The sequence below is a fragment of the Vibrio sp. L5-1 genome, from assembly GCF_021728315.1.
In the GTDB taxonomy this organism is placed as follows: Bacteria; Pseudomonadota; Gammaproteobacteria; order Enterobacterales; family Vibrionaceae; genus Vibrio; species Vibrio splendidus_K.
In genome coordinates this window covers 461,372-576,714 of record NZ_JAKKCQ010000003.1, presented here as the reverse complement: position 1 = coordinate 576,714, position 115,343 = coordinate 461,372, and the positions used below count along the sequence as shown (strand labels likewise).

The window sequence follows — 115,343 nt, the reverse complement described above, 5'->3', positions numbered from 1 at the left end:
GTCGCAGCCGCAGCCGCACTCATATCATCAGTTGTCGGTCCTAAACCACCATTAACGATAACCACATCATAGTTAAAACTCAGCATCAACAGTTCTTCAACTAGAGCATTCATTTGGTCACCCACAGTCGAACGTTTCGCTAGGGCAAAACCGTGCTGATAAAACTCAGCAGACATCCAAGCTGCGTTTGTGTCTACAATGTCCCCATGAAGAACTTCTTCACCAGTGCTTAACATTGCGATTTTCGTCATATTTCTATCCTTTGTAGTCATAAAAAGACACTGCATTATTTACAAACTGGTCTATGGTTGAGTTTGAGACATTTCACCTTTTCACAAATATTAATAATGTTAAATCTAAGGTTTTCTTAGGAAAAGCAATAAATTATTAGTTCCCTAAATCAGGCATTTAATAGATAATTGTGACTCTGATCAATTCTTAACTTCTCATGGAGACCCTTGTGGCCAAATCACCGTTACTAACGAAGGTTACTGCTGCATTTTCAATGCTAATGTCAGTTAACTCGGTTGCAAGCCAATACGACTTCGACCAGCCAATCAACCTTTCTTACTCGGATGAATGTGCTCAAGATTACTGTGTTAATGAAAGCTTGTACACCTACAAGCCTAGCAAGAACTATGCACTAAGCGAATCAAGTGATCAGTACGATCTAACGATCGATAAGCAACCAATCTACCTTACTGTCAGCGATGGCAAAGATTGGGATTACTTAATGGGTCAAACCTACACCATTCTTGGCCTAAGTGTCGCAACCGTTGGTCTAATGACTCTTTTACCTGAAAGTATCACTAAGTGGGATGATGACCAACGTGATATCAGCGCACTGGGTAAAAAATGGAAAGATAACGTTTCCGAAGGCCCAGTATGGGATCGTGACGAACACTTCCTAAACTACGTGATGCACCCGTATTTCGGTGGTGTTTACTATACAGCAGCTCGACATGCTGGTTACGACGAGTTTGAGTCTTTCATGTACTCTTGGACAATGTCGACCTTCTTCTGGGAATACGGCGTAGAAGCGTTTGCTGAAGTACCTTCATGGCAAGATCTCTTCATCACACCTTTCTTTGGTGCCGTTGTCGGTGAAATGATGCTAGAAGCAGAACAAGACATCGTTGCTTCAGGTGGCGAAGTGATGGGCTCTCAAACCATGGGTAATGTGTCTCTATTCTTCCTAAACCCTGTTGGCCATATCCACTACTGGGTAAGTGATGCATGGGGTGGTGACGCAGAAGTTAATCTGAATACTAACCCTTGGTGGGATAACCAAGACGCAGCTCGATTCGCCTACGATGCTGGCGCACGATACGATTCTCAATTTGTTGGTATGAACTTTAAAGTAACGTTCTAAATCGTCTTTCAGTCTATGAATTTCAAGTTACTGCATTCCTAATAAAAGCGACAACTCTTCTAAAAAGCGGCTCTCTAGCCGCTTTTTTTGTGCCCTACTCTTCATTCTCTTTTTTTACTTCACAGCTTAGTTTCAAAAATTGACGTAGGTCAAACATTGTTCGATGTAAACTTCTACACTGAAATTAAAGAACTTTATCGCGTGATATCAAACATTTAATTAGAAACGAATCATTGAAACTTTGGGGGCTGATATGAACAGTACATTTATCGTAAACTTTATCGGAAAAGCATCACCAGCAACAATCAAACAACTTGCTGCTGTTACTCACGAAAACGACGGCAAATGGCTCATCAGTAAAGTTAATTTTATTGAAGACCAGGTCGCAGGCGTACTTAAGGTTCAACTTCCAGCCATCAACGAATCGATTGTGAAAGAGGCTTTCAGCGCCAATACTGACTTGATCGTGCAGTTTGTTGATTCAGACCACACTCACAACGCACAAGATACAATCCATCACTTAAGGCTCGACTCTAACGACAGAGCAGGTATCGTCAACGAAGTGACACATGTATTAGACAGACAAGGGATCAGCATTCTCGATATGGACTGCCACCGTGTCTTTATCGCCGGTGGCGGCGGTGTTAGCTCAAGCTTATTTACTTCCAAGATTGCCGTTAAGCTACCAATCGAAGTTTTGATTGATGACGTAGTGAATGAACTAGAAACACTCAGCGAAGATACTCGAGTGATGATTGAGAGTTAAGTTACCTACCCTCCCGACAATGGATTCGTTGTTGGGAGGTTAACTAATGAGAAACACACTTCACTTACATAACTTACAAAAATACGAATAAAAAGGATAGAAAAACATAACCTAGACATATGAAACCAAGCATTTATATGGATTTATTGTTATCATAGATATCTTATATAATTTAGTAGCTTAGGTTGATACATGGAAAGAAAAAGGTCGAGTTGGCAACTCAATGCCATCTCAGTAATCCTTCTCACAACACTATTTAGCGGCTGTAAAAGCGGCCATGAAAATAATGACAGTGGAACAACAACGACAGGAACCAGTACTGGTTCATCCTCTTCCCCGGTTACTGTTAGCCTCCCTAATAGTGTTTCATTTTCTGAACCACAATCAGGGTCAAAAACAGAGTCGATCACCGTTTCTCTTTCCGAAGCCTTAAGCCAAGACCTAACCTTGACGATCTCAACCAGTGACGTGACGACACGTTCCAGTGGTGCATTCAAGAACTACGATGTTATCTCTAGCCAAAACGTCAAAATTGCGGCAGGAGCAACAAATGCCGCTCTGCCATTAAACCTTGTGCACAATAATCTGTATGAAGGAAGCAAAACTCTTCATTATTCTATTAGTTCTGATAACGGTGCAAACTACATTCTTTCAAACGAACGAACTGTAGTCACCATCAATGACAGCGATACCCAACCTACAGTTAGCTTTAGTAATGACTTAAGTACCGTTGTAGAGGGCGATAGTATTATTCAACGAGCTGTTTTGAGTCATTACACCTCTCAAGATGTAACTCTCACTCTAACTCAAACTGGTATTGCCGCTCCTGAGGACTTTACTGTTGATATATCAGAGTTAACCCTCAAGTTACCAGCAGAGACCGTCTCAACAAATATCACTTTTTCTGCCCGTGATGATAGCTTCGATGAAGGTGGCGAATCGGTAATCTATACAATAGCTTCCGTTGGTAACGCTACAATTGATTCAAGTAAAAGCACTCTCGCGTTCTATATTCCCGGACAGAAGAGTTTCAATGATACTGGTTATGTCACCTATTTTGATGGCACAGCTTACGACAGCATCACTCCTCCAGCCTCGCGCCCTAATCAAGATGCTGATTTTGGTTTAGATAAAACAGATGGAAGTGAACACGCTGATGGGGAATATGGCTTCCGCTACACTAAGCTAGATGCTCACGGAAACCCTCTAACACCTAGCGCTACTGATTGGCGCTGTGTCAAAGATGAGCATACCGGGTTATATATTGAAGCAAAGCAAGACCCGATAGCACTGCCTAGTCAGTCAGAAGTTGATACATGGATTAAGAACCACAAAGACGACCCTGACGCCGACCCTTACCCATGGGGGAGCCAGTCAAGCTCATGGCGAAGCGCTTCGTACACATATACTTGGCACGACTCTGATAATACAACCAATGGTGGCTATGCCGGGGCACCCAATGATCTATTGTACAGCGCCGGCCCGATCTCTTCTCAATGTGCGTACATTAATGATGGTTCAGGAAGCAACTACTGTAATACAAGTAGTTATATTAGTAGCCTAAACAGTCGCTCTATTTGCGGCATTACAGATTGGCGCTTACCTTCACCTGTTGAAGCTCGTTCATTTATCAACTTCAATGTCGGCACTGCACCAGCAGGAGCCATTGATTTCTTTCCTAATCTTGGAGACCGACTCTTCACGCACTCTAGCTCTGTTAAACAGGATGGTAGTGCTAGATGTATCGACTCTCAAAATGGAGAGCTTGAACTTTGTAATAAAAACATCGCAGGCTCGACAGGAATTGTGGCTGTAAGTGGAGGTATTGAGTAATGAAACTAAAACTATACTTAGGTGTAATTGCCTCTCTGTTAAGTGCAAATACCATCGCGCAAACCTGCGTGCAAACTCAAACTCCCTCTCACCAAGACGGGCAATTTATTGACCGTAAAGATGGGACATTACTCGACGTAACGACAAATTTGCTTTGGTCAAAATGCAACCTAGGCGAAACCTACAATCAATCCAATAACACATGTGATGGTACCGCGATTAAATATCAAAATTGGCAGGATGCGCTCATCGCAACTGAAGATTCGAATCTGACCACTATCGCAGGTCAGGTTGGTTTTAGGTTGCCTAATATCAAAGAGTTAAGTTCAATCGTTGACTATAGCTGTACTAGACCAGCAATCAACCTGACACACTTCCCAACGACTACCAATGAGCCATATTGGACCAACACTCCTGATGCTCATGTAATAAATAACGACTATGATGGTTTAATCATTGATTTTGAAGAAGCTTTAGAAGTCATTACAGACCCAGATGATATTCCACATCCTCTTGTTCGCTTAGTGAAAACATTTAATTAGGTTTATCACGGTACAGAAACAAAAAGAGCAGCTCACCGGCTGCTCTTTTATTGTTCTGAAGCTTATGACTCAGTTACTTAACTGACCACTGTGACAGAGAACGCTTGAAGTCTTCATAGCCAAACTCATTCAGCTTTTGAATTTCGCCATTGCTGCGCTCGCAATAGATCGATGGCATCTTCAAACCATTGAACCAGTTCAGCTTCACCATGGTGTAACCCGCACTGTCCAACAAATGAAGCTTTTGACCAATCTTCAACGGCTCATCAAAGCTTGCTTCGCAGAACTGGTCGCCCGCAAGGCATGAACACGAACCAATCACATAGTCATGGCTACCGTTTTCAGAGGCTTCCAATACCGATGCTGGTTCATTGTAGATAAGCGTATCAAGGCGATGAGCTTCGGTTGCAGAATCGACAATTGCCGTTTTCTTCATGTTCTCTACGATATCAACCACTGTCACAACCAAGTCAGTTGTTTTAGTGATGATGGCTTCGCCCGGCTCAAGGTACATCTGCACCCCGTGCTTTTCAGAGAAGGCTTTTAGCGCAAGACCCAGTTTCTCGATGTCATATCCCGGCCATGTGAAAAACACACCACCGCCCATGCTCACCCAATCTAACTTATCTAGGTGCTCGCCAAACTGTTCTGAGATTGAATCAAGCAGACCGATAAAGGCATCAACGTCTTTGTTCTCACAGTTCATATGGAACATCACGCCATTAATCTCCTCAAAGATCTCAGGTTTGATGTGATCAGCTTGCACACCTAAGCGAGAGAATTGACGCGCAGGGTTTGCTAAGTCTTGTCCTGCGTAGCTCACACCCGGATTTAAACGTAAACCCAGCGATGCTTTACCTTCAACGATATGACGGTACGCTGCGAACTGGCTTTGTGAGTTGAAGATCATCTTGTCGCAAATATCAGCGACTTCTCTCACGTCATCTTCGCTGTAACCGACACTGTAAGCATGCGTTTCACCACCGAAGGTTTCGTGGCCAAGTTTCACTTCGTATGGACCAGAGCTTGTCGTGCCATCGAGGTAAGGTTTGATGATGTCAAACACACCCCATGTCGAGAAACACTTCAGTGCCAATACCAACTTCACACCCGAAATCTCTTTCAGTTGCTTAGCTATCTCTAAATTCGCAATCAACTTGTCTTCGTTGATCATGAAATAAGGCGTTTTTAGTTCGTTGTTTTGCATGTTAATACCTTGCGGCCCTCGAGTTCACGAAGGCACATGATAATCGAACAAAGCCGACGCAACAGCATCGGCTTGTAATTATACGTTCTCGTCAATCATATGACTTTGAACGGAATTCGCAGAGCTTTGACCTTGTCGCTAGGACATCGCGCGGAGTTTACGAACGTAAATGAGCACGATGGACAACGCGACAAGGGCAAAGAGCCAGAAATTACTTCAAAGTATGGATTAGAGGTAGACTGGCTGTAGGCTCTAGCTCTTGAACATGCCAATCTAGACCGATCTCTGGCATGGTTGCTAGGAACGGGTCTGGGTTTAGCTGTTCCATGTTGAATACGCCTTTATCAGCCCATTCGCCACGGAAGAACTGAAGTGCAGCAGTAATCGCTGGTACACCGGTTGTGTAAGAGATCGCTTGGTGCTCTACGTCTTCGTAAGCCACTTCGTGGTCTGCATTATTGTAGATGAATACGCTACGCTCTTTACCGTCTTTCTTACCTTGAACCCAAGTACCGATACACGTTAAACCTGTGTAACCCGGAGCTAGAGATGTTGGATCTGGTAGCAGCGCTTTAAGAACATGTAAGGGCTGAACCACAGTGCCGTCATGTAGCGTTAGCGGATCAGGGCTAAGAAGACCGATGTCACGCATGCAGTTGAAGTAGTTCAGGTATGCATCTCCGAAGCCCATCCAGAATTCGATACGCTTAGCTGGGATGAACTCTTTCATTGAACGCACTTCATCGTGTGCCATAGAGTACACCTTGTGAGAGCCACAGTTAGGGAATTCAAACTCAAGCATACGAGAGTGACAAGGTACTTGTTTCCACTCTTCATTTTCCCAGTAGAAAGAATCGCCTTGGATCTCAAGCATGTTGGTTTCTGGGTCAAAGTTTGTCGCAAACTTCTTGCCGTGATCGCCAGCATTCACGTCCATCACGTCAATTGAGTCAATCTCATCGAACAAGTGCTTAACCGCGTACGCTGCAAAGATTGATACCACACCTGGATCGAAACCCGCGCCAAGAATACCTGTGATGCCCGCTTCAGCGAACTTCTCACGGTAGCCCCACTGCCAATCGTAAGCTTGTGGTACTTGTTGACCTTCAGAACATAGGTCAACCGCTACCGATGTATCTAGGTAAGATACTTTAGATTGGTAACACGCTTCCATGATCGCCATGTTTACCCAAGGAGGACCAGCGTTGATAACTAGATCTGGCTTAACTTCTTTAATCAAAGCAACAAGTGCATCAACATCGTCAGCGTCTACTGAACGTGCTTCTAGTTTCTTAGTTGAATCTTTAAGGTTGTTTTTACCCTTGATAGATTCGATGATTTTTTCACACTTCGCGATTGTGCGAGAAGCGATCGTGATATCACCCAGTACTTCGTTATTTTGTGCTGCTTTATGTGCAACAACCCAACCGACGCCGCCTGCACCAATTTGTAGAATAGCCATAGTTTTAATTACCCTTGTTGTTCTGCTAGCTCAATAGCTAAAGTTTGAATTTTGTTAATTAGAGATTTGAAATCTGATGTCGTTAAGCACGGATTCAAGATAGTGAATTTCAGCGCACTTTTACCATCAACGACCGTTTCGCCAAGCACGGCAACGCCACGAGTCAGCGCCTCCAGTCTTAACGTCTGATTCAGTTTGTCTAAATCAAGAACACCGTTTGCTGATTGCCCATTACTAGGCACCGAACGGAACAGCACAGTCGAAAGAGACGGCTCAGCAAGCAGCTCAAAATCGTCATGCTTCTGAATCAGATCGGCAACCTTAAGCGTCTGCTCTAGAAGGTGATCGTACATATCACCCAGTTGCTTTGGCCCAACGCTTTGCATAGTCATGAAGACTTTCAGTGCATCGAAACGCTTGGTGGTAGCGATAGACTTATCGACTAGATTTGGCAGCTCATCGTGCTCACGATTCAAGTAATCTGCGTGATGCAGTAGGTACTTAAAGTTCGCTTTGTCTTTGAGAAGCACAGCACCACAGCTGATTGTTTGGAAGAACAACTTGTGGAAATCAACGCTCACTGAGTCCGCTTTTTCGATGCCTTTCAGGCGAGCTTTATGGCTACTTAAGATAAGCGCGCCACCGTAAGCACTGTCGACATGGAACCAAAGATCTTGTTGGTTGGCGATGTCAGCTATCGCTTCCAGGTCATCAATAGCACCGTGATCGGTTGTACCCGCGGTACCGACAACAGCAAAAGGAATCAACCCTTGAGCTTTAAGTGCTTTCACTTCTGCGTCTAGCAAGTCCGGCTTGATAGTGCCGTTTGCATTGGTGTCAACACAACACACTGCAGCTTCGCCTAAACCCATTAAAGAGGCCGACTTTTGAACCGTGAAGTGAGATTTCTTTGAACATAAGATACGCAGCTTGCTCGCGTATTCTGGCAAGCCAAGCTTTTGGATAGAATGGCCATTGTGCTTATCGGCAACCCAATCTCTTGCAAGCAATAAACCCATTAGGTTACTTTGCGTGCCGCCGCTGGTGAAAACACCGTCAGCTTGTGCGCCAAGTTGGTATTTGTCACACATCCAATCCACCACACGCTGCTCAACATAAGTCGCAGCAGATGCTTGGTCCCATGAATCCATCGATTGATTCAACGCCGCGATAATCGATTCCGCAGCAACAGAAGCCATAAGAGGAGGCGTGTGAAGGTGTGCAATACAGTCTGGGTGTTGCACAAAGATAGAGTTCGCTGCCACTAAGCCAGCCGTGCTATCAACAACATCAACCAAAGCGTGTTGGTTGTTATCGAGGTCAACAGCTTTGATGGCTTCTTCTAGCACTTTAGGGTCTAAACCTGAGTAAGGGGCTTCAACCTGTTCAAAAACCGCTTTCATCGCTTGAGTAGTTTGGTTCATCACGCTAGCAAATTCGTCGCTACCGCCTAAACCCGTCTGGATGAAATGCTTGTTCCATTCCTGATTTGATTCTTCGCTTTGTGTTTGGTCTTGTCGTAAACCACCACCCGCTGCGATGATCGCTTCTTCCATGACGCGCAATGCAAAGTCGATCTGCTCAAAAGAGATAATCATAGGTGGAAGGAAACGAATTACCGAACCATCACGACCGCCCTTCTCGACCATTAATCCGCGCTCTAATGCTGCTCGTTGAATCGCTAACGTCAGCTCGCCGTCTGATTGCGGCTCGCCAAATTTGTTGAGTTCGCCGTTTGGTTGCTTGATCTCAGCGCCAAGCATCAAGCCTTTGCCACGAACTTCAGCAACACAGTTCACACGCGATTGAATTCTCTCAAGCCCATGACGTAAGTATTGGCCTGCGATGTTCGCGTGCTCAACCAAACCATCTCGCTCGATGATTTCTAATGCTTTAGCGCCAGATACCATTGCTAATTGGTTACCACGGAATGTACCGGTGTGCTCACCCGCTTTCCAAGTATCAATGCTCTTATCGAACACAAGCAGCGACATAGGCAGTCCGCCGCCAATCGCTTTAGACAAGCACAAAATATCAGGGTTAACGCCTGATTCTTCAAACGCAAAGCGATGACCAGTTTTACCTACACCACACTGAATTTCATCAAAGATAAGTAGGATGCCGTGTTCATCACAGATGCGACGCAAGCCTTGTAGCCAAGATGCCGGGGCTGGAATCACGCCGCCCTCACCTTGTACAGGCTCAACGATCATTGCTGCAGGTTTCATGATGCCAGATTCGTCGTCATTCAACATACGCTCGATGTAACGAATGCTTGCGTTGGCACCTGCTTCACCACCAATGCCAAACGGGCAGCGAAGATTGTATGGGAAAGGCATGAAATGTACGTCAGACATTAAGCCGCTACGACGCTCTTTAGTGCCAAGGTTACCCATCATGCCCATGGTGCCGTTCGTCATGCCATGGTAAGCACCACGGAAAGCAAACATGGTGTTACGACCTGTTGTTTGCTTGGCTAGCTTGATAGCCGCTTCCACAGCATCAGCGCCAGACGGGCCACAAAATTGAAGAACCGAGTTAGTTGAAAAATCTTGAGGGAGAAAAGCTTTAACTCGCTTGATAAACGTCTCTTTTGCTTGAGTCGTAATATCAAGTGTTTGGTATGGCAAACCTGAATCGAGTTGGTCTTTAAGTGCTTGGTTGATTTCAGGGTGGTTGTAACCCAAAGAAAGTGTACCGGCACCAGCTAAGCAATCGAGAAAGAGTTGGCCACGAGTATCTTCAACTAAAACACCACATGCTCGTTTAATAGCAATAGGTAGGCGTCTTGGGTATGAACGAACATCCGATTCATGTTGCTCTTGTTCAAGCAAAATAGCGTCAGGTGTTAGGTCGTAAGTTCCCTCAACGATAGGAACCATAGTTGAAAATGAATTTGCGATAGTATTAATATCGACTTCAAAGGCGGTAGTCATAAAAATCCCCTTGAATGTGTTCATACTCACCTCCATCAGACGCAATTGCACACCGTCCCTCTATTGATTTAGAGAGAATTCATAGTGAAACACGCGTATTGTCTAGAAATGAGATATAGCTGTACGCTCGTATAAGTCAAATGACGAATACGAAATTAGGCCGTCTTAGGACAGCAAAAATTAGTTAGCGTGAGCTCAAGGTTCAGTAATGCTACTGTTTTGAAGAATTGGACATTTGTGCAGTATCGGACAGCTATGAAGAACTGGCCCTTTTGGAAATGCAGAGCTGATTAGCAATGTTGTTATTAGTGTATTCAATGTTGGGTTTCCCATTAGCATGGCGAATTGCGCCATAAGTATCCCGTCTATCAGCTAAAGGATTAGCCGATACCTACCCTACGTAATGTCCCAATCAGCAAGAATGGTCACTACGCGTATCCCCCAGAAGCTATCGCTGTTCTTTTTGAACATTGATCATTCCGAGATTGCGCGGGAAAGTAACATAAAGTGAAATGAACGATCAATAGTTTTTAATAATAGCTGGATAAATAGGAGCGGTGACTGACAAATTGCTGCAAATATCGTCAACTTAATCTTTAGGTAAGGCGACCCCGGTTCATTCGTCCCTCATGCCCGAGGAACGAGTTCATAGGGAATCTCGCTTTTAAAACGAAGTTAAAGGTATGAGAGTTTGAGTATTTTATCGACCGTCTAACCACGGGAGTCAAACAGGAAAAATGTGGGGTAATAAAATGTTGAACAGCAGAAACCAAAAAGCCCGAACATTTCTGTTCGGGCTTTTTAATTTGGAGCGATACATCGGGTTCGAACCGATGACCTCAACCTTGGCAAGGTTGCGCTCTACCAACTGAGCTAGTATCGCATTTGCTACATCCGTTAAGACGTAGACTTTAATAGATGGTGCCCCGGGCCGGACTTGAACCGGCACAGCGCGAACGCCGAGGGATTTTAAATCCCTTGTGTCTACCAATTCCACCACCAGGGCACGCAATTCTTTATTGCGATGCCGATTACTGAAAAGTAAAACACCATCTTAATGCTGACGCCAATCAACATTACAAATTTTGGAGCGATACATCGGGTTCGAACCGATGACCTCAACCTTGGCAAGGTTGCGCTCTACCAACTGAGCTAGTATCGCATTTTCATTACTCTTACCTCTTCTCATTAACTAAGAAAAAGAGATAATGGAGGCGCCTCCCGGAGTCGAACCGAGGTCCACGGATTTGCAATCCGCTGCATAGCCACTCTGCCAAGGCGCCTTAGTAACTCCAATCGAATCGCTTATTGCCATCCTCTTGGGTACGGGATGCATTTTACGGATTCAGAGGATTGAGTCAATATTATTTTTGTATTTTTAATTCGTTTGAATAGATTTCATACGAAACAGGCTAAATAGCTGACTTTGTGTGCAAAGGACTTTGTGGACAGGCCATTCAAAGGCGATCTATATCACATTAGATATCCACTATTGATAACTTAACCTTAGGTTAAAGATCAAAAAAGCGAGCCTCAGCTCGCTTCTTCATCAATGATGTTTTTCGTCTAACAAATCGTCTTTGGCAGCCATCAAGTATTGCGCCATTGACCAGTAAGTCAGAACAGTTGCGACATAGAGCGCAATGTAACCTACCCACACCATCCAGTCGTCGTATCGCCAGATCAGTACCCAAAGAGCGAACATCTGAGAAACGGTTTTGACTTTACCAACCCAAGATACCGCAACGCTTGCACGTTTACCTATTTCAGCCATCCATTCACGAAGCGCCGAAATGATAATCTCACGAGCAATCATGGTCACCGCTGGAATCGTTATCCAAATCGAATGGTAATGCTCAGTCATCAAGATAAGAGCCGTAGCAACCAGCACTTTATCCGCTACAGGGTCAATAAAGGCACCGAAGCGAGACGTTTGCCCGAGTTTACGAGCCAGCATGCCATCTAGCCAGTCAGTAAAACCCGCTACCCAAAACACCATTGCAGCAGCAAAAGGAGCCCATTGGTAAGGTAGGTAAAAAACAACAACGAATACTGGGATCAAAAATAGTCTCAGTAAGGACAAAATGTTAGGTATATTCAAACGCATATTATTGGGCTCTTATTAATTGCGCTTTAATGGTGCGGGATTTTTACTATTGTTTCAATGCTTGATAAATGTTTTCTGCCAAAGAATGACTAATGCCCGGTACTTTGGCTATTTCTTCGACAGTTGCACGCTTAAGTTCTTGTAAGCCACCCATATATTTCAGCAAAGATTGACGGCGCTTAGGCCCTACCCCTTCAATTCCCTCAAGTGCACTGGTTCTACGCGTTTTACCACGTTTTGCTCTATGCCCTGCAATCGCATGATTATGGCTTTCATCACGTATATGTTGGATAAGGTGCAGTGCTGGCGCATCACTTGGTAAATTAAACTCTTCACCTTCAAGGGTCACCAAGGTTTCCAAACCCGGTTTACGTGTTACCCCTTTCGCAATACCCATCATTCTTGGTCGAAACGGCCAATCATCCCAATATTTGGAAATGATCTCATGGGCACGATTCAACTGACCTTTACCGCCATCGATAAAAATGATGTCTGGGATCTTGTCGACATCGAGTTGTTTTGAATAGCGTCTTTCAAGCGCCTGAGCCATTGCAGCGTAGTCATCACCACCTATAATACCTGTGATGTTGTAACGACGGTATTCCGGTTTAACTGGCCCTTCTTGATTGAAGACCACGCAAGATGCAATCGTACTTTCACCCATGGTGTGACTGATATCGAAACATTCCATGCGTTTGATAACGTCCATCGACAGCACTTCTTGAAGTTCCTTAAATCGCTGATTGATCGTCATCTTGTGATTAATCTTAGTGGTAATGGCTGTTAATGCATTGGTGTTAGACAGTTTAAGGTAGCGACCACGAGTTCCAGAAGGATTAGTATTGAAGTGAATCTTACGGCCCGCAACTTCACACAAGGCTTCTTGAATCGGTGTGACATCTTCCATCAAATCAGCATTAAGGATGAGACGAGTTGGTATGGTTCTCGCTTCATTATGTGCAAGATAGTATTGGCTTAAAAAGCTCGAAAAGACTTCCTCTCGCACCGTATTGTTTGGAATTTTCGGGAAATGGCTTCTACTGCCTAAAACCTTTCCTTGGCGAATCATCAAGATGTGAATACAAGCCACGCCATTTTCTTGAGCAAAACCTAACACGTCCATATCTTCCATTGAGTCGTCAGATACATACTGTTGCTCTTGCACGCGTCGAATCGCTTGGATCTGGTCACGGAAAGCAGCAGCTTGCTCAAAGCGAAGCTCTTGGCTTGCCTTGTCCATTTTATCGATGAGTGTCTCAAGAACTAGCTTGTCTTTCCCCTGCAGGAATAAACGAACGTAGTCGATAAGTTCACTGTACTCTTCATCAGAGATGATTGAGCTGACACATGGCGCAGCACAACGACCAATCTGATACATCAAGCATGGGCGCGTTCGGTTGGCATAGACCGTGTCTTCACACTGACGAGCAGGAAAGATTTTCTGTATTAGGTGCAACGTCTCACGCACAGCGCCGGAATCAGGATAAGGACCAAAGTACTCTCCCTTTTTCTTCTTAGCACCACGATGCATCGACAAACGAGGATGTTTGTGACCGCTAATAAAAATATAGGGATACGACTTATCATCGCGCAGAAGTACGTTGTATTTCGGTAAGTACTGCTTGATGTAGTTGTGCTCAAGGATAAGAGCTTCTGTTTCTGTATGCGTTACAGTGACATCGATTTTGTCGATATTGCTGACTAAAGCGCGCGTTTTTTCACTGTCGACTTTTTTACGGAAATAACTGGAAAGGCGTTTTTTGAGGTTCTTTGCTTTACCGACGTAGATAACAACAGCCTCGGCGTTATACATACGATAAACGCCGGGCTGTTCTGTTACTGTCTTGAGAAATGACACTGAGTCAAACAAGTTGGTCACTATACGATCTCAGTGTTAAAGGGTCTCAGTGTCTAACATTCCATGTCTAATCGCTAAATGCGTCAGCTCTACATCGCCACTGATATCCAATTTGCTGAACAAACGGTAGCGGTAACTGTTGACTGTTTTAGGACTTAGATTGAGTTGTTCTGAAATATCCGTCACTTTCTGACCTTTGGTAATCATCATCATGATTTGAAGTTCACGCTCAGATAAGTCTGCGAATGGATTTTCAGACGCAGGCGAGAATTGGCTCAAAGCCATCTGCTGCGCAATTTCTGGTGAAATGTATCTTTGGCCACTATTAACCACTCGAATTGCATTTACCATTTCATCCGGACCTGCCCCTTTAGTAAGGTAACCAGCAGCTCCAGCTTGCATCACTTTAGTTGGAAACGGATTTTCCGTATGAACAGTTAAAACGATGATTTTAACATCAGGGTTGAAACGCAAGATTTTCTTGGTTGCTTCTAAGCCACCAATACCAGGCATATTCATATCCATCAAAATAACGTCAGTATTATTAGTACGACACCATTTTGCAGCATCTTCACCGCTTTCAGCTTCCCCTGCTACGTTCATTCCACGGACGTCTTCAATAATACGTCGTATCCCTGTGCGAACCAGCTCGTGATCATCTACAAGGAAAACATTTATCAAACTTGTATCTCCACACTATTAATTGGCTCTGCAACCACTGTGTCATTTCATCTGTTTGAAACAATTGAACAAAGGAACAGTGGATCGCAGCATTGAGTACATCTTAACTTAATTACTAAAAAAAAGCTCTGTTGAATATGTGCTGAAACACGAACTTTAGCAAGTACTTATTAACAAATAAGCTAACTAAAACACCAAGCTTTTTCTAAAAATCAACCAGTTAAAACAACACCCAATAAAATTACACAAGATAAAGATATTTTCAATACCATTGAATAGCCATTCGCGACAATTTCACTTATTTGCTTATTGAGTCCCGTTATTTGCCTCTGTTAACTAGAATTTAGTTAGTATTTTGGTTGCCTATTGTGCGCAGAGAGCCGCTAGATGGTAGTATTCGATTCCCAATTTCAATAGGTTACTACATTGGATATTCAGCAAGGCTTTGTACTCACAAGACAAGCGAGAGACTTTTCAGGGCGTACCCAAATTGACTTGTGGTTAAGCTCCCCTCAAGGCCCAACTCTGTTGACGATTCAAAATGAAAAACCTGTATTTTTCGTCGCTCAATCTGACATTGAAGAATGTCAGGCAATCGCAGCGAAAGAGTCGATCGATTGCCAATTCAAGTCCCTAGAACTAGCCACATTCGATCAAACCCCTCTCGCCGCATGTTACACCTCACTGTCGAGAAGTAGCTTTGGTTTAGCACAAGCCTTTCACAGCGAAGAAATTCAGACCTTTGAAAGCGATATTCGACTCGCCGATCGATATCTGATGGAACGCTTTATCAAAGGCAGCATTGAGTTCACTGGGACTGCCGTGCAAAAAAGTCAGCATCTTAGAGTCTCCAATGCAAAATGCAGAGCGGGCGAATACTTACCCAGTTTATCTGTGGTTTCGCTTGATATTGAATGCTCAGAAAAAGGTGTGCTTTATTCCATTGGCTTAGACAGCCCGATGGACAGCCGAGTCATCATGGTCGGCGAACCACAAGAGGCTGACACAAACATCCAATGGGTCCCTAATGAGAAAGCTCTACTAGAGGCGATGATTAGATGGTTTTCTGAATTTGACCCCGACATCATCATCGGATGGAATGTCATTGATTTCGATTTTAGGCTGCTGCACAAACGTTCAGAATGGAACGAAGTGAAGCTCAATATTGGTAGAGACAATCAACCAAGTTTCTTCCGTAGTTCTGCACAAAACCAGCAAGGCTTTATCACTATTCCAGGCCGCGTTGTGTTGGATGGCATCGACATGCTCAAGACAGCGACCTACCACTTCCGCTCTTGGTCTCTTGAATCGGTATCTCAAGAGCTACTCGGCGAAGGTAAAGACATCCATAACGTTCACGACCGCATGGATGAGATAAACCGGATGTTTAAGTTCGATAAGCCTTCGCTCGCCAAGTACAACCTTCAAGACTGCGTGCTAGTAAACCGCATCTTCGAGCACACTCACCTACTCGACTTCGCGATTGAGCGCTCTCGATTAACCGGTGTCGAACTGGATCGTGTTGGTGGCTCTGTTGCGGCCTTTACTAATTTATACATGCCTCAAATACACCGAGCAGGTTACGTCGCGCCTAATTTAGAGCCCGAGAACTGGATTGCCAGCCCCGGCGGCTACGTGATGGATTCCATTCCTAACCTGTACGACTCGGTTTTGGTACTCGATTTCAAGAGCCTTTACCCATCGATCATTCGCTCTTTCTTAATTGACCCGATGGGGTTAATTGAGGGGTTAAAGTTAGAGTTAGGCTCTGAAGAAGACCAAGCGGTGGCAGGGTTTCGTGGCGGTCAGTTCCACCGTTCTAAGCACTTTCTACCAGAGATGATCGAAAACTTGTGGGCAGCACGTGACGTTGCAAAGAAGAACAACGAAAAAGCGTTCTCTCAAGCGATTAAGATCATCATGAACTCCTTCTATGGTGTGCTTGGCTCTTCTGGCTGTCGCTTCTTCGATACCCGTTTGGCCTCATCGATCACTATGCGTGGGCACGAGATCATGAAGCAAACCAAGGTTCTAATCGAGGATAAAGGTTATCAAGTAATTTACGGAGATACCGATTCAACCTTCGTATCGCTAAACGGCAGTTACGATCAACAAAAAGCAGATGAGATCGGGAACGCACTGGTCGCTTACATCAACGATTGGTGGACAAATCACTTAAAAGAAACCTACAACCTAACCTCAATACTCGAACTGGAATACGAAACTCACTATCGCAAGTTTCTAATGCCGACCATTAGAGGTTCAGAAACCGGCTCGAAGAAACGCTATGCAGGCTTGATCAATCAAGGCGACCAAGAGAAGATCATCTTTAAAGGGCTTGAAAGTGCGCGAACCGATTGGACACCTCTCGCGCAGCAATTCCAACAAACCCTGTATGAGATGGTGTTTCACGACCAAGATCCAACGGACTATGTCAGACAGTTTGTCGATGAAACCGCTGCCGGTAAACACGATGATTTACTGGTGTACCAAAAGCGTTTGCGCCGCAAACTACACGAGTATCAAAAAAACATTCCGCCACAGGTTCGCGCAGCTCGTATGGCCGATGAGATAAATGCCAAACTTAGTCGCCCGCTTCAATACCAAAACAAAGGGCGTATTGAATATTTGATTACACTGAGTGGCCCTGAGCCAAAGGAGTACTTGAAGAGTGGTATCGATTATCAGCATTACATCGACAAACAAATCAAACCGGTTGCAGAGGCTATCTTGCCCTTCATTGGTTTAGATTTTGAACAAGTCAGCGGACAACAGTTAGGCCTGTTCTAGACCTATTCTATTTTCGAAACGGCCTTCAAACTCGAGATGTGTATTAAAACTCTAGATAAGCATAAAACTCGAAATAGGCATTAAAACTCGAGATAAGCTTAAAACGAAAAAGCAGAGACGTGCTCTTCAGCTTGCTCTGCTTTTCATATCAATGGATAGCTTGATAGCTTACGAACCCCTACCCGATTCGAAACTCAGTTTTCTGATACTGCTTAACCAGCCATTCACCAAAGCCATCAAGAATCCCTATCACCGAGCGTTTGGGAATCGCTCGTCCAGACAACAGAATACCCAATCTTTGAATCTCGACTTCTTTCTCTGGATGATATTTCAAGAACTGTTGACCACACTCTATTGGGTCATCGAACCAATATTTATCACGATACATCACCAAAGAATAACTCGCTCGCAGTAGCTTTTTAGCAATAATCACCTGTGCTGCAACTTGTTGTTCTGGCGTTGTTGCTCGGGCAATCTTATTACGATAAACCGCTAACCAGTTTTCCGCATCCATATTCCAATGCTTAGCAATTTCCCAACTCGTTTCGAAATCACCATAGCAGTCCGATAGATCTTCACCATGCACACACACGGCTAAATGCTTGAGCATGAAGCCCCACGTAAAGATGTTGTCGAAATCAACGATCTCGCTCACCAAGGTGGTTTTGATTGCCACTTGAGTGACCTGAGGGAAGCTCTTTTGGAAGCGCCACTTGATGGTATTCAGCAGCGTAGTTCGTTGATCTGGGAAGTGACGATGAGTAACCACGACCACATCTAGATTCGAGCGACCGACAACGGCTTGCTTACGTGCCACACTGCCATAAACATAGACACTGTGCAGATTAGAACCTAACCCACCTTTTAAAAAGGTAATCAGATCGTTAACCACAGGTTGGAATTCAGGTTGAAATGGCTGTGTTGGGTCAATAACAGGTAGCTGCATAGGTCGTTTCGGTAAATAAAATAATGATTTAACTGTCTCTCTATGATCGCTTAGGTGACTTTATGATTCAAGCTATTCCTATTTATAGCGTCTACGAGATATAATCACCGGATAGACCCAATAAGGACAAACACAAAATGCCTAGAGCAAGTGAGATTAAAAAAGGTTTTGCGATCAACGTTGATGGCAAAACAGTACTAGTAAAAGATATCGAAGTGACAACACCAGGTGGCCGTGGCGGTCAAAAGATTTACCGCTTCCGTGGTCACGATGTAGCAACTGGCGTTAAAACAGAAGTTCGCCACAAGGCTGACGAAATCGTTGAAACTATCGACGTAACTAAGCGTGCAGTGATGTTCTCTTACGTTGACGGCAACGAGTACATCTTCATGGATAACGAAGATTACTCACAGTTCATCTTCAACGGTGAAATGATCGAAGACGAACTGCTGTTCATCAACGAAGATACGCAAGGTATGTACGCGATTCTTATCGACGGTACTGCGGCGACTCTTGAACTACCAACTTCAGTTGAGCTAGTAATCGAAGAAACAGACCCTTCAATCAAAGGTGCATCTGCTTCAGCTCGTACTAAGCCAGCTCGTCTGTCTACAGGCCTTACTGTTCAAGTTCCTGAGTACATTGCAACTGGCGACAAAGTTGTTGTGAACACAGCTGAACGTAAATACATGAACCGCGCAAGCTAAGATATTTATTATGACCGAAGCTAACGACCTAATGTCTTACGACGACGCAATTGACACTGCATACGACATCTTTCTAGAGATGGCTCCTGATAACCTTGAACCAGCAGACGTGATCCTATTCACGGCTCAGTTTGAAGATCGTGGCGCTGCAGAGCTCGTTGAAACTGGTGACGATTGGGTTGAACATGTTGGCTTTGAAGTCGACAAAGAGATCTACGCTGAAGTACGCATTGGTCTTGTAAATGAAGCTGATGATGTCTTAGATGACGTATTCGCTCGTCTGCTGATCAGCCGTGACCCTGAACACAAGTTCTGTCACATCTTGTGGAAACGCGACTAGGCTCTTCTTAAATCAGCTCAGAGTACTGAGCTGATTTTCTTACGACTTCATAGCCTCATCACTTTACCAAACTGCAACTCTACAAAATTATGACCAAAGCAAAGACAGATACCCTATCCAAAGGCTATGCCTGTGTTGGATTAGTAAACCCCAAAACACCTGAAAATGTTGGCTCAGTAATGCGAGCAGCTGGTTGCTACGGAGCAAACTCTGTATTTTATACGGGCACCCGTTATGACCACGCTCGACAGTTTCATACCGACACCAAAGAAAAGCACCTTGAGCTACCATTAATTGGTGTTGAAGACCTGAAAGACATTATTCCAGTTGGCTGCGTACCAATCGCGGTTGATTTGATAGAAGGCGCTAAGCCTCTGCCTGATTATAAGCACCCACCTCGTGCTTTTTATATCTTTGGCCCTGAAGATGGGACTCTGAAAAAAGAGATCACGGATTTCTGTCGTGAAACCATCTACGTTCCGACCAATGGCTGCATGAACCTTGCTGCCGCGGTCAATGTTATTTTGTATGACCGCATGGCGAAGGGTGATAATTTTTCTAATCATTTGAAAGTGACCTAATACCAATCGTAGTCCATAGCTAGTCACCCTAGCTAGTGAAGCACTTCTACCTAGTTAATCGTTTCTGCTTGGTAAGCACTTCCACATGATTTGAACTGCGCCATATTCAAGACGAAAAAAAACCTGCTAAGTTAGCAGGTTTTTTAGTATTCGAAACGTTGGATTAAGCTTTAAGCTTAAGAACTGTAGCAACTACTGGTGTAATTACTTACGTGATCTTGGCTTAGCCGGTTTAGCCGGGCGTCCGTTGTTCAATTTAGGCTTTTTGGTAGCCTGAGGTTTGCCATTGGTCGCTGGAGCACTACGACCTGAATCAGGTGTTGTAGTACCGCGAGTAGCAGGCTTCTTACGCTTAGTCTGGTTACTACGGCCTTTAGGAGCATTTGCACGCTCTTCGTGACGCTTAACAGCACGACGAATTTTCTGGCTACGAGAACGCTCACGCTTACGAGAAGTGTTTGCAGGATCAAGATCCAACAGTGTCTCTTTTTCTGGCTGAAGTTCAACAAGCTCACGCAAGTAGTTTACTTCTTGAAGATCTAGCTCTTTCCAACCGCCACGAGGCAGTTTCTTATCAAGGTAGATATCACCGTAACGTACACGTTTTAGACGGCTTACTGTTGTTTCTTGTGATTCCCATAGACGACGAACCTCACGGTTACGACCTTCGTTAATCGCTACGTAGAAAGTATGGTTCATACCTTCACCGCCAGCGTAAACCACGTCTTCGAAACGAGCCATACCATCTTCAAGTTGAACGCCACGAGTCACGTTTTTAACTTTTTGCTCAGTCACTTCACCAAACACACGTACTAGGTACTCACGCTCAACCTGACGGCTTGGGTGCATTAGGCGGTTTGCAAGTTCACCATCAGTAGTGAAAAGCAAAAGACCCGATGTGTTTGCATCAAGACGGCCAACTGAAATCCAACGAGAACCACGGATCTTAGGTAGACGATCGAAAACAGTACGGCGACCTTCAGGATCGTGACGAGTACAAAGCTCACCTTCAGGTTTGTAGTAAGCAAGTACACGACAAACCACTTCTTCAGAGGCCTTGCCTGTAATTGTGTGGCCATCGATACGGATCACTGAGTTCTCGTCTTCAAGACGCTCACCCAATTTCGCAACTTGACCGTTAACACTTACACGACCAGATTTGATTAAACCTTCTAGTTCACGACGAGAACCGTGACCAGCTCGCGCTAAAACCTTCTGTAATTTTTCGCTCATTTACTCTTTTCTACCTAATTGTCGTCTTCACAGACGTCGAATGAATTTTTCGCGACCAAATCGCGGTCGCGTATTATCGCAAATAACCTGCCAAAAAGCACTTGTTATTTACTCTGGCAGGTTTGCTGTTTCGTTACAGACTGTTAATCAGTAACGCTATTATTCAAACGGCGCTGGATCGCCGGCACCACGACGTAAAACAACGGCATCATCGTCACTGAAGTCAATAACCGTAGTCGGTTGCTCACCTAGATAGCCGCCATTCAAAATGACATCAACCGCATGCTCTAGGCTGTCGCGAATTTCTTCTGGATCCGATTCAGTTGTCTCGTTACCCGGAAGGATTAGAGACGTCGACATCAATGGCTCGCCCATTGCTTCCAACAGGTCAAGTGCAATCTTGTTGTCTGGTACACGAATACCAATCGTTTTACGTTTCGCGTTCATCAAACGCTTCGGCACTTCTTTGGTTGCTTTGAAGATAAACGTGTAAGCACCGGGCGTGTGCGCCTTAAGTAAACGGAAAGCAACGTTATCAACTCGTGCATACAGTGACAACTCAGAAAGATCACGGCATAACAACGTGAAATTGTGCTTATCATCGATTCGACGAATTTTACAGATGCGTTCAAGTGCTTGTTTATTTTCAAGCTGACAGCCCAGCGCATAACCGGAATCTGTTGGATAAACCACCACACCACCACTACGAATAATCGCAACAGCTTGAGTAATTAAGCGCGCTTGTGGGTTATCTGGGTGTACATAAAAAAACTGGCTCATTGTTGATCCTCGTTATCGAATCTCTCGACTCTATCATCAGAAGGAGCTGGTTCACCTAAATACTGTCATCAGTATCAGTTGGTGAAACCGTTTGAAACTCCCAATCTTTCCATACTTCTTCGACCCCAGAAGGTAGCCAGAGATTACGTCCAAGTTCCATCCACGGAGATGGATAATGGAAGTCACTGCCTTGGGAGGCTAATAGTTTGTATTGTATAGCATAATCCGCAAGTGTGCGTCTTTCTTGTTGTGCTTGCTGAGGTTGAGCCACTTCCATAGCGTCACCATTTGCTTCAACAAATGCAGCGAGCAGACGTTTAACCCACTTGGCTGTAAGTCCATATCGCGCAGGGTGAGCCAATACCGCTTGACCGCCAGCCGCATGAATAGCCGTTACAGCATCACTCATTGAGCACCATGTTGGCGGCACATAACCTGGATTGTTGCGCGTAAGAAACTTTTTAAACACTTGCTGCATGGTTTTCGCGTAGCCGTTGTCGACTAACCACTTCGCAAAGTGCGCTCGAGTAATTGGTGCATCACCAGCAATCAACTTAACTTCTTCCAAAACGCCTTCACGGGTCGCTTTCTCGAGTCGTTGAGCAATCATCTCAGCACGCCCAATACGATGAAGCTTTTGTTGTTCTATTAACGCTTTCAATTCTGGTGATTCAGGATCGACGTTTAACCCAACAATATGGATATCTTTGTTTTGCCAAACGGTTGAGATCTCGATGCCGTTAATCAACTGAATAGGAAGATTGTTATCAGCAATATAGCTGCGAGCTTCAGCAAGCCCATCAGTCGTATCATGATCTGTAATCGCTAACGCTTCGATGTTAAAGCCTAACGCTCGGTCAATCAGTTCAGGTGGAGTAAGTCGGCCATCTGAGGCTGTTGTATGACTATGTAGATCAATTCTCATATATTCTTTTTCATTGTTTTCAATTTTTATCGTTATATTTGTGTCAACGCACTTGACCTGCAAGCGCAAAACTAGTTAACTAGTACACAAATACGAAGTGTCACATTTGATAGGTTCACTATGTTACAAGAATTTAACCAAAACCATAAAGATAAAGTTTTAGAACTTTCTTCAGTAGAAGCAAGTTCAGAGCTTAATTGGTGGCGCACTTGGACAAGTTCTTGGTGGGCCAACGTGTACTTCTAATTAAACAGTTTGTTTATAAAAAAGTTATCACTAAGCCCGCTTTCATAGCGGGCTTTTTAATTTGTCGAACATCTCACATTCAACTGACTAACAAATCAACGAATTGACCATATTCTAGATTGGGTGAACGGTATCTTTATGCGACTATGTACGGCAGGAAATTTAAAGAATCATAAAGGAGGTCTTGTGAACAAGGCCATTGAAATCAAAAAGCTGGGAACCATTGAGGTCATCAATTCTTCAGTTCCTTACTCGCAAGATCCAACCAGCGTTTTTCATACTTTGTGTGAAAACAAAACAGACAGTCTGTTGCTGGAATCTGCTGAGATTGAATCTAAACAGAACCTGACAAGCCTACTCCTTATCGACTCTGCTGTTCGCATCGTATGTCGCGGACATGAAGTAACCTTCCAAGCATTGACTGAAAATGGTCAAGCGCTTATCGAACATCTCACTCAAAACGTTAAAGCAGAAATTGAATCTGACCTTACCGATAACGTTTTGACGCTGACTTTTGTCGAGCCAAGCAACGAATTAGATGAAGACTCACGTTTAAGAGAAGCTTCTTCATTCGATGCACTGCGTTTGGTTCAACACAGCTTTGAGCAAGACGCTGATAACAAGCACGCGTTATTCATGGCTGGCCTATTCGCTTACGACATCGTGGCGAACTTTGAACCGCTAGGCGATGCGGAAGCGACTAACAACTGCCCTGACTTTGTTTTCTACGTTGCTGAAACACTATTACGTTTCGACCACCAAGAGAACGAAGGCCTGCTTCACGCAAGCTTGTTCACTCAAGACGAAAGCATTAAGGCACAATTAACGGATCGTCTAGCTGATATTCAAACACAATGTCAGTCCTTGAAAGCGATTACCGAAGTAACTCCTTTAGACAACGTTGAAGCCGTACCAAGCGTTTCAGATGAAGATTTCTGCCAAACGGTTCGTGACTTAAAAGAGTACGTAGTTAAAGGCGATGTATTCCAAGTGGTACCTTCACGCCGCTTCACGCTACCTTGCCCTGCTCCGCTGGCGGCTTATAAAGAACTCAAGCAAAGTAACCCAAGCCCTTACATGTTCTACATGCAAGACGAGCTATTTACTCTGTTCGGTGCTTCTCCAGAAAGCGCGCTGAAATACGAAACCGAAACCAACCAAATCGAAATTTACCCAATTGCGGGTACTCGTCGTCGTGGTAAGCGCCCAAATGGCCAAATCGATTTCGACCTAGACAGCCGTATCGAACTTGAACTGCGTACCGACAAGAAAGAAAACGCTGAGCACATGATGCTGGTCGACCTAGCGCGTAACGATGTGGCTCGTATTGCCGAAGCAGGTACTCGCCACGTGGCAGACTTGCTGAAAGTTGACCGCTACAGCCATGTAATGCACTTGGTTTCTCGTGTTGTTGGTCAGCTACGTGAAGACTTAGATGCCCTACACGCTTACCAAGCTTGTATGAACATGGGTACGCTAACGGGCGCGCCAAAAATCCGCGCAATGCAACTTATCCGTGACGTAGAAAAAACGCGTCGTGGTAGCTACGGTGGCGCAGTGGGTTACTTAACGGGTGAAGGCACATTAGATACTTGCATCGTGATTCGCTCTGCTTACGTTGAAGATGGCGTAGCACAAGTACAAGCGGGGGCTGGCGTGGTGTTCGACTCAGACCCACAAGCAGAAGCAGATGAAACTCGCGGTAAAGCACAAGCGGTTATCTCAGCGATTCAAGCCGCGCATACTGCATCTTGTAAGTCATCATCAAATAAGCAGGAGTCGTAATCATGGCTGATATTGTATTCATCGATAACTTCGACTCGTTCACTTATAACCTTGTAGACCAGTTTCGTTCATTGGGACACAGCGTAAAGATTTACCGTAACAACATCTCGGCAAAAGTAGTGGAAGCGGCTATCAACGAGCTAGACAACCCTGTTGCGCTACTTTCACCAGGCCCTGGCGCTCCTGCTGATGCGGGCTGTATGCCAGAGCTAATTCAGCTTTTAAAAGGCAAAGTGCCAATGATTGGTATTTGCTTGGGCCACCAAGCGATTGTTGAAGCCTACGGCGGCACCGTTGCAGGCGCTGGCGAAATCATTCATGGTAAAGTGTCTATGATGGAACACCAAAACCATGCGACTTACCAAGGCTTACCTTCGCCGCTGGCTATCGCTCGCTACCACTCTTTAGTGGCAACGCATGTATCCGATAGCCTAACGGTGACCGCTGAAGTCGATGATTTGGTGATGTCTGTAGTTCAAGAACAAGACAAGGTTTGTGGATTCCAATTCCACCCTGAATCGATTATGACGACCTACGGTGCAACGCTTCTAGCGAACGCTATCGAATGGGCTCTTGAGAAACCTCTTCATCTAGAGAAAAGCTCTACTCTTGATAAAAAGACTAACTAGGAAACGATCATGGAACAGATTAATAAACTTTACGAACAACAGTCTCTTACTCAAGAAGAAAGCCAACAACTGTTTGATGTGATCATCAAGGGCGAACTAGACCCAATTTTGATGGCTTCTGCGCTTACTGCACTGAAAATCAAAGGCGAAACGCCGGATGAAATCGCTGGCGCAGCGAAAGCACTGCTTGCCAATGCAAACCCGTTCCCACGTCCTGATTACGATTTTGCAGACATCGTAGGTACAGGTGGCGACGGTCATGACACCATCAACATTTCTACAACTTCTGCATTTGTAGCAGCCGCGTGTGGTTTAAAAATAGCTAAGCACGGCAACCGCAGCGTATCGAGCAAATCAGGCTCTTCTGACTTACTGGATTCGTTCGGTATTAACCTAGCGATGACAGCAGAAGATACACGTAAAGCCGTTGACGAACTTGGCGTTGCATTCCTATTTGCTCCGCAATATCACGTCGGTGTACGTCACGCGATGCCTGTTCGTCAAACAATGAAAACACGCACTATCTTCAACATCCTTGGCCCACTGATTAACCCTGCTCGCCCTAACATCGAGTTAATGGGTGTTTACAGCAAAGAGCTAGTACGCCCTATAGCGGAAACCATGCTGCAAATGGGCATGAAGCGTGCTGCTGTTGTGCACGGTAGCGGCCTTGATGAAGTGGCTATTCACGGCGAGACCATCGTTGCTGAAATCAAAGATGGCAAAATTCACGAATACACAGTGGCACCGGCTGACTTTGGTTTGAACACTCACCCTCTTGAAGCAATCAAGGGCGGCGAGCCAGAAGAGAACAAAGCCATCACAACCGATATCCTGACAGGTAAAGGCACTGATGCTCAAGTTGGCGCTGTGGCAGTCAACGTTGCTCTGCTGATGCGTCTATTTGGTCACGAAGATCTAAAAGCCAACACACAGCAAGCGATTGACGCGATGAAATCTGGCAAAGCGTACGAGCTTGTACAAAAGCTTGCTGCACACGCCTAACGAACGACGAGACAAAGAACATGACACAGACTACCGATAAACTGTCGACCCACGTTTCAGTCAAAGAAGCTGAAATGGCGGAAGTATTAGCAAAAATCGTTCGTGACAAATACCAATGGGTTGAAGCGCGTAAGCAGACTCAACCATTGGACGAGTTTAAAGCAGCGTTAACCGCAACAGACCGCAGCTTTTATGATGCACTGAGCGGCGAACAAACGGTTTTCATCACTGAATGTAAGAAAGCATCTCCGTCAAAAGGTTTAATTCGTGACGAGTTTGATTTGGACTACATCGCATCGGTGTACAACAACCACGCCAACGCAATTTCAGTACTGACAGACGAGAAATACTTTCAAGGTGACTTTGAGTTTTTACCAAAGGTTCGCAGCATTGCTAAGCAACCTATTCTTTGTAAAGACTTCATGGTTGATACCTACCAAGTTTACCTAGCCCGTCACTACTCAGCTGACGCAATCTTGCTGATGCTATCGGTATTGGATGACGAAGAGTACAAAGCGCTTGCTGAAGTCGCTCACTCACTCAACATGGGTGTACTTACCGAAGTCAGCAACGAAGAAGAGCTTCACCGCGCAGTCGCTCTAGAAGCAAAAGTAATCGGCATTAATAACCGTAACCTGCGTGACCTTTCGACTGATTTGAACCGTACCAAGGAGTTGGCTCCGCTGATTCGCGAACTGGCTCCAAACGCAGTCGTGATTTCAGAGTCAGGCATTTATAACCACCAACAAGTTCGTGACCTTTCAACATTTGCAGACGGCTTCCTAATCGGCAGCTCTCTGATGGCTGAAAAGAACCTAGAGCTTGCGGTACGTAAAGTGACGCTCGGTGAAAACAAGGTGTGTGGTTTAACTCACTCTGACGATGCAGCAAAGGCTTATCAAGCCGGTGCGGTATTCGGTGGTCTGATTTTCGTTGAAGCATCTAAGCGTCATGTTGATATCGAAGCAGCTCGTTTAACCATGAGCGGCGCACCTTTGAACTACGTGGGTGTGTTCCAAAATCATAGCGTTACTGACGTTGCGAAAACGGTTTCTGAGCTAGGTTTGTTTGCGGTGCAACTGCACGGTGATGAGTCTCAAGCATTTGTCGATGAACTAAAACAATCTCTACCTGAAAACGTTGAGATTTGGAAAGCTTACGGTGTTGCTTCTGGTGCTGAAAACGGTGCTAAAAGCGCGCTACCAGAATTACTGAAAAGCAACGTGACTCGTCACCTGCTAGATACTAAAGTGGGTTCTCAAACGGGTGGTACAGGTCAGGCGTTCGATTGGAGCCTAATCAACAACCAAAGCGCAATCATGTTGGCGGGTGGCCTAAACCCAGACAATGCTAACCAAGCCGCTAAGTTAGGTTGTTTAGGATTAGACCTAAACTCTGGTGTTGAATCCGCTCCAGGTAAAAAAGACGCAGACAAACTGCAACGCGCTTTTGCAGCGATTCGTAATTACTAGTTCGGTTTCTAGAACTTAAACCTCGAACCTCGAACCCAGAGCTTAGAACTTAGAAGCTAGAAAGCTGAACCTAGAGCGCAGAATCAAAAAACAGATTAGTGAGCTTTGCCTTTGCGAAGCTTAAACAAGATTAAATGACTTGGTGTGAATACACATCGATAGAATTGAAGGAATAACACAATGGCTAAACTCGATGCCTACTTTGGTGAATACGGTGGTCAATACGTACCGCAGATCCTAGTGCCAGCACTAGACCAACTAGAACAAGCATTTATCGATGCACAAGCAGATCCTGAGTTCCGCAGTGAATTCATGACACTTCTACAAGAGTATGCTGGTCGTCCAACGGCACTAACGCTAACGCGTAACCTGACTAAAGGTACAAAAACCAAACTGTACCTAAAGCGTGAAGATCTACTGCACGGCGGTGCTCACAAGACAAACCAAGTTCTTGGCCAAGCATTGCTAGCAAAACGTATGGGTAAACAGGAAATAATCGCTGAAACTGGCGCAGGCCAACATGGTGTTGCAACGGCTCTAGCTTGTGCTCTCTTGGGCCTTAAGTGTCGTGTTTACATGGGTGCAAAAGACGTTGAGCGTCAAAGCCCGAACGTATTCCGCATGAAGCTAATGGGCGCAGAGGTTATCCCTGTTCATTCTGGCTCTTCAACGCTAAAAGATGCATGTAACGAAGCACTACGTGACTGGTCTGCAACTTATGAAGACGCGCACTACCTATTGGGTACTGCGGCTGGCCCTCACCCATTCCCAACGATTGTTCGTGATTTCCAACGCATGATTGGTGAAGAAACGAAGCACCAAATCTTAGCTCGTGAAGGTCGCCTTCCAGATGCGGTTATCGCTTGTGTCGGCGGTGGTTCAAACGCTATCGGTATGTTCGCTGACTTCATTGAAGAAGAGTCTGTTCGCCTGATCGGTGTAGAGCCTGCTGGTAAAGGTATTGATACCGACCAACACGGCGCGCCGCTTAAGCACGGTAAAACGGGTATCTTCTTCGGCATGAAAGCACCACTGATGCAAGATGAGAACGGCCAAGTAGAAGAGTCTTACTCTGTTTCTGCGGGTCTAGATTTCCCATCAGTTGGTCCTCAACACGCGCACCTAAATGCTATTGGCCGTGCTGAATACGACAACGTGACCGATGATGAAGCGCTTGAAGCGTTCCAATTGATTGCACGTAAAGAAGGTATTATCGCAGCACTAGAGTCATCTCATGCTGTGGCTCACGCTGTAAAAATGGCTCACGACGACCCAGAGAAAGAACAGCTATTAGTGGTTAACTTATCTGGTCGTGGTGACAAAGACATTTTCTCTGTACACGACATTCTTAAAGAGAAAGGAGCATTATAATGGATCGCTATCAATCACTCTTCACTCGCTTAGCTGAAAAGAATCAAGGCGCATTTGTACCATTTGTAACGGTTGGCGATCCTAACCCAGAGCAATCATTGAAGATCATGGAAACACTAGTGGAAGCCGGTGCTGACGCACTTGAACTTGGTATTCCATTCTCTGACCCACTGGCTGATGGTCCAACTATCCAAGGCGCAAACATTCGTGCTTTAGATTCTAAAGTAACGCCAGATGTGTGCTTCGATCTTATTGGTCAAATCCGTGCTAAATACCCAGAGCTACCAATCGGCCTACTGATGTACGCAAACCTGGTTTACGCACGTGGTATAGAAAATTTTTACGAACGCTGCGCAAAAGCAGGTATCGATTCAGTATTGATTGCTGATGTACCAACCAATGAAAGCGGTGAATTTGTTGCTGCAGCTGAAAAGTTTGGCGTTCACCCAATCTTTATTGCTCCACCAACTGCAAGCGATGAAACGCTTCAATCAGTTTCTGAGCTAGGTGGTGGCTACACTTACCTACTTTCTCGCTCAGGCGTAACAGGTGCTGAAACAAAAGCAAACATGCCAGTAACGGCACTGCTTGACCGCTTGAACAAGTTCGACGCGCCACCAGCACTGCTTGGTTTCGGTATCTCGGCTCCTGAACAAGTGAAAGAAGCGATTGTAGCTGGCGCTGCCGGTGCGATTTCTGGCTCAGCCGTTGTGAAAATCATTGAAAACAACGTTGAACAACCAGAAGCAATGCTTAAAGCACTTGCGGAGTTTGTTACGCCAATGAAAGCGGCTACGCAGAAATAATCACTGGTCATTAAATAGAAGCCAGTAATCATTGGTCATTAAATAGAACCTATGATTCAAAATATAAAAAGGCTCCACAACTGTGGAGCCTTTTTATTGCTCTTCATTTAAGCGAATTAGTCATCGGCTTTCATCGCTTTCTTGATTGCAGCCTCATTGAGCGTCGCTTTGATCGGATCGGTTATCTTCTCGACCAGATCGATGGGCATTGGGAATATGATTGTAGAAGTTCGCTCATTCGCTACTTCTGTTAGTGTTTGCATGTAACGCAGCTGAATCGCATTTGGCGCTTGATTAAGAACCTCTGCAGCCTCTTTCAGCTTGGTTGATGCTTCTAGTTCCCCTGTTGCATGGATCACCTTAGCTCGACGTGAACGTTCGGCTTCCGCTTGTTTAGCAAGGGCTCGCACCATACTGTCATCCAGATCAACATGCTTGATCTCGACATTGGCAATCTTGATCCCCCAGTTATCCGTGTGTTGATCCAGTATCGCTTGTAAGTCTCTATTGAGCTCTTCACGCTCAGACAATAGCTCATCCAACTCATGCTGACCGAGCACCGAACGCAGCGTTGTTTGCGAAAGTTGACTGGTCGCTTCGAGGTAATTCTCTACGTTATTGATCGCCATCTTCGGATCGAGCACTCGAAAATAGACCACGGCATTCACCTTCACCGACACATTGTCCCGAGTGATCAAATCTTGTGTTGGAACATCCAACACGATAGTTCGTAGATCCACTCGCACAATTTGTTGGATGAAAGGAATGATGATAATTAACCCCGGCCCTTTAACACCGTAAAAGCGCCCAAGGAAAAACACGACTGCACGTTCATATTCGCGCAGTACTCTGAACATGCTGGCTATCAACAAGATAACGAGCACAATAACAATACCGATAGTGTGTATAAACATAACCGCCCCCTAATGGTAACGATGGATAAGCAATTAATAATTCAATAACGTTTGTACTAGCATGTCGCGCTAGCTAGGTTTCGATGATGTATCATCGGTCAGCGCCTCAACATCCAAAGATAGCCCCGTCAGCTTGGTCACTCTGATGATCTGCCCCACTTGCAATTCACTCGCACATTTAGCTTGCCAGATCTCACCTTCGACTAGCACACGCCCCGCACCGGGGAAGCCGCTTACAACTTTGCCCGTGTCACCGACTACCGCTTCCATCCCCGTAGTCACTGGTTTGTTTCTCACTCGGACTAGCATTGATATTGTTACGACGATAAAGGCAACAGAGAACAAACTGATCCCGATAATTAGCGGCAATGCGATTTGATAACCAGGCACTTCGGTGTCCATCAGCATGATTGAACCCAACGTAAACGCAGCGACGCCGCCCAAACCGAAGATGCCAAAACTGGGGCTAAAGGCCTCTGCGACCATCAAAGCAATTCCCAATAGAATTAAAGCAAGGCCTGCGTAACTCACAGGCAGCATTTGTAAGGAGTACATCGCTAGTAACAGACAGATTCCGCCCAAAACACCCGGTAGCCCGACGCCAGGATTATAAAACTCCAGCAACAAACCGTAGATACCAATCAGCATCAAAATATATGCAACGTTTGGGTTCGTGATCACCGAAAGCAAACTAAAGCGCCAGTCTTGTTCTCGCTCGACAAAAGCAACATCACTAAGTTGGACTTCCTGACTGACACCGTTGATGGTGATGATGCGCCCGTTACTCAGTTCAACCAATTGCTGAAGGTCGCTGGCAATAAAATCAATCACGTTAAGAGTCAGTGCATTCTCAGAATCTAAACTCGCCGCTTCTCTTACCGCTTTTTCTGCCCATTCTTCATTGCGATTGTGTAGCTTAGCCAAACTGACAATGTAGGCTGCAGCATCATTGATGACTTTCTTCTCCATCGCAGTGGTGGCTTTTACTTGATCTGAATTCTCCTGTTTCGTTTCGTCTTGCTCACTCGCTGACGTGTTGTCATCTTTATTAGCATCGTCTTGAGGAGATAACGGATTAGCAGGCGCTTTGCCACCACCGAGCGACACAGGAGTTGCTGCACCTAGATTAGTTCCGGGCGCCATGGAAGCAACGTGGCTGGCAAGTAAAATATAGGTTCCGGCGCTCGCTGCTCGCGAACCCGCAGGCCCAACCCAAGTTGCTATCGGAATCGGTGATGTGGTGATGGATCGAATAATGTCACGCATCGACGAATCTAACCCGCCAGGCGTGTTCATTTTCAAAATGATGAGCTTTGCTTGCTCATCGTGAGCTTGTTCTATTTCTCTAGTGAGGTAATCACTGGTCGCCGGACCTATCCCCCCGTTCACCTCAACCACCCAGACATCATCGGCCTGAGCGAACACAGAGCTGAACAACAGAAGAAACGCAAACAAGTACTTTAATATAAAAGTCATAGCCCCTCTCCTTACAACTGAGATGCTAGATAGACGTTTTATTTAAAGCGCAGAGGTAACATCTTGGTAATAAATAGATACCTTAAGCATAGTTCAGGCTAAATTTCACACAACACGTACCTGTGGATTCACCCCAACATAAGCGTTCAAAAAACACTCGCAAATGAAATCAAAATGTTAACAAGACGTTTTCAATACCACCGCTTGTAAATCATTCACAAAATCTCCAGCGAAAAGGCTTTTATAAATTCAACAAATAACATCGCAATAAAAAACCAAGGCAAACGATTGCATTGTTGTGCAAAATCAACAAATGACATTAGACCACCAGTTTTTCAGAGACTTTCACCTCTGCTCATATTGATAAATGTAAAGGATACGTGTAAAACTCGTCGCGAAATATTAATCCAATGGTACATCGTACATTGGTGAGTAGTTCTGGGATTTTTATATTTAGTAGCACAGAGGTTATGGAAGTGTTAAAAGAAAAGAGTTTACTAAGCAACATCGGCGTTCAAGTCGTTATTGCAATGATCATAGGTACCGCTGTCGGTGCAATGATGGGTGACAGCGCAACAATGTTCGCTCCACTGGGCGCAATCTTCATCAATTTAATCAAGATGCTGGTTATTCCTCTAGTCGCAGTTGCCCTAATTTCAGGAGCTGCAGGTCTAGGTAATAGCTCATCGGCAGGTAAAGTTGGTGTGGTTACACTGGGTTACTTTGCACTAACGTCTGCACTTGCTGTAGCACTAGCGCTTGTAATGGGTGAAGTATTCGAACCGGGTCGTGGTATCGATGTTTCTGGCGTTGAAGGTATGTTCTCTTCTGAATACGCTGCGAAAGGCGAACTTCCAACGTTCTGGGCAACCATCACGGGCATGATCCCTACCAACGTTTTCCAGTCACTGAACGAAGCTAACATTCTGCAAATTCTCGTTTTCTGCTTATTCTTCGGTATTGCGATTTCTAAACAAGCGAAAGAAAAACGTGACCCAATCATCAATGGCGTAAACGCGATTGTTGACGCTATGGTTTGGATGATCAACAAGGTTATGATCATTGCACCACTTGGCGTATTCGGCCTAATGGCAGAAGCAGTCGGTACATTCGGTTTTGGCGCACTTATGGTCGTGTTCAAGCTGTTCATTGTCTACATTGCTGCGATTCTTATCTTCGGCTTTGTGGCATACCCACTGATGATTCAAATTTTCACTAAGACTTCAGCTAAGAAGTTCCTAGTGGCAATGAAGAAACCTCAAGCGGTTGCACTATCAACAGCCTCTTCAATGGCGACACTGCCAGTAACAATGGAAACGGTAGAGAAAGAACTTGGTGTTCGCAACTCTACGGCTTCATTCGTTCTGCCACTTGGTGCGACGATCAACATGTCTGGTAATGCAATTTACTATGGCCTAGTTGCTATCTTCTTCGCACAGCTGTTCAACATCGACCTGTCTATGGGCGCTTACGTTGCTATCATCGTAACGTCGACTCTAGGCGCAGTTGGTCAAGCAGGTGTTCCAGGTCCTTCTTTCCTAGTGGTTGCGGTTCTTCTAGCAGCTGGTATCCCTATCGAAGGTCTACCTCTGTTGTTCGCTCTAGACCGTATCTTCGACATGATCCGTACTGCTCTGAACATCACTGGTGATGCAGCATGTGCAGTAATCGTTGATTCTCTAATTGAAGACGAAGCGAAAGAAACTGAGCTACAAAAACAGCAAGCGTAATATTAAGCTTCAGTTTAATTGATAAATAAAACCGCCTTCATGAGGCGGTTTTTTATTAGGTAATGATCGATATTGATTCGGTAAATCTTACCCTTGTAAGGCTAATTGATTAGTCCAAACGCACGAGGCAGAGCCAAACTAATTTCAGGAATAAAAGTAATGGCCAACAGTGTGACGATCAATACGGCACAAAACGGCATGATACTTCTTATAACATTCTCAATCTTGGAGCCACTGACACTACAACCGACAAATAGCGCCGTACCAACGGGTGGCGTTGCAATGCCAATACATAAGTTGAAAATAATCATCATCGCAAAGTGAATTGGATGCATGCCTAAATGCTCAGCAATCGGCATAAAGATAGGGGTAAAGATTAATACGGCAGGCGTAAGATCCATAAACATACCCACAATCAGTAGGATCAGATTCATCAGAATAAAGATGATAATCGGATTATCTGAAATAGAGAGCATCCAATCGCTGATCATGGTTGGCAGACCGGTAAACGCCATTGCCCATGACATGATGGTTGAAGCACCAATCAAGAACAGCATAATGCCAGTAACCTGAACCGTTTCTCTACAAATTATCGAAAAGTGTGCCCATTTGAGGGTTCGGTAACAGAGTGACAGTATAAAAGAGTAAAGAACCGCTATACATGCTCCTTCTGTTGCAGTGAATATACCACCAATAATACCGCCAATAACAACAATAAGCCCTAAGCTTGGCGTTGCTTGCCAAACAATATTCAGCACATCTTTTGCTGTGAAGCCGTCATTCGCACTTGTTTTGTAGCCCTTCTTTTTAGCGATAAAATAGGCGACGACCATACAACTTAAACCCATTAAAATACCTGGGACATAACCTGCTATAAACAGCGCCGCTACGGATGTTCCACCCGATACCACTGAAAATACGATCAATGAATTACTCGGCGGTATTAGTAAGCCTGCCGGGCAAGATGCAACGTTTACTGCTGTTGCTAAGTTTTTATCATAACCATCTTTTTCTAATTCAGGGCCTAAGGTTTTACCAACCGCAGCTGCTGCTGCAACGGCTGATCCTGAAACGGCGCCAAACATCATATTGGCGAAGATGTTGACGTGAAAAAGTGAGCCCGGGATCCAACCAACCAAGAGCTTTGCAAGGTTGATAAGCCGACTCGCGATGCCACCCACATTCATTATATTCCCAGCAAGGATAAAGAAAGGGATGGCTAATAAACTGAAACTATCAATACCGGTAATAATTTTTTGACCCGCAGTAATACTGGCGACTTCAAACGGTAAGATGAAATACATGATCGTTAAAGATGACATGGCAATTGCAATCGCAATGGGCATACTAATCGCGATCATGAATAAGAATAGGCCTAGCAGCCAAACACCAATGGACAAATCCATAATATAGAGTCCTTTTAAAACTTACTTTTTGTTGGGTTCACAAAAAAGATCAAACGTATTCATGACCAAATAGGTGAGGATAATAACGGCTGAAATCGGCAATATTGAATAAACCGTCGACATCGGTAATTGCAGTGCTGGAGAGAGTTGTTGTGTGGTTCTTCCCATTAGGGCGATGCCACCTTGAAGCATTGCTAGAAATACAAATGCGCCAGAAATGATATTGATGAGTACATGTAATGCGATATGTGCTTTACCCTTAAGATAACCATCCAATAACGTTATTGCTAAGTGTCCTTTGATACCGAATAAGTAGCTTGCTCCTAATAAGCCAAGCCATACCATCGCATAACGAGCAAGTTCATCAGTCCAGTTACTTGGATCATTCAAAACATAACGACTAAAGACCTGCCAAGTGACAGTAACGACAAGTAACATTAGTGCAAAAGAAGAGACAAAAAGAATCAGCCTATCAAGTAGGTTTCTGAAAGTTGCTAACATGGTGTGATACCTCAAAAAATTTTGCCTTAGCAAAGCCAAGGCAAAATTATATTTTCACTAAGACTGATTAAAGAGCTTCAATTTTTTCAATGAATGGAGCTAGTTTTGGATCTTTTTTCGCCTCATCAATCATAGGTTTAACAGCTGCACGGAAAGGGGCTTTATCAACTTCAACAAACGTTACGCCTTCTTTCATTCCTTTCTCTTTGTTCATGTCATCTGTTGCATCCCAGATTTTGATCTGCTCTTCAAGAGATTCAGCAGCAGCTTCTTTTAAGATTTTTTGCTCTTCTGCCGTTAATGAACCCCATTTGTATTCTGAAATGATGATCACGTCAGGTGTCATCATGTGCTGATCCATAGAGTAAAATTTGGCAACTTCACTGTGTTTCATTTCAACTAAGCTAGAAATATTATTTTCAGCACCGTCAATTACGCCTTGTTGCAGCGCCGTGTATACCTCATTGAAAGGTACAGGCGTTGCTTTACCACCTAATAGGTTAACCATTTCCATCATGGTTGGAGAACCCGGAACTCGAACTTTCATACCAGCGAGATCAGCCGGTGAGTTAATGGCTTTTTTAGCGTAGAAGCTACGTGTGCCTGAGTCATAGAACGTAAGACCGATGAAGCCTTTACCTTCACTTGAAAGCAACATCTCTTGTGCTGCTTCACTTCGCATGAACGTTCTCATATGTGGAACGTCACGAAATAAGAAAGGCAGTGCATTAACTTTAAACGTTGGTTCAAAAGATTCGGCTAGCCCACCGTTGATTTTAGCCATATCAATCGCGCCGGTAACAACTTGCTCAGCTTGATCACGTTCAGAGCCTAATTGACCGTTTGGAAAGATCTTAATCGTAAGGTCACCATTCGATTTTTCTTTCACTTTATCAGCCATGATCACCATGCCTTGGTGAGCTGCGCTTTCTAATGACATTGCATGCCCTAAGGTCAAAGTTTTTGCTTGAGCGCCAAATGCCATAAGAATTGAAGCCGCTGCAATCGTCAGTAGGTGTTTTTTCATGTTCTTCTCCAGAATCCATTTTGTAAGAGGTACAGTTTTTATATGCAACGCTACAGCTAAGTTTGAAATCTAACGTTCAATTGCATACCGCTCATAGCAGTAACGTTTCATTACAATATTCTTACCTTATGAATTTTGTATTACAATAATATGTGTATGTTTTGTGAGCTAAGGTTTATCTATTGGCTTGTGAACCGAATTGATTGTGATATCAATCATATTTGGCATCAATTGGACCATTAAGTAGTCTAACTTCGGGTTTTTGGGAATTTCGATCACTTCCAACTGCTTTTAGAACAATCTGTTGGCAAAAAATATACTTGCATATTTGTGTTATTTTAAAACCTTGGAGCCATTTGTAGAGCACGAGCAAAGAAGGTCTTATCGATTGAAAAGCGAGTCGTGAACTGCGATTTCTGAGGTGGTAGAGGTGAGGTTTTAGGCTGAGCGTATGGAACAAGAGTGGATAAGCAGGGATAAAGGCAACGGTGGGAATCTTACTAGGACGAATTGTTTGTAACAAAAATCCGAGAGCCTCACAGCCCTCGGATATTTTTGGTGGTCTAGTTTTTAGGCTTTAGACGAATTACAAATCAGCGCCATAAATATCAAACGTGAAGTACTTAGCGGCGATCTTGTCGTAAGTACCGTTCGCTCTGATCTCTTCAATCGCGGCATTGAATTGTTTCGCCAGTTTTGAATCCTGCTTTCTTAACGCTAGTGCCGTGCCTTCGCCAATGTAGGCTTTGTCGGTCACTGCTTTGCCTTTGAACTCAAAGCCCTCGCCTTCTTTCTTATCTAAGAAAGCTAATGACAGTTGATCTGAGTTGCCGAAGGTTAGATCTAGACGGCCGTTTTGCAGATCCAGATAAACTTCATCTTGGCCGGTATAACGCTTAATGTTTGCCACATCGCCAAACTTGTCGGTTACGTAGCGATCGTGAATCGTACCTTGCTGAACACCGATGGTTTTACCTGCTAAGCCTTCCTCATCGACGCTGAACTCGGCGCTCTTAGCAGCAACAAACACGGCTGGAGTTTGGTAGTACTTATCAGTAAACAAGATCTTACGCTTACGCTCTTCGGTAATACGCATTGAAGCCATGATCACATCTGACTTTCTTGCCAACAAACTTGGAATTAACGAGTCCCAACTTTGTGAAACCCAAGTACAATCGAGTTTGGCTTGCTCACACAAGGCATCAGCTATCTCAATATCAAACCCGACAGGCACACCATCACTGTTTTTGTAGTTGAATGGCGGATAGGTAAAGTCTGACGCCAAACGGATTTCTTTCGCCTGTACCGTTGTACCAAGTAAAGCGGCCGCACAAGCGAGTCCTAGTATTATCTTTTTCATCATTGCCATCCTAGATATGATCTTTATCGAGTTGAGATTGAATTTCTTTATGTTGAGGTTGTTTGTCTTGTTGATTCTTTCCTAATTCGGTTTGGTAGCGTGAAAGTGACGCTATCACTTCAGCCATGCTCTCTGGGCTACCAATGCTGATTCGAACGCAGTTACGTAAAGCCGGTTCGTGATTTTGGTTCCTTGTTACAATGCCATCCTTCGTCAATACGCTAAACAGTTCATGCCCCGATTTTTGACGTAACAAAATGAAGTTGGTCGATGACGGATAAACGTGTTCAATAAAGTCGAACTGCATTAACTCCGTAGCAAACTGATTACGAATCTCTACCAGTTTAGTGGTCGCCTCTTTCATCACCGCAACACGCTCATCAGACAAAGCTTCTAACACAATCTGAGAAGAACAATCTGGCATTGGGTATGGGGGAATCAGCTTAGATACGTATTGCATCACGTTAGGGCTCGCCAAAATAAAGCCACAACGTACGGCTGCGAGTCCAAACGCTTTGGATAAAGTACGAATCACGACGAGATGTGGATAACGCTCAATAAGGCTCACGGCCGATGTCTGAGGTTCAAATTCAATATACGCTTCATCGACCACGACTAGCGATTTGCCCACGGTTCCTTCCAGTACCTCAATAAGGTCAGCTTTTGGAATTACGTTGCCCGTTGGGTTGTTTGGTGAACAAAGAAAGACAAGATTAACCAGTTCAGACTTCTGCACGATATCGGCGACATTAAGATTAAAGTCTTCTTGTAATGGTGAGTCTAAAGTCTCGATAGCGAGTGCATCGGCGCAAAACTCGTACATTGCGTAAGTCGGAGAACAAATGAGGATATTGTCTTGTGCTGGTTTGCAAAAGGTTCTGATCAGTAAATCAATCGCTTCATCAGCACCACGAACCGCGACGGTTCCAGCGTCAGTTCCACAATAAGCTTGGTAAGCCTTGGCAATGTCTTGCGGTAAGAAATCAGGATAACGATTGTAACCTTGTTCACCGTCGAACAAAGCATTTTCCAGTTCATTGGCATTTAACCAGACACGTCCGTCGCCGCCAATTCTTCTTGCTGATTGATAAGGTATTAATTTTTTTACAGCCTGAGGCACTAAGCTATCAATAAAAGATGTCAAGAAGCTATCCCTTTCATGTAATTACGATTCCTTCACCACTGCCTTCATATTCAAAATATGTGACTTATACACATATTGAATCACAAATGATGATTAAGTATTTACATTCAAACAGAACACTATTGATAAATGAATCGAAATAATCACATAATAGCCATGATAAAAAGTCATAGGTAAAGCATGAATAAAACTCTCCCTTCAACAAAAACACTGCTCGCGTTCTTGTCTACAGCCAAACATCTCAACTTTACACGTGCTGCACATGAGCTCAATGTCACGCAAGGTGCGGTAAGCCGTCAGGTGCTGTCGTTTGAAGAAAGTCTTGGGTGTGATCTTTTCTACCGACATGCTCGCGGGTTGTCCTTAACACCTAAGGGAGAAGAACTGGTTCCGCTGATTCAAGATACCATCCAACAACTGCAATCGGCGTTAAATCAAGTTGCCAGCTCTCCATCAAAGATCAAACTCAACGCACCAAGTTGTATCACCTCTTGGCTGCTACCCAAGTTGATGTCTTTTCAGCAAGCCTACCCTGAAATTGATGTCGAGCTCACGTCGACCATCAAGCACGTTTTTGAACCAAGCTTTGACCCGTTTGACGCCGTAATCACCTATGGAAAGAAGCCAAACCAACAATCGATTGTGAGCCAGTTATTATTCAACGAACAGCTGGCTCCGGTCTGCCAGGCGCAAAGCATTACTCAGAGCCATCTTGTAAGTAGCTCTTCTACTATCATCAAGCCACACAAGCTCGCTCAATACACTTGGTTACACGCCAACAATGAGCAAAGTGATTGGCGACTATGGCTAGAACACATAGGAAGCCACGACCTTTCAAGTAAGAACAACCAACAATTCGCGACACTTGATCAAGCAATGAATGCAGCCATTCAAGGGTTTGGTATTGCCATAGGCGATATCACGCTGGCCAAGCAAGATATCGATTTGGGCAGGTTGGTGAAAGTGAGTGAAGGCAGTGTCTTTTCTGGAAATGGTTACTTCTTGCTGCAGCCTAAGAATCGACAAAATACATCTTTATCTACGCTTGTTGATTGGCTTGTCGATTAGCGGCGATCACCGTAGATAGAACCACACTATAAACGGCAGTAGAGCGTCATAATGAGAATTTCATCGTTCTCAAAATGAAACTATTTTATGTCTGTTACGTATTGGTTGTCAGAGAATAGAACGTACCTCGTCTTAACCATTTGAAAAGAAGTTCAATTCTATCTAGTAGGGAAAATGTTCCGTTCAATTAGAGAAAATGGCATTCGAATTGCTTTGTCATAGATAACCCAACCAATATACAGCAGGTTGCAAAAGTTTCACTGCAGCTTGTCACGGAGGATAGGCTATGACCTTACAAAGACATACGTATTACGGCTTGATTCACCATGGAATTAAAACCTTATTAATGGACAGAATTGGCCACTTCACGGAGCGTGAATATCACGAGTATCTCGACCTAACGACAGGCAAATCGACGTGTTTTGCCATGAGTGAGCAAGAGCTCGAAAACACCTTAGACAGCTTAAAGAGTGAAGGTTACCTTGAAGACATCAAGAAGCTGATACCTCGCTACCAAACCACATCAATGCGATAACGTTATCCAACTCGATGATGAAAAGATCCGACTCGATAAACCAACTAGATGGAATTAATTAGCACCCAATTGTCTCGGGCTATTTAGCATCGAGACAGTTTTCGTTAGACTGTCTGCAACTCAACTAACTGGACAGTCAGTGCCACATGAAGCAAATCCTTGATTTCATTCCTCTCATTATTTTCTTTGCGCTGTATAAGATGTATGACATCTACACGGCTACAGGTGCATTGATTGTTGCTTCCGCAGTACAAATCGTTTTGACATACGTCATCTACAAGAAAGTAGAGAAAATGCAGATCATCACATTTCTGATGGTTGCCGTATTTGGTGGCATGACCATTTTCTTGCACGATGACAACTTCATTAAATGGAAAGTAACCATCGTTTATGCATTGTTCGCTATCGGCCTGACCGTCAGTCACCTAATGGGCAAGTCAGCGATTAAAGGCATGCTGGGTAAAGAGATCACACTTCCTGAAGCGGTATGGAGCAAGATCAACTGGGCTTGGACTTTATTCTTTACTCTATGTGCCATTCTCAACGTTTACGTTGCTTTCAGCCTACCCTTGGATGTTTGGGTAAACTTCAAAGTGTTTGGCTTACTGATCGCTACTTTTGCATTTACCTTGCTAACGGGTGTCTACATCTACAAGCATCTACCAAAAGATCAGCATTTGCCAAAAGATCAGCATCTACAAAAAGACCAGCAGAAAGAGTTAACGGATAAAAATACCGACGAGAAGTAACCCTAAGGGATGAGTCCTCATCCCCTTTTTGATACAATTATTATCAATATGCTATTTAACAGTGGCCAATGATACTCGTGATCATTGGCCACTGATTGTTTGTGTTCTGTGAATACGTTAAAAATACGACCACCGCAAACACATCTATTTAAATTTAAAACAATCAATACCATTAAGAGTACAACAATGACTATTCAATCAACTTTGAACCCGATTGGTTCTTTACTTCTTCGCACTTTGGCGATGCCTTCTGATACCAATGCAGCAGGCCAGATTTTCGGTGGTTGGATAATGTCTCAGCTCGACCTTGCTGGCGGGATACTGGCGAAAGAGATCTCTAACGGCAAGATAGTCACGGTTTCAGTATCGAGTATCGAGTTCAAACAACCAGTTTCAGTGGGTGATGTGGTATGTGTTTATGGTGACTGCACCAAGATTGGTCGTAGCTCGATGAATATCGACCTAGAAGTATGGGTTAAGCCGGTACTTGATCACGGCATCGGCGATCGTTACAAGGTATGTGGCGCGACATTCAACTACGTTGCTGTAGATGAAAGCGGTAAACCTCGCCCAATCAACAAATAGTCCTTCGACGACCCTATCGCACTTTAAGGTCTTTAGTCGTTTCGATTAAAAATGCTAAAGACCTTCTCACTCTGCCGCACCATTTCACAATTTCTTATCATTAGCTCTTCCAATACCAATTAGTTCGCGTAAATTAGCAAGATAGCGAATTTAAACGCCCTCAATTTAGTGAAGTAAAATAAGGATATCTCAATATGTGGTACGTGATTTTTTCTCAAGACGTCGAAAATTCATTAGAAAAACGCCTAAGTGTTCGCCCACAACATCTAGAACGCCTACAAACACTTCACGATGAAGGCCGCCTTTTGACAGCAGGTCCAATGCCAGCGATTGATTCAGATAACCCTGGTGAAGCGGGTTTCACAGGTTCTACTGTAATTGCTGAGTTCAACTCTTTAGAAGACGCGCAGGCATGGGCAGACGCAGACCCGTACATTGATGCTGGTGTGTACCAAAATGTGATTGTTAAACCATTCAAGAAAGTATTTTAACGTGAAAAAATGGATTATCGGTTCACTGGCCGCTGTTCTGCTTGCAGGCTGTAGCTCATCAAGTGAACAAGACAAACAAAGACAGCTAGAAATGATGGCGCAACATCGCGCTGGCGTTTTATCCGCAGGCTTGCCGATTGAGTATGGCCCGCTATCGGTCATGCGCGTGCTAGCAAAAAACACGGTTATCGAAATCATGATGATCTACAACCAAGATGCAAAAGGTGCTAAACCTTTAAACCAAGTTGTAGACATGAGTGTGAATAGCTACTGCACCAACTCTGAAGTAAGAGCAAACCTCGACATGGGCTTGGCTTACAACATCAAGATTCGCAACACTCGCGGACAATTGATCGTTGAGAAGCTGATCAGTAAAGAGACCTGTCAAAGTAGCAGCTAGTTTCTAGCTCGAGATTCGAACACGCACAGAACCAAAAGGCCTCGCACTTGCGAGGCCTTTTTTGTGGTTCATCGTGGATTAGCGGGTAATCAAACTCTAGTGTTCGTTATGCTTAAACTTCTGCCTCTTCCCACTCTTTACGCAGTATCTTAGTCGCCGACACAAGGTTTGTCAGTGCCGCTTCTGTTTCTGCCCAGTTACGCGTCTTCAGACCACAATCAGGGTTTGCCCACAAACGTTCTGCTGGGATTTTTTCTGCCGCTTTCTTAAGTAAATCAACAATCCACTCTTCTGAAGGAATGTTTGGTGAGTGAATGTCATAAACACCCGGTCCAATCGCATTCGGGTAGTTAAACTCTTCAAACGCTTTCAGCAGCTCCATGTTCGAACGAGAAGTCTCAATGGTAATCACATCGGCGTCTAGCGCAGCGACTGAATCAATGATCTCATTGAACTCGCTATAACACATATGGGTATGGATCTGAGTTTCTGGTTTGGCACTCGCCGCTGAGATCTTAAAGGCATCAACCGCCCACTCTAGATATTCTGCGTGGTCGCGCTTTTTCAGTGGCAAACCTTCACGAATGGCAGGTTCATCAATTTGAATGATGTTGATGCCAGCGTCTTGTAAATCCGACACCTCATCACGCAGTGCAAACGCCAGTTGGTTGGTGATTTCTTTGCGTGAGATGTCTTCACGTGGGAATGTCCAACATAGAATAGTGACTGGTCCTGTCAGCATGCCTTTCATCTGCTTCGAAGTCAGAGATTGTGCATAGGTCGACCATTCCACCGTCATCGGTTTCTCACGTTCTATATCCGCGACCACAATCGCTGGCTTCACGCAGCGAGAGCCATAGCTTTGGACCCAACCAAACTTGGTGGTTTGAAAGCCTGCTAGATTTTCCGCAAAGTACTCCACCATGTCGTTACGTTCAGCTTCTCCATGAACAAGCACATCCAAATCTAACGCTTCTTGACGCTTAACAGCATCTGCGATGTGACCTTTGAGTGCAGTGTTGTATTCCGACTCATTCAGTCTTCCAGTGCGGTAAGCACTGCGTTGAAGACGAATTTCCCCTGTTTGTGGGAACGAACCAATGGTTGTGGTTGGTAATAGCGGTAAACCCAACACCTCAGACTGATGCGCTGCGCGTTCTGCGTATGGAGCACTGCGCTCTGCTAGTGCTTTAGTAATGGTATTGAGTCGAGCTCGAACTTGCGGCTTATTCACATGAGTCGCGCTCTTACGTGCAACGATAGGTTGGCTGTAAGTCTCACACGCCAAAATGGCATTTTGATCGCCGTCTAACGCCGCACCCAATAAGCTCACCTCGGTCACTTTCTGTTTTGCAAAGGCAAACCAACTCTTCACTTCTTCGCTGAGCGAATCTTCTAACTCCAAATCTACTGGGCTATGCAGCAGCGAACATGAACTTGCCACCCACAGCTTGTCTCCCAGCTTCTCTTTCACAGGTTGCAGTAACTCAAGCTGAGAAGCTAAGTCTGCTCGCCAAACATTGCGTCCATTGATTGCACCCGCAGAAAGTACCCAATCTTCCGGTAACTTATTCACCACTTCATCAAGTTGCTGCGGTGCGGCAGCCAAGTCGATGTGTAAGCCGTTGACGGGCAATTCCACGATCTTGCCTAACGTATCAGTCACAGAATCAAAGTAAGTAGTCAGCAATAGTTTCACATCGCCTTGAATCACTTGATAAGCCAGTTTGAATGAATCAGCCCACTGCTTTTCAAGTTCCAGAGAAAGGATAGGTTCATCGATTTGAACCCACTCAACACCCAGCTTGGCAAGTTTAGCCAGAATCGCTTGATAGGCAGTAAGAAGGCGAGGCAATAGAGTTAAGCGATCAAAGCCCTCTTCCACTTCTTTGCCTAAGTACAGATATGACAGTGGGCCGAGAAGTACAGGCTTAACTTTGTGTCCGGCTTTTATCGCTTCGTTCACTTCGTCAAACAATTGTGGCCAACTCACCTCAAACGAATCGTCTTTGCTGAACTCAGGAACAATGTAGTGGTAATTGGTGTTGAACCACTTAGTCATGTCAGAAGCCGCCGAACTGTCTTTAGTGCCATCATTAGACGTATGCGTACCACCGCAACAAGTCGACTGAACCTGAGATTGACCACGCCCCACACGAAACAAGGTATCCAGATCTGGGAAGGCTTTTTCATCTTCAGAACCACCAGCATGACGCTTTGGAACGTGGCCTAGAAGTAGAGTCGTTGTCAGAACATGGTCGTACCATGCGAAGTCACCCGCAGTTGCAAAGCTTAGATTCGCGTCAGCTTGTACATTCCAGTTACGATTTCTTAATTCGCTGCCGAGTTGCTTGAGCTCAGATTGATCGATTTCACCTCGCCAGTATTTCTCGAGCGTGAATTTAAGTTCGCGTTTTTCACCAATGCGTGGGTAGCCAAGAATATGCGTTGTTGTCGTCATGAGTCTGTTCCTTATTCGATAATTTTAATTTCCGGTCAGACTGCCTTTGATGTTTTAACTTTCCACAAAGGCGTCTGGATGGCTAAACTATCTCCTTAATCCGATCTATGGACAACGTCCAAATATTCATCTTGTTTATTAATAATATTCATCTTTAATCATTCAAAGATGAACAATTTAAATCCGTCTGGACATCTAGACGTTTACAAAAGATCAAAAACACCGTAGGGTGATTATTAAGAAATATTGAATTGGCTTAGGGAATATGAGGAATACTCATGATAGAGCTTAAACACCTTCGAACATTGACCACCTTGAGAGACAGCGGATCGTTAACAGCCACTGCGACCTCTCTTCACCTGACTCAGTCGGCGCTTTCTCATCAATTGAAAGATCTTGAAGCGCGTATTGGCGGTCAGCTTTTCCTACGAAAAACTAGGCCAGTAAAATTCACCTCTGAGGGTGAGATCTTGCTTAAGCTTGCCGATGAAATACAGCCAAGAATAGCTAAAGCAGAGAACGAACTCGCAAGCCTGAAAGAGGATGTGAATGGTCGCTTGCACATGGCGATTGAGTGTCACTCATGCTTCCAATGGCTAATGCCCGCTTTGAAAGAGTACCAAGTTGCTTGGCCAAGCGTGACGCTAGATTTCTCGTCAGGGTTTGGATTCGAGCCTCTACCGGCATTGATGGCAGGTGAGTTAGATTTGGTGATCACCTCGGATATACAGCCCCGTTCTGAAGTTCACTACGAACCGCTTTTCGATTTTGAGATGCGTCTTATCACCGCGATCAACTCTCCTTTAGCCGAAAAGCCGAGTATTGAACCGCAAGATCTTAGTGATATTACGATGCTCTCTTATCCTGTTCAAAAGCAGCGTCTCGATGTAGTGAAACACTTTTTGCAACCTGCAGGCGTTGAACCAAAGAAATGGAAACAGGCAGACAACACATTAATGTTGGTACAAATGGTATCAGCTGGCTTAGGGGTCGCAGCATTACCAAACTGGGCGATCAGTGAATTTTCAAGGCAAGGACTCATTGCCAGCAAACCATTAGGCAAAGGGCTTTCAAGAAGGTTATTCGCAGCGGTAAGAAACTCAGAAAAAGACAAACGTTACCTACAAGCTTTCTTTAGCACGGCAAGACAGCAAAGTAAGAGTCACCTAGATGGCATTGAAGTCGTTTAAGAGGCGCGTTGTTGGGTTAGTTTATGCCAGCGTTGAACCAGATAGGAATGCGCCAGAAACAAAAAAGTCACAGATTATCTGTGACTTTCTTCTTTTAGCTTTAGTACCGACGATGGCGGTACTTGTTCATTCACGATACTGGCTTACTCTCGATAACTGGCTCACAATCGACAGAACATGCGCCAGTTTGCTGCTTATCTTGGATAAGACTTAAACTGGTTAGTTAATGGATCGTATTGATAGCCAAGCATATCAAGCTTACCTACAACACTTTCTATATCCATTTCATACATACTGATCAGCTCTTCAAAGCTATCGCATTCTAAGCGAAGTTTTTCATTCACGATTCCCAGCAAAATAATGCTATCGAAACCTTTGACGTTGCTTAAATCCATCCCGTACTCCTAACGAACACACCGACTAGATTTAAGTTTAGAACGCTTACCAACACCACGCTAAAAAACAGATCACACTTTTTCGATTCAACACCGAAAGGCTTGTGAGATCAGTAACCGCCTACATCGCCCAAACTGGCGTTAAACCAACAGCCGCCACCAATAACATCAACAATGAAATAGTCAGCTGAAGCTTTTCAGGGGTTTTAACGAACAATAGATGCCAACACCACACCACGATAGCTGAGATTAGCAAAGCAAAGCTAAACAGTAGGGTTGAAATCATTGGCTCTAATTGAGCTTCAGACAGAGAGTAAACATTTACGACCGTCGCCAAAACCACCAGCATGCCTGTTAATACGCCCACAACAGGCAGAACACGGTGAAATGCTTGTAAGCGTGTTCTCGCAATCGTCAGCAGTAAATGACCAAACGCAGACCCCAGCAGTGCCACTAGCAATAAAGTAGTAATAATACCGACGGTGGTTGCTTGCTCAGTCGCTTGAATAGCAACGTATGAAAGCGCCAAACCACACGCAAGGTACATCACCCAAATAGGGCCGGAGTCACGTGTCTTCTTAGTTTGAACTTGAGAATAGAAATAGAAGATAGCGAATACGATCAGAAACGCTTCAATTCTTAATGAAGCAACAGCAAGCCAAAGCACGCCAATCGCAGGTAACATCTTGTGAATACGGCCACGTTGACCAGGGCAAATGTCACCCTTCACTAAGATTAAAGTTAAGATCAGTTGGGCTCCTAATAGCATGGGAGCAAATTGTACTAATAATGATTCGACCATTGTGGATCTACTTATTCAGACTTATTTTCGCGAATAATATCAAAAACTGCTGCGAACACTAATCAAAATCACAAATTAGCGACGTTATTCAAGGCTTCAACTATGCTGTTGTATGGTTCTTTTGTCAGCATTATCTGCAAAATGGCAAAAGACATCAGAACTAACAGGGGCATGTTCTACTGGCTAGTCTAGGCTCATGCCGCTATAATTCCCGCCTCAAAAATCAGAGGTTGAAATATGTACAGCGATATCACTCCTATTCACGAACACAAAAAATACTGGGCCGAGTGCTACGGAACAGCACCCTTTTTGCCTACCAGTAGAAAGGAGATGGATGCTCTTGGATGGGATAGCTGTGACATTATTATTGTAACTGGTGACGCTTATGTCGATCACCCGAGCTTTGGTATGGCTATCATTGGCCGTTTGCTTGAAGCTCAAGGCTTCCGCGTGGGCATCATTGCCCAACCAAAGTGGGACAGTAAAGATGCCTTCATGGAGCTGGGTCGACCTAACCTATTCTTCGGCATCACAGCGGGTAACATGGATTCCATGATCAACCGCTACACCTCTGATCGCAAACTTCGTCATGACGATGCCTACACACCAAACAATGAAGGTGGTAAGCGTCCTGACCGTGCAACTCTGATTTATTCTCAACGTTGTCGTGAAGCCTACAAAGGCACGCCAATCGTTCTTGGTGGTATTGAAGCGAGCTTACGTCGCGTTGCGCACTACGACTACTGGTCTGATAAAGTTCGTCGCTCTGTATTGTTTGATGCAAAAGCAGACATCCTTCTTTTCGGTAACGCCGAGCGTGCACTGGTTGAAGTGGCACACCGCATTGCTGACGGCGAAGACATGTCAACGCTGACAAACATTCGTGGTACAGCAATCAACCTGCCTGCAGCACCTGAAGGTTACAAAATTATTGATTCTTCTCGTATCGAAAAACCGAACAAAGCCTATGTTCCGGTTAACCCGTACGAAGTAGAAACGCAGTGTGATACCAAGAAAGACGAAAAAGAAGAAGTAAAAGCACAGCCGATTACGATTCGTCCTTCTCGTCACGATGCAAAAACAACTGCGGTTCGTATCCCTGGTTTCGAAAAACTGAATAACGACCGTATTCTTTACGCTCACGCTAGCCGAATTCTGCACCTAGAGACCAACCCGTATTCAGGTCGTGCTCTTATTCAACGTCACGGTGACCGCGAACTATGGGTAAACCAAGCGCCAATCCCTCTTGCAACTGAAGAGATGGATTACGTGTTTGGCCTTGCGTACAAGCGTGTTCCGCACCCTATGTATGGCAAAGCAAAGATCCCTGCATACGACATGATTAAAACTTCGGTTAACATTATGCGTGGTTGTTTTGGTGGTTGTTCTTTCTGTTCAATCACAGAGCACGAAGGTCGTATCATTCAGAACCGTTCGAAAGAATCGATCTTGGATGAGATCGAAGACATTAAAGATAAAGTACCTGGCTTTACCGGTACCATTTCCGACTTGGGTGGCCCAACCGCGAACATGTATCGCCTAGGTTGTTCTGATCCTAAAGCTGAAATTAACTGTCGTCGTCCATCATGTGTGTTCCCTAAAATCTGTGAAAAACTGAACACAGACCACCAGCACACCATTGATCTTTACCGCTCAGCGAGAAAGGTTCCGGGCATCAAGAAAGTAATGATCGCATCAGGCGTTCGTTATGATCTTGCGATTGAGTCTCCAGAATACGTTCGTGAGCTTGTGACTCACCACGTTGGTGGTTACTTGAAGATTGCTCCAGAGCATACTGAAAAAGGTCCTCTGGATCTGATGATGAAACCGGGCATGGGCACTTACGATCGTTTCAAAGAGATGTTCGAGAAGTACAGTGCTGAAGCTGGTAAGAAACAGTACCTAATTCCTTACTTCATCTCTGCTCACCCGGGCACGGAAGATGAAGACATGCTTAACCTTGCGTTGTGGCTGAAAAAGCACAACTACGAGTGTGACCAAGTACAGAACTTCTACCCATCGCCAATGTGTAATGCGACGTCGATGTACTACTCAGAGACCAACCCTCTGAAGCGCGTGAAATACAAAAAACGTGAAGATGTTCCTGTGCCTAAAGGTGATCGTCAACGTCGTCTGCATAAAGCACTGCTTCGTTACCACGACCCTGAGAACTGGAAAATCATCCGTGAAGCACTGATCAGCATGGGCAAAAAGCACCTAATTGGTGACAAAGCGAACTGCTTAGTACCAGAAGAAGATTTTGAAGCTCAGACACCGGCACAGCGTCGTAAGTCTGGTCGTCACGGCTCACAACGTTTCGCAACTAAGCACAGTAAAGCTCAACCGGGTCTTGGCGGCGAAAGCCCACGTAACCATTCTAAGCCAGGTGGCAATAAGCCTAAACCGGGTGGTAAGAAGCCAACAGGTAGCCAAGGTAACGGCAATCAGGGTAATCAGGGCAATCAGGGCAACGGGAAGCAGAACGGTAATGGTAACGCGAATAAACCAGCGACTGGCTTCATCAAAAAAGCCCCTGCTAGTCAGCAATCGCAAGGTAATGGCGGCGGAAATGGCAAGCCAAACCGCAACAAAGCGGGCAATGGTCAAGGTGGTAAACCAGCAAGTAACGGAAAGAATCGCCAGCGCGCAACACAGCGTTAATCTAGCGACCCGATGTACTTCACTATCGTAAAAATACAAAGCGCAGCTATTTAGCTGCGCTTTTTTGTTTCTGTTACCGATGACTAACCGAAGGTTTCACTTGGCTATTGGATTACAAGGGCGCTTAACGGGTGAAGACCCAATACTGACTAAACAAATAGTTAGTGACCATGCCCACCAAGATACCAACGGCCATTGCGATAAATACAGCCCCAGTAAATGCAGGAAGCAATTCCGTCATCAGCTTAAAGCACAGCAAATTAGGTATCGCCGATATCGATGCGGAAAACATGAATTTTTGCCACTGAATCAACTTCTCTGACCAACTACCCTGCCCTTTGAAGTCAAAAGTTAGCACTCGATTACCAAACCACGTTGTCGTTGCGGCTGCAATGAAAGATCCTATCCGTGCACTCATCAAAGGCAGCCCAACGGCATAATGCAGTAACGTAAACACTAAGCAATCAACAACAAACCCACCAGCCCCAACCACAGCAAATCGAACCACCTTGTGGTGAGAGCGTAACCTCTGACTGTGCGTTTGAAGCTTGTTGTTGAACATTCGTAACCCCGAGTTAACGCTGAACATCGCTGCCACTTTGAATGTGACTCAACGATAGATTTGGCTTGATGCTTGAGCTATGACAGCTGAATAAAGCACGCTTTATTTTCACCGTTGGCTCTAGAATACACGTTAATGCGTTCTCTTTAATCTTGGTTTCCACTTCAGATCTTTTACCAATCAGATAGAACTTATCAATGCCATCTAGCTGCTCGATATCGAGAAGTTTTTTCGCTTGACCATGACTGTAAAATTGCCCAGAGAATGGTCGTTTACCCACGTAAAAGCTTGGCGCAGAATCCGTAATCTGTTCGAAGATAATACGGTCACTTTTCTCGTTCGCCTTGCCGAGATTCAGGTAGACCATCGCAATCATTAGCAACACAGGTAGAACCAAAGCCACGCTCGAGAACCACTTCTTATCTTTTTCCACTACGAGTATAGCAATCAACAAGCCAAGGGCCGGAATACCTGGCAGGACGTAAGCTGGGAGAATATTGCCCGCCATAGTGAAAAGAATCAGAGGTGAAATCAACCAACAGACAAGAAATGAAAACAAACCGCGATTTTCAGTATTAATTTCTGCAATTTTCTTACGTCGAGCAAATGCCAACATAGGTAATACAATCGACCACGGCGCAGCCGCTTGAAGCCAAAACAGCCAGATCATACCTCTTGCTTGATCATGGGCAGAACCATATAAATCGCCCTCCCAGCCACTCACAACAAAACGCTTAAAGTGCTCGCCAACAATAAAATAATCAATAAAGCCCGGTGTTGCCATTTCAGCCATGATGTACCAAGGCAAAGCAATCGCTAGCATCACACCCAAGCCAGACAACAATGGAAAGCGTTGCCAAAGCACTTTGAAAGCGCCAAAGAAGCCATGTTGTAATACTAACCAAGGGAAAACTGCGATGCCCATAATGACAATCGCTACTGGCCCTTTTGCAAGCAAGCCTAACGCTAAACCAATGAAACCGACATAACCCCAAGATCGATTAGTCTTCGCACTGCCTTCGCCTTTCCAACCCTCTCCTCCTAGCCAACACAAGTAGAAGCCTAACATGGCAATGGTCATCGCTAAGGTTAACGCGATGTCTGTCATCACAGCGCCCGCGGCAATAGAGAAAATACCGCATGTCGCCAACACTACCGCGGCAACCAACGCACTTTGCCCAGTTCGCTTCGCCATGTAAGCGGTTAACAAAATCGTCGCTACTCCCGCTAACCAGTGAGGTGCACGAACAGCAAACTCACTCAAACCAAACAGCTCAATACCAGCAGCACTCATCCATGTGAACAACGGTGGCTTGCCCCAAAAAGGAATGCCGTAATCAAACTGAGGTGTTAACCAATTACCGGTTTCTACCATCAAGCGAGCCATTTCTCCGTAGCGCGCCTCCGTAGTATCCATTAACGGATAAGTCGCCAAAGATAGGAGTCTTAAAACCAGTGCAAAAGCCAACAAATACCATAGGTGCGTTCTGTTCAGGCTCATGCTGACTCCTCTAATTTGAAATGTGTTTTTAATGCAGGTGTATCGACCACCGATTGGATCAGATACAAAGGACGATTCTTGGTTTCAATGAAAATACGACCTATGTACTCTCCCATTAAACCAATACTCAGGAGTTGAATACCGCCAAGGGCAAGTTGCACGACCATCATTGACGGATAGCCCGTGATGGGCTCACCAAACATGATCGTTTTGAATACGATGAAGACGCCATACACAAAAGCAGTAAGTGCCACTAAACCACCAACGGCCGTCGCAATACGCAGAGGTCGGATAGAGAACGAGGTAATCCCATCCATCGCCAAACCGATTAACTTGAGGTAGTTCCACTTGGTCTCACCACAGAAGCGAGCATCACGCTTAAATTGGAGCGTCGCTTGTCGGAAACCCGGCCATGAAAAAATGCCTTTCATGTAGCGGTTACGTTCTGGAAGCTGATTGATATGGTCGACAACCTCTCGGCTTAACAGTCGAAAGTCACCCACGTTCTCAGGCACATCAATCTTCGCAGCCACGTTCATTACTTTGTAAAAGCTCGCTGCTGAAAACTTCTTAAACCATGTTTCACCGTCGCGCTGGCTACGCTGCATATTGACGACGTCATAACCTTCGCGCCACTTGGCAATCATTTGCGGGATAAGCTCAGGTGGATCTTGTAAGTCAGCGTCTAGCAAAATCACCGCTTGTCCCCGACAGTGCTCAAGGCCTGCGCTCATCGCTGATTCTTTGCCGAAATTACGGCTTAAACCGATAACAGAAATTGAGCTATTGATTGAAGTGAATGAGCTCACCAACTCCAAGCTGCTGTCTTTGCTACCGTCGTCGACATAAACGATTTCACTCTTGATGGGTAAGCTATCAAGCACCTTGGTAAGGCGAGAGTGGAACTCTTCCAATACCTCTTGTTCATCGTAAAAAGGCACAATGATAGACAGAGAAACCGCAGGGTTGATCTGCGATGTGGAGACTTTAGGGCGGCTTATATGAAGTTCAGACATAATACGTTCTTCTATTTTTTAATCTGAATCCAATCTACCCTCCCATAAGTGAAAGTTATGTTATTGACATATTTTTCACGCTCACTCAGGATAATGTTACCGTCTATTTCTGTATGAGAATCAAAATGAAACGAGTTCTATTAGTCGAAGATAACCGTGAAATCGCAGGTGTCTTGTTTGATTATTTTGAGTGTATTGGCATGGAACTCGATTATGCGGACAACGGCGAACTCGGCCTGCAACTCGCGTTGGAAAACTCATTTGATATCATCATATTGGATCTGATGTTGCCAAGAATGGACGGCCTCACGGTTTGTAATAAACTGCGAGACCAAGGCAACGCAACGCCTATTCTAATGCTTACCGCGTTAGATAGCCGAGATGACATGTTGAAAGGGTTTGAGCATGGTGCCGATGACTATCTAACCAAACCTTTTGATTTGGATATTTTGGAAGCCCGAATGAAAGCGCTTGTTCGTCGTTACCGAGGAAAAGTGGCTTCTTCTAAGCTTCAGTTTGATGAACTCACCATTGATCAAAAAACCCGTAAAGCCTACCGTAAAGACAAACTGCTCGCACTTAACCCAACCACTTACACCATCCTTGAGATGCTGTGCCAAAAAGCACCTGAAGTAGTGACTCGTGAAGATATTTCCTACAAGCTATGGCAGGAAGACGAACCCAACAACGATGTGTTACGTAGCCATATCTATCAGCTGCGTAATCAACTCGACAAGCCTTTTGACACCCAAATGTTGATTACTGTCCCTAAAGTAGGATTCCGTTTGGAGTCTTCAAATTGATTTTGAACGTTCTCACTAGCACTAAAACTCTAACTGGCCGCCTAGCGGTTTTCTTTGGGGCAATGGCGGTCATTGTCTCGGTCTTTACCTACATAGTGTTTATGTCTGCACTTTATCTATCAGAAGATCGGGTGGGCGAAAGACGTATCTTGATTGACCGAAACTATGCGGTCGAGCAATTTCAGTCAGGGGAGAGTGGTAAAATTCGCATCGATGGTCTTACCATGGCATACAATGACCCTTCATTCATCCCTATCGAATACCGGAAATACATTGAAGGTAAAGAGAGCTTTGTTGGTGAGGTAGGAGAAGAGCCTGATTCACGAATGGTGTATGTCGGTGAGTATTCTGACAAAGGGAAAACCTATCCAATCATCCTTTTATCTGAAGTTGACCGCGTCGAGTTTAGTCATGACGAATTGGTGTACGCAACAACATTCGTTTTAACATTACTTTCCATTTTAATTTTTAGCTTTGGCGCTTTGCTCTATCGATTATCGAAACGACTGATAGAACCTTTCAACTTACTTTCAGAGCAACTTGAGACAAATAAATTAAACCTAAGTGAAGAGTTCGGTGTAAGTGATGACGCCGCCGTTGAGTTTCGCCAATTAACTGATCAGCTTAATCAATATCGTCGTGAAATTAATTCATTACTCAAACGAGAACAAGCCTTTGCTCGTTATTCAAGTCATGAGTTAAGAACCCCACTAACGGTCGCTCGTGGTGCGAATAAATTGCTATTAAGAAGCGAAACAACGGAATTTCAATCTCGTCAGGTTGAGCGCATTGATGAAGCCATTATCCAGATGTCAGAAATGGTCGATGCCCTACTCGGTTTAGTTCGTTATGAAAGAAACAGTGACGATGTACCACTGCGCTTGTTTAGTCAGCAAGAGTTAGAAGCTATCGTTTCCAAGAATTCATTACAGGCGGATGAAAAGCAAGTCGAGATATCCTCACACATTCAATCAGAGCCGACCATTCAAGCCACCAGCGCGATCATGAATATGTTGGTCGGCAACTTATTGAGGAATGCCATTGCAGCGACCAATAGTGGTACTGTCACTGTTACCCTGTCCAAGCAGAGTATTGTGATTGAAGACCAAGGTGAAGGCCTTCAGGAACAATACAATCCGAATGGTCATGGATTAGGTTTATTGATTGTCGACGACTTGTGCCAACGCTTCCATTGGGACTTTGAGTTGGTCAATCGTAACTCTGGAGGGTGCACTGCCAGAATCGCCTTTCAGACAGATTCACCCTCGCCCATACCAGAGCAAATAAACTCGCAGTACTAAGTTCAATATCCAACGAAAACTTGATTTAGTTGGTTTACAGCGCTGACTAGCTACTAGATACTCGTTAGTCCAATTTGATTTTAAAATGCTGGCTTTTTAGTCAGCATTTTTACTAAGTGCGATGAAACTAAATAATAGCCCTGTAACTCAACATCAATTTAACGATCACACCTTTTTCTTAAAGCGTGACGATCAGCTGCACTCCCACTTTTGCGGCAATAAAGCCCGCAAATTCATGAAGCTGCTGGAAGACGATCACCCAGAAACTACAACATTGATCAGCTATGGTTCTGCGCAGGCTAACTCTCTGTTCTCACTCGCGGCACTGGCAAAGATCAAAGGTTGGACGCTTGAGTTCTACGTCGACCACCTTCCCCAGTGGCTACTAGAATGCCCAATAGGTAATTACCGTGGTGCAGTAGACCTTGGCGCGAAGGTAATTTCAGTCAAAGAGACAGGCTCTGAGCTTCATCCACAGGAGTATATTGAGCAAATAAGACAGCCAGATTCTCAGTGCATTGTATTGCCTGAAGGTGGACGATCTCAGCTTTCTGAATACGGCGTGAAGCAACTGGCGATGGAAATACTTAGCTGGACGCGTTTCGAAAACAAACACGATTTTGTAGTTGCACTGCCCGCAGGTACAGGTAGCACATCGCTGTATCTGCATAAGCACTTAAAGTTACACAACATCCCAGTAATCACCTGCGCTTGTGTTGGCGGCAGTGACTACCTTACACAACAATTTAATGAGCTTGGTGAGTCCGATCATCCACAAATACTGCCGCTCAAAACCAAGCACCACTTTGGTAAGCTGTATCAACAGGATTATCAAACATGGTTGAACTTACAAGAGCAAACCGACATTGAGTTCGATCTGCTGTATGATCCATTAATGTGGCAATGTTTAGAACGATGGCAAGATAACAACCCAACCAAAACCATTATCTATATCCATCAAGGTGGCATCTTGGGCAATGAGTCGATGTTGCCGCGCTATCAGCGAAAATATCCGGAGATGAGCATTAGCAAAACCAACGCATCTTGGTAGTTGTTTTCCTTTATTCCCCCAGTTTAGCTATTCAAGTTTTGGTAAGCTGAGAACATCACAAAACAGCCATCGCACTCCCTCTCGATGGCTATTCATCAGCAATAGCCACCTGCTCTCCCTGCCATACATTTCAAGTTAGAAACAAAAATCTGGCGAGAATCATCGCGTTATCTATACTTTCGATTGGAATATCAATTGTCATCGAAAGGAATCACGCATGCGAACAATCACTACGCTCGGCCTGTTTTCAGTTTTACTGCCCTTCTCTGCGATTTCAGGAGAAAACATCACTTACCAAGTCGATGGTATGGATTACGAAGGCTATTGGAGTGAGGCCAGTGACCAAGCGCCTTTGGTGCTGCTAATTCACGATTGGGATGGCTTAACTGATTACGAAAAGAAACGTTCTGAGATGCTCAACGAACTCGGTTACAACGTGTTCGCCATCGACCTATTTGGTAAAGGCATTCGCCCGACCGAAGTAAAAGACAAAAAACAACACACAGGCGAGTTGTATAAAGACAGAGAAAAAATACGTGCACTACTTAATGCGGGAGCGATGGAAGCGAAAAGGCTTGGTGGTAACTTAGATAACAACGTGATGATGGGTTACTGTTTTGGTGGCGCAGCCGTTTTAGAAGCCGCTCGTGCGGGCATCCCATCGAAAGCTTATGTCACCTTCCATGGTGGTTTATCGACACCAAAAGGACAAGACTACTCTCAGACCAAAGCTCCGGTTGTCGTATTCCATGGCACAGCAGATTCTATGATTACAATGGAAGATTTTGGCAGCCTTGCCGCTCAACTGGAAACAACCAAGGTTCCGCATGAGATGATCACTTATAGTGGAGCGCCACATGCCTTTACCGTGTTCGGCTCAAACAACTACCAACAAGAAGCTGACCAAAAATCATGGGAACGCTTTACTCAGTTGTTAAGTTCGGTATCTCGTTAACTTTCAATCTAAATAACAGTTCAACGGCAGCCTGTTACCTAATTCGTACTAATTATTAGCGACTATTTCTTTAAATTTGGCTTTCGTCACTCAAAAAGAAAGCGCTTTCTTGTAGTGTATCTCTATTATCAATTAGGCACTCTGAATCAGATATGCTTTTTTAACTGTGAGAAATTATGAAATATTTAGCAATACTACCAGCGGTATTCGCACTCAGCGCCTGTTCAACAGTGACAGAGTCACCGGTTAGCTACCACAAAACTTCTCCGGGGCTAGAGTCACTACAAAATAACGAAAACTGCTGCGAAAACCTGAATACCATTCAATATCAAAGCATTACGAACCCAGAAGAGACATCTGTTTCGATCACCACAGCAAGCCCTAAAATCGAGTTCAAATCTGGCCGGTCCTTTGCTGGAGGGCTAAAGCTTCCTACAACACTAGATGCTATTCGTTTTTCATTGACTTCAAATGCTAATTATTCTGCATTTGTTCCGTCACTTTTGGTCTTAGACAAAAATTACCAGCCGCTAGATGTCATTGGCAATGAAAGCATTAAGTACCAGCCACTTAGCCTGCTTGATGGTGCTCGATATGGCGCACAAATAGAACTGCAAGAACGTTACTTAAACGGCGAGGCTCCTGCTTACTTGGTCGTATTCACAACCAGCGAAGCACTCGCGGAAACAACTCCTGTCGAAAAACCAAGTGATATGGCGATACGTTCTGGCGATATCCAGGCAAACATCGCCCATAACACGGACTACGCCATCCCCCACTCTGCAATCGGGAAAGTCTCCTTTGATTTTAAATTCACAGCGGTAACCACCGTTGTTGAAGAACAGAACCGTCAAAAGCGAGTTCAACAAATTATTCCAGAATCAACCGTAGCCCAATCAGATTTATTAACGGGAAATACACTGAATAAGAAAGAGGTTTATCAAACTCTTATAGAAAACTCGGTTTCATCTGGAGATTTTAGTGCAGCACTGACTTACGTTGAAGAATCTGAGCGATTAGGAATCGAAGGGATGCGAAACTCCTTTGTTGACGCGATGAAGCAATATCAAAAAGCACAATAACTCAGCCTCAAAGTAGTCGTTTATTTTCTCTCACTTTACCTCTTTTTTGAGCAAACGAGAGTTAAATAAACGACTGTTATCCCTCAGCCCTATTCAGGCATAAACGAGAATTCTAATTGCTCTAATTCTAAGCCTAATTTGATGAATTCAATATCCAACGAATAAAAGCCTTTATCAAGCTTAACGGAAAGCCCCTCAACTGAAACTGTCTCGCCATTAGTACCATTCACTGATAGAGACATCGCATACACGTTATTGAGACTCAAACTACACGCAGATTGAGCCAAAGTGCCGCTATCGTAATTAACAATACCTGCACATCGATACACACCAGCCTGTTTAACTTCCAAAACAATGCTGCGGTTTTCTCTGATATTAAGTGGTAATTCTATTGCACGTTGCTCCGCCGTCAGAGAGCAAAAGTCCCCATCAGTTTTACTCTGTTGTTTATCAAGATTTTGGGTCGCCTCAAAGCTCTTAACTGGATCAAAAATGACTAATGGGCGATCCATTGCTGGAGAATCCATAATAAAGCGACAGATATTTATCGCGCTTCGTTGCAACTCTCCCAAACTCAACATCCCATTTTCAAGCGCCTGTAATGTATCGTCGTTTGATGCGTTACTTTCAGCGCCATCGTGCTCAACGACCATATACAGATCATTTTGAGAGCGAAGCATAAAGGATGTGTAACTTCGGCTTTCAGAACCTCCTTTGATTGGGTCATTCATTTTTGCCCACCAATCCGTCATCACTATCCCTTTATAGCCCCACTCCTTTCGAAGAATAGTAGTATTGAGGTCGTAATTAGATGCAGCCCAGTGACCATTGATGGGGTTGTAAGCGGTCATAATGCTTGAAGCTCGCCCTTGCCTTACCGCTATTTCAAAAGGCCTTAGATGAATCTCACGGAGCGCTCGCTGAGAAACCACACTATCAACATCAAATCGTCCAGTTTCTTGGTCGTTCGCAACCAAATGTTTGATAGTACCGGACACGCCTGCAGATCTAAGCCCAGAAACCTGAGACGCCGCCATAGCTCCGGTCAAAAGAGGATCCTCAGAAAAATACTCGAAGTTTCGCCCGTTCAAAGGATGACGATGAATGTTAATCCCAGGCCCAAGCAATGTATCAATATGATTGGCTTGCATCTCTTTCCCTACTAAATAAAACAGTTGTTCATTCAGTTCTGTATTCCATGTGCAGCCCAATAGCGTGCCAATCGGGACTTGTGATGCTTTGTGTCCACTATCCATTCGGATACCCGATGGGCCATCAGCAGCCGCAACAATAGGGATACCTAAATCAAACAAGCTTGGTGATACACCACCAAAAGCCGCAGCCGTGCCAGGGGTTACCTTGGGGCTGCACATGCCTTCACCACGAACAATTGTCGCCAGCTGTTGTACCGTCATTTGCGATACAAACGCCTCAATATTCGCCTGTCCCTGCTTCACATCAAGCAACTTGATTCCCTTATCTTCACTAAAAGGAATCGAAGTTGGGAGTTCAGTTAGGATACGTTTGCTCAAATCTACACTTCGTAGTGGCACAGATTCATAGTCGCAACTGTAAACCCCATTTTGCCCTATCTCTTTTGGAACGAGCCTTTTAAAAGCGGTGACGGGTGCCAGAGCTTCCGTTAGTTGCTCAACAACTATTAGTTCATCAACTTTTATGCTTTCGTCAACCAGCCTTGCTTGTCGAACGCTGCCTCCCAAATAGAACTGATATTCCCCTGCTTCAAGTACATAGCTATTAGGGTGGCCCGTCTTACCACTATCATCAAATGACGCTAACGAAGATAGAAGAAATGAAACCTTCACACGTGCTGTTTCGTTTGGATCCAAAGTGGGTGTTTTTGCAAATCCTGTAAGTGCTCTAGATGGCTTCCCCAGCTGGCCTTGAGGCGATTCAACATACAGTTGAACAACATCCTTACCACTGTATTTCTCGCCTATGTTTTTAACTTCAATATCGAAGACCAACTCTTGTTCAGAGCCGGATCCAAGAATCGTTAATGCATTTAATTTATTTGAAAATTTGGTGTAGGAAAGCCCGAAACCAAATTCAAATTGAACGGATTTTGGGTTAAAGGTTTCAAAGTATCGGTACCCAACATAGATATCTTCTTGGTACAGATTACGCTCTTTATTTCCGAAGCTAGCGCTGGAAGGGTAATCAGATAAAGAGTGCGCAATAGTGTCGGTCAAACGTCCACTCGGGCTAACATCACCTGATAAAACATCAGCTAATGCATGCCCACCTTCCATCCCTGCAGCCCAGCTATACAAAATCGCCTTGATCGACCTTGCATCTTTGAGTGAGCTTACCCATGACATATCAATAATGTTGGTCACGTTCAGTATCACAATGACATCATCAAAATGTCCCGTCACTTTCTCCAACATTTGCATTTCGAGCGCGGTTAAATTGTAACTGCCTTGCTGCTGTGCATTGTCTTGATCCTCACCCGCCGTTCGACCGATAAAGATAATGGCTTTGTTAGATTTGGCGGCAGCATCCATCACAGCTGAAGTTGAAAGAGGCATTTCATCTTGAAAGCAAGGTTCTACTGCCCAACCACCACCGCCGTCATTGAACGGGTTGTCCTTGACCCAACGTTGGTATACCTCCACCAAACTGAGATTAAGATTGATGTTTGGATTTTCATGCAAGCCATGTAATGCATTTACGGAATAAGGCACATTCACCGCTCCACCCGATCCAGTGCCACTTCGGTAGGTATCAATCTGACATCGACCAAAAAGAGACACCGTATCACTAGTCTGCAATGGCAATATTGAATCACTATTTTTTAGTAGCACAATGCCCTCAGTAGCCGCTTGTCGACTTATTGGTGCAAGCTGCTTCTGTGCTTCGAGAATTTCCACAGTATTCATTTTGAGTCCTACCATTTTTTTACTTAGAGCAAAAATTTGACCTCTCGCTCTAAAAGTTAATATTGTCTTTGTTCAAAAAATAGTAATCTTAACTACGGCGTGTAACTACCAAATAAGCGACAGTTATGGGTAAAATAGCGACATGAAAACCAAATTTAGACTCCAAAGTCATCAGAGATATCCCCAGATAAAATTTGCCTATGTCGATGGTCATCACGATTTCGACTTTGACGTACATAGCCATGACTTTTCTGAACTTTTCTTAGTTGTGAGTGGTAGCGGGAAGCATACGGTAGCTAGCCACACTTACCCTTTAAGTACAGGAGATGTATTTGTTATTAATGGGGATATTGAACATGGATTTTGTGAAGTAAATAAACTGAAGATTGTAAACTTGATGTTTGATACGGCATTGCCTTTTTTTGAGGTTCCTTCAATGCGTCAAATGCCAGGCTATCAAGCACTTTTCAAGGTAGAACCGATTGCTCGACAAGCGTCGGAATATCAAGCAAAGCTTACGTTATCAGTTTCTCAGTTGAAACGAATCAATGAACTTCTACAACAAATCAAATCGGAATACGACAATGCAGAACAGGGGTTTGAAATCATATTGACGAGCACAATGCAGCAACTTGCGATAGAACTTGCTCGGCGATATCAAGAACAGACCCATAGCTTACCAAAAACAACCCTAGCATTGAGCCGTGCTCTCGCACATATTGACCGTCATTACAAAGAAGTAGGATTAGATACAGAAGCCATTGCACAAGCGGCGTATATCAGCAAAAGGCAACTAGAAAGGTTATTCAGGCAGTTTTTAAATACATCCCCGAACCAATACATCAAAGGCCTTCAAATTAGACACTCGGCAACCTTATTGTTAAACGACAACAAAAGCATCCAACACATTGCTGAGTCTTGCGGCTTTTCTGACAGCAATTATTTCTCCAAGTGTTTTAAGACCCAAAATGGATGCAGCCCTCGAGAATTTAGAAAGCAACATTCTTCCCATAACTCATAATCCTTTGCCCCTTAAACCTTAAACCTTAAACCTTAAAAGATTAAAAGATTAAAAGATTAGATATGTCACACATAAAAAAACCGCTTCTTTCGAAGCGGTCAATGAGTATCTTTGGCAAGAACACATTTGAAAAGAAATTCAAATATGGAAGACTCATAGCAATAAAAATGAAACTCTTTGTGCTGCTAGGAAAGAGATCAACTATTGCAATAAATAGGGATATCGAGAACCTTACCCGCCCTAAAGGCAAGGCCGTCATACCACTCCCCCGGTATGCTCGATATCACTTAAGACCCGAAGGTAAAAAATTCTACCACCACATGTCAGCTTGAATACCTACAACAAAGTCGCCCTCTTTACCCGTGCCGTCTTGCATTTCACCATCAAGGTAAGATGCCATAAAGCGAATTTCTGGAGATGGACCGAAGCCAGAGTGCACAACTAGAGTCGGTGCTACTGTTAGCTTGTAATCATAAGAATTCTTTGACTCACCATTACGGTCTTCGTAGTTGTACATGTAACCAGCTTCGGTAGCGATAAAGAAGTTTTCTGAAATTGGGAACGTTGGTCGCACCATTGCTGATACCCAGCCGTCTGTGTCGCCATTGTCAAAATCGTTGTACTGGGTTTGAAGAGAGTGGAAAATATTCACACCATTGTCAAAAAAGTACCCACCCCATGCTAAAGCACGTAGTGATACATCGTTTTCATCAACAGCCTTCAAACAAGACGTCCCACAGCCCGTGCCTGTCGTTAACCAACTTTGATAGTCGCTACCAGGCTTGTACGTGTTGTAAGTTGTAAGAGTACCACCTAAAAGGTTACCCGAACCTAAGCCTTTACCAGCCTGCGCGATGTATTTTGTAAAGCCTTTATCTGACAACCCAAAGACAGACTCAGTGTGAACAATTGCCGTCATTTCATAGCCATTCTCAGCGAATGCTTCTGGACCATTACCAAAACCTAAATCGACCATATTGTCTGGCATATACTTAGCCATAGCGTGAAGTTCAACACTGCCAAAGTTCACGCCAGCATGAAGTGCATGCATGATATTGTTGCTGTCACCCCAGAAACTTGTATCGCCAGAATCATCGCTTGCAATGTAAGCAAAGTCCCACTTATTACCACCTAGCTCAACACCTTCAATACCAACACCAGTACCCGACATATCCGTGTAGAAAAAGTCGGTCATAAAGATGTAATTATCTTTACCATAAAAGCGCTTACCCCCCCATACAACACCGGTTTCAGATACACCTTCAAACTCGACAAAAGTTTCTGCCATACCAATTTCGCTGTTGGTTGCATCGGCATTGGCACCAAGCTGGTTGGTTGCATATTCCGCATTGTTGGCTGCAGCTCGTGTTTTGATTCGAATTTTCTGACCACCGTCATTCTCAAAATTTTTCTGCAGTGCAACTTCAAAGTGACTATCCGACTCAACACCCAATCGACCTAAACGCTCTTTAGATGCAGGGAACTTTGCACGTTTAAAATCATCATTTTCACTGAATAGAACACCAGCACGGAAATAACCGTGAAATTCAAATCCATCCGATTTTTCGGCATGTACAGCAGGTGCAGTAGACAAGCCAGCTGTAGCGACTAAACAAGCAAGGGTAAGCTTAGAAAGTTTCATAATAACTCCATGTTCTAAATTATACTTTCACAAAGAAAGCGCTTTCTTTATTTTTCTTAAAAAAACCAATCGAACAGATTTAAAGAAGATCAAATCTAAGCCCACATTTACTATGCACTCTTAATCTTATTGGCTTTAACCGCTCAGTTGGTATGGAAAGAGTATAAATCGATCCTGTGAATATAAACCGTGATCAAACCCAACAAAGAAAGCGCTTTCTTATGCGTGAGTCACAAAAACCCAAGATGTTAAGTATTTTGTTTGAACAATTATGGAACTAAGTAAAATATCACTGACCACATAATAAGAACGTATCGGTCCGTTCAATCACGCAGAATTTGCCTCGAGCACATAAACGATTTCCTCCCGCAAAAATCATCGCAAAAAAAAGGGAACATACATAGTATGCTCCCTTTCTATTCAAGCTTTGATTAAAAGTAACTAGTTAAAAGGCTTACTTTTCAAATCGAATATTGTCTAATTTAAAACTCATTTCTCCTTGAGGCTCAAACACTAAAATATTAGTGATCACTGTAGGATCAGCTTGATTCCCACCAGCAAAACGGTTGTCTCTCTTTAAAATGTCAGCTATTGGAATACGTACCGTCTTCCATTCATTCATTACTGATAGCGGCACGGTATAGTCACTTGTTTTCGGCCAGCCACTGTCCATCTTAACCAGTAGTTCAACCCCATCAGCCATACTCTCAACTTTCAAATCAAAGACCAGTTCACCCGTTTCTTGCCAATGTGTCACATCCGTTACAGGAGAACGAAAATAGATATTTCCTGCTCCTTGACTCTTATTTACTTGTAGCACTGTTCCACGATCTGGTTCGGTCAGTTCTTGATAGTCAACAATATCCAATGGGTCATAACTTGCATAAGCCAAGCTTGCGTTAAGAGTTTCGGTAAAAATCTCCAACGTTGGTCCATCGGCATAACTATCATCGGTTGCTAAGATCTCTGGCGCTTCGTGCCCGATTACTTGTATTGCGTGTTCAGAACGACTTGCACACCCTTTTCCTTTCCAACGATCAACCTTACAACGGTAAACCTTTACTGAATCAACTAGCATTGTTTTCGGAAACAAACCTTCGTCGATTCCTTTATCATTTGCGTTTGCTGACCACGCCCCACCGACAGCCAAGTTCAATAACAAATGAAACTTTTCATCAAACGGAGCTGCTCCACTCGCATTAATGAGTTTCCCTTCTTCCGCTTCATATTGGCTGTACCAACCCTCTTGAGTTTGAGTCGCGTAATGAATATTGTCTACATACCAACGAATTTCACCTTCTTCCCACTCAATCGCGTATGTATGGAAGCCATCAGTAGGGTTCACACCATTTGGCAATATCGCGGCCTGCCCTTTATAAACATTGTCTGGCCAATTTCGTCCGTAATGTAACGTCCCATAGATTCGGCTCTCTAGATCATCATTTTTCGCTCCCGCCGCATCTGAAAGTGTGTTTAGGTTAACCGCTTCCATAATATCGATTTCGCCAGAAGCTGCCCATGAGCCATATTTATTATCGGTTGGCAGCATCCAGATTGCGGGCCATGAACCTTGTCCACCAGGTAACTTTGCTCTGATTTCATAACGGCCATATTTGTTGTCACGCTTGTCTTTGCTGCTCAATCTCGCAGAGGTATAAGGAAGAGTCTTCGTTGCTCCACCAAGCGAGCCTTCAGCATTATCAGGCCCAGTATGACTTTTCTTCAGCGCGACAATGTGTAAAAGGCCATCTTTAACAAACGCGTTATTCGGATCATCCGTATAGCACTGTTGTTCATTGTTCCCTCCTCCCCAGCAGTTCACTTCTAATGACCAATTGCGTTTATTTATTTGCTCACCGTTAAACTGGTCTTCCCACACCAATTGCCAATCAGAGCTTGAAACAACCGGTACATGGGATAGCACAATCGGCTTTTCGGTTTGAGCTAAGTCGGCACTGCCAGAAGCCGGTAGTTCTACCGTCGTACAACCGGACATCAATGCCGCGGTAGTCAAAGACGCTAATATTTTTACCTGAGTGTTGAGATGTTGCATTACAGCTCCTTGTATCACGACCTTCCAAACAGGCGACACGTAATATGGGTGCCCCATAAAGATAAAATCGATTAATGAGTGACTTACGAACATGACGCGGAGATACCATGCCCGCCTTTATGAAAATGAGTATATAAAAGTGCCTAGCGTTAAAAAGAGACCATGATCACCCAAAGAAAGCGCTTTCTTGTTTGATTTCACATTTTGTTAAAATTGATTGTAATTCGAGCAGAACCCCAATTAAATTTCATTGCGGATCGATGAATTAATTTCCTAAGAGACCTATATTTACTGGTATCTTTTTAAAAATATCTGTTCAATACTCAAAAAGTACGTTTTCTTTGATAATAGCACCAAAGAAAACGCTTTCTTGAGTATTTTATAATGTCTATGAAAATATCCGTTACCTTACTTTGTATGCTTAAGAATTAAATTAAGCGTTAAGCAGTTCAGAGTTTTCAAATATTAATCATTGGATTACTAGGCTCGTGCAAACCACAAAGGTAATATAGCTTAGTTAACTCCTAATAGAGATAAGGCCACTACCATTGATCACCATTAAAGAAGTATCTGAACTTGCTCAAGTTTCTCAATCAACCGTCTCAAGAGCATTGAATGGTCACCCTACGGTAAAAGAGGCCAATCGCGAAAAAGTATTCAAAGCGATTGAGCAGTTAGGTTACAAACCGAACGCATTTGCCCAAGCTCTAGCATCTAGCCGTTCAAATAGTATCGGCATGTTAGTCGGCTCACTTGATGGCCCTTTCTATGGCCCATTAATGCACACGGCTGAAGATACTGTTCGCCAGAGCAATATCCACTTGATCGTTACCAGTGGCCAAGAATCACGCACCAAAGAGCTAGACTCCATCCAGTTTTTGCAATCTAAACTTGTGGATGGCCTCATTGTTCACTCAGACAAGCTCAGTGATGACGAACTGATCAAAATAGCGAAAGGCAGTGAAACAATGATTGTTCTCAACCGTTTTATTCCTGAGATTTCTGATCGCTGTATTTACATTGATAATGAGCTTGGTGGCTACCTTGCAACGAAGCACTTACTTGAAAACGGGCATAAAAAAGTCGCTTGTATAACAGGCCAGTTGAGTAAAGTTGATAGTAGAGATCGCTTTCAAGGGTATCGAAATGCCTTGTTAGAGTTCGGTATCGAATACAACGCAGGGCTGTTTGTAGAGGGGCGCTTTGATCATCAAGGCAACCACGACGCTGCGCGACGCTTGTTAGATCGAGACCCGGAGATCACCGCAATTTTCTGTCAAAACGATAACATTGCACTTGCGGTATATGACGTAGCAGCAGAGCGAAACCTCATTATTGGGCGAGACCTTTCGGTCGTAGGCTTCGATAACGATACTCATAGCCAGCATATTCGTCCTCGCTTATCGACGGTCGACTTTCCTGTCCATGAAATGGGAGAAGAAGCTGCAAAAGGTGTTTTATCGTTAATTAATAAACGCGACTACCCATTGAAGCACAAATTAACCCCGACATTGATTGTAAGAGAGTCCGTGGCCAAGCTTTGATTTTCGTAAATCAAAAACCCTATTTTTACAATTATAAGAAAGGCTCTAAGTATTCACTTAGAGCCTTTTTATTTCACTTTAAATTAGAATTAGAGTAACTGGTGCTTTGACAATACGACAACAACTTTCTCAATGAGGCCACTACGAGAAAAGAGCTGTGAAGCCATTTCACGATTTAGCGTTAACGATGCAAATGCCTCACTTGATCCGTCTTTAAACTGAACTTCAATACCCTGTGTTGGCTCATCATTGAGTTGGTAAATAAATGGTACCTGACAGTAAGTAAACGCCAGTTGCCCAGCCTGAACAATAAAGCTCTGCATTTGTCCTTCAATATTTTGACAGTCAAAAGTCGCCGCTTTTTGCAAGAACTCTTTAGGACTAAGAAGTGATGGGTTGATTACAATTGTGCCATCAACGACCTCTAGACCTAGCTCTCCAAAACGGGTAATCACTTCCTCCTTAACTTGCCCTGTCATCCCTGGCTGCTGTGCTCCAGAGTGCTTTGGCGTATGAGAATACGGATCCGTCGGAAACGCACCGTAGTTTTCCGGCGTTTTGTTGAAGCCAATACCAGCTCTCACTTTGTAATAGTAATCCGCTAATTTAAGAGTTTCCTTACTATTAGAATCCATACTCCAAGCATGCTGATAATTTTCTTGCACAGCTAGCAGCAACTTAGAAACCATATGCCAATAGATACAACCTAAACCTTCATAACCAAACATGGTGCCCGAACGCCCAGTAAAGGCTTTATGGTTGAATACACGCTCATACAAACTAGATACATGACAAAATTCATCATCACTAATTGACGGGTAATCGGCTTTAATTTCATCAATCGCAGTCTGAAGGAAACCTTTGTTTTCAAAACTTGAATTGAAATGGTAAGAACCTTTGCTGTCTTGGTTTACTAATCTGTTATCTTTGGCAACAACCATCATGCTTAACAATTTGCTCTGATCAATGTCTTTAGCGTCTAAACAGTTTTTGTCCATAAAAGAAGCCAGCTCGCGGTCAGGGTAAAGCATGAAGCTATTTTGATCAGCACGATACATATCACTGGCAAACAATTTATCCAACAACTCAACCGCTTGTTTAGGTGATAATAGACCCGAACTTAATACTGCAACCTGTCCTTCTAGCATCGGGTAAAGCTCTTCAACCATTAAGCTCTCACCAGAACAACTCAAGATGTTATACGCATTATACAAACCGTCTTCACGCAAGTTGTTTGTAATCGTAGAATCCAGGATTTTTAAGCTCGCGCCCATCAATTGAACAATCGCTTCTTTCTCAACTTTAGTTTTCCCTGAAAATCCATTTACTCGGTAAACACGCTCACGATAGTTAGCAGCAGATTTAGCCAGCTTAGTCAGCATTGCTTTGCGAGTTTGACGAGTTACCGTATCTTGACGAATCTCTGTATTTGCCTCTGAAACAATCTGTGTAACAGAAGACATCCACTCAAACACTTCTTTGGAAATACTGTATGAAGATGGTGACTTCTCTAACAGGCGCTGCATAAAGGCAACATAGCGACGCATGTAGTATAAGGTTACCATTGACAGACCGTTGCCAACGATAGCGTTGTTTGCATCATTCCATTCTGGACGTTGTGTATTGAGCCAAATACCACCATCAAGCACTAAGTTACTCAATTTCGCCAACAAAGGTACGAGTATCTTCTCCATTAAGTTGACCATATAAACTTCTTGGTCACCCGTCATCAACAAGCGACCGTCACTGCCTAAACTCTTGACACGTTGCTCTGTCAGTTCCTGCAGGTCTTGGTTGAACTCAACGGTATCTTTAGGGTTATCAAAGAGACCTTGCACTCCACAAAGCTCGTAAGGCACATTGGCATAACTAAAAATGTCACTTTCTAATAATTCGATAAGATCGCTTTGCTCAAATTTGTCTGCCAGCTCAAGGAATTTTAATAGATAGATGATTTGATGATCGCCCCAGTAACCAATGTTACTCCAAGGATCATCCGCCTCTAACAGCTCCCAATCTACACCATCTTTAGTGATTCGATACGGATTGTAGCCGTCCACCGTTGAAGCATTAACAAACTTAGAGATGAATGATTTGATGAACCCAGGATAACTAAGAGCCATCGCTTCCCAGTTTTGGAAGATATCACGCCAGTTGCCTTGATAAGAAAGTAAGCGTTCGCCATTTTCATCTTTGAGCTTAATCTCATAGTGGTTCCAAGGGCGGCTAGGGTCACCATGACGACGTCCAAAAGTAAGCGGTAGATATTCGTAGCTCAATCGAACTAATTGAGAATCTCCTGTCGCTTTAGCGCGCGAAACTAATTCGGAATGGCTGAAAACATCCCCTAACTGTTCAAAAAAGTCTTGATGGCGGCCAACTATCTGAGAGTTGGCCTTTTCCATAGTTTTAACTACGTCAGCCTTTTCTAACATATAGCCGTTTTCAAACACGCCACCACGCATGTTATTGAACAACACATTGGCATAATGGTGAACGCTTGTATTTTCTTCAGCTGTTATTTGCCACGCATCCGCGCCAGACATCAATGTGATCAATTCATTTTGATTATCTGCAATGCTCTTTTCTAAAGCTAATACTAGGTTAGCAGGAACAGAGAGCTCAGATTGAAGCTGACAGATATCGGAATGAGTCTTGTCTATATCAGCGACAATCGACCAAACTTTGGTTTGATGTGCTCGCAGTGTCAGAGACTTATGAACTAAATAGCTTCCTCTAATCCCTTTAGTCAAAGGCTCACTTTCAATCGGTCGCCCTTTTCTAAATGCATTCACCTGAGTGCTAGTCAGTAAAATTTGGCTAGTTTCTGTTTCTAAACTAAAGACTGTAGTCGCCAGCAAAGATTCAGCAGGGTCCGCTCTATCGCTCAATTTGGCATACATGCTGAATAGTGCTAATGAACTACCATCAACTTGCTCATTCCATTTGTACGCATCAACTAATGCGCTTCTTGTTTGGAGTGCTGATAGTGGAGCGCCTGAAGGTAGTATATTTTGTAAGCCATCTAGCGCTTCAACTTTACGCTCGAAGCTCGCTAAATTGGTCAGCTTTGAACGACGAATAAAGCCGTATTTCTCGCTCGTATTCCAGCTGTATTGGAATTTCAGTTGCAAAGTATGGTTTGTTTCTTCAAATACGATCTTGTCTCCAATCGTATTTTTGTAAAGGTTACGTTCAACCTGGAAAATCCCATCATGAAACGTGTTGAACGGTTCCCAAAGTACAACCTTGTCACCGTATTCAATGCGAAAAATGGATTTCGACCCGGTATTTTCAGCGTTTTCATGAATATGGTCGACAGACTTATAAGGGAAAAGCGCATTTTCCGGACGAATGCGTCCTGCTGAAAGGCTGCCTGTCGATGAAATAAATAACCAGTGATCGCTCGACGATACAACGCTAATAAAAAACGGCGTCATTTGGTCAACATTAGAGATTTGGTAGTAACGCTCACCATCTAAATCAACGAACTTACCATCAACTTCAGATGTGAAATTATTGTCTTTTTTCATATCAAAATTCCAAAAAAATTCTTACTCTTAAATTTTTGAAAGCGCTTTCTTTTGCGTTTCAAAAAAGGATTAAAGGTTTATAGGTGATGACAGCGAGCAAAATGCTCTTCTGCAATTTGAGTCGGTTCTGGGATCGATTGCGTGCAAAGCTTATCGGCTTTCATACAACGGCTTGCGAACGGGCAACCGACACTACTTGGCTTCCAAGAAGGGATATCGCCCTTTTTCACATTCATATCGCGCTTACCTGATTTACCGACTTCAGGTACCGCTGAAAGCAACAGCTGAGAATATGGGTGTTGTGGATTCTGCGTTACATTGTCGCTATTGCCCCACTCCACCATATGTCCAACGTACATAACTGCCGTTTTCTCAGCAAAATAACGCGCCGTCGCGATGTCATGAGTAATGTACATAAACGAAATACCATGCTTATCTTTCAAGTCAGCCATTAGGTTTAAGATGCCTAATCGAACGGACACATCAAGCATTGAGATAGGCTCGTCCGCCAATATAACTTCAGGACTCACTGCAATTGCACGTGCGATAGCCACACGTTGTCGTTGTCCACCACTCAATTCATGGGGGTACTTCTCTGCTGTCTCTTTTACTGGCGTCAACCCAACCATTTCAAGGAGTTCATAAACAAGGCTAGGAACCGCATCTTTTTCTGCTCGCTTATGAATAAGTAATGGCCGCGCAATATGGTGGTAAATCGTGTGTACAGGATTCAACGAGCCAAACGGGTCTTGAAAAATCATTTGCACTTGGCGTGCATATTCAAGCTCACCATGTTTTTCAATATAGTCAGATAATGGCTCGCCCTTAAATTCAATATCCCCAGCAGTTTTATCGTAAATGCGAGTAAGAATTCGAGCACCAGTACTTTTTCCAGAACCAGATTCGCCAACAATCGCTAATGCTTCTCCTTTTCGAAGATCAAATGAAACATCATTAACCGCTCGCATCATGTTGCTTTTCACTGACTGGCCAAGTGGAAAATCTTTTACCAAGTTCTTAACTGATAAGATAACTTCGCTTTTATCAACGTTATTTAAAGTATTCATAATCTTTCGCTCAAACTAGATGACAAGATACGTGATGCCCAGTCGCAACTGTGCCTAAACGAGGTTCACTTTTGATGCACATTGAAATGCATTCGCCACATCGCTCTTGGAAGTTACATCCCTGAGGAGTGTCGAGTAGGTTGACGGGATTTCCAGGGATCCCATACAAGCGTTCTTTTGGCCCATGAATAGTCGGGAATGAAGAGATAAGCCCTTTGGTATAAGGATGCTTGGGGTCACTAAATACCGTTTTAGCATCGCCTAACTCAATAAGGTTACCCGCATACATCACGCCAATTCGATCAGCAATCTCACCCATCAAACTTAAGTCATGGCTAATAAATAGAATGGAGAAACCAAACTTACTCTTAAGTTCATACAGTTCATTCAATATTTCACGTTCAACAACCACATCGAGTGCCGTCGTTGGCTCGTCCATGATGATCAGTTTAGGCTCCAACGCCAATGCAATTGCGATAACAACACGCTGGCGCATTCCCCCACTCAGTTGATGGGGAAAGCTCGACATTCTATCGCCGTGCATCCCGACCGTTTCTAATAAATCAACCGCACGCTCATGAGCTTGCTTATAAGGTGTCTTTTTATGCGCGAGAATAACGTCCGTTAACTGCTCACCAATAGTAATGACAGGGTTAAGTGAGTTCATTGCGCTTTGAAAAACAATAGAAACGTCATTCCAGCGGAAGTCACGTAACTGCTTGTTATTCATTTTTAAAACATCTTGCCCTTTGTAAAGTATCTCGCCTTCAGAGATAAGGGCTGGTGCTTTATGGAGCCTTGATATTGCAAAAGCCAATGTACTTTTACCGCAACCAGACTCACCAGCAATACCGAGCGTTTCTCCGGGCGCAATGGAAATACTTACGTCGTTTACGGCTCTCGCTACACCATTAGGAGAAACGTAATCAACACACAGATTATTAATTTCTAGTAGCTTGCTCATTATAAACCTCGGCGTTTGTCTGCTTCTTTTTTAAGTTTGTGCCACAATTTGATGTGTGGGCCCGTACGTAATTTAGGGTTGCTCACTTGGTCAATGGACATGTTAATCAGTGCTAATCCACCACCAGTAATCGCTAACGCTAATGCAGGAACCATCATTTCCCACCATGCTCCGGTATATAGCGACGAAGATGTCTGTGCCCAATACAACATTGAACCCCAACTCACTTCCGTTGCATCACCTAAACCTAAAATACCAAGGCCAGCTTCAGATCCCATTGCGTAGATAACCGTGCCAAGGAAGCCACCAAAAACAATCGAAACTAAGTTAGGTAAAATCTCGACTAAAATAATACGAATTTTTGATTCACCCATAACCTCTGCAGAAATGATAAATTCTTTGCTTCTAATTGCCATGGTCTGTGCACGAATTACCCTCGCCCCCCAAGGCCAGGAGGTTATTCCTAACAACATAGTGATAACCAACGAACCGACTTGCCCTAAGAATGCAGCGAGAACAATCAGCAAGGGTAGCTGCGGAAACACGAGAAATACGTTAGTAATAAAGTTCAAGCGCTCATCAATTTTTCCGCCAAAGTAGCCTGAAGAAACGCCGACTAAAACTGCGATAGTCATTGCAATTACGCCCGCAGAGATCGCGACAGTCAGTGACTTTCTCGCCCCAAAAAGAACTTGGCTATACACGTCTCGTCCACTACGAGTTGTGCCCATAATATGTTCAGCACTTGGTGCTTCATGAGGGCGCGCAACACGCTTTTCGGGATTGTGCGTTGATAAAACAGGGGCAAATAGTGCACCAGCTAAAACTACCGTAAGTAAAAAAGTACCGATGATTGCTGGTGGGTTACCGTAGAAAAAAGCATAGGCTTTACCTAATGTTTTCTTTACATTTTTCCACGACCATTTCGGCTCACGTGCCGGTATATTTGTTCGCTTCGAAATTTTTTGAGTGTCAATTAAATTATCCATGATGTGCCTCAATTCGAAATTCGTGGATCAAGCCAGACATACAGTAAGTCGGCGATAAAGTTAGCAACAAGCACTGCGGTCACTAAAATAAGAAGAATGGCTTGAATCAAAGGATAATCTCGCGCCACAATTCCCTTAAGAAGAATGTTGCCCAAGCCTTGGTAGTTAAAGACTACTTCGGTCATGATTGAGCCCGCGAATGAGAAGCCGATTGCCATAGCAATAGCGGTCGCGACAGGAAGAATGGCATTTCGACCAGCGTATCGAGACATCACACGATAGCTGCTCAAGCCTTTGGCCTCAGCCATCGTCACGTAATCCTCTCCCAAGACATTGATCATCGCATTACGCATATTGAAGACCCATGTTGCGATTCCAACCAAGACCATAGAGCCCATTGGAAGCACAGCGTGTTTAGCCACACTAGAAACAAATTCCCACGTAAAACCGGGCTCAAGTGACGGGTCATAAGTGTAAGCCAAAGGTAGTAAATCTAACTTTAGACCGAAGAAATAGAACAACAGTAACGCGGTTACGATATACGGAAAGTTGCTAATAAAAGCCAAGACTGGAGGAACAATTTGCCCAAACAGCCCTTCACGTCGATATGACGCATAAGTTCCAATACTGACACCGATGATGAGAGCGACAATGAGCGAACCAAGCGCCAGAAACATAGTCCACGGCAGTGCCATAGCAAGCACATCAGAAACACTAATAGGAAACATCAAAATAGACGGCCCCAAATCAAGCGTAAATACACTCTTCATATATGCAAAGTATTGTTCGAAAACATTACCATCAACAAAACCATACATCTCACGAACCGCATCCATCTGAGCTGGATCCATACGACCTTGAGCAGCAGCAAACAGAGCATCTACTGGGTCACCAGGCATTAAACGAGGCAACATAAAGTTAAACGAGATAGCAATCAGAAAGGCTGTGAAATAAAAACCGAATCGACGAAACAGAAATGACATAAATATCTTTTAACCTAAGAGCCGCAACTTACGTTACGGCCAAATTAGAAATAACTTACTTAAGGTGTAGGTTGTTGAGAATGATTACTCGCTTACCACCGTCGTACCATACTGGTTGTACGTATGGGTTCTCAGCGCTAGGCCAACCAACAATGTTCTTAGTGCTGTACTGGAACCAAGTCGGGTTAGAGAACAGAGGAATAAACGGAAGATTTTTAGCCGTAAATTCTTGAAGCTCGCTCAACACTTCTTCTTGCTGTTCAGCGTCACCAATTTTGCCGAAGCTATCGATCAATGCATCGATCTCTGGTGAATTAACGCCATGACCCGCATGCCAAGTTTTCCCGATACGTGATGTCGAGAAGTACTCTTGATAAGCCAAGATTGGGTTAGTCGCAACCATTGACCAGTTGATAGACATTGTGTATTTACTGTCTTTCAAGTTGCTATCATAGACAGACCAGTCAACCGTTTTAATATTCGCTTTTACACCAACCTCTTCGTAGTACTCAGATACCATCTGAACAACTTGAATCCAGTCAGTCCAACCCGCAACGACTTCAATGTCGAACTCAAATGTTTCGCCATTTTTCTTTTCACGGAATCCATCCCCGTCTTTATCGACTAGACCAACTTCGTCAAGTAAAGCTTTCGCCTTTTCAGCGTCGTATTGTGTCAGATCCGCGTATTTAGCAGATACAGCTTTGTCGATATGCGTTTCGTAAAGCTCAGCAATACCACCAGCATTGTAGTTAGGCGTTGGGTAGCCGTAAGCTGCAATATCGACGATAGTTTCACGGTCAAGTGCCATAGATAATGCTTGGCGAACGCGAAGATCATCAAAAGGCGCTTCTTTAGTATTTACGTAAAGATGAATCGCATCGTTAGCGGGGTACCAGAAATGATGGTTTTCTTTATCAACACCAACAAACGTTGACTCAACGTCAGCGATAAAGTTTGAACCCCAATCAATTTCACCTTTAATTAAGGCCGGTTGGATTTGAGAGTTATCATTGTAAGAACGGAAGTTCACACAATCTAGGTACGGGCGGTTCTCTAGGTAGTAATTAGGGTTTCGGCATAGCTCCATCTGTTGCGGCTTGATGTATTTAACCGTGGTCATTGGGCCACTACCTACTGGGTTCAAGTTGGTGAACGTTGTCAGCTCTTCAACTTTCGACCAAATATGCTTCGGTACAACGTGGTAACGCTCTAGGTTCCAAGCGAAAGTAGAATCCGCTTCCGCCAGTGAGAAGACAACCGTTCTCTCATCAGAAGCAGTAACTTCTTGCAGGTTACCCGCTGACCAAATACCTTTTTGGTCAAATGCTGGAGCGTCTTTAGTTAGCATAAAGCTAAATACAACGTCTTCTGCTGTTAGTTTAGTACCATCAGACCACTTCAGGTTTTCACGAAGCTTAAGAGTTAGTGTCTTAAGATCTTCTGAAAATTCAACTGATTCAGCTAATCGGTAATCAACATCACCCGTCATATTGTTAAATACAACTAGAGGTTCAAACATCACACCGTGAAGTAGGTCTTTAGTTGTGTACGGGTTGAAGTTTTCAACAAAGCCAGTATTGATAATTGGCACCGTTAGCGTACCGCCCTGCTTTACTTCATCTGCTTGTACAGATGCTCCAAATAAAGCTCCAATAGCGAGCGAAGCAATCAATGTCTTTTTGTGCATCACGTTGTCCTTTTTAATGATAATAACTAGAAAGAAAGCGCTTTCTTTTAACTTTAAAAAAAGGGGGTGCTTTAGTATTTACTATCGGTTACTCATTTCAAGAAACCGCTTTCTTTGGGTGGATAATAAGCTGATTCTATGATTCTTCAACTTACAATTGAATGAAACGAACCATAGATCACAAATTTAAAACAGACAGAGAGCGGATATATATAACAGTGCCATTCATCACATTAATTACCAATATAACAATAAAAACCTTATAAAACAGTAAATTAAATAAAGCACCAAAGTGACCTCATCATGAATACTGATCATCTATTTTCTTTGTCATTTATCAGCTTGTACGCTTTCTCAAATAGTCTTTTCATCACCGTTCTCCATTTTCATAATCTCCAACTATCTATGCTCCTCTCAAAAATTCAAGAAAGCGCTTTCTTGATTGTTAAACCTATGACAGCATATCAAGATTAAAATATGAGTTAGCCCTTAGGACAGATATGTTTAACTTTTGGAATGGCAATAAATCAAATAAAAGACAGCACTACGAATTCGAATTGATCCGCAGCTTATTGAATTGGAATTCAAATGAATCTGTTGTCGTTCACGACGACAAGACCGATTTTCCGAGAGCAGAGGATGAGGGGAATATATTCAACAAGGATTATGACGTACTCGTTACAGTCGCAGGGAACAAAAAATTTGCAAACAAACCTTTAATCAAGCTCAACTCTCCAATTTGCAAAGGATTACTTGGGCACCGTATTTTAGTCGTTCGGGAACAAGATCAACCTACATTCCATCATATCCATAGTGATCAATTGAAATCACTGACAGCTGGAGTTCCGGCGACATGGGCTGACGCTGAGCTGTTTAGAGCAAATGGATATCGAGTACTAGAGCAAGGAACGTTACCAGAGGTTCTTAAACTTCTCTCAAATAAAAAATGTGATTATGTGTCACTCGGCGCCAATGAAGTAGAAAGTATATACCAAGAACACGCAAGCTTGCTGGAAGGGCTAATGATAGAAGAAAGCACCTTGCTTTATTACCCTCTTCCTTTGGTCTTTTATGTACACCCAGACAAAGTGCAATTTGCGCAATTATTGGATGATAAGCTTCAAGATTTCATATTCAGTGGTGAGTTTGATTCACTGTTTAACCAGCATTTTGGTAATGTGGTGAGCTCAACTAGACTAGAAAGCCGTAAGATCATTAACCTCACCAATCCAGAGTTGCCTGACGAGTTTGGAGCATTTCAATCTCAATTCGCCTCATAAACATAAATGGTAATGACAATAGAGCCCTAACTTGCCCTAAATCTATCGAAAAGTTACGAAAACAACACAATGACCCTCGAAACGATCTTAATCTAGGGTCATTGAGCCAGAGTAGAGGCTACATTATTAACTACGTACATTTATAGATAACGATGAATACTCAAGTCATCTGTTTTGATATCACTACTTGAGCCGCTGACCACGCCTGCCAAGATCTTTCCTGATCCACACGCCATCGTCCAACCCAAGGTTCCGTGCCCCGTATTAGTAAACAAATTCTTGATTGGAGTTTTTCCGATAATAGGTGTGCCATCTGGCGTCATTGGTCTTAGTCCTGTCCAATACTCTGCCTTAGAAAAATCCCCGGCTTGAGGAAAGAGGTCTTTGATCACCATATCAATCGTGGCTTTACGTTTTTCAGGAATGAGATAATCAAAACCAGCAAGCTCTGCCGTACCCGCAATGCGAATGCGGTCATCAAAACGAGTCATCGCCACTTTGTAGGTTTCATCCATCACGGTAGAGGTAGGTGATTTATCAGCATTCACGATAGGCAATGTCAGCGAATACCCTTTGACTGGATAGACAGGAATAGACAGGTCTACTTGCTTCAACAGATCACGAGAATAACTGCCAGACGCGACTACGTAAGCGTCCGCTTTGAAGTCACCTTGAGTCGTGGTAATACTTTCAATGGTTTGATTCTGATGATTGAGCTTGACCACTTCAGTATCAAACACGAACCTAACACCGAGTTGCTTGGCTTTCTCAGTTAAGGTTAAACAGAATTGATGGCAATCACCGGTTTCATCATGTGGTAAATACAGGCCACCTACGAGCTTATCTTTCACGTCTGATAAACCAGGTTCGATGGATAGGCACTGCTCAACATCAAACAACGAGTGCTCAATTCCACTTTCTTTAAGCAGCTTCATATCTTGCTGAATGAAATCCAATTGCTTCTCGCTTCGAAACACTTGCAACGTCCCTTTCTGCCTACCTTCATAAGCCAATTGCTCACTGGTTCTTAGCTCAGTCAGACAATCTCGGCTGTAGTTTGCGACTCTCAACATCCGCGATTTATTCTGTGCGTATTTGGCTTCATTGCAGTTGGCGAGCATCTTAGACGCCCAAGAAACCAATTCAGGAGAAAGTGACGGTTTCACTTTTAATGGCGCATGTTCTTGGGTGAGCCACTTCATCGCTTTTAAAGGGATACCGGGGGCGGCCCATGGGGAGGAGTAGCCGTAAGAGATTTGGCCAGCATTCGCAAAACTGGTTTCCTTACCACTGCTATCTTGACGATCGATAACCGTCACCGAGTGACCTTCTTTCGCCAGGTACCAAGCACTAGTCAACCCAATAACACCGCTGCCAATTACAATAACTTCCATTCTCTTCCCCTAATACCTGACAAAGCTAAAACCTGTCGAACACAGCTGACAGTCTAAAACTCGTTTCGTTAATGCTTTGTAACTTATTCCGCATATGTTGACTTAACAATAGAGATCGCGTTGACAAAAACTCAATTCTACTTAAAAACGAATTCGGCAGTTTGGAACTGTGACATTGGCGGTATTTGGGAGCTTAGGAGGGATCGTTACATAAATCTACTATGCCTAGATATTGTAAGCGTCATGACTCAAGAAAGTGGCGTTTTCAAGTAAGAAATCTAACAAGGTTTCGGCCTGTAGCGTGAGTGCGCGGCCTTTCAAAGATTGAACCTTAACGGTTGCCTTCGATAAGATATCCAACTCGGTCGCAACCACTTCAATCTGTCCGGACTTTATCTCATCGATCACGGTGAGTTTGGGCATAAAGGTTACGCCCAGCCCTGCTGAAACAAAGTTAGTCAGTGCGGTTACCGAATTGGTTTGAAGCTTTGGCTGCAAGGTAAGATGGGAAATTTGTTCGGCCTGCTTTACCAGCCTCCCCATGCCGGTCGAATTATCGATTAAGGCGAGAGAAGCGTCTTGAATATCTTGCATTACCACAGGCGATTTTTTCATCGTAAGGAAATGCCCTTTCGGAGCAATCAATTCGAGCGGATGGCTACGTTCAACGTGTGAGTGTAGTTTGGGGTGCGGTGCAGAAGCATAGGTAATCGCGAAATCGATCTGTTGATCTTCCAACATTTTTACGGCGTCCAATGCACCCGCAATCTCAATAGAAAGATTGATATCAGGATAACGAGTCATGAAGGTTTGCATCGGCTTTGACACCAAGTTGGTAATAAACCCTTCACCGATGGCAATGCTGACATTGCCTCCTTTGAGGTTTTTAAGCTTGGTTAGTCGAGCAAGCACTGCGGCCTCTCCACGAACAATGGAACGGTAGTAATTCAGCAGTTCATTGCCCGCTTCAGTTAACAGTGATTGGCGGTTGTTGCGCTCCCATACTTTCATTTCCGCTTGCGCTTCTAACTGTGTCAGCATTCTACTCATCGCGGCAGGGTCAACGTTCATCATCTTAGATGCCTTACGTAACGACCCATATTTCGATAAAGCATTAAGGTATTCCAGCGCGCGGATATTAAAGTGGTGCATTCAACTTCCTTTTGATTCAACTGACACTTAATTAAGCGTCTCACAAATTTGCTGCGAACATGTATCCCAATTTATCAAGATCGTGTTTGCACTTACTAACTTGTGCACCGAGTCACTGCCAAGCCAAAGGTTGAAGGAATATTCATATTATTTAGTTTGCTGTAAATAATACAAAGGCGACAACTTTCGTTATCGCCTTTGTAGTCATTATCTCGATGTTAATCTCAAGCTGTCAATAACCAGTCACGTCACCTACATACCAACAAAGAAACTGATCACTAGCGCGTTGATCAAATCAACAAAGAAACCACACACTAATGGCACCACAATGAACGCTTGTGGGCTTGCGCCATAGCGGTGAGTTACCGCGGTCATGTTAACAATCGCAGTTGCTGTCGAGCCAAGGGTGATACCACCGAAGCCTGAACATATCACCACAGAATCGTAGTTTCTTCCCATCAAGTAATAAACGACAAATATCGTAAACAGAAGCGAAAGCAGGATCTGGATACTCATGACAACAGAAATATAGCCAAACAGTCCATCGAGATCCCAGATACGCAGCCCCATCAAGGCCATGGTCAAGAACATACCCAAACAGATGTCAGAGATCATCGCTAAGCCTTTGCGGCCTTGGGCAATTTTCTCTTGTGTACGGCGCTTCTTGAACAATGCTCGACCAATATTTCCAATGAGGATACCGGCAATTAGGCAGCTTACGAATAACGGGAGTTTTAAGCCCATCGAATCGATAACTTCGCTCAGACTGTAACCGAGCATCAATGTTAAGTTGAGAATCAACCACGCCCACAAGACACCGTAATGGCTCAATTCAGTGCGAGTTTCACTTTCTTGGTACGCACCAACTGTCACTTCTTCTTCATTGGATGGACTCACTTTGTGCTTGTTTAGTAGGTAGTTGGCAATTGGGCCACCAATCACACACGCCGCTATCAAACCAACCGTATTTGACGCAACACCTAGCTCTAGCGCGTTAGCAATACCAAACTCTTCCACAAACATTGGCGCCCACGCTAACGTTGTACCTACGCCACCGATTAAGCTAACAGAGCCCGATAACAAACCAGCTTTAGGATCCATTCCAAAGCCAGAAGCTACAGCCATCCCGACCACGTTTTGCAGAACGATAAAGACGGCAGCAAGAAACAATAGAATGAACAACGGTCGCCCCCCCTTAATCAGTGTCTTAATATCCGCTTGGAGTCCGATACCAGCAAAAAAGTAGAGAAGCAAAAAGTCTCTGACATCTAGGCTAAAGGTGATTTGGATTTCAAAAATATAGTAAAGCGCCGCTACGGTCGCAGCACAAACAAAGCCACCAATCACAGGTTCTGGTAGTGAATACTTTCTTAATACTTCAGATCGTTCAATCAAACCTTTACCGATAAACAGTAACGAAATCGCGATAGTAAAAGAGAGCATTGGAGAAACTAGGGTTTCTGTCATGGGGTAATGGATTCCTAATAGTAGATTATTAATAATATTTCGTACTATTAATAATCTAGATTCATGCCAAAAGATCAAGCGTTTATCGATGATAAAAACACCAAATATGGTTCAATCTGCGACGGCATTAATAGAGGAAATAACTATAAAGAAATGATTAAAGGAACTGATACTAGGGATGGATGCAGATGACGTGAAATATAGGGGCTCTAAAACGAGAAAACCCCAGCATTTCTGCTAGGGTTTTGAATAGTGGTGGAAGGATGGGGATTTGAACCCCAGATACGCTATAAACGTATACTCGCTTTCCAGGCGAGCGCCTTAAGCCACTCAGCCATCCTTCCACAAATTGTGTGTTAAGCTTGTCACTCAACGAGGCGCTACTTTATTGATTCTGCTTGCTTTGGTCAAGGGGCATTGTCAAAAAAAGTGCCTTTTTCAGTTTGTTCGATTACAAATTAACTCATTAGATCAAAAACAAACCAAATTTCATTCTTTAGCTGCACTTACGCTTGTTGCTTTTCTTATGCTTGTTGATAGTAGCCCGGAACTCGAAACCATTTACGGCACATATCTAAGAAGTAACCGTACAGCACGCCCATACCACATGAGATCACAGCGTTACTGGTTACAGCCGTAAAGATCTGGTCGCTTGAAGCACCAACCGCCAATAAAATACCGGCATACACAGGTGACTGGAACAACACGTAAGCTAAAAGGTCAGAAATATTCTTCATCAACGAACTTTGTGAAAGCTTTGCACCATTACGCAAGAACCAATCACGAAAAACACCATAAGGCCAAGCGATAGCAATGTTTACTGGGATAGATAACGTTCGAGAAGCGAGAGACTGCTCAAATGTCATACCAGAAATAAACACTTCTACAATCATGCCTGAAATAAAACAGAAAACGACCATAGCAAATGTATCCGCAGCTGCGTTTCGAATACAAAATGGACCACGAGACTTCATTGACGTTAAACCTAAAATATATCACTGCCTATTGAGTGAATTAGCAACATATAAACAAGGTATATTTACACCCTGCCAGATAATGTCGCTATTAAACCATAAGATTAGCAGTCATACATTTCAAATTAGAAATCAAGTTGTAAATTAACGACCAAAAACTACTTAAAAAGCAGTCACTTTCACCAAAAAATCACACCAAGGTCAAATAATATACAATTCGTTATTTACTTTCTGTAATTAAACAACATCTAGGCCATAGGTAAATTTACAGTAATGATATTGATGACATCTTGTGTAGGTGGTGCTCCTAAAGAAACCTGCTCTAGCGCATTATCGACTTGTTCAGTAAGTTCAGCGTTGTTCATAGGTTCAACGTGGACACGCAGGCTCTCTAGTGCAAATTGAATCAGTTCTAGGTTGTTGTCTTCTAGCGCCACATACAGCGTCACTAACAGCTCTTCGGTGTTATCTTTATTTCGCAGATCAGGTTTAGGCAGTGACTCACTTTTACTTTTCGAGTCGTGTTTTTTTACATCTTGGCTTTCGAGAGCATCCGCTTTTACTTCATGGTATTGGTAAAGCTTATTTGAATAGCGGAACAACGCGTCATCCAGTTCACGCTCATCAATCGGCTTAGCTATAATGTAGTCCACACCCGCCCCGAGCATACGTTCGCGAGTCTCTTTAAAGACATCAGCCGTACAACCAAATACCAGTACCGATGACACATCACCTATCAAAGCACGAATCGCAGTGGTTGATTCAACGCCATCCATCACAGGCATATGGTTATCCATGAGTACCAAATCAAAGCGCTCGGCAACCACTGCTTGTATTGCAAGTTCACCATTTTCGACGCTCTTACAAGTGAAACCTTTGCTGCTCATGAAGGTTTCAATGATCACCGTATTCGTTCGGTTATCCTCGACAATCAATACTTTTAAGCCTGAGTAGTCCAACTTCTTATGTGGCAAACTCTCTATCTCACCAGGCTGACATGGCTGAATCTTCAATCGAACATCAAAGCTCGTGCCTATCCCTTCTTCACTGGTAACGGTAATACTGCCATCCATCAATTGCGCAATTTTCTTCACAATCGCTAAGCCAAGGCCTGTACCGCCAAAACGTCTTGTGGTCGAAGACTCCGCTTGTTCAAATGGTTTAAAAATACGCTTTTGAGCTTCTTTAGAGATACCAATTCCGGTGTCGCGAACTCGAATACTAAGATAGGTGTCACTCCCCTCTACGACTTCTTTCAGGTACACCTCGACAAAGCCTCTGGAAGTAAACTTCACCGCGTTGTTCAATAGATTAAACAAGATTTGTCGTAGACGTGCTTTATCTGAGAAGTACCAACGACCAGAAGGCACCTCAGAGTACACTTTGAATTGCAGCCCTTTCTCGGAAGAGAGTGTGTAGTAGACACTGTTGATACTGCCGATGATCGAATCGAGTGGGAAGCGAGTCTCATCAAGATCCAGCCTTCCCTGCTCGATCTTCGAAAAGTCTAAGATCTCGTTGAGTAAGGTCATCATGTGATCACCGGACTCATACAAACTCTTGAGATGCTTCTCTTGTTCAGAATTTAGAGGCGTTTTTAATAGGATCTGAGCAGTACCCAATACCCCATTCATAGGGGTACGAATTTCATGTGACAGGGTCGCAAGGAAAGCGGTTTTTGCATTGGTGGATGCCTGAGCTTTAACCTTTTCCGCTTCAAGATAAATGGTCTTTTCGTTGAAGGTTTTAATCAAATGACCGATTTCGTCATCACTTGAGTAGTCAACATCGATGATTTCGCCTGCTTTCGAGCTATCTACCTGTGCGGCAATAGTTGTAATTGGGCTAATCAAATAACGGTTCAATAAGTAGTAACCCGCCATCACACAAAGTAGTAATAGCGGAACAATACCGCCCTCAATACTCATTACCTGACGAAATACTTCGTCTGCTACACGTGACTTAGAATTAACCACATCCACTTGCCAACCGAAATCACCAAATTGATTGCTACTGATGTAGATCCCTTCAACGAGATTGAAGTTATGCGAAACCAACACTTGATTGAGTTTATCTCTGAGCATAATGCCAAGATTGTATTCTTCGGCGTGGTTCTTGATAAAGCCTAGCAACTCTTCAAGTGAGAGATCCACCGTCGCAACGCCAGCAAAAATGCCGTCGTAATAATAAGGCGATGAAGCAGTAATCATTCGAACGTGTGTGTATGGGTCGATATACACATCGCTCCAAGAGATGGTTCCTTGTTTTTTGTTGACTACAGAGGTGTACCAATACTCTTCTTGATAAGGAACATTTTTAGGATTGTTGTAAGAAAACAGCTGATCAATTTTTCCATCGTCGGCTTTATTGAAAAAGTGGCTGTTAAGACGCTTTTTAGAGTCAAGCGCATAAGGTTCAGGCCAAATTCCGGCACTGACGATCGTATCGTCGCTCGCCGCCAACATCGACTTAAAGAGCGGAATAACATCATCAGTGTTGTGATGTGCTTGAGCAAAGCCAACTAGACTATCTACAAAGCCTTGAGAGCTGCTGAGTGGCTCTGTAATCAATGCGGATAAAAGTTGTGTACGCAAGTCGAGGTTTTGTTGTAATTTGGCGCGCACAGGGGATTCTACGACGTAATACGTCACACTACCGACAATGGCAATAAACATCGCAAGGTATAACCCAAGCGCTACCATACTTTTTTTCTTTAAAGACGACCGTATCTGCATAATTCTTTTATTGTTTTCTTTTCTGTTAAACCTAGTGTTTATCATCCATGACATCAAGCCTTTTTAGATTGAAGCTTGATTGGCACAAGTTCATTGGTACTATAAGCGCAAATATGTTCCCTTTTACGGTACCTCACTTTGACTTTACAAGATATTCTTGCGCTTCCAGAGTTGGAAGGAAAGCTAATCACAGAACACAAAACCATGGGATTTGTCACTGCAATGGCAGCGGCGCCTAATGTGTTAACGCCGCATGAGTGGCTACCGTTCCTTTGGGGTGGCGAAGAAGTTGCTCCATTTACAGACGGTGAGCAACTTGAAAGCTACATTGAAGTTATCATCACGCTTTGGAATAAAACACGTCCTGAGCTAATCGAAGGTACTTGGGTTTGGCCTGAAGCGTGCCAATTAGATGATGCAGAAGTGGTGAACACCGCTGCTCGTGATTTCTGTGAAGGCTTACTTCAAGGCTGGCAGATCGCCCGTGATGACTGGGAAACACTGATGCCTGAAGAGAGCGAAGACAACGCACTCGTGGGCGGCGTGTTACTTTCACTGAGCATGCTTTACGATCCAGAAACGTCAATTGCAACACTTGCAGAGCAAGGCATCGAAGGCCTAGAGCAATTTGAAGAGATCTTTAACGCTGTTCCTGTAATGCTTTGCGGATTAACGCAGCGTGGTATTGCACTGGCTGAAGCTCAATAAAAGTTAGCTTTATACTGACCCAAAAGGCCTCACAATGAGGCCTTTTTTCGTTTTTGGACGAGATTAAAATAGTAGCTCTAGAAGCCTTTCCAATCGAAGTCATCAATTCGCTCGTCGGCGATATAAAATAGTTTAGTGCCGCTGCTGACAATTTGGTCTAGTTCTGGGTTAAGTTCAATACCACTCCCCGTATCAATCGCGATCAGCGTTGCTTTGTACTTCTCTTTAAACACAGAGAAAATAGGCGCGACGGTGACAGGCTCAGCATCTTCAGGGAAATACGTTGAATATTGTGTCATACCTCTTGTTGAGCTCAATAGCTCTTGATGAAGCGCACTTGAACCTGGGTCTACCGCAGCCTTTGCTAGCATCTCTGCACCCACAGCCGGAATACATTCAGAGTTTGGACAATGTTTGTGTAGCAGGTCGCTCAACGCTTCATCTTTAAAATAAACCAGTAAGTGAGCTTTCGGATTTCGGTTAGCACAGTAAAGTGCTGCAGACAGGGTAATGTCGTCTTCCGGGTTATCAATCAGGATGCAACTCGCAGACTCAATACCCGTTTTCTCCATCTCTTTGCCATCTGTGTAGCTGTTTACTTTGACGAAATTGATTTCGCCGGGTAACGGGTTTTCGATATCTGAACGAGTACATAATACGATTGGTCGCTTACCCGTTTCTTCGTGTTGCAGCATGCGGATGAGGTGAATAGTTCTTTGTTCATTCCATCCCAGCATCAAAATGTGGTTGTCCACTCTAACTCTCCTTTTTCCTAGCAAGCCTGCTCGCCAATATTCAACACCTTCGGTTGCAACCTTACCGAGCAAAGCTGCGAAAAGGCTCAGCCCACCGGGAATAACAAATAGGATTACAATCCATCGACCTGCATCCGTTGTCGGTGACAGATCTCCGTAACCAACGGTTGACGCTGTCACGACCAGATAATAGGCAAATGTTGTGATTGAGTTGGTTAAATCTGTTTCACCCGCCAAATACAGCATCGACCACGACAAGAATATGTAGCCTAGAAACGTAAACAGTAAGTTTTTGCCATTCAAAACAAAGATGTTTGCTTTGATCCAGCGTTTGAGTTGTAACCAGATTATCATTCGAGCCCCAATCTTAATCTCTTACTTACATGCTAGAAAAAATACGCGATATCAACAAGATATATCATCAGAAAAAGATACATAAGAACAACATTGATATCGATAGCCAATATTCAGATACAAAAAAACCAGCACTCGGCTGGTTTTTCTCTTGATGGTAAAGCAGAACAGTGATTAAGCTGGACTGCTTATATCATCACGACAACGAAATTAAGCGTTGCCTTTAACCTGTAGGTTAAGCTGTTCAGCGAAATCTAGCATGCGGTTCAGTGGGATAAGAGACTTAACACGTAGTTCGTCAGAAACGAAGATTTCGTGTTGCTCACCACCATGCTCAAGTGCATTTTCAATCGCTTCAAGGCCATTCATAGCCATCCAAGGACAATGTGCGCAGCTGCGACAAGTTGCACCAGCACCCGCAGTCGGCGCTTCAATCAGCTCTTTTTCAGGAACCAATTGCTGCATCTTAAAGAAGATACCTTTGTCTGTCGCGACAATCATCTGTGGATGAGGAAGCTCTTTCGCCTTCTTGATCAGTTGACTTGTTGAGCCTACAGCATCAGCCAGTTCAACCACGCTTGCTGGTGATTCTGGGTGAACCAAAATAGCCGCTTCTGGGTAGACCGATTTCATTTTCTTCAAAGCATCAGCTGAGAATTCATCATGAACGATACACTCACCTTGCCAAAGCAACATGTCAGCGCCAGTTTGATTTGCAATGTAAGAACCTAAGTGACGATCTGGGCCCCAAATAATCGGTTTGCCTTCAGCGTCTAGGCTTTCAACGATTTCTAGAGCGATACTCGACGTAACTACCCAGTCTGCACGGGCCTTAACAGCCGCAGAGGTATTCGCGTATACAACCACGGTGTGGTCAGGGTGAGCATCACAAAATTCTGTAAATTTGTCTGCAGGACAGCCAAGATCAAGAGAACATTCGGCTTCTAGTGTTGGCATTAGGATGCGTTTTTCAGGGGTAAGGATCTTTGCAGATTCACCCATAAAACGAACACCAGCGATAATCAAAGTGCTTGCTGAATGACGGTTACCAAACTTAGCCATTTCTAATGAATCGCCAACGAAACCACCAGTTTCTTCTGCCAGAGCCTGAATTTCAGGATCGGTGTAGTAGTGTGCAATTAGAACTGCATCTTTTTCTTGAAGTAGTTTTTTGATGTTTGCGATGTGGGCCTGTTTCTGAGCGTCGCTCAATGGAACTGGCTTAGGCGGAAACGGGTAAACTGTATCGATTTTATCTAGTATATGACTCATTGCTCTTGCTCTACGCAACTTCTTCCGAGGATTAGAGTATTCTACACAGGACAGCGATGAGGATCAAAAAGGATTGGTTGCAAGTAGTGACTAGCTAATACTTAAAACGCATAAACAAGGCGATGTGTTGGCAGCATAAAGAAGATAAGTAGACACTAAACGGGAGTGATCAGGTATAAAAAAGAGGTACCTGAGCACCCCTATTTTGTTTTACAAGTGGGTTTTAGCCACTTTAGCCGAAGCACTGTTTGGGTACTCGGTAACGACTTGTTGGTAATATTTCTTAGCTTGCGCCGCGTTGTTGTTGCGTGCAGCTATGTCACCAAGCTTAACCAGCGCATCTGCTCGCTTATTTGAGTCTTTGTATGACACAACAGCGGCAAAGCTCTTCACGGCTTCTTTATCTTGCTTCTTAGCAAAATAAAGCTGACCTAACCAGTAGTGTGAGTTAGGTGTGAAGGTTGAATCTGGGAAGTCTTTTTGAAACTTTTGAAATGCTGCGATAGCACCCGTGTAGTCTCGTTGCTTTAGAATCATATCTACAGCATTTTGATAAGCGGTTTGCTCATCCACATCAGTACTGAACGTACCAGAAGCGTCTTTAGAGCCTTCGCTCGCCGCTACTGCTACCGTTGCCGTTCCTGCTGCTTTCACCTCGCCTCTCACACGATCCAGTTCAATGAACAGTTCACGTTGGCGCTCTAGCATTTGCTTCATATCGTAGCTGTTTCGTTCCAGCTCACCACGAAGTTCACTGATCTCCAGTGCCATGTCGTCGATTTGCTGTTGCATTTGAAGCTGAACGAGATTGCGATTTTGAAGCAGTCGCTCTAAACGCTCAATATCTGATTCGTTAGATGCAGACGCTGCTCGAGAGGAAGATGATGAATTGGTTGCGGTGCTATTGAGATCGGATACTGGAGCTGGTGCAGCGAACGTAGTGTTCGCTGCACTTGCCAGTAACGAAAGCAAAATGACTCGCTTTGTGTTACTGAACATGAGGCAATTCCTCAATTATATAGTCTACTAAGATTAGTAAACTAGTACTGCGCGACGGTTTTTAGCGTACACATCTTCAGATTGACCTAGAAGAAGTGGCTTCTCTTCACCGTAGCTTACGATAGAGATTTGGTCTGCTTGAACACCTAGAGCTTGTAGGTATTTCGCTACAGCTTGTGCACGACGCTCGCCAAGTGCGATGTTGTACTCAGGAGTACCGCGTTCGTCAGCGTGACCTTCGATAGTAACGTTCATGTCAACGTTGTTGCTTAGGTAAGCTGCGTGAGCTGCTAGAATTTCTTCGTAGTCGCCAGCGATAGTAGAGTTATCGAATGCAAAGTAGATTGTTTGAGTTTCGCGTAGCGCTTGCTCTTTAAGCTCTTGCTCAGACAGTTGAGCGTTAGCATCAATTGGCGTTACAACAGTTGTGTCTACGTTGCCTTCTGAACCTGAAGTTGTTTGGTTGCTTTCAGTACCTGAAGTTGCAGATGTTGCTTCATCAGTTGAGCTACATGCCGTTACTGCCATCACTGGTAGTGCAATCATCAAGCCTTTAAGAACTTTGTTAAGTTGCATCTTTTTTTCCTTACGTTATCAAACTTAGTTTCTACAGCGACTAAGTGCTATAGATAGTTAATTGCCACAATAGTTAACACTATCAATAGCTAAAAGAATTTATCACTTCAACTAGAGGAACGGTGACCATGCAGGCGCTCTTACACGTCCGTTGGTTGCCGGTAATCTAGCTTTAAAACGGCCATCGATAGAAACCATCGATAGTACGTTAGTTTTGTTGTAAATAGAGCTATAGATAACCATACCTCCATTCGGTGCAATACTTGGAGATTCATCTAACAATGTCTTTGTTAGCACCTGAACCGCACCGGTTTCCAAATCTTGCTTAGCCAAGTTAAAACCTGAGTTGCTACGATTGACCATAATCAGGAATCGTCCGTCAGGGGTGATCTGGCCACCTAAGTTTTGGCTACCTTGCCAAGTAATACGAGAAGTCGAATTATTGGACAAATTTACATTATAAATCTGTGGTTTACCACCACGATCCGATGTGAAAATAAGAGACTTGCCATCTGGGTGCCAGAATGGTTCCGTGTTATTAGAACGGCCACGAGTAATTTGAGTCAGCTTACGGCTAGCAAGGTCAAGAGTGTACACCTGAAGGCTGCCTGTTTTCGACAATACCAATGCCAATGTCTTACCATCTGGCGAGAATCTTGGCGCACCATTATGACGAGGGTATGACGTTACTTTCTCACGCTCACCCGTGTAAATATTCATGATGAATATTTCAGCTTGGCCATTTTGGAAACTCACATAAGCAAGCTTTTTGCCGTCTGGTGACCATGCCGGTGACATTAGAGGTTGCTTAGAACGAAGCACCAAGCGCTCGTTAAACCCATCATAGTCAGCAACACGAAGCTGGTATGGGTATTTATCTTTGTCGTTCACTACCACATAAGAGATACGTGTTAAGAACGCGCCTTTCTCGCCAGTCAGTTCTTCATACACTAAATCAGAAATACGGTGTGCGTATTCTCTCAAACGTTTGCCCGGAACTGTTGCCTTTTTGTTGAACAACACGTGATCTTTAGAAAGTACTAATTGGCCTTCATCGCTTAGTGCACGGCTTTGTCCTTTGGTCAGTTGACCACGAACAATGTCGATCAGTTGATAGTTGACTACATATTGGCCTTCAGCATTTTTAGTAATGCTGCCAGTAAGTAATGAATCAACGCCTAAGTTAGTCCAAGCATCAAAATCCACCTCACTTTCGCTGTAAGGCGTCTGGGGCATTTTGCTTGTTGCAACTGGGCTGAATTTACCACTGCGTTGTAAGTCAGAAGCAATAACCGCTGATACATCGTGTGGCAATGGCTCTGCGCCTTCCCAGCGGAAAGGGACAATAGCGATAGGTCTTGCAGAGTTAATACCGTCTGTAATAACCAGCTCCAGTGCCGCGTGTGCAAACTGGCTGCTTGTCGCTATTACAAAAACAAAACTCAGTAATAGTTTTTTTAACACAAGTTCGTCCTTTTACTCTGGTGATACAGTTAAGTTAATGTCTTTCAGTGATTTCACAATGTCTGGGTCTTTAGGCAACGGATAAGATTGCACCTGTGCCACTGCGCGTTTGGTTGCTGCACATAAACGGCTATCGCCATCTAAGATACTTAAGCTACCCAATATTGCGTTAGAGCCCGTTGGAATCAGCTTAAGGTTCACTCGACATGAGCGTCCTCTATAGCTGTCTTCTAACAACAGGTTCTGCTGAATCAGTTGGGTATAAATAGCGCCGTAACGCTGTGCTTCATCACTAATAAACTGTTGTCTTGCTGAAGAGTTTTGAGTCGATTCAGTCTCCAGTCCAGCAAAGATGTCGTTCAATGCTGCTTCTTGCTGTTTACGCTCTTTTTCAGCTTTTGCTGCAGCTTCTTTTGCTTTACGCGCTTTTTCCGCTGCGGCTGCCGCTTCTTTCTCTTTCGCTATACGTTGCTTTTCAGCACGTTCAGCGGCTTCTTTTTCTTTACGAGCTTTATCTGCAGCTTCTTTCGCGGCCTTTTCTTTTGCCACGCGTTCTTGTTCAGCTTTAGCTATCGCCACTTCTTTGGCTTTGCGCTCTTTTTCCGCTTTCACAACCGCTGCTTCTTTCAATTTACGATCAGCTTCTGCTTTAGCGGCTTTCTTTTGTTCTTGCTTTAAACGAGCCTCTTCAACTTTACGTTGTTTTTCATTCTCAACTCGACGCTTTTCCGCTTCGCGAGCGGCTTTCGCTTCTTTAGCCTGCTTTTCTTTCAGCTTTCGAATGTTCTCTTCTTCAGCTTTACGATTTTTTTCAAGTCGTTCGCTTTCACGTCTTAGTTTGTCTAGACGCTCTTGCTCTTTCTTACTCGCTGCTTCTCTTTGTTGGCGAATCTGTTGAGCTTGTTGGCGAACCAACTGCGGATCAATCACCACGGCTTGAACCATCTGCCCAGTAGGCTTTGGTTCCGACATTGTGAAATCCGCCCCCCAAATAAGCGCAACGAATAAGATGACGTGCAGCCCAAGAGAGATAAGAAGCGGTGATCTAAAATTATTGGATTTCTTATTATTCGCTTTCATGAATGCTACGGAGCTATTCCCTTATATCCGTTAATAGGCCAACCTTTGGCACACCTGCACGGCTTAATTCATCAAGTAATAAAACCACTTCAGCGTAAGGCGTTGCGGCATCACCACCAACCGCCACTGGAGAGTTTGGCTTAAGAGACAGCTCGGCTTTCACTCGAACGATAATGTCTTCCATTGATAAACCACGCTGTACTTCTTCGTTGTTCACACTCAAACCAAGCTCACCGTCTTTGTTCACTTCAACGATAATAAAGCTCGCATTGTCGTCACCCAATAGATCTTGTGCAGACTGAGCCGTTGAAGCCTTAGGCAATTCAACGTCTACGCCTTGAGTAACGAATGGCGAAGTCACCATAAAAATAATCAGCAAAACAAGCATAACGTCGATGTAAGGTACAACGTTAATCTCTGCTGTCATTTTGCGTTTTTTAGGTTGGTATCCGGCCATCTATTATTCCCTGCCAGCCATCGCTTGACGGTGAAGAATACTGTGGAACTCTTCAGAGAAAGTCGCATAGTTGTGCTCTAGCTTACCGACTCGACTGCTAAAGCGGTTGTAAGCCATTACAGCTGGAATCGCCGCGAATAGGCCCATTGCTGTCGCGATCAGCGCCTCTGCAATACCAGGAGCAACCATTGCTAATGTCGCTTGCTTCACTTCACCTAATGCGATGAATGAGTGCATGATGCCCCAAACCGTACCAAATAGGCCGATGTATGGACTGATAGAACCAACGGTTGCTAAGAAAGGTAAGTTGGTTTCTAGCTCGTCTACTTCACGGGCAACCGCTACGCGCATTGCACGGCCAGTGCCTTCCATAATGAAGTCAGGAGATGTTGCATTCGATTTACGAAGGCGAGCAAACTCAGTAAAGCCTGCGTAGAAAATTTCTTCAGTACCAGAAAGCTCGTCTTTGCGCTTATTGCTCTCTTGGTACAGTTTTGCGAGATCAACGCCTGACCAGAACTTATCTTCAAATACGTCAGTTTGTTTAGAAGCTTGAGATAATACTTTACTTCTTTTTATGATCATTGCCCAAGAAACAACAGACATGCCCATAAGAATCAGCATGACCATCTTAACTAGTAAGCTAGCTTCTAAAATTAGGCCTAAGATTGAGATTTCAGCAGTCACTATTCGTTAGCTCCGTGAGAATAAATGTTGGCATTGCTTTGGGTTTCATTTTTTGATTATCGATACATGCTACCTTAACCATTGCTTTACACAATGCCTTGCCATCAGGATTTACGATCTCTTGACAGAAGACCAAGGTAGCTCGCTTCAACTCGTAAATATTTGTAATGACTTGTAAAGAATCATCAAGTCGCGCACCTTGAATAAAATCAATGTCCATATGTCGGACTACAAAACCGATATTTTGTTCTAACAAGACTTGCTGAGAGACGCCAATTGAGCGCAACATCTCAGTTCGAGCGCGTTCGAAAAACTTAAGATAGTTTGAATGGTATACAACACCACCTGCATCGGTGTCTTCGTAATACACTGTCACTGGCCACGTAAATGGCTTAGATATTCCCTGCAATTTGATACCACAATCCAAAACGATAAAGATCTCACTATAACCTAACTCCTTATCATTAATAGTATATCGCTGTGAATTTTTTGATTTAATAGACGAAAAAAAAGGCCATCTGTATAAGATGACCTCTTTTTGACTAAAAACCCAACAAGTATAAAGGTTCACGTCGTTATGAACCTAAATCTTCTGCCTTTTATAAAAGGCGCAACACCGTTAGGTAGAGCAAAATTGTGAGTGAAACGTATGGGCTAAACAGTAGCTGCCACATCCAAGCTCTAGGCTTAAACCCGATACCGTAAACCATGCTTGAGCACACTGCCCAAATAAACATTGGCCCGATGATCGCGTTAAAGCCACCGATGCTTGTCGCATACGCTTCAGGATCCCACATCACTAAACCAACATGCATGAAACCCAATACGAGGGATAAAGCTCTTAACAGAGTCTTATCCATTGGTTGATGCAGTTTAGCGATTTGCTCCGCGAGATTACTCACTGTCTTTATCCATCATTTCTGAATGCTCTAACCATAGAGCATTGATGATGCCGAATGCACATGCTAGAAGTACACCCAAAATCCATGCGAAATACCACATAAAATTTCTCCTAAGTTATTTAACTTCTAGCTTAGTAAGCTGAAACGTCGTTATCTTCGATATGTTTCTTATCTAGACGACCGAACATTTTGTAGTATGTCCAAGTTGTGTAGCCAAGAATCACAGGAACCATTACCGCCGCAACTCCGGTCATAAGACCAAGCGTTAACTCACTCGCTGTTGAATCCCACATAGTCAAACTATGGCTAGGGTTCAGGCTTGATGGCATTACGAATGGGAACATTGCAAAACCAGCCGTTAAAATAACACCAGCGTTAGATAGGCTTGAGAACAAGAATGCGAAACCACCACGCTCAAAGCGAGATGCAATCACAGCAAGCAGTGGCATTGCGACACCAAGGATCGGCGCAGCCCACATTGCTGGATACGTTTCGAAGTTTGTCATCCAAGCACCAACTTGAAGTGATACTTCTTTGTTTAGTGGGTTTGAATCAGCAAACGTGTCCATCGTGCTTGTGATTACATAGCCTTCAATAGACTGAACCCAGAAGCCACCGATAACGAACAGAGCAATAGCAATTAGGCCAGTGATCTGAGCAACGTTACGAGCGCGGCTGTGCAGTTCTTCTGTTGTCTTCATTTGAAGCCATGTTGCACCTTGCATCACGAACAACATCAGAGCCAACACACCACAAAGCAATGCAAATGGGTTAAGCAGAGCAAAGAACGTACCATGGTACTTAGACATCATAAATTCGTTCAGATCAAATGGTACACCTTGTAGTAGGTTACCAAATGCCACACCGAAAATGATTGGTGGTACTGTGCCACTAAAGCAAAGTGCGTAGTCCCAAGTTTTACGCCATTTTGGATCTTCAATCTTAGAGCGGTAATCAAGAGCAAGTGGACGTAGCCAAAGCGCTGCTAACGTCGCGTACATTGCGAAGTAGAAACCAGAGAAAGACGTCGCGTAAACCAGTGGCCATGCAGCAAACAATGCACCACCAGCAGTGATAAGCCAAACTTGGTTGCCATCCCAGTGAGGGGCAATCGTGTTTAGCATAATACGACGTTCAGTGTCGCTCTTACCGATAACAGGAGAAAGGGCTGCAACACCCATATCGAAGCCATCAGTTACGGCGAAACCAACCAGTAGAACACCGATCAATACCCACCAAATAAGTCGTAAGCTTTCGTAATCAAACATAATATTCCCTCACTTATACTTCGACTGAACGGCTAACTTTGTCTTCAACAGAGTTATCGTTTTGTTCGAAGTGGTAACGGCCTGTCTTTAAGCTACTTGGACCTTTACGTGCGAATTTCAGCATTAGGTAAACTTCAGCAATCAAGAACACTGTGTACAGTGCAAGAATCGCAAATAGAGAAGTCCAAAGCTGTTCAATAGTCAGTGCTGATGCTGCCACGTTAACCGGTAGGATTTCACCAACCGCCCATGGCTGACGACCAAACTCAGCAACGAACCAACCTGCTTCAATCGCAATCCAAGGTAGCGGGATTGAGAATAGCGCCGCTTTAAGTACCCATGGTTTCTGTTCGATCTTCTGACGACACGTTTGAACAAACGCCGCACCGAATACAAACAGCATGATGAAGCCACAAGCAACCATCAGACGGAATGACCAGAATAGAGGCCAAACTGTTGGGATAGAATCATCCGCAGCCATTTGGATTTGATCTTCTGTTGCATCAACAACGTCATCTGTGTAGCGCTTAAGAAGCAGACCGTAACCTAGGTCACCTTTCACTTCGTCGAACGCTGCGATGTTTTCTTCAGACTTGTCGCCTGAACGTAGCTTTTCAAGCAGCTCGTATGCGTACATACCAGTGCGGATACGATCAACGTGATCATCACGTAGGTCACGTAGGCCCGTTACTTCAGTATCAAGCGAACGCGTTGCAATGATGCCCATTACGTATGGGATTTTAATTGCGTAGTCAGTATTCATTGTTTCTTGGTTTGGAATACCAAAAACAGTAAATGCGGCTGGTGCTTCTTCAGTATGCCACTCTGCTTCTACCGCAGCGAGCTTCACTTTTTGAACTTCACCAAGCTCGTAGCCAGATTCATCACCTAGTACGATTACTGACAGGATCGCCGCCATACCGAAAGATGCTGCAATCGCAAAAGAGCGACGAGCAAAGGCAAGGTCACGACCTTTAAGAATGTAGTATGAGCTGATACCAAGGATGAACATTGCACCCGTTGTGTAACCAGACGCCACTGTGTGTACGAATTTAACTTGCGCTACTGGATTTAGTACAACTTCAGCGAAGCTCACCATTTCCATACGCATGGTTTCAAAGTTAAATTCCGCACCCACTGGGTTTTGCATCCAGCCGTTCGCTACCAAGATCCAAAGCGCTGAGAAGTTAGAGCCAAGTGCTACTAACCACGTTACCGCTAAGTGCTGACGCTTCGACAATCTGTCCCAACCGAAGAAGAAAAGACCAACAAAAGTAGACTCTAGGAAGAATGCAACAAGCGCTTCAATAGCTAGCGGAGCACCGAAGATGTCTCCAACGTAGTGAGAATAGTAAGACCAGTTTGTACCAAACTGAAACTCCATGGTTAAGCCTGTCGCTACACCAAGAGCAAAGTTAATACCAAACAATTTACCCCAGAACTTGGTCATGTCCTTGTAAATTTGTTTGCCCGTCATTACATATACTGACTCCATAATGGCAAGAAGAAATGCCATACCTAAGGTCAGTGGAACAAATAGGAAGTGATACATCGCTGTAAATGCAAACTGCAATCGCGACAGATCAACAACATCAATCATGGTAACTCCTTTGTGTCGGCTGAATGACACTTGTGTGATTATTCACCGCAAAAATCCATGTTAAAACAATTTATGTAATTGTTATTACAAATTGAAATTTGTAGCAAAAACGTACCGTTATAGTTAGATTATTGTTAAGCATGAGCTAATATAGCTGGCGCTAATATTACTGGTAAAATCAGTATGTTTCAAAAGGTTTATAGGAGAAGTCTGCGTTGATTTGTATCAATTTTATTCAAGCAAATTAGAGTTATTTTTAAACAATCATGATTAAAATCACACCAATTTTAGCCTTGTTAATAACCGCGCATGATATCTGTGACAAAAGCTCAGCACCACCTCAACATACCAATTACAACTACCTATAAAGTATTAACAAAAGATATGACAGTTTATTTCATTTTTTGTTAGCCAAATCAAACTTGGAATCAAAGTTTCCATTTTTGAATTTCGATAATTCGCCTTTTTATCGATTTGCTCAAAGAGTTGTTATTCAATAAAAAGCAAAAAATCCCAGCGCTTATGCAACTGGGATCTTTAGAAATGAATACTTTAACGATTAGAAGGCTTATCTATTCCGAAATGTAAATACGCTCTGTCGGTCGCGATTCGACCTCTTGGTGTTCTTTGTAGATAACCTTGTTGTATCAAGTAAGGCTCTAACACATCTTCAATGGTGTCTCTCTCTTCACCAATCGCGGCAGCCATGTTGTCGATACCAACCGGACCACCACCAAACTTCTCCATGATCGCAAGCAGAAGCTTTCTATCCATGTAGTCAAAGCCTTTGGCGTCAACGTCCAGCATGTTAAGCGCTTTATCTGCAACGTCTGGGCAAATATGTCCATCGCCTTTCACTTCCGCATAGTCACGAACACGACGTAGTAAACGGTTAGCAATACGTGGTGTACCACGCGCACGGCGAGCAATTTCTAATGCACCTTCAGACTCCAGAGATAGGCCAAGGCAATCCGCGCTGCGTTGAACGATATTTTGAAGATCTTCTACTTTGTAATACTCAAGACGCTGGGTAATGCCGAAACGGTCACGTAACGGAGACGTCAGTGAGCCAGCGCGAGTGGTTGCGCCAATCAAAGTGAACGGAGGAAGATCAATTTTGATAGAACGTGCCGCAGGGCCTTCACCAATCATGATATCCAATTGGTAATCTTCCATTGCGGGATACAACACCTCTTCAACCACTGGGCTCAGACGGTGGATCTCATCAATGAACAGCACATCATTTTCTTCAAGGTTAGTCAGTAGCGCCGCAAGGTCACCGGCTTTCTCTAGAACAGGGCCTGAAGTGGTACGGATGCTCACATCCATTTCATTGGCAACAATGTTTGCCAACGTGGTTTTACCTAAACCGGGAGGGCCAAAAATCAACAGATGATCCAGAGCTTCATTTCGCATTTGAGCGGCTTGAATGAAAATCTCCATCTGGTTACGAACGTGGTCCTGACCTTGATAGTCGGCTAGCGCCTTTGGACGTATTGCACGGTCGATAACATCTTCATCTTTAAAGACCGGATTATCCGGTGCAATCAGGCGATCGGCTTCAATCATAAATTCTGTTATTCCTAACTCTGCGCACAGGCAAAGTGAATGAGTCTATTTTGTAGAACAAGTATATGAGGTATTAAACCATCGACTTCAGTGCTTCGCGAATCAATTGTTCGCTGGTCATGCCATCTTTAGCCACTTGAGCAACAACTTTAGAGGCTTGAGTCGGTTTATAACCCAACGCAAGTAGTGCGCTTACCGCTTCTTCTTCAGCATCGTGAACCGCTGGCATCGAGTCCATTGGCGCAGCATCCGTTGCAGGCGTAAACAGATCACCTGCGCCCCACCCTTTCAGGCGGTCTTTCATTTCAACGACAAGACGCTCTGCGGTTTTCTTACCCACACCCGGCAGTTTAACCAGCGTAGAGATATCTTCACGTTCAACACTCTGAACAAACTGGCTAGCGGTCATGCCTGAAAGTATGCCAAGACCTAGCTTAGGACCTACACCATTTGCTTTGATGACTTCACGGAACAGAGCACGCTCTTTTACCGTATTGAAACCATAAAGTAGCTGCGCATCTTCACGTACGACAAAGTGAGTGTAGATAATTGCCTCTTCGCCAACGTTTGGTAATTCATAAAAACAGCTCATTGGCATTTGTACTTCATAACCAACACCACTGACTTCGATTAGCAACTCTGGTGGCTGTTTTTCTATTAATGTACCGCGTAGGCGTCCGATCACAATTCACTCTCTTGATGGAATATTATTTGAGGGACAGAATATAAAAGAACTGGATGCTTATCCAGTTCTTTGTGTTTATTAAGGTGATTTATTTAAGCTTGCTTAGCTTGGGAAACCACACTATTCAGGCTTTCAACCAGTTCTTTTACCGAAGCAACATGGCCTGTTAATTCAGAACCATAATTGGCCACTAAACCCGATACAGATTTAGTTTCTGCCACACTCTGCGCCACCTCTGAACTCGCGAGATCGAGTTCTTTCAGAGAGCTCATCTGCATGGCCATGATATTGGTGAGCTGATTAACATCTGTTGAGATGGTTTGCACCTCTGAGATGATGCCGTTCATCTCGCTCGCCGTGGTTTCGATGATTGCTCTGCCGTGTTCAACTTCTTCTTTGCTGCGGTCTAACAAAGTTCGAATCTCTATCGCAGAATGACTGCTTTTCGCCGATAGCTCTCTCACTTGATCGGCCACCACAGCAAAACCTCGTCCTTGTTCACCGGCTCGAGCGGCTTCTATTGCTGCGTTGAGTGCTAATAGGTTGGTTTGTTCGGCTACGGAAGTAATCAAATCGGCGACTTTCATGATCTCTTGATTACTTTGAATGATCTGGCTGATTGCACTGGTTGAGGCTTCTAGTGACTCAGAGCTCTTTTGCGCTTTGGTTCCAACCGCTTCACTGCGCTCTTTCAGTTCACCCACAAATGAATTGGATTCTTCGATACCTTGAGTCATTTGATGCAGCTGTTGGCTCATCTCTTCTGCTGCACTCGCCTGAGATTCACAATTGACATTCAACACTTCGACTTGAGCATGCAGGTCTTGCGACTGCTGATCTAAATGAACCGAAACACCTTGTAGACTCTCTGAATTCGAATTGGCTTGGTCGAGCACGATAGAGAGCCGACCTTCACTTTGCGTCGCTTGATTGGCAACGTGTTGGCTTTCTGAAATCGCATCCTCTGCCATTTCGATCGCCACTTCTTTCTGTTTCGCAGTAAATGCTTGGGCAATGCAGATCACCACCAGCGGCATAATCACACCAGACCAAGTTTCTAACACTACCGCATCAGGGGTTAGCTCAAGCTGGGGAAATGCAAATCCATTGAGATGTGCTGAGGTCATCACTAATGAAACACCGATAACCAGTCCACTCCACACCAAAGCCACAATTCGTGTTCCAGATAAGAAGAAAGCGACCACTAACAAAGGCACCCAATAAGCTTGAGTGGAAGCCACAACCCCACCACTTTGATAAATGATGTTCAACGCGTGTACCGCCATGCCGACAAAACCAAAGTTAAGTGCAAGGCTCGGCTTACTCGTCACACGAAGTAGCAGTGCAGAGATCAGTTCGAATACGATAAGAAATACAGATGTAGCGATCAGAAGTTGCTCTTCGTGCTTAGTCCACTTGATTAAGCTATAGACACCCACGAAGAATGCGATAAAAGTGAAGAGTAATAAGATATCGGCTTGTCTGACTTCGTTGTTACTCCACCCATTGCTTTTAGGGAGAAACAGCGCGCGCCACAGCTTGATTGGGTTCATCAGTGATCATCCTTGATTAACTTGTAAGACCTCCGACCAATGTTAATGACATGTTAAATGATACGCAATGTTATTATCTGGGTTCTGTTCGAAAGATCTCATTTCATCAAGGATTTAGGTGCGTATTGTTTTGATATGAGCCAAACGGGGCGTAAGGCTCATCGAAAGAAAACTTCTAGAAAGCGATGGGGGGATTAACGGTAGCGTCCTTTTCTCGCACCTGTCGCTTTACCTGCCAGTGCAACCAAGGTTTTATTGGTGTTAGCGTGAGTGATCGCTACGCCGAGAGCATCGGCAGCATCAGCCTGTGGTTTGGCAGGTAGCTTGAGCATGCTCATCACCATGTTCTGAACCATCGACTTATCAGCACCACCATTACCTGTCACAGCTTGTTTGATCAAACGAGCCGCATATTCATGTACAGGCAAATCCGCATTCACTGCTGCCACAATCGCGCTACCACGAGCTTGTCCAAGCTTAAGTGCTGAGTCGGCATTCTTCGCCATGAACACTTGTTCGATCGCGAATACGTCAGGCTGAAACTGAGTAATGATCTCACTCACGCCCGCATAGATTTGTTTGAGTCGCCCTGGCAGTTCTTTTTCAGAGGTACGAATACAACCGCTACCTAAGTAATATAGATGGCGACCATTTTGACGAATCACGCCATAGCCGGTAATGCGAGAGCCAGGGTCAATCCCTAAGATAATAGACATAACTTCAAATACTGATTATTTATACATGCTTTATGAGCTTAGTATATCGAACGCAAAAAAAAATGCCCGTCAAATTAACGGGCATTTCGTTGTTCTGCGAAAGAAAAAGTTCTATCAAAAACTAAGTTTTGTTGAAAGCTTAAGTGCTATCTAAGACTTAAGCTCTATCGAAAACTCACTGCTTGATTAGAAAGTTGAGCTTAATCGTTTGATTAGTCTTCTTTCTTCGCTAAGTTAACAGCGATTGCTAGCTCTTCCAGTGATGCTGGGTTTGCTAGGCTCGGCGCGTCTGTTAACAGACATGCTGCAGCTGTTGTTTTCGGGAATGCGATAACGTCACGGATGTTCTCTGTACCACAAAGAAGCATTGCTAAACGGTCAAGACCGAATGCTAGACCTGCGTGTGGTGGCGTACCGTATTTAAGTGCTTCAAGTAGGAAACCGAACTTCTCTTGTTGCTCTTTAGCTTCGATACCTAAGATACCGAATACAGCCGTTTGCATTTCTGCGCTATGGATACGTACTGAACCGCCGCCTACTTCGTAGCCGTTGATGACCATGTCGTATGCATCAGAGTTAGCTGCAGCTGGGTTTGCTTTTAGCTCTTCCGCGCTCACACCAAGTGGCGATGTGAATGGGTGGTGCATTGCGTGAAGGTTGCCTTCGCCATCTTCTTCGAACATTGGGAAATCAATAACCCAAAGAGGAGCCCACGCTTTCTTGTCTGTTAGCTCTAAGTCATCACCTAGCTTGATACGAAGTGCGCCCATTGCTTCAGCAACGATGTTCGCTTTATCTGCACCAAATAGGATGATATCGCCAGATTCAGCTTGAGTGCGCTCAAGAAGACTGTTGATTACGTCTTCGTTTAGGAACTTAGCAACTGGAGATTGGATACCTTCCATGCCAGCAGCACGGTCGTTAACCTTCATCCAAGCTAGACCTTTCGCGCCGTAGATACCTACGTGCTCTGCGTAACCGTCGATTTGCTTACGAGTTAACTTAGCGCCACCTGGTACACGGATAACCGCTACGCGACCTTTTTCGTCGTTTGCAGGACCAGAGAATACTTTAAACTCAACATCTTTCAGTAAATCAGCAACGTCCACTAGTTCTAGTGGGTTACGTAGATCTGGCTTATCAGAACCGAAACGACGAATCGCTTCAGAGAATGGCATTACTGGGAATTGACCCAGTTCAACATCTAGAAGCTCTTTCCACATATCGTGAACTAGCTTTTCAGTAATGTTACGTACTTCTTGAGAAGACAGAAATGATGTTTCGATATCGATCTGAGTAAATTCAGGCTGACGGTCAGCACGTAAATCTTCATCACGGAAACATTTAACGATTTGGTAGTAACGGTCAAAACCAGACATCATCAGCAGTTGCTTGAACAGTTGAGGAGACTGAGGAAGTGCGTAGAAGCTACCTTTGTGAACACGGCTTGGTACTAGGTAATCACGAGCGCCTTCAGGTGTCGCTTTCGTTAGTACTGGTGTTTCGATGTCTAGGAATAGGTTCTCGTCTAGGAAACGACGAACGAAGCTAGAAGCACGTGCACGAAGCTTAATACGATCGCTCATTTCTGGACGACGAAGATCGATGTAACGGTACTTTAGACGCTGTTCTTCAGAGTTCGTTTGGTTGAAATCTAGTGGAAGCGCTTCTGAACGGTTGATTATCTCAAGGCCAGTTGCGTAAAGCTCAACTTCACCCGTCGCCATATCTTTATTTACTTGGCTGTCAGGACGAACACGTACTTCACCAGTAAATTTAATACAGAATTCATTACGCAGTTGGTTAGCGATCGGAAAGATATCTTTCATATCTGGATCGACAACAACCTGAACGACGCCTTCACGATCTCGCATATCGATAAAGATAAGACCGCCTAAATCACGGCGACGGTTTACCCAGCCGCACAATTCTACAGTTTGTCCCGCCAGGGACTTGTTCAGGTTACCACAGTAATGGGTACGCATAATGAATTTCCCAATCTCTTAATTATTTACTAGTTTCCAAGCTGTCAGTGGTCATTCCACACAACAGAGCAAAGGAACATTTATACGCGGAAACTCGTTTAAAATCGACCTTCCACATTCGAATTTATTGTGTTTTATCTGGCTTTGCTGCTTTTTAGCCCATCAAGTGCGCAAAGATTCATCAAAACCGAAAAAATTGCGCTAATTATATCTCGAAAGTACCTTAATCAGCAAAACTCTCGTAAAGTAGATTTTAGGGCGCGTTGACCTTTCGTGGTTAAATTTTGTTCGAGATAAAAGCGTTTTAATCGCGGCGAGGGAAAAGTAGCCTAGTCATTCTAAGCAAATCTCCCTCAACAAAGAGTAAAACGCTTTTAGCCGAACCCTTCGGGCAGCGTTTGCTGGGTATTTCTACTACGTTATCGGCTTCTCATGTAGGCTAGCTACACATCAAAGCCTCTGCCTTGTATAAATACCCAGCAACTCGCTGCAAAAACCAGCTCGAAAGATCAACACGCCCTAATTTCAAACCAAAAACTTTTTGTAATGACTGATAGCGTGATGAATAACGGTGTAATAGATGGATGATCGTGTAATAACAGAAACTTTACCTCTAAGACTTGGATTAACCATGTGGTCTCATTCCGAGTGGCAAAGTCAGTTCTATGGTAAGGGAACAAAACCTGCTGAACGCTTAGAGAAGTACACACAAGTTTTTCATACGGTTGAAGGCAACACGACCTTCTACGCCACACCGAGTATGTCGACCGTTAACAACTGGAAAGCCGCCAGTCACGATGATTTTAAGTTCACCTTCAAGCTGCCAAAGTTCATCACCCACCAGCAACAACTTAGGCACTGCCAAGCCGAGCTCAAAGAGTTTTTAATGACCATGTCGCCACTGCACGAGCGTATTGGCCAATGGACGATTCAGCTACCACACAGTTTTGAACCTAGTATGCTCCCTGCCCTGCAAAAGTTTTGTACCTTGTTCCCCAAAAATATGCAGCTCGGCGTAGAGGTTCGTCACCTTGGTTTTTTTGATAAGGGCGATGCGGAAAAGCGCTTCAATCATTGGTTAATAGAAGAAGGGATCAATCGCATTATTATGGATAGCCGTCCCGTTTTCTCCGCACCACCAACCACAGAAGCGGTGATCGATGCTCATCAGAAAAAACCACGCGTTCCCGTGCATGCGATTGCGACCGCCAATAATCCTATGATTCGATTTATTGGCCACCCAGATCAAGAACCTAATATTGAATTTTTTAAGCCTTGGTTTGCCAAAATTCCAAACTGGCTTAATGAAGGCAAACAACCCTATTTAATGATCCACACCCCAGACAATAATCACGCACCTGAACTCGCTATTGCTATTTATAAGCAGCTACAAAAGCAAGTATCTGAAAATACGTCACTTATCTTGCCTGATCTCGCTCAATTTCCAGCACAGAAAGGCAATCACCAAATCTCGATGTTTTAACCCCTCACCTATCAGTAACTTCGAACCTTGAGCTAAATCTCAGTTTTCGTGACAGCCGCGCTTTTTTTACGTAAAATACGTCCCCTTTTATTTGGTATGAATTTTGTGCCAATTACGCTGACTGTCGAGAGAAAATGCCATGAGCAACACAGACAATATCTTTTCCGCTCCTATTGATAAAATTGGTGATTTCACCTTTGATGCAAGGGTTGCTGAAGTATTTCCGGATATGATTCAACGCTCGGTGCCTGGTTATAGCAACATTATCTCCGCAATCGGCATGCTGGCTGAGCGCTTTGTAAAGCCACATTCAAATATTTACGACCTTGGCTGCTCTCTTGGCGCGGCGACACTTTCGATGCGTCGCCATATTCAGCAAGAAGGCTGCACCATTTTCGCTGTTGATAATTCACAAGCGATGGTTGAACGCTGTAAGTTGCACGTTAATGCTTACCGCAGTGACACGCCAGTAGAAGTCATTGAAGCCGACATCCGTGAAGTAGAAATTAGAGACGCCTCTGTTGTTGTTCTTAACTTTACGCTGCAATTTCTGTCTCCAGACGACCGATACGCTCTGCTTGAGAGAATTTATGCAGGCTTGCGCCCGGGCGGGATCTTAATTCTGTCAGAAAAATACGTATTCGAAGATGAAAGTTCAAATGAACTGCTTATCGATCTGCACCATGATTTCAAACGTGCCAATGGATACAGCGAGCTTGAAGTAAGCCAAAAACGTAGTGCAATCGAAAACGTGATGCGTCCAGACTCGATCCCTGTCCACAAGGAACGCTTTGATAAGATTGGCTTCTCAAGCAGCGAAGTGTGGTTCCAATGCTTCAACTTTGGTTCAATGTTCGCGATTAAATAGCGTACATACCCAGTCAGCTCGTACTAAAACGTCATCCTCAAGAGCGAGGAACGAGCGAGTTGGGGAGCGCTATCAAGTACGATAAACCGAGATTCCCTATCATGTTCGTCCCTCACTGTAGGGAATAACAAATTTAATTTTTATTTTAGGGTTTATTGACCCTATTAACTCAGTGAAAAACTATGTTTAATTTTGCCAATTTTTATCAACTCATTGCCCAAGACACTCGCCTACAGCCGTGGCTCAATGTTCTTCCTCAACAGCTGACGGATTGGCAAAATGCAGAGCACGGTGACTTCGACCGTTGGTTACGTGCACTGAATAAAATCCCTCAAGGAGTGCCTGACCAAGTTGATCTGAAAAACTCAGTAACCATTGGTAGCTCGACACCATTTCACACAGGTGAACTTAAGAAGTTAGAAAGCTTACTAAAGACCTTCCACCCGTGGAGGAAGGGTCCTTACACCGTTCACGATATCCATATCGATACGGAGTGGCGCAGTGACTGGAAATGGGACCGTGTCCTTCCTCATATTTCTCCATTGAAAAACCGCTCTGTGCTTGATGTAGGTTGTGGCAATGGTTACCACATGTGGCGCATGCTAGGTGAAGGCGCACGCCTAACAGTGGGTATCGACCCTTCTCACCTATTCTTGGTTCAGTTTGAAGCTATTCGTAAGTTAATGGGCGATGACCAACGTGCTCACCTATTACCTTTAGGTATTGAGCAACTGCCAAAACTAGAAGCCTACGACACTGTATTTAGCATGGGTGTGTTGTATCACCGTCGTTCACCACTGGATCACTTGATTCAGCTGAAAGACCAATTGGCATCTGGCGGTGAGCTGGTTCTTGAAACCTTGGTGATTGAAGGTGACGAGAATGCGGTATTGGTCCCTGTTGACCGTTACGCGCAAATGAGAAATGTGTACTTCTTCCCTTCTGCTCGCGCGCTGAAACGCTGGCTTGAACAGGTTGGCTTTGAAGACGTACGTATCGTTGACGAAAATATCACGACGATTGGCGAACAACGCACAACAGAATGGATGACACACAACTCTCTTCCAGATTACCTCGATCCGAACGATCCAACTAAAACGGTTGAAGGTCACCCGGCACCGAGACGTGCTGTTCTTGTCGCGACGAAACCGTAATTTCTATAGGACCAAGCCATTAACTCTGTGGTCACTAAGTCTTAGTTATTTATATGTGTAAGTTTTGATTAGCAAGAGCATGAATTGTATAAAACTTACGCTCATGCTTAACAAATGAACGAACTAAGATCACAATAATTTTCGTAGCGCTCACATAGCGATTCAATATGACCAGACTCTTACAATAGGATGCTTCACGCGTCCTTTTTTGTGGGATAAACTACTAAATAGTCTGAACTATTCTCTAATTCTCAAAGGTTTTTTATATGTTTAAGCGATTATCGCCTATCGTGGCGGTTGGTTTGCTCTCTGGTTGTACTCTCACGAACGGTGCTACCTACCACCAAGAAACTCTCGACGCTATTGCCCGCTCAGAGACAAACATCGCAAATAAGGTTCAAAATCTTGAACTACAACTAAGTAATCAAAGTGATTATATTGAAAGCTTAGAAGACGAAATCACCACTCTTTCTAGTCAATTAGATGTTCATCTGACCAGCATGGAACATAAGGTTATTGAAGAGCTAGAGGAAGAAGAACCCGTCGTCGTAGCAGCTACTCCTATCACTACTACGTTACAACCGACCATCCTTGGCGGAATCGAGAAAGTGTCTATCGACTCGATCAAACAAAGCTTTGATGCGCGCGTTGATACTGGCGCAACCACTTCTTCTTTAAATGCTGTCGATATCAAAGAATTCGAACGTAACGGTAAAGACTGGGTGAGATTCCATTTGGCTGATAAAGCACAAGCTGTAGAAGACCAGAAATGGATTGAAGCACCCGTTGTGCGGTATGTAAAAATCCGTCAGTCAACCAATGACCAGACAGAACGTCGAGCTGTGATCGAATTATGGGTAAAAGTTGGAAAAATCCATGAAAAAGCGCAATTTACATTGGCGGATCGCTCTCAAATGAGTCACCCTGTATTACTAGGGCGCGAATTTATCAAAGACATAGCGCTAGTAGATGTAAGTAAAAAGTACGTACAAACGGAAGTTAAATAACAATAGTAGGGTAAGCTATGACGTCAAGAATTCCATTTTATATCTCTATATTCCTGCTTATCGTGGCAGGTATAACACTGAGTATGTTCAGACATACCACCTACGGTGTACCTTGGACTCCAGGGGAAACCAGACAGGTTTGGGACGTTGAAGCTCGTATTGAGTTCAACGCAGTAGGCAAAGAAGCAAAAGTTTCATTAGCAGCTCCTCACACTCAGTCTAATTACACACTTATTGGTGAGTCAGCTTCGTCACCAGGTTACGGCATCTCTTACTTGAACACCGAGTCAGGTCGTCGTGCTGAATGGTCTATTCGCCACGCTGATGGCCCGCAAACTATCTACTACAAAACTCAATTCCTTGTCGATAACCAAGCGAAAGTTGATGCTATCCCACCAGAAGGTGAAATCACGCAACCAAGCTTTGATGGCCCAGAAGAAGCGGCAGCGTTGGCACTGATTGACCGAGCAACTAAGCGCTCAGCAGACAACATCACCTTCACTCGTGAACTTATCAAAACACTTAATGATCCAGACAGCCAAAACTCTGCGCTGATTCTGAATAACATGAGCAAAGTTGAAGCAACACACAAGCTACTTTCAGCAGCAAATATCCACAATAAAGTAGTTGGCGTTATCGAGCTAGAAGATGGCCGTCGTCGTCAATCTATCCAGCAAATGAACCAGATCTGGGATAACGACCAATGGGTTTTATTCTCTCCTGAATCAAGCGAACAGCAAGTGCAGCCAAACCTGCTAATTTGGGATGAATCAAATGTATCTCTATTAGACGTGGTTGGCGGTCAGAACAGTAAAGTTCACTTCTCTATGATTGCTCAGGAGGTGACTCCCACTGAAGCAACCAACAGTAAAGTCTCTGCGGATCAACTGTTAAACCTTTCCATTCACAGTCTACCGTTAGAAGAGCAAGCGATGTTTAAAACCATCATGCTGATTCCTATCGGTGCTCTGATTGTTGTGTTTCTACGAGTCATCATCGGTCTGAAGACGTCTGGTACGTTCATGCCTGTACTGATTGCGGTAGCCTTTGTACAAACACAATTGGTAACGGGTATTGTCGGCTTCTTACTGATTGTAGGTACAGGTCTTATTATTCGAAGTTACTTATCCAAGCTCAACTTGCTACTGGTCGCCAGGATATCCGCCGTAATCATTACGGTAATCATGATTATCTCTGTGTTTACTGTAGTGGCGTTTAAAGTCGGTCTGACTGAAGGTCTATCGATTACGTTCTTCCCAATGATTATCCTATCTTGGACTATCGAACGTATGTCTATCCTATGGGAAGAAGAAGGGGCGAAAGAGGTAGTACTACAAGGTGGTGGCTCTCTATTTACCGCTGTTCTTGTTTACTTAGGTATGACTAACCCGTTCATCCAGCATTTAACGTTTAACTTTATTGGTTTACAGCTTGTTATTCTAGCGACCATCTTGCTACTAGGTAACTACACAGGCTACCGTCTAACCGAGCTTCGTCGCTTTAAACCGCTAGCGGAGGACTAAGTTATGTTTGATCAATTTACTTCACCGTTTAAGTTGAAAGACAAAGGCATAATGGGAATGAACAAGCGTAACCATAGCTATATTGGTCGCTACAATGATCGTTCCAAGTATCCACTCGTTGATGACAAGCTTAAGACTAAGATTATTGCTGAACAAGCTGGTGCAACCGTACCAACACTGATTGGCGTTATTGGTCACCAAGCTGAAGTAAAAACAATCCACAAGATGGTTAAAGAGTGGCCGGGGTTTGTAATCAAGCCCGCTCAAGGTAGTGGTGGTAAAGGTATCCTTGTTGTTATTTCTCACAAGGATGGTGTTTATACCAAGCCATCAGGTTCGACTATCAATGAAGAAGACGTAGAGCGTCACATCAGTAACGCTCTCGCGGGTCTTTTCTCACTGGGTGGTAAGAACGACGTAGCCGTGGTTGAAAACCTCATCAAGTTTGACGAGTGTTTTGATGGCTTCAGTTATGAAGGTGTGCCCGATGTACGAATTATCGTATTCAAAGGCTACCCTGTGATGGCGATGATGCGTCTTTCTACTTCAGCTTCTGACGGCAAGGCAAACTTGCACCAAGGCGCTGTGGGTGTGGGCATCTGTATTGCTACAGGCAAAGCCGTTCGTGCGGTTCAATTTGACCACCCTGTGACTCACCACCCGGACACGGACAAAGAGTTGGCACAACTTCAAGTACCGCATTGGGAAAAACTGCTTACGCTAGCATCAAGCGCGTGGGAAATGACAGGCCTTGGTTACATGGGCACTGACATGGTTTTAGACCAAGAAGAAGGGCCAATGGTACTAGAGCTAAACGCTCGTCCAGGATTAGCAATACAGATTGCAAACGGCGCGGGTTTATTGCCTCGCTTACATCATATTGAAAACCTAGGCACGCCAGCTGAATATCCAAAACCTGCCGAGCGCGTGGCATACGCCGCAAAGCAATTTGGTGTTCACGGTAACGAACTCGCTTCAAACTAAGCGACTAACTCGGTCATTTGACACCGAGTCTAGCTCAAGAAATAAAGCCGCATAACTCTGAGAGTTACGCGGCTTTTTAATGCCTATCGTTAATTAGCTTAACGCTCGGAACTAAACTTCTGTTGTTTCTGCTTCAGACTCACGAATTGGGTCAATGCGGACTGCCGCCACCTTAAACTCTGGGATCTTAGCGTGCGGATCGGTTGCAGTCGTAGTTAAGCGGTTAACTGGAGATTCGACAAAATGGAATGGAATAAATACCACCCCCTTTTGCATTCGCTTAGTGACAAATGCCGCGATTTCAATTTCTCCACGACGGGTTGATACTTTGAGCATCTGGCCATTCGAGATCCCTAACGCTTCGGCATCATGAACACTCACCATCGCACGTGGTCCTGCCAAGTTATCAAGCCCTTTGGTTTTACGTGTCATGGTCCCGGTGTGGAACTGTTCTAGGATGCGACCTGTCGTTAATACTAGCGGGTATTCCGCATCAGGAAGTTCTGCTGCGTATCTAAACGGAATCGCTTCCATTTGACCACGCCCGCGAGTGAATTGAGTCTGGTGCATGATCCGTGTACCGTCAGGGTTATTCTTATTACTTGGCCATTGGACGCCGTTCACCGTAATATTCTCCCAACGTAAACCACCATACTGCGGCGTTACACGTGCTATCTCATTGGTGATATCAGCAACGGTTTTATAGTCCCAACCGCCGTCCATTGCATTGGCTAGCATTTGAATAATCACCCAATCTTCTTTCGCGTCACCGGGCGGATTAACAGCAGGATTAATACGTTGGACTCGGCGCTCTGTATTAGTGAAGTGGCCAGACTTTTCAGCAAACGAACAAGACGGCAGAACCACATCGGCATACTGAGCGGTTTCGGTTAAGAAAATATCTTGAACCACTAGGAAATCTAACGCTTCAAGGCCTTCAATCACATGCGCTTGATTTGGGTCACTCAACACTGGGTTCTCACCCATGATATACAGACCGCGAACATCTCGATGGCACGCTCCATCAATAATTTCGGTGAGCGTTAACCCCGCTTCCGCTGGTAAGTCAGAAACACCCCACTCCATCGCGAATTTTTGACGAACTATCGGGTTATACACTTTCTGATAACCAGGAAGGTTGTTCGGCAATGCACCCATATCACACGCACCCTGAACATTGGATTGACCACGTAATGGGTTTATACCACCGCCTTCAATACCAATGTTGCCACACAAGAGTTGTAGATTAGCGATTGAACGTACGTTGTCGTGACCAGTAGTGTGTTGCGTAATACCCATCGAATAATACACTGCGGTGCGTTCTGCAGTACCAATCAAGCGAGCCATCGCGAAGATATCTTCCGCTTTCACGCCAGTCACTAATTCAACTTTATCAAGTGAGTAGCTTGGTGACATGACTTCCTGCAATAAGGTATCAAAGCCGTCAACACGATCATCAATATAATCTTGATCGTACCAACCGTGTTTGATGATCTGCTGCATCACACCATTAATCAGCATCACATCAGTGCCCGGGCGGTGCGCTAAGTAAAGCTCAGCATGGTCAGCAATATCGATTCGTTTTGGATCAGCAACGATCAATCGTGCTCCACCATGCCTCACCGCTTGCTTGATGTGCGAGCCAATAATTGGGTGTGCTGAAGTAGTGTCTGAACCGATAATAAAGATCACATCTGAATGCTTGATACTTGGAATATCATTGGTCATCGCCCCACTACCCAGCGAAGCCTCTAAACCGGTAACAGTAGAAGCATGACAAAGACGTGCACAGTGATCGACGTTATTAGTGCCTAATTCACGGCGTATGAATTTTTGGAAAGCGTAGTTGTCTTCATTGGTGGTTTTCGCCGATGAGAAGCCCGCCAAAGCATTGCTACCAAAGCCCTGTTTAATCGCGGTAAATTTATCAGCTATGAGCTTAATCGCTTCTTCCCAACTTGCAGGTTGCAACCAGCCATCTTTACGAATTAATGGTGTGGTTAAACGCGCATCACTGCCCACAAAATCGAAGCCAAATCGCCCCTTAACACACAACATTCCTTCATTAACCGGAGAGTCACCGCCTTCGATATAACGGATTTTGTTTTTCTGCTCATCGATATGCATGGTTAGCTTACAGCCCACACCACAATAGGTGCAGATGGTATCGACTTTCTTGAGTAGATCTGTGTCTCCCTGCTTTCTATCACGAGCATCCACCATTGCACCGGTTGGACACGCCTGAATACAAGATCCACATTGAACGCAGTTTGAGTCACCCATTAAGGTCTTGTCTGCCCCAAAATTAGGACGACATTCAGGTGTTGATGCAGGCTTGCCATCAGATTGATTCATGAAGCTTAAAACGCCATGAACATTCTGTTCGCGACACGCTTGGATACACTGGCCGCAACTGATACAGCGGTTGGCATCAAAGATAATAAATTCTGAACTGTCATCAACTGCAAATTTTTGTCTTGTTAAACCGACCTTCGCTTCTTCTGCGCGTATCGCCTGCCAGCTCTCATTCGAAGCCACATCGATTTTGTACTCTGGATGTGTTTGCGTTGCTTTGTATTCGGTCGAGTAGTCTCGTAGGTCGCAATCGGTATTGGCTTGGCAGCCACATTCTAGGCATCTTGCTGCTTCCGCAATTGCATCAGCATTATCAAATCCTGTTTCTACTTCGTCGAAGCTTTGTTCACGCTGCTCGGGTGTTAGCTCTGGCATGATCTTACGCGCCATACGCTGTATGGC

Annotated in this window: 96 protein-coding genes, 5 tRNA genes and 1 other annotated feature (2 of these 102 running past the window's edge); of the genes, 39 read left to right on the top strand and 62 right to left on the bottom strand. The window is 44.1% G+C overall.

What is annotated here, in order from left to right; all coding sequences use genetic code 11:
- Positions 1-251 carry the beginning of a CinA family nicotinamide mononucleotide deamidase-related protein gene (locus L3V35_RS15020; protein WP_237300174.1) on the bottom strand. The gene continues 988 nt to the left of window position 1, outside the view, so only the first 251 of its 1,239 coding nucleotides appear in the window; it begins with the start codon at positions 249-251; its stop codon lies beyond the left edge, outside the window.
- Positions 252-460: 209 nt separating this feature from the next.
- Between L3V35_RS15020 and L3V35_RS15015 the strand changes: the two genes are divergently transcribed.
- The 4 genes from L3V35_RS15015 to L3V35_RS15000 all read left to right on the top strand — a co-directional run bounded on the left by L3V35_RS15015 (position 461) and on the right by L3V35_RS15000 (position 4,513).
- Positions 461-1,372 (top strand): DUF3943 domain-containing protein, encoded by a 912-nt coding sequence (locus L3V35_RS15015; protein ID WP_054547348.1) that lies wholly within the window; start codon positions 461-463, stop codon positions 1,370-1,372.
- A 253-nt stretch (positions 1,373-1,625) separates the two neighbouring features.
- The gene (locus L3V35_RS15010; RefSeq protein ID WP_010438087.1) at positions 1,626-2,138 is read left to right on the top strand and encodes an ACT domain-containing protein; all 513 of its coding nucleotides are present in this window, start codon (positions 1,626-1,628) and stop codon (positions 2,136-2,138) included.
- 192 nt (positions 2,139-2,330) lie between these two features.
- The gene (locus L3V35_RS15005) at positions 2,331-3,971 is read left to right on the top strand and encodes a DUF1566 domain-containing protein (RefSeq protein ID WP_237300173.1); all 1,641 of its coding nucleotides are present in this window, start codon (positions 2,331-2,333) and stop codon (positions 3,969-3,971) included.
- Entirely contained in the window at positions 3,971-4,513 is a 543-nt protein-coding gene (locus tag L3V35_RS15000) for a DUF1566 domain-containing protein (protein ID WP_054547346.1), read from the top strand. The genes L3V35_RS15005 and L3V35_RS15000 overlap by 1 nt, the downstream gene beginning before the upstream one ends.
- A 73-nt stretch (positions 4,514-4,586) precedes the next feature.
- On the opposite strand, the gene nspC is transcribed toward L3V35_RS15000, so the two are convergent.
- From nspC to uvrY, 10 genes are all read right to left on the bottom strand, one after another.
- Entirely contained in the window at positions 4,587-5,720 is a 1,134-nt protein-coding gene (gene nspC, locus L3V35_RS14995; RefSeq protein ID WP_054547345.1) for a carboxynorspermidine decarboxylase, read from the bottom strand.
- Positions 5,721-5,931: 211 nt separating this feature from the next.
- Positions 5,932-7,182: a carboxynorspermidine synthase gene (locus tag L3V35_RS14990; protein ID WP_054547344.1), complete on the bottom strand. Its 1,251-nt coding sequence runs from the start codon at positions 7,180-7,182 to the stop codon at positions 5,932-5,934.
- A gap of 8 nt (positions 7,183-7,190) precedes the next feature.
- The gene (locus tag L3V35_RS14985; RefSeq protein ID WP_237300172.1) at positions 7,191-10,142 is read right to left on the bottom strand and encodes a pyridoxal phosphate-dependent class III aminotransferase; all 2,952 of its coding nucleotides are present in this window, start codon (positions 10,140-10,142) and stop codon (positions 7,191-7,193) included.
- A 783-nt stretch (positions 10,143-10,925) separates the two neighbouring features.
- A tRNA-Gly gene (locus L3V35_RS14980) sits at positions 10,926-11,001 on the bottom strand.
- A gap of 36 nt (positions 11,002-11,037) precedes the next feature.
- Positions 11,038-11,124 (bottom strand) — tRNA-Leu (locus L3V35_RS14975).
- An 80-nt stretch (positions 11,125-11,204) separates the two neighbouring features.
- Positions 11,205-11,280 (bottom strand) — tRNA-Gly (locus L3V35_RS14970).
- A gap of 47 nt (positions 11,281-11,327) precedes the next feature.
- Positions 11,328-11,401: transfer RNA gene (locus L3V35_RS14965), tRNA-Cys, on the bottom strand.
- Between the two features lie 266 nt (positions 11,402-11,667).
- On the bottom strand, positions 11,668-12,225 hold the full coding sequence (gene pgsA / locus L3V35_RS14960; protein ID WP_017078221.1) for a CDP-diacylglycerol--glycerol-3-phosphate 3-phosphatidyltransferase: 558 nt from the start codon (positions 12,223-12,225) through the stop codon (positions 11,668-11,670).
- A gap of 46 nt (positions 12,226-12,271) precedes the next feature.
- Positions 12,272-14,104 carry an excinuclease ABC subunit UvrC gene (gene uvrC / locus L3V35_RS14955; protein ID WP_171310846.1) on the bottom strand — a complete coding sequence of 611 codons (1,833 nt, stop codon included), beginning with the start codon at positions 14,102-14,104 and terminating at the stop codon, positions 12,272-12,274.
- 15 nt (positions 14,105-14,119) lie between these two features.
- Complete coding sequence (uvrY, locus tag L3V35_RS14950; protein ID WP_004729778.1) at positions 14,120-14,764, bottom strand: UvrY/SirA/GacA family response regulator transcription factor; 645 nt, start codon at positions 14,762-14,764, stop codon at positions 14,120-14,122.
- Between the two features lie 426 nt (positions 14,765-15,190).
- Between uvrY and L3V35_RS14945 the strand changes: the two genes are divergently transcribed.
- Positions 15,191-17,554, top strand: a complete 2,364-nt coding sequence (locus L3V35_RS14945; protein WP_237300171.1) for a DNA polymerase II — start codon at positions 15,191-15,193, stop codon at positions 17,552-17,554.
- A gap of 178 nt (positions 17,555-17,732) precedes the next feature.
- Here L3V35_RS14945 and L3V35_RS14940 read toward each other — a convergent pair whose 3' ends face one another.
- Entirely contained in the window at positions 17,733-18,500 is a 768-nt protein-coding gene (locus tag L3V35_RS14940) for a nucleotidyltransferase domain-containing protein (RefSeq protein ID WP_237300170.1), read from the bottom strand.
- A 137-nt stretch (positions 18,501-18,637) separates the two neighbouring features.
- Here L3V35_RS14940 and yeiP point away from each other — a divergent pair, with 137 nt between their 5' ends.
- From yeiP to L3V35_RS14925, 3 genes are all read left to right on the top strand, one after another.
- Positions 18,638-19,207, top strand: coding sequence for an elongation factor P-like protein YeiP (gene yeiP, locus L3V35_RS14935; protein WP_114633732.1), 570 nt, complete (start codon positions 18,638-18,640; stop codon positions 19,205-19,207).
- A 10-nt stretch (positions 19,208-19,217) separates the two neighbouring features.
- Positions 19,218-19,547 (top strand): HI1450 family dsDNA-mimic protein, encoded by a 330-nt coding sequence (locus L3V35_RS14930; RefSeq protein WP_004729782.1) that lies wholly within the window; start codon positions 19,218-19,220, stop codon positions 19,545-19,547.
- An 89-nt stretch (positions 19,548-19,636) separates the two neighbouring features.
- Positions 19,637-20,128, top strand: a complete 492-nt coding sequence (locus L3V35_RS14925; protein ID WP_004729783.1) for an RNA methyltransferase — start codon at positions 19,637-19,639, stop codon at positions 20,126-20,128.
- Positions 20,129-20,332: 204 nt separating this feature from the next.
- On the opposite strand, the gene rluB is transcribed toward L3V35_RS14925, so the two are convergent.
- The 3 genes from rluB to L3V35_RS14910 all read right to left on the bottom strand — a co-directional run bounded on the left by rluB (position 20,333) and on the right by L3V35_RS14910 (position 23,066).
- Positions 20,333-21,361 carry a 23S rRNA pseudouridine(2605) synthase RluB gene (gene rluB, locus L3V35_RS14920; RefSeq protein WP_004729784.1) on the bottom strand — a complete coding sequence of 343 codons (1,029 nt, stop codon included), beginning with the start codon at positions 21,359-21,361 and terminating at the stop codon, positions 20,333-20,335.
- Positions 21,362-21,520: 159 nt separating this feature from the next.
- On the bottom strand, positions 21,521-22,141 hold the full coding sequence (locus L3V35_RS14915; protein WP_017076369.1) for an L-threonylcarbamoyladenylate synthase: 621 nt from the start codon (positions 22,139-22,141) through the stop codon (positions 21,521-21,523).
- Positions 22,142-22,196: 55 nt separating this feature from the next.
- A complete protein-coding gene (locus L3V35_RS14910) occupies positions 22,197-23,066 on the bottom strand; it encodes a PHP domain-containing protein (RefSeq protein WP_054547341.1) in 870 nt (289 codons plus the stop codon).
- 120 nt (positions 23,067-23,186) lie between these two features.
- Between L3V35_RS14910 and L3V35_RS14905 the strand changes: the two genes are divergently transcribed.
- The 7 genes from L3V35_RS14905 to trpA all read left to right on the top strand — a co-directional run bounded on the left by L3V35_RS14905 (position 23,187) and on the right by trpA (position 30,380).
- Positions 23,187-23,312 (top strand): trp operon leader peptide, encoded by a 126-nt coding sequence (locus tag L3V35_RS14905; RefSeq protein ID WP_009848753.1) that lies wholly within the window; start codon positions 23,187-23,189, stop codon positions 23,310-23,312.
- Positions 23,259-23,373 (top strand) — a sequence feature (Trp leader region). It overlaps the preceding gene by 54 nt.
- Positions 23,374-23,498: 125 nt before the next feature.
- Positions 23,499-25,097 (top strand): anthranilate synthase component 1, encoded by a 1,599-nt coding sequence (locus L3V35_RS14900; protein ID WP_237300169.1) that lies wholly within the window; start codon positions 23,499-23,501, stop codon positions 25,095-25,097.
- 2 nt (positions 25,098-25,099) lie between these two features.
- Positions 25,100-25,726: an aminodeoxychorismate/anthranilate synthase component II gene (locus L3V35_RS14895; protein ID WP_017076372.1), complete on the top strand. Its 627-nt coding sequence runs from the start codon at positions 25,100-25,102 to the stop codon at positions 25,724-25,726.
- A 9-nt stretch (positions 25,727-25,735) separates the two neighbouring features.
- A complete protein-coding gene (gene trpD / locus L3V35_RS14890) occupies positions 25,736-26,731 on the top strand; it encodes an anthranilate phosphoribosyltransferase (protein WP_237290222.1) in 996 nt (331 codons plus the stop codon).
- 20 nt (positions 26,732-26,751) lie between these two features.
- Positions 26,752-28,203 carry a bifunctional indole-3-glycerol-phosphate synthase TrpC/phosphoribosylanthranilate isomerase TrpF gene (trpCF, locus tag L3V35_RS14885; RefSeq protein WP_237300168.1) on the top strand — a complete coding sequence of 484 codons (1,452 nt, stop codon included), beginning with the start codon at positions 26,752-26,754 and terminating at the stop codon, positions 28,201-28,203.
- Positions 28,204-28,383: 180 nt separating this feature from the next.
- A complete protein-coding gene (gene trpB, locus L3V35_RS14880; protein WP_004729801.1) occupies positions 28,384-29,574 on the top strand; it encodes a tryptophan synthase subunit beta in 1,191 nt (396 codons plus the stop codon).
- Positions 29,574-30,380 carry a tryptophan synthase subunit alpha gene (gene trpA / locus L3V35_RS14875; protein ID WP_004729802.1) on the top strand — a complete coding sequence of 269 codons (807 nt, stop codon included), beginning with the start codon at positions 29,574-29,576 and terminating at the stop codon, positions 30,378-30,380. The genes trpB and trpA overlap by 1 nt, the downstream gene beginning before the upstream one ends.
- Before the next feature lie 116 nt (positions 30,381-30,496).
- Here trpA and L3V35_RS14870 read toward each other — a convergent pair whose 3' ends face one another.
- Together L3V35_RS14870 and L3V35_RS14865 are read right to left on the bottom strand one after the other, a co-directional pair.
- Positions 30,497-31,294, bottom strand: coding sequence for a slipin family protein (locus tag L3V35_RS14870; protein WP_065204854.1), 798 nt, complete (start codon positions 31,292-31,294; stop codon positions 30,497-30,499).
- Between the two features lie 69 nt (positions 31,295-31,363).
- Positions 31,364-32,770 (bottom strand): nodulation protein NfeD, encoded by a 1,407-nt coding sequence (locus L3V35_RS14865; protein WP_171309104.1) that lies wholly within the window; start codon positions 32,768-32,770, stop codon positions 31,364-31,366.
- Positions 32,771-33,240: 470 nt separating this feature from the next.
- On the opposite strand from L3V35_RS14865, the gene L3V35_RS14860 reads away from it, so the two are divergent.
- The gene (locus tag L3V35_RS14860; RefSeq protein ID WP_054547333.1) at positions 33,241-34,500 is read left to right on the top strand and encodes a dicarboxylate/amino acid:cation symporter; all 1,260 of its coding nucleotides are present in this window, start codon (positions 33,241-33,243) and stop codon (positions 34,498-34,500) included.
- Between the two features lie 101 nt (positions 34,501-34,601).
- Here L3V35_RS14860 and L3V35_RS14855 read toward each other — a convergent pair whose 3' ends face one another.
- From L3V35_RS14855 to hisC, 5 genes are all read right to left on the bottom strand, one after another.
- Positions 34,602-35,906 carry a TRAP transporter large permease gene (locus L3V35_RS14855; protein ID WP_237300167.1) on the bottom strand — a complete coding sequence of 435 codons (1,305 nt, stop codon included), beginning with the start codon at positions 35,904-35,906 and terminating at the stop codon, positions 34,602-34,604.
- A gap of 21 nt (positions 35,907-35,927) precedes the next feature.
- Complete coding sequence (locus L3V35_RS14850) at positions 35,928-36,407, bottom strand: TRAP transporter small permease (RefSeq protein WP_237300166.1); 480 nt, start codon at positions 36,405-36,407, stop codon at positions 35,928-35,930.
- Between the two features lie 67 nt (positions 36,408-36,474).
- Positions 36,475-37,434, bottom strand: coding sequence for a TRAP transporter substrate-binding protein (locus tag L3V35_RS14845; RefSeq protein WP_017076380.1), 960 nt, complete (start codon positions 37,432-37,434; stop codon positions 36,475-36,477).
- Between the two features lie 586 nt (positions 37,435-38,020).
- Positions 38,021-38,794, bottom strand: coding sequence for an ABC transporter substrate-binding protein (locus L3V35_RS14840; RefSeq protein WP_171310837.1), 774 nt, complete (start codon positions 38,792-38,794; stop codon positions 38,021-38,023).
- A 10-nt stretch (positions 38,795-38,804) separates the two neighbouring features.
- Entirely contained in the window at positions 38,805-39,938 is a 1,134-nt protein-coding gene (gene hisC / locus L3V35_RS14835; RefSeq protein ID WP_237300165.1) for a histidinol-phosphate transaminase, read from the bottom strand.
- Positions 39,939-40,118: 180 nt separating this feature from the next.
- Between hisC and L3V35_RS14830 the strand changes: the two genes are divergently transcribed.
- The 6 genes from L3V35_RS14830 to gspS2 all read left to right on the top strand — a co-directional run bounded on the left by L3V35_RS14830 (position 40,119) and on the right by gspS2 (position 43,766).
- Positions 40,119-41,006 carry a LysR substrate-binding domain-containing protein gene (locus tag L3V35_RS14830; RefSeq protein ID WP_237300164.1) on the top strand — a complete coding sequence of 296 codons (888 nt, stop codon included), beginning with the start codon at positions 40,119-40,121 and terminating at the stop codon, positions 41,004-41,006.
- Positions 41,007-41,292: 286 nt separating this feature from the next.
- Positions 41,293-41,541 (top strand): hypothetical protein, encoded by a 249-nt coding sequence (locus L3V35_RS14825; RefSeq protein WP_004736516.1) that lies wholly within the window; start codon positions 41,293-41,295, stop codon positions 41,539-41,541.
- A 146-nt stretch (positions 41,542-41,687) separates the two neighbouring features.
- On the top strand, positions 41,688-42,290 hold the full coding sequence (locus L3V35_RS14820; protein ID WP_017085614.1) for a septation protein A: 603 nt from the start codon (positions 41,688-41,690) through the stop codon (positions 42,288-42,290).
- Positions 42,291-42,476: 186 nt separating this feature from the next.
- Positions 42,477-42,875 carry an acyl-CoA thioester hydrolase YciA gene (gene yciA, locus L3V35_RS14815; RefSeq protein WP_017061510.1) on the top strand — a complete coding sequence of 133 codons (399 nt, stop codon included), beginning with the start codon at positions 42,477-42,479 and terminating at the stop codon, positions 42,873-42,875.
- A 194-nt stretch (positions 42,876-43,069) separates the two neighbouring features.
- On the top strand, positions 43,070-43,366 hold the full coding sequence (locus tag L3V35_RS14810) for a YciI family protein (RefSeq protein ID WP_004741234.1): 297 nt from the start codon (positions 43,070-43,072) through the stop codon (positions 43,364-43,366).
- Between the two features lies 1 nt (position 43,367).
- Entirely contained in the window at positions 43,368-43,766 is a 399-nt protein-coding gene (gene gspS2, locus L3V35_RS14805) for a GspS/AspS pilotin family protein (protein WP_029225239.1), read from the top strand.
- 112 nt (positions 43,767-43,878) lie between these two features.
- Here gspS2 and metE read toward each other — a convergent pair whose 3' ends face one another.
- Positions 43,879-46,227 carry a 5-methyltetrahydropteroyltriglutamate--homocysteine S-methyltransferase gene (gene metE / locus L3V35_RS14800; protein ID WP_237300163.1) on the bottom strand — a complete coding sequence of 783 codons (2,349 nt, stop codon included), beginning with the start codon at positions 46,225-46,227 and terminating at the stop codon, positions 43,879-43,881.
- A 278-nt stretch (positions 46,228-46,505) separates the two neighbouring features.
- Here metE and L3V35_RS14795 point away from each other — a divergent pair, with 278 nt between their 5' ends.
- Positions 46,506-47,417 carry a LysR substrate-binding domain-containing protein gene (locus L3V35_RS14795; protein WP_017094462.1) on the top strand — a complete coding sequence of 304 codons (912 nt, stop codon included), beginning with the start codon at positions 46,506-46,508 and terminating at the stop codon, positions 47,415-47,417.
- Positions 47,418-47,611: 194 nt separating this feature from the next.
- Here L3V35_RS14795 and L3V35_RS14790 read toward each other — a convergent pair whose 3' ends face one another.
- Complete coding sequence (locus tag L3V35_RS14790) at positions 47,612-47,812, bottom strand: DUF4250 domain-containing protein (RefSeq protein WP_004736508.1); 201 nt, start codon at positions 47,810-47,812, stop codon at positions 47,612-47,614.
- Positions 47,813-47,933: 121 nt separating this feature from the next.
- Positions 47,934-48,614, bottom strand: a complete 681-nt coding sequence (locus L3V35_RS14785) for a hypothetical protein (protein WP_108161207.1) — start codon at positions 48,612-48,614, stop codon at positions 47,934-47,936.
- Positions 48,615-48,851: 237 nt separating this feature from the next.
- On the opposite strand from L3V35_RS14785, the gene L3V35_RS14780 reads away from it, so the two are divergent.
- Positions 48,852-51,275 carry a YgiQ family radical SAM protein gene (locus L3V35_RS14780; RefSeq protein ID WP_267136137.1) on the top strand — a complete coding sequence of 808 codons (2,424 nt, stop codon included), beginning with the start codon at positions 48,852-48,854 and terminating at the stop codon, positions 51,273-51,275.
- Between the two features lie 124 nt (positions 51,276-51,399).
- On the opposite strand, the gene L3V35_RS14775 is transcribed toward L3V35_RS14780, so the two are convergent.
- From L3V35_RS14775 to L3V35_RS14765, 3 genes are read right to left on the bottom strand one after another with little or no spacing between them, the layout of a single operon-like run.
- The gene (locus L3V35_RS14775; protein ID WP_237300162.1) at positions 51,400-51,864 is read right to left on the bottom strand and encodes a GtrA family protein; all 465 of its coding nucleotides are present in this window, start codon (positions 51,862-51,864) and stop codon (positions 51,400-51,402) included.
- Complete coding sequence (locus L3V35_RS14770; RefSeq protein WP_065204865.1) at positions 51,851-53,338, bottom strand: glycosyltransferase family 39 protein; 1,488 nt, start codon at positions 53,336-53,338, stop codon at positions 51,851-51,853. The genes L3V35_RS14775 and L3V35_RS14770 overlap by 14 nt, the downstream gene beginning before the upstream one ends.
- Positions 53,335-54,354 carry a glycosyltransferase family 2 protein gene (locus L3V35_RS14765; protein ID WP_054547324.1) on the bottom strand — a complete coding sequence of 340 codons (1,020 nt, stop codon included), beginning with the start codon at positions 54,352-54,354 and terminating at the stop codon, positions 53,335-53,337. Before L3V35_RS14765 ends, L3V35_RS14770 begins: the two co-directional genes overlap by 4 nt.
- Positions 54,355-54,479: 125 nt before the next feature.
- On the opposite strand from L3V35_RS14765, the gene L3V35_RS14760 reads away from it, so the two are divergent.
- From L3V35_RS14760 to L3V35_RS14740, 5 genes are all read left to right on the top strand, one after another.
- Positions 54,480-55,157, top strand: a complete 678-nt coding sequence (locus L3V35_RS14760) for a response regulator transcription factor (RefSeq protein WP_029405344.1) — start codon at positions 54,480-54,482, stop codon at positions 55,155-55,157.
- The gene (locus L3V35_RS14755) at positions 55,154-56,458 is read left to right on the top strand and encodes a HAMP domain-containing sensor histidine kinase (RefSeq protein WP_237300161.1); all 1,305 of its coding nucleotides are present in this window, start codon (positions 55,154-55,156) and stop codon (positions 56,456-56,458) included. Before L3V35_RS14760 ends, L3V35_RS14755 begins: the two co-directional genes overlap by 4 nt.
- Positions 56,459-56,579: 121 nt before the next feature.
- Positions 56,580-57,509 (top strand): pyridoxal-phosphate dependent enzyme, encoded by a 930-nt coding sequence (locus L3V35_RS14750; protein ID WP_171314178.1) that lies wholly within the window; start codon positions 56,580-56,582, stop codon positions 57,507-57,509.
- Positions 57,510-57,726: 217 nt separating this feature from the next.
- A complete protein-coding gene (locus L3V35_RS14745) occupies positions 57,727-58,464 on the top strand; it encodes a dienelactone hydrolase family protein (protein ID WP_237300160.1) in 738 nt (245 codons plus the stop codon).
- A 176-nt stretch (positions 58,465-58,640) separates the two neighbouring features.
- The gene (locus tag L3V35_RS14740; RefSeq protein ID WP_146455851.1) at positions 58,641-59,546 is read left to right on the top strand and encodes a MalM family protein; all 906 of its coding nucleotides are present in this window, start codon (positions 58,641-58,643) and stop codon (positions 59,544-59,546) included.
- Between the two features lie 89 nt (positions 59,547-59,635).
- Here the strand turns inward: L3V35_RS14740 and L3V35_RS14735 are convergent, their stop codons facing one another.
- Positions 59,636-62,449, bottom strand: coding sequence for a glycoside hydrolase family 3 protein (locus L3V35_RS14735; RefSeq protein ID WP_237300159.1), 2,814 nt, complete (start codon positions 62,447-62,449; stop codon positions 59,636-59,638).
- A gap of 142 nt (positions 62,450-62,591) precedes the next feature.
- Here L3V35_RS14735 and L3V35_RS14730 point away from each other — a divergent pair, with 142 nt between their 5' ends.
- A complete protein-coding gene (locus L3V35_RS14730; RefSeq protein WP_171330504.1) occupies positions 62,592-63,470 on the top strand; it encodes a helix-turn-helix domain-containing protein in 879 nt (292 codons plus the stop codon).
- A 310-nt stretch (positions 63,471-63,780) separates the two neighbouring features.
- Here the strand turns inward: L3V35_RS14730 and L3V35_RS14725 are convergent, their stop codons facing one another.
- On the bottom strand, positions 63,781-65,112 hold the full coding sequence (locus L3V35_RS14725) for a carbohydrate porin (RefSeq protein ID WP_054547316.1): 1,332 nt from the start codon (positions 65,110-65,112) through the stop codon (positions 63,781-63,783).
- A gap of 454 nt (positions 65,113-65,566) precedes the next feature.
- A complete protein-coding gene (locus L3V35_RS14720) occupies positions 65,567-67,165 on the bottom strand; it encodes a glycoside hydrolase family 16 protein (RefSeq protein ID WP_237300158.1) in 1,599 nt (532 codons plus the stop codon).
- Positions 67,166-67,713: 548 nt separating this feature from the next.
- On the opposite strand from L3V35_RS14720, the gene L3V35_RS14715 reads away from it, so the two are divergent.
- Entirely contained in the window at positions 67,714-68,709 is a 996-nt protein-coding gene (locus L3V35_RS14715) for a LacI family DNA-binding transcriptional regulator (RefSeq protein ID WP_054547314.1), read from the top strand.
- 89 nt (positions 68,710-68,798) lie between these two features.
- Here the strand turns inward: L3V35_RS14715 and L3V35_RS14710 are convergent, their stop codons facing one another.
- The 6 genes from L3V35_RS14710 to L3V35_RS14685 all read right to left on the bottom strand — a co-directional run bounded on the left by L3V35_RS14710 (position 68,799) and on the right by L3V35_RS14685 (position 77,935).
- Positions 68,799-72,242 carry a hypothetical protein gene (locus L3V35_RS14710; RefSeq protein ID WP_237300157.1) on the bottom strand — a complete coding sequence of 1,148 codons (3,444 nt, stop codon included), beginning with the start codon at positions 72,240-72,242 and terminating at the stop codon, positions 68,799-68,801.
- A 77-nt stretch (positions 72,243-72,319) separates the two neighbouring features.
- Positions 72,320-73,309, bottom strand: a complete 990-nt coding sequence (locus tag L3V35_RS14705) for an ABC transporter ATP-binding protein (protein ID WP_054547312.1) — start codon at positions 73,307-73,309, stop codon at positions 72,320-72,322.
- Positions 73,310-73,319: 10 nt separating this feature from the next.
- Positions 73,320-74,273 (bottom strand): ABC transporter ATP-binding protein, encoded by a 954-nt coding sequence (locus L3V35_RS14700; protein WP_054547311.1) that lies wholly within the window; start codon positions 74,271-74,273, stop codon positions 73,320-73,322.
- On the bottom strand, positions 74,273-75,262 hold the full coding sequence (locus L3V35_RS14695) for an ABC transporter permease (RefSeq protein WP_237300156.1): 990 nt from the start codon (positions 75,260-75,262) through the stop codon (positions 74,273-74,275). The genes L3V35_RS14700 and L3V35_RS14695 overlap by 1 nt, the downstream gene beginning before the upstream one ends.
- Before the next feature lie 8 nt (positions 75,263-75,270).
- On the bottom strand, positions 75,271-76,245 hold the full coding sequence (locus tag L3V35_RS14690; RefSeq protein ID WP_048659636.1) for an ABC transporter permease: 975 nt from the start codon (positions 76,243-76,245) through the stop codon (positions 75,271-75,273).
- A 55-nt stretch (positions 76,246-76,300) separates the two neighbouring features.
- Positions 76,301-77,935, bottom strand: a complete 1,635-nt coding sequence (locus L3V35_RS14685) for an ABC transporter substrate-binding protein (protein WP_237300155.1) — start codon at positions 77,933-77,935, stop codon at positions 76,301-76,303.
- A 500-nt stretch (positions 77,936-78,435) separates the two neighbouring features.
- Between L3V35_RS14685 and L3V35_RS14680 the strand changes: the two genes are divergently transcribed.
- Positions 78,436-79,215, top strand: a complete 780-nt coding sequence (locus tag L3V35_RS14680) for a transporter substrate-binding domain-containing protein (RefSeq protein WP_237300154.1) — start codon at positions 78,436-78,438, stop codon at positions 79,213-79,215.
- 140 nt (positions 79,216-79,355) lie between these two features.
- Here the strand turns inward: L3V35_RS14680 and L3V35_RS14675 are convergent, their stop codons facing one another.
- The 6 genes from L3V35_RS14675 to L3V35_RS14650 all read right to left on the bottom strand — a co-directional run bounded on the left by L3V35_RS14675 (position 79,356) and on the right by L3V35_RS14650 (position 86,904).
- Positions 79,356-80,609, bottom strand: a complete 1,254-nt coding sequence (locus L3V35_RS14675) for a D-amino acid dehydrogenase (RefSeq protein ID WP_237300153.1) — start codon at positions 80,607-80,609, stop codon at positions 79,356-79,358.
- 225 nt (positions 80,610-80,834) lie between these two features.
- On the bottom strand, positions 80,835-81,761 hold the full coding sequence (locus tag L3V35_RS14670) for a LysR family transcriptional regulator (protein WP_054547307.1): 927 nt from the start codon (positions 81,759-81,761) through the stop codon (positions 80,835-80,837).
- Between the two features lie 252 nt (positions 81,762-82,013).
- Complete coding sequence (gene gltS, locus L3V35_RS14665; RefSeq protein WP_017083923.1) at positions 82,014-83,228, bottom strand: sodium/glutamate symporter; 1,215 nt, start codon at positions 83,226-83,228, stop codon at positions 82,014-82,016.
- Positions 83,229-83,481: 253 nt separating this feature from the next.
- A tRNA-Ser gene (locus L3V35_RS14660) sits at positions 83,482-83,572 on the bottom strand.
- A 180-nt stretch (positions 83,573-83,752) separates the two neighbouring features.
- Positions 83,753-84,202, bottom strand: coding sequence for an L-alanine exporter AlaE (locus L3V35_RS14655; protein WP_065204886.1), 450 nt, complete (start codon positions 84,200-84,202; stop codon positions 83,753-83,755).
- 248 nt (positions 84,203-84,450) lie between these two features.
- Complete coding sequence (locus L3V35_RS14650; protein WP_065204887.1) at positions 84,451-86,904, bottom strand: hybrid sensor histidine kinase/response regulator; 2,454 nt, start codon at positions 86,902-86,904, stop codon at positions 84,451-84,453.
- A 171-nt stretch (positions 86,905-87,075) separates the two neighbouring features.
- On the opposite strand from L3V35_RS14650, the gene L3V35_RS14645 reads away from it, so the two are divergent.
- Positions 87,076-87,645, top strand: a complete 570-nt coding sequence (locus L3V35_RS14645) for a UPF0149 family protein (RefSeq protein ID WP_017083925.1) — start codon at positions 87,076-87,078, stop codon at positions 87,643-87,645.
- A gap of 77 nt (positions 87,646-87,722) precedes the next feature.
- Here the strand turns inward: L3V35_RS14645 and L3V35_RS14640 are convergent, their stop codons facing one another.
- The 18 genes from L3V35_RS14640 to aspS form a co-directional block, all read right to left on the bottom strand.
- On the bottom strand, positions 87,723-88,754 hold the full coding sequence (locus L3V35_RS14640; RefSeq protein WP_237300152.1) for a potassium channel family protein: 1,032 nt from the start codon (positions 88,752-88,754) through the stop codon (positions 87,723-87,725).
- 210 nt (positions 88,755-88,964) lie between these two features.
- Complete coding sequence (gene nadA / locus L3V35_RS14635; RefSeq protein WP_171310810.1) at positions 88,965-90,026, bottom strand: quinolinate synthase NadA; 1,062 nt, start codon at positions 90,024-90,026, stop codon at positions 88,965-88,967.
- Between the two features lie 210 nt (positions 90,027-90,236).
- Positions 90,237-91,025: a tol-pal system protein YbgF gene (gene ybgF, locus L3V35_RS14630; protein ID WP_004736487.1), complete on the bottom strand. Its 789-nt coding sequence runs from the start codon at positions 91,023-91,025 to the stop codon at positions 90,237-90,239.
- Positions 91,026-91,058: 33 nt separating this feature from the next.
- Positions 91,059-91,601, bottom strand: coding sequence for a peptidoglycan-associated lipoprotein Pal (gene pal / locus L3V35_RS14625; RefSeq protein ID WP_004736484.1), 543 nt, complete (start codon positions 91,599-91,601; stop codon positions 91,059-91,061).
- Between the two features lie 111 nt (positions 91,602-91,712).
- Positions 91,713-93,065 (bottom strand): Tol-Pal system beta propeller repeat protein TolB, encoded by a 1,353-nt coding sequence (gene tolB / locus L3V35_RS14620; protein WP_237300151.1) that lies wholly within the window; start codon positions 93,063-93,065, stop codon positions 91,713-91,715.
- 12 nt (positions 93,066-93,077) lie between these two features.
- Positions 93,078-94,145: a cell envelope integrity protein TolA gene (tolA, locus tag L3V35_RS14615; RefSeq protein WP_017089570.1), complete on the bottom strand. Its 1,068-nt coding sequence runs from the start codon at positions 94,143-94,145 to the stop codon at positions 93,078-93,080.
- Positions 94,146-94,158: 13 nt separating this feature from the next.
- A complete protein-coding gene (gene tolR, locus L3V35_RS14610) occupies positions 94,159-94,602 on the bottom strand; it encodes a protein TolR (RefSeq protein WP_004736481.1) in 444 nt (147 codons plus the stop codon).
- Positions 94,603-94,605: 3 nt separating this feature from the next.
- Positions 94,606-95,289 (bottom strand): protein TolQ, encoded by a 684-nt coding sequence (tolQ, locus tag L3V35_RS14605; protein WP_004736480.1) that lies wholly within the window; start codon positions 95,287-95,289, stop codon positions 94,606-94,608.
- A complete protein-coding gene (gene ybgC, locus L3V35_RS14600) occupies positions 95,279-95,716 on the bottom strand; it encodes a tol-pal system-associated acyl-CoA thioesterase (protein WP_017078182.1) in 438 nt (145 codons plus the stop codon). Before ybgC ends, tolQ begins: the two co-directional genes overlap by 11 nt.
- 172 nt (positions 95,717-95,888) lie before the next feature.
- A complete protein-coding gene (gene ybgE, locus L3V35_RS14595; RefSeq protein ID WP_017055065.1) occupies positions 95,889-96,191 on the bottom strand; it encodes a cyd operon protein YbgE in 303 nt (100 codons plus the stop codon).
- The gene (gene cydX, locus L3V35_RS14590; protein WP_000270284.1) at positions 96,184-96,291 is read right to left on the bottom strand and encodes a cytochrome bd-I oxidase subunit CydX; all 108 of its coding nucleotides are present in this window, start codon (positions 96,289-96,291) and stop codon (positions 96,184-96,186) included. The genes ybgE and cydX overlap by 8 nt, the downstream gene beginning before the upstream one ends.
- 31 nt (positions 96,292-96,322) lie before the next feature.
- Positions 96,323-97,459 carry a cytochrome d ubiquinol oxidase subunit II gene (gene cydB / locus L3V35_RS14585; RefSeq protein WP_054547301.1) on the bottom strand — a complete coding sequence of 379 codons (1,137 nt, stop codon included), beginning with the start codon at positions 97,457-97,459 and terminating at the stop codon, positions 96,323-96,325.
- Between the two features lie 13 nt (positions 97,460-97,472).
- On the bottom strand, positions 97,473-99,059 hold the full coding sequence (gene cydA / locus L3V35_RS14580) for a cytochrome ubiquinol oxidase subunit I (protein WP_004736475.1): 1,587 nt from the start codon (positions 99,057-99,059) through the stop codon (positions 97,473-97,475).
- A gap of 552 nt (positions 99,060-99,611) precedes the next feature.
- Positions 99,612-100,628 carry a Holliday junction branch migration DNA helicase RuvB gene (gene ruvB, locus L3V35_RS14575; RefSeq protein WP_017083931.1) on the bottom strand — a complete coding sequence of 339 codons (1,017 nt, stop codon included), beginning with the start codon at positions 100,626-100,628 and terminating at the stop codon, positions 99,612-99,614.
- Positions 100,629-100,701: 73 nt separating this feature from the next.
- Entirely contained in the window at positions 100,702-101,313 is a 612-nt protein-coding gene (ruvA, locus tag L3V35_RS14570) for a Holliday junction branch migration protein RuvA (RefSeq protein WP_017111036.1), read from the bottom strand.
- Positions 101,314-101,405: 92 nt separating this feature from the next.
- Positions 101,406-102,866: a methyl-accepting chemotaxis protein gene (locus tag L3V35_RS14565; RefSeq protein ID WP_237300150.1), complete on the bottom strand. Its 1,461-nt coding sequence runs from the start codon at positions 102,864-102,866 to the stop codon at positions 101,406-101,408.
- Positions 102,867-103,060: 194 nt separating this feature from the next.
- Complete coding sequence (gene ruvC / locus L3V35_RS14560) at positions 103,061-103,582, bottom strand: crossover junction endodeoxyribonuclease RuvC (protein ID WP_004736470.1); 522 nt, start codon at positions 103,580-103,582, stop codon at positions 103,061-103,063.
- Between the two features lie 212 nt (positions 103,583-103,794).
- On the bottom strand, positions 103,795-105,567 hold the full coding sequence (gene aspS, locus L3V35_RS14555; RefSeq protein WP_237300149.1) for an aspartate--tRNA ligase: 1,773 nt from the start codon (positions 105,565-105,567) through the stop codon (positions 103,795-103,797).
- A gap of 580 nt (positions 105,568-106,147) precedes the next feature.
- Between aspS and L3V35_RS14550 the strand changes: the two genes are divergently transcribed.
- The 6 genes from L3V35_RS14550 (at position 106,148) to L3V35_RS14525 (ending at position 112,586) form a co-directional block, all read left to right on the top strand.
- Positions 106,148-107,050: a DUF72 domain-containing protein gene (locus L3V35_RS14550; protein WP_171327768.1), complete on the top strand. Its 903-nt coding sequence runs from the start codon at positions 106,148-106,150 to the stop codon at positions 107,048-107,050.
- 139 nt (positions 107,051-107,189) lie between these two features.
- The gene (cmoA, locus tag L3V35_RS14545; RefSeq protein WP_171327770.1) at positions 107,190-107,918 is read left to right on the top strand and encodes a carboxy-S-adenosyl-L-methionine synthase CmoA; all 729 of its coding nucleotides are present in this window, start codon (positions 107,190-107,192) and stop codon (positions 107,916-107,918) included.
- Positions 107,919-108,100: 182 nt separating this feature from the next.
- The gene (cmoB, locus tag L3V35_RS14540; protein ID WP_054547297.1) at positions 108,101-109,072 is read left to right on the top strand and encodes a tRNA 5-methoxyuridine(34)/uridine 5-oxyacetic acid(34) synthase CmoB; all 972 of its coding nucleotides are present in this window, start codon (positions 108,101-108,103) and stop codon (positions 109,070-109,072) included.
- A 266-nt stretch (positions 109,073-109,338) separates the two neighbouring features.
- Positions 109,339-110,079 (top strand): ATP-dependent zinc protease, encoded by a 741-nt coding sequence (locus L3V35_RS14535; protein ID WP_054547296.1) that lies wholly within the window; start codon positions 109,339-109,341, stop codon positions 110,077-110,079.
- A gap of 17 nt (positions 110,080-110,096) precedes the next feature.
- Positions 110,097-111,602, top strand: a complete 1,506-nt coding sequence (locus L3V35_RS14530) for an inactive transglutaminase family protein (RefSeq protein WP_054547295.1) — start codon at positions 110,097-110,099, stop codon at positions 111,600-111,602.
- A gap of 3 nt (positions 111,603-111,605) precedes the next feature.
- Entirely contained in the window at positions 111,606-112,586 is a 981-nt protein-coding gene (locus L3V35_RS14525; RefSeq protein WP_004736463.1) for an alpha-L-glutamate ligase-like protein, read from the top strand.
- Positions 112,587-112,697: 111 nt separating this feature from the next.
- On the opposite strand, the gene fdhF is transcribed toward L3V35_RS14525, so the two are convergent.
- Positions 112,698-115,343, bottom strand: partial view of a formate dehydrogenase subunit alpha gene (gene fdhF, locus L3V35_RS14520; protein ID WP_237300148.1) — the 3' portion only. The gene runs 1,584 nt beyond the window's last position; 2,646 of the gene's 4,230 nt are visible here — the last part of the coding sequence; the start codon falls outside the window, past its right edge; it ends in the stop codon at positions 112,698-112,700.

Excerpts from the sequence above, each read along its gene's own strand:
- L3V35_RS15010 (WP_010438087.1), top strand. The coding sequence starts at position 1,626 with ATGAACAGTACATTTATCGTAAACTTTATCGGAAAAGCATCACCAGCA.
- L3V35_RS15005 (WP_237300173.1), top strand. The coding sequence starts at position 2,331 with ATGGAAAGAAAAAGGTCGAGTTGGCAACTCAATGCCATCTCAGTAATC.
- L3V35_RS15000 (WP_054547346.1), top strand. The coding sequence starts at position 3,971 with ATGAAACTAAAACTATACTTAGGTGTAATTGCCTCTCTGTTAAGTGCA.
- nspC (WP_054547345.1), bottom strand. The coding sequence starts at position 5,720 with ATGCAAAACAACGAACTAAAAACGCCTTATTTCATGATCAACGAAGAC.
- L3V35_RS14990 (WP_054547344.1), bottom strand. The coding sequence starts at position 7,182 with ATGGCTATTCTACAAATTGGTGCAGGCGGCGTCGGTTGGGTTGTTGCA.
- L3V35_RS14985 (WP_237300172.1), bottom strand. The coding sequence starts at position 10,142 with ATGAACACATTCAAGGGGATTTTTATGACTACCGCCTTTGAAGTCGAT.
- pgsA (WP_017078221.1), bottom strand. The coding sequence starts at position 12,225 with ATGCGTTTGAATATACCTAACATTTTGTCCTTACTGAGACTATTTTTG.
- L3V35_RS14940 (WP_237300170.1), bottom strand. The coding sequence starts at position 18,500 with ATGCAGCTACCTGTTATTGACCCAACACAGCCATTTCAACCTGAATTC.
- yeiP (WP_114633732.1), top strand. The coding sequence starts at position 18,638 with ATGCCTAGAGCAAGTGAGATTAAAAAAGGTTTTGCGATCAACGTTGAT.
- L3V35_RS14930 (WP_004729782.1), top strand. The coding sequence starts at position 19,218 with ATGACCGAAGCTAACGACCTAATGTCTTACGACGACGCAATTGACACT.
- L3V35_RS14925 (WP_004729783.1), top strand. The coding sequence starts at position 19,637 with ATGACCAAAGCAAAGACAGATACCCTATCCAAAGGCTATGCCTGTGTT.
- rluB (WP_004729784.1), bottom strand. The coding sequence starts at position 21,361 with ATGAGCGAAAAATTACAGAAGGTTTTAGCGCGAGCTGGTCACGGTTCT.
- L3V35_RS14915 (WP_017076369.1), bottom strand. The coding sequence starts at position 22,141 with ATGAGCCAGTTTTTTTATGTACACCCAGATAACCCACAAGCGCGCTTA.
- L3V35_RS14910 (WP_054547341.1), bottom strand. The coding sequence starts at position 23,066 with ATGAGAATTGATCTACATAGTCATACAACAGCCTCAGATGGCCGACTT.
- L3V35_RS14905 (WP_009848753.1), top strand. The coding sequence starts at position 23,187 with ATGTTACAAGAATTTAACCAAAACCATAAAGATAAAGTTTTAGAACTT.
- L3V35_RS14895 (WP_017076372.1), top strand. The coding sequence starts at position 25,100 with ATGGCTGATATTGTATTCATCGATAACTTCGACTCGTTCACTTATAAC.
- trpD (WP_237290222.1), top strand. The coding sequence starts at position 25,736 with ATGGAACAGATTAATAAACTTTACGAACAACAGTCTCTTACTCAAGAA.
- trpCF (WP_237300168.1), top strand. The coding sequence starts at position 26,752 with ATGACACAGACTACCGATAAACTGTCGACCCACGTTTCAGTCAAAGAA.
- trpB (WP_004729801.1), top strand. The coding sequence starts at position 28,384 with ATGGCTAAACTCGATGCCTACTTTGGTGAATACGGTGGTCAATACGTA.
- trpA (WP_004729802.1), top strand. The coding sequence starts at position 29,574 with ATGGATCGCTATCAATCACTCTTCACTCGCTTAGCTGAAAAGAATCAA.
- L3V35_RS14870 (WP_065204854.1), bottom strand. The coding sequence starts at position 31,294 with ATGTTTATACACACTATCGGTATTGTTATTGTGCTCGTTATCTTGTTG.
- L3V35_RS14865 (WP_171309104.1), bottom strand. The coding sequence starts at position 32,770 with ATGACTTTTATATTAAAGTACTTGTTTGCGTTTCTTCTGTTGTTCAGC.
- L3V35_RS14860 (WP_054547333.1), top strand. The coding sequence starts at position 33,241 with ATGGAAGTGTTAAAAGAAAAGAGTTTACTAAGCAACATCGGCGTTCAA.
- L3V35_RS14855 (WP_237300167.1), bottom strand. The coding sequence starts at position 35,906 with ATGGATTTGTCCATTGGTGTTTGGCTGCTAGGCCTATTCTTATTCATG.
- L3V35_RS14850 (WP_237300166.1), bottom strand. The coding sequence starts at position 36,407 with ATGTTAGCAACTTTCAGAAACCTACTTGATAGGCTGATTCTTTTTGTC.
- L3V35_RS14845 (WP_017076380.1), bottom strand. The coding sequence starts at position 37,434 with ATGAAAAAACACCTACTGACGATTGCAGCGGCTTCAATTCTTATGGCA.
- L3V35_RS14840 (WP_171310837.1), bottom strand. The coding sequence starts at position 38,794 with ATGAAAAAGATAATACTAGGACTCGCTTGTGCGGCCGCTTTACTTGGT.
- L3V35_RS14830 (WP_237300164.1), top strand. The coding sequence starts at position 40,119 with ATGAATAAAACTCTCCCTTCAACAAAAACACTGCTCGCGTTCTTGTCT.
- L3V35_RS14825 (WP_004736516.1), top strand. The coding sequence starts at position 41,293 with ATGACCTTACAAAGACATACGTATTACGGCTTGATTCACCATGGAATT.
- L3V35_RS14820 (WP_017085614.1), top strand. The coding sequence starts at position 41,688 with ATGAAGCAAATCCTTGATTTCATTCCTCTCATTATTTTCTTTGCGCTG.
- yciA (WP_017061510.1), top strand. The coding sequence starts at position 42,477 with ATGACTATTCAATCAACTTTGAACCCGATTGGTTCTTTACTTCTTCGC.
- L3V35_RS14810 (WP_004741234.1), top strand. The coding sequence starts at position 43,070 with ATGTGGTACGTGATTTTTTCTCAAGACGTCGAAAATTCATTAGAAAAA.
- metE (WP_237300163.1), bottom strand. The coding sequence starts at position 46,227 with ATGACGACAACAACGCATATTCTTGGCTACCCACGCATTGGTGAAAAA.
- L3V35_RS14795 (WP_017094462.1), top strand. The coding sequence starts at position 46,506 with ATGATAGAGCTTAAACACCTTCGAACATTGACCACCTTGAGAGACAGC.
- L3V35_RS14790 (WP_004736508.1), bottom strand. The coding sequence starts at position 47,812 with ATGGATTTAAGCAACGTCAAAGGTTTCGATAGCATTATTTTGCTGGGA.
- L3V35_RS14785 (WP_108161207.1), bottom strand. The coding sequence starts at position 48,614 with ATGGTCGAATCATTATTAGTACAATTTGCTCCCATGCTATTAGGAGCC.
- L3V35_RS14780 (WP_267136137.1), top strand. The coding sequence starts at position 48,852 with ATGTACAGCGATATCACTCCTATTCACGAACACAAAAAATACTGGGCC.
- L3V35_RS14775 (WP_237300162.1), bottom strand. The coding sequence starts at position 51,864 with ATGTTCAGCGTTAACTCGGGGTTACGAATGTTCAACAACAAGCTTCAA.
- L3V35_RS14770 (WP_065204865.1), bottom strand. The coding sequence starts at position 53,338 with ATGAGCCTGAACAGAACGCACCTATGGTATTTGTTGGCTTTTGCACTG.
- L3V35_RS14765 (WP_054547324.1), bottom strand. The coding sequence starts at position 54,354 with ATGTCTGAACTTCATATAAGCCGCCCTAAAGTCTCCACATCGCAGATC.
- L3V35_RS14760 (WP_029405344.1), top strand. The coding sequence starts at position 54,480 with ATGAAACGAGTTCTATTAGTCGAAGATAACCGTGAAATCGCAGGTGTC.
- L3V35_RS14750 (WP_171314178.1), top strand. The coding sequence starts at position 56,580 with ATGAAACTAAATAATAGCCCTGTAACTCAACATCAATTTAACGATCAC.
- L3V35_RS14745 (WP_237300160.1), top strand. The coding sequence starts at position 57,727 with ATGCGAACAATCACTACGCTCGGCCTGTTTTCAGTTTTACTGCCCTTC.
- L3V35_RS14740 (WP_146455851.1), top strand. The coding sequence starts at position 58,641 with ATGAAATATTTAGCAATACTACCAGCGGTATTCGCACTCAGCGCCTGT.
- L3V35_RS14735 (WP_237300159.1), bottom strand. The coding sequence starts at position 62,449 with ATGAATACTGTGGAAATTCTCGAAGCACAGAAGCAGCTTGCACCAATA.
- L3V35_RS14730 (WP_171330504.1), top strand. The coding sequence starts at position 62,592 with ATGAAAACCAAATTTAGACTCCAAAGTCATCAGAGATATCCCCAGATA.
- L3V35_RS14725 (WP_054547316.1), bottom strand. The coding sequence starts at position 65,112 with ATGAAACTTTCTAAGCTTACCCTTGCTTGTTTAGTCGCTACAGCTGGC.
- L3V35_RS14720 (WP_237300158.1), bottom strand. The coding sequence starts at position 67,165 with ATGCAACATCTCAACACTCAGGTAAAAATATTAGCGTCTTTGACTACC.
- L3V35_RS14710 (WP_237300157.1), bottom strand. The coding sequence starts at position 72,242 with ATGAAAAAAGACAATAATTTCACATCTGAAGTTGATGGTAAGTTCGTT.
- L3V35_RS14705 (WP_054547312.1), bottom strand. The coding sequence starts at position 73,309 with ATGAATACTTTAAATAACGTTGATAAAAGCGAAGTTATCTTATCAGTT.
- L3V35_RS14700 (WP_054547311.1), bottom strand. The coding sequence starts at position 74,273 with ATGAGCAAGCTACTAGAAATTAATAATCTGTGTGTTGATTACGTTTCT.
- L3V35_RS14695 (WP_237300156.1), bottom strand. The coding sequence starts at position 75,262 with ATGGATAATTTAATTGACACTCAAAAAATTTCGAAGCGAACAAATATA.
- L3V35_RS14690 (WP_048659636.1), bottom strand. The coding sequence starts at position 76,245 with ATGTCATTTCTGTTTCGTCGATTCGGTTTTTATTTCACAGCCTTTCTG.
- L3V35_RS14685 (WP_237300155.1), bottom strand. The coding sequence starts at position 77,935 with ATGCACAAAAAGACATTGATTGCTTCGCTCGCTATTGGAGCTTTATTT.
- L3V35_RS14680 (WP_237300154.1), top strand. The coding sequence starts at position 78,436 with ATGTTTAACTTTTGGAATGGCAATAAATCAAATAAAAGACAGCACTAC.
- L3V35_RS14675 (WP_237300153.1), bottom strand. The coding sequence starts at position 80,609 with ATGGAAGTTATTGTAATTGGCAGCGGTGTTATTGGGTTGACTAGTGCT.
- L3V35_RS14670 (WP_054547307.1), bottom strand. The coding sequence starts at position 81,761 with ATGCACCACTTTAATATCCGCGCGCTGGAATACCTTAATGCTTTATCG.
- gltS (WP_017083923.1), bottom strand. The coding sequence starts at position 83,228 with ATGACAGAAACCCTAGTTTCTCCAATGCTCTCTTTTACTATCGCGATT.
- L3V35_RS14655 (WP_065204886.1), bottom strand. The coding sequence starts at position 84,202 with ATGAAGTCTCGTGGTCCATTTTGTATTCGAAACGCAGCTGCGGATACA.
- L3V35_RS14650 (WP_065204887.1), bottom strand. The coding sequence starts at position 86,904 with ATGGTAGCGCTTGGGTTATACCTTGCGATGTTTATTGCCATTGTCGGT.
- L3V35_RS14640 (WP_237300152.1), bottom strand. The coding sequence starts at position 88,754 with ATGATAATCTGGTTACAACTCAAACGCTGGATCAAAGCAAACATCTTT.
- nadA (WP_171310810.1), bottom strand. The coding sequence starts at position 90,026 with ATGAGTCATATACTAGATAAAATCGATACAGTTTACCCGTTTCCGCCT.
- ybgF (WP_004736487.1), bottom strand. The coding sequence starts at position 91,025 with ATGTTCAGTAACACAAAGCGAGTCATTTTGCTTTCGTTACTGGCAAGT.
- pal (WP_004736484.1), bottom strand. The coding sequence starts at position 91,601 with ATGCAACTTAACAAAGTTCTTAAAGGCTTGATGATTGCACTACCAGTG.
- tolA (WP_017089570.1), bottom strand. The coding sequence starts at position 94,145 with ATGAAAGCGAATAATAAGAAATCCAATAATTTTAGATCACCGCTTCTT.
- tolR (WP_004736481.1), bottom strand. The coding sequence starts at position 94,602 with ATGGCCGGATACCAACCTAAAAAACGCAAAATGACAGCAGAGATTAAC.
- cydX (WP_000270284.1), bottom strand. The coding sequence starts at position 96,291 with ATGTGGTATTTCGCATGGATTTTGGGTGTACTTCTAGCATGTGCATTC.
- cydB (WP_054547301.1), bottom strand. The coding sequence starts at position 97,459 with ATGTTTGATTACGAAAGCTTACGACTTATTTGGTGGGTATTGATCGGT.
- cydA (WP_004736475.1), bottom strand. The coding sequence starts at position 99,059 with ATGATTGATGTTGTTGATCTGTCGCGATTGCAGTTTGCATTTACAGCG.
- ruvB (WP_017083931.1), bottom strand. The coding sequence starts at position 100,628 with ATGATTGAAGCCGATCGCCTGATTGCACCGGATAATCCGGTCTTTAAA.
- L3V35_RS14565 (WP_237300150.1), bottom strand. The coding sequence starts at position 102,866 with ATGAACCCAATCAAGCTGTGGCGCGCGCTGTTTCTCCCTAAAAGCAAT.
- ruvC (WP_004736470.1), bottom strand. The coding sequence starts at position 103,582 with ATGTCTATTATCTTAGGGATTGACCCTGGCTCTCGCATTACCGGCTAT.
- aspS (WP_237300149.1), bottom strand. The coding sequence starts at position 105,567 with ATGCGTACCCATTACTGTGGTAACCTGAACAAGTCCCTGGCGGGACAA.
- L3V35_RS14550 (WP_171327768.1), top strand. The coding sequence starts at position 106,148 with ATGGATGATCGTGTAATAACAGAAACTTTACCTCTAAGACTTGGATTA.
- cmoA (WP_171327770.1), top strand. The coding sequence starts at position 107,190 with ATGAGCAACACAGACAATATCTTTTCCGCTCCTATTGATAAAATTGGT.
- cmoB (WP_054547297.1), top strand. The coding sequence starts at position 108,101 with ATGTTTAATTTTGCCAATTTTTATCAACTCATTGCCCAAGACACTCGC.
- L3V35_RS14535 (WP_054547296.1), top strand. The coding sequence starts at position 109,339 with ATGTTTAAGCGATTATCGCCTATCGTGGCGGTTGGTTTGCTCTCTGGT.
- L3V35_RS14530 (WP_054547295.1), top strand. The coding sequence starts at position 110,097 with ATGACGTCAAGAATTCCATTTTATATCTCTATATTCCTGCTTATCGTG.
- L3V35_RS14525 (WP_004736463.1), top strand. The coding sequence starts at position 111,606 with ATGTTTGATCAATTTACTTCACCGTTTAAGTTGAAAGACAAAGGCATA.